Origin of the sequence: Acinetobacter sp. CIP-A165, assembly GCF_000367985.1 — a bacterium.
Taxonomy (GTDB): Bacteria; Pseudomonadota; Gammaproteobacteria; order Pseudomonadales; family Moraxellaceae; genus Acinetobacter.
The window spans coordinates 803,183-918,525 of the sequence record NZ_KB849202.1; the positions used below are offsets into that span (position 1 = coordinate 803,183).

108 protein-coding genes, 2 tRNA genes, 2 pseudogenes, 1 riboswitch and 1 other annotated feature (2 of these 114 running past the window's edge) are annotated in these 115,343 nt (G+C 39.4%); of the genes and pseudogenes, 52 read left to right on the plus strand and 60 right to left on the minus strand.

Translation table 11 applies throughout. The features are described from left to right. Window positions 1-364, minus strand: the 5' portion of a protein-coding gene (locus F991_RS09260) for a 1-acyl-sn-glycerol-3-phosphate acyltransferase (RefSeq protein ID WP_171063434.1). It extends 194 nt beyond the left edge of the window; 364 of the gene's 558 nt are visible here — the first part of the coding sequence; its start codon is at window positions 362-364; its stop codon lies off the left edge, out of view. A gap of 155 nt (window positions 365-519) precedes the next feature. After that, a tRNA-Ile gene (locus F991_RS09265) sits at window positions 520-596 on the minus strand. Window positions 597-919: 323 nt separating this feature from the next. Here F991_RS09265 and F991_RS09270 point away from each other — a divergent pair. After that, window positions 920-1,240 carry a hypothetical protein gene (locus F991_RS09270; RefSeq protein WP_004670753.1) on the plus strand — a complete coding sequence of 107 codons (321 nt, stop codon included), beginning with the start codon at window positions 920-922 and terminating at the stop codon, window positions 1,238-1,240. Window positions 1,241-1,394: 154 nt separating this feature from the next. Here the strand turns inward: F991_RS09270 and F991_RS09275 are convergent, their stop codons facing one another. Both F991_RS09275 and F991_RS17175 read right to left on the minus strand, forming a co-directional pair. Then, on the minus strand, window positions 1,395-1,688 hold the full coding sequence (locus F991_RS09275) for a hypothetical protein (RefSeq protein WP_004670755.1): 294 nt from the start codon (window positions 1,686-1,688) through the stop codon (window positions 1,395-1,397). 301 nt (window positions 1,689-1,989) lie between these two features. Next, window positions 1,990-2,094, minus strand: a pseudogene (locus F991_RS17175) (DUF4882 family protein); the annotation flags it as partial. A gap of 100 nt (window positions 2,095-2,194) precedes the next feature. On the opposite strand from F991_RS17175, the gene F991_RS09280 reads away from it, so the two are divergent. Beyond that, window positions 2,195-3,127, plus strand: coding sequence for an IS5-like element ISAba12 family transposase (locus F991_RS09280; protein ID WP_051064200.1), 933 nt, complete (start codon window positions 2,195-2,197; stop codon window positions 3,125-3,127). A gap of 29 nt (window positions 3,128-3,156) precedes the next feature. Here the strand turns inward: F991_RS09280 and F991_RS09285 are convergent, their stop codons facing one another. The 3 genes from F991_RS09285 to F991_RS09295 all read right to left on the minus strand — a co-directional run bounded on the left by F991_RS09285 (window position 3,157) and on the right by F991_RS09295 (window position 7,105). Next, window positions 3,157-5,688: a fimbria/pilus outer membrane usher protein gene (locus tag F991_RS09285; RefSeq protein ID WP_004670757.1), complete on the minus strand. Its 2,532-nt coding sequence runs from the start codon at window positions 5,686-5,688 to the stop codon at window positions 3,157-3,159. A gap of 62 nt (window positions 5,689-5,750) precedes the next feature. Then, a complete protein-coding gene (locus F991_RS09290) occupies window positions 5,751-6,485 on the minus strand; it encodes a fimbrial biogenesis chaperone (RefSeq protein WP_004670759.1) in 735 nt (244 codons plus the stop codon). An 86-nt stretch (window positions 6,486-6,571) separates the two neighbouring features. Then, window positions 6,572-7,105 (minus strand): fimbrial protein, encoded by a 534-nt coding sequence (locus F991_RS09295; protein ID WP_004670760.1) that lies wholly within the window; start codon window positions 7,103-7,105, stop codon window positions 6,572-6,574. Window positions 7,106-7,578: 473 nt separating this feature from the next. On the opposite strand from F991_RS09295, the gene F991_RS09300 reads away from it, so the two are divergent. Beyond that, window positions 7,579-7,929, plus strand: coding sequence for a hypothetical protein (locus F991_RS09300; RefSeq protein WP_004670762.1), 351 nt, complete (start codon window positions 7,579-7,581; stop codon window positions 7,927-7,929). Window positions 7,930-8,073: 144 nt separating this feature from the next. Further along, complete coding sequence (locus tag F991_RS09305) at window positions 8,074-8,286, plus strand: hypothetical protein (RefSeq protein WP_034595623.1); 213 nt, start codon at window positions 8,074-8,076, stop codon at window positions 8,284-8,286. A gap of 52 nt (window positions 8,287-8,338) precedes the next feature. On the opposite strand, the gene bioB is transcribed toward F991_RS09305, so the two are convergent. Together bioB and queG are read right to left on the minus strand one after the other, a co-directional pair. Next, window positions 8,339-9,328 (minus strand): biotin synthase BioB, encoded by a 990-nt coding sequence (bioB, locus tag F991_RS09310; RefSeq protein WP_004670766.1) that lies wholly within the window; start codon window positions 9,326-9,328, stop codon window positions 8,339-8,341. Window positions 9,329-9,407: 79 nt separating this feature from the next. Then, the gene (gene queG, locus F991_RS09315; protein WP_004670768.1) at window positions 9,408-10,532 is read right to left on the minus strand and encodes a tRNA epoxyqueuosine(34) reductase QueG; all 1,125 of its coding nucleotides are present in this window, start codon (window positions 10,530-10,532) and stop codon (window positions 9,408-9,410) included. Between the two features lie 23 nt (window positions 10,533-10,555). Between queG and F991_RS09320 the strand changes: the two genes are divergently transcribed. Continuing rightward, on the plus strand, window positions 10,556-12,043 hold the full coding sequence (locus F991_RS09320) for a bifunctional ADP-dependent NAD(P)H-hydrate dehydratase/NAD(P)H-hydrate epimerase (RefSeq protein ID WP_004670771.1): 1,488 nt from the start codon (window positions 10,556-10,558) through the stop codon (window positions 12,041-12,043). Here the strand turns inward: F991_RS09320 and ruvC are convergent. Then, window positions 12,040-12,585, minus strand: a complete 546-nt coding sequence (gene ruvC, locus F991_RS09325; protein WP_004670772.1) for a crossover junction endodeoxyribonuclease RuvC — start codon at window positions 12,583-12,585, stop codon at window positions 12,040-12,042. The two genes, F991_RS09320 and ruvC, sit on opposite strands and share 4 nt — an antisense overlap. Window positions 12,586-12,883: 298 nt before the next feature. Here ruvC and F991_RS09330 point away from each other — a divergent pair. The 6 genes from F991_RS09330 to F991_RS09355 all read left to right on the plus strand — a co-directional run bounded on the left by F991_RS09330 (window position 12,884) and on the right by F991_RS09355 (window position 15,632). Beyond that, window positions 12,884-12,960, plus strand: a tRNA-Met gene (locus F991_RS09330). A gap of 185 nt (window positions 12,961-13,145) precedes the next feature. Continuing rightward, complete coding sequence (locus F991_RS09335; RefSeq protein ID WP_004670774.1) at window positions 13,146-13,364, plus strand: hypothetical protein; 219 nt, start codon at window positions 13,146-13,148, stop codon at window positions 13,362-13,364. Window positions 13,365-13,480: 116 nt separating this feature from the next. Continuing rightward, window positions 13,481-13,690, plus strand: a complete 210-nt coding sequence (locus F991_RS09340) for a cold-shock protein (protein WP_004670776.1) — start codon at window positions 13,481-13,483, stop codon at window positions 13,688-13,690. Between the two features lie 278 nt (window positions 13,691-13,968). Beyond that, complete coding sequence (locus F991_RS09345) at window positions 13,969-14,181, plus strand: cold-shock protein (RefSeq protein ID WP_004670777.1); 213 nt, start codon at window positions 13,969-13,971, stop codon at window positions 14,179-14,181. Window positions 14,182-14,425: 244 nt separating this feature from the next. Beyond that, window positions 14,426-14,860, plus strand: coding sequence for an I78 family peptidase inhibitor (locus F991_RS09350; RefSeq protein ID WP_004670779.1), 435 nt, complete (start codon window positions 14,426-14,428; stop codon window positions 14,858-14,860). 205 nt (window positions 14,861-15,065) lie between these two features. Beyond that, complete coding sequence (locus F991_RS09355; RefSeq protein WP_004670781.1) at window positions 15,066-15,632, plus strand: FxsA family protein; 567 nt, start codon at window positions 15,066-15,068, stop codon at window positions 15,630-15,632. A 47-nt stretch (window positions 15,633-15,679) separates the two neighbouring features. On the opposite strand, the gene F991_RS09360 is transcribed toward F991_RS09355, so the two are convergent. After that, on the minus strand, window positions 15,680-15,862 hold the full coding sequence (locus tag F991_RS09360; protein WP_004670783.1) for a hypothetical protein: 183 nt from the start codon (window positions 15,860-15,862) through the stop codon (window positions 15,680-15,682). A gap of 245 nt (window positions 15,863-16,107) precedes the next feature. Here F991_RS09360 and F991_RS09365 point away from each other — a divergent pair, with 245 nt between their 5' ends. Beyond that, entirely contained in the window at window positions 16,108-16,362 is a 255-nt protein-coding gene (locus tag F991_RS09365) for a hypothetical protein (RefSeq protein WP_004670785.1), read from the plus strand. An 83-nt stretch (window positions 16,363-16,445) separates the two neighbouring features. On the opposite strand, the gene metK is transcribed toward F991_RS09365, so the two are convergent. After that, window positions 16,446-17,612, minus strand: a complete 1,167-nt coding sequence (gene metK / locus F991_RS09370) for a methionine adenosyltransferase (RefSeq protein WP_004670787.1) — start codon at window positions 17,610-17,612, stop codon at window positions 16,446-16,448. 383 nt (window positions 17,613-17,995) lie between these two features. Here metK and tkt point away from each other — a divergent pair, with 383 nt between their 5' ends. The 3 genes from tkt (at window position 17,996) to F991_RS09385 (ending at window position 20,921) form a co-directional block, all read left to right on the plus strand. Next, window positions 17,996-19,984, plus strand: coding sequence for a transketolase (tkt, locus tag F991_RS09375; RefSeq protein WP_004670789.1), 1,989 nt, complete (start codon window positions 17,996-17,998; stop codon window positions 19,982-19,984). 75 nt (window positions 19,985-20,059) lie between these two features. Further along, the gene (locus tag F991_RS09380) at window positions 20,060-20,593 is read left to right on the plus strand and encodes a DUF3916 domain-containing protein (RefSeq protein WP_004670791.1); all 534 of its coding nucleotides are present in this window, start codon (window positions 20,060-20,062) and stop codon (window positions 20,591-20,593) included. A 16-nt stretch (window positions 20,594-20,609) separates the two neighbouring features. Then, window positions 20,610-20,921, plus strand: coding sequence for a hypothetical protein (locus F991_RS09385; protein ID WP_004670793.1), 312 nt, complete (start codon window positions 20,610-20,612; stop codon window positions 20,919-20,921). 36 nt (window positions 20,922-20,957) lie between these two features. Here the strand turns inward: F991_RS09385 and F991_RS09390 are convergent. Then, window positions 20,958-22,177 (minus strand): IS3 family transposase gene (locus tag F991_RS09390; protein WP_155757146.1). Its coding sequence is split into 2 segments (ribosomal slippage): window positions 20,958-21,901 and window positions 21,901-22,177, totalling 1,221 coding nucleotides; the frame shifts between segments, so codons are not numbered across the junction. Beyond that, window positions 21,786-21,902 (minus strand) — a sequence feature (AL1L pseudoknot). (Overlaps the previous gene by 117 nt.) Before the next feature lie 53 nt (window positions 22,178-22,230). Between F991_RS09390 and F991_RS17840 the strand changes: the two are divergent. Beyond that, window positions 22,231-22,419 (plus strand): annotated as a pseudogene (locus F991_RS17840) (hypothetical protein); the annotation flags it as partial. Between the two features lie 9 nt (window positions 22,420-22,428). On the opposite strand, the gene F991_RS09400 reads toward F991_RS17840, so the two are convergent. After that, complete coding sequence (locus F991_RS09400) at window positions 22,429-22,839, minus strand: OsmC family protein (RefSeq protein ID WP_004670799.1); 411 nt, start codon at window positions 22,837-22,839, stop codon at window positions 22,429-22,431. Window positions 22,840-22,939: 100 nt separating this feature from the next. Further along, complete coding sequence (locus tag F991_RS09405; protein WP_004670803.1) at window positions 22,940-24,031, minus strand: AOC03_06830 family ribosome hibernation factor; 1,092 nt, start codon at window positions 24,029-24,031, stop codon at window positions 22,940-22,942. Between the two features lie 265 nt (window positions 24,032-24,296). Between F991_RS09405 and F991_RS09410 the strand changes: the two genes are divergently transcribed. Beyond that, window positions 24,297-24,878: a YceI family protein gene (locus F991_RS09410; RefSeq protein WP_004670804.1), complete on the plus strand. Its 582-nt coding sequence runs from the start codon at window positions 24,297-24,299 to the stop codon at window positions 24,876-24,878. An 84-nt stretch (window positions 24,879-24,962) separates the two neighbouring features. On the opposite strand, the gene F991_RS09415 is transcribed toward F991_RS09410, so the two are convergent. Beyond that, a complete protein-coding gene (locus F991_RS09415; RefSeq protein ID WP_034595626.1) occupies window positions 24,963-25,496 on the minus strand; it encodes a lecithin retinol acyltransferase family protein in 534 nt (177 codons plus the stop codon). Window positions 25,497-25,670: 174 nt separating this feature from the next. Between F991_RS09415 and F991_RS09420 the strand changes: the two genes are divergently transcribed. Further along, entirely contained in the window at window positions 25,671-26,405 is a 735-nt protein-coding gene (locus F991_RS09420; protein WP_004670808.1) for a phosphodiester glycosidase family protein, read from the plus strand. A 41-nt stretch (window positions 26,406-26,446) separates the two neighbouring features. On the opposite strand, the gene F991_RS09425 is transcribed toward F991_RS09420, so the two are convergent. The 4 genes from F991_RS09425 to putA form a co-directional block, all read right to left on the minus strand. Then, on the minus strand, window positions 26,447-26,674 hold the full coding sequence (locus F991_RS09425) for a hypothetical protein (protein WP_004670810.1): 228 nt from the start codon (window positions 26,672-26,674) through the stop codon (window positions 26,447-26,449). A 248-nt stretch (window positions 26,675-26,922) separates the two neighbouring features. Then, window positions 26,923-28,008 (minus strand): tRNA (uridine(54)-C5)-methyltransferase TrmA, encoded by a 1,086-nt coding sequence (gene trmA / locus F991_RS09430; RefSeq protein ID WP_004670811.1) that lies wholly within the window; start codon window positions 28,006-28,008, stop codon window positions 26,923-26,925. 92 nt (window positions 28,009-28,100) lie between these two features. Continuing rightward, a complete protein-coding gene (locus tag F991_RS09435; protein ID WP_004670813.1) occupies window positions 28,101-28,574 on the minus strand; it encodes a GrpB family protein in 474 nt (157 codons plus the stop codon). 100 nt (window positions 28,575-28,674) lie between these two features. Continuing rightward, complete coding sequence (gene putA, locus F991_RS09440) at window positions 28,675-32,439, minus strand: trifunctional transcriptional regulator/proline dehydrogenase/L-glutamate gamma-semialdehyde dehydrogenase (protein WP_004670815.1); 3,765 nt, start codon at window positions 32,437-32,439, stop codon at window positions 28,675-28,677. A gap of 115 nt (window positions 32,440-32,554) precedes the next feature. Here putA and F991_RS09445 point away from each other — a divergent pair, with 115 nt between their 5' ends. Continuing rightward, window positions 32,555-33,046 carry an AsnC family transcriptional regulator gene (locus tag F991_RS09445; protein WP_004670817.1) on the plus strand — a complete coding sequence of 164 codons (492 nt, stop codon included), beginning with the start codon at window positions 32,555-32,557 and terminating at the stop codon, window positions 33,044-33,046. Between the two features lie 46 nt (window positions 33,047-33,092). Here the strand turns inward: F991_RS09445 and putP are convergent, their stop codons facing one another. The 5 genes from putP to F991_RS09470 all read right to left on the minus strand — a co-directional run bounded on the left by putP (window position 33,093) and on the right by F991_RS09470 (window position 39,056). Continuing rightward, on the minus strand, window positions 33,093-34,589 hold the full coding sequence (gene putP, locus F991_RS09450; RefSeq protein ID WP_004670819.1) for a sodium/proline symporter PutP: 1,497 nt from the start codon (window positions 34,587-34,589) through the stop codon (window positions 33,093-33,095). A 572-nt stretch (window positions 34,590-35,161) separates the two neighbouring features. Beyond that, window positions 35,162-35,536 carry a glycine cleavage system protein GcvH gene (gene gcvH, locus F991_RS09455; protein WP_004670821.1) on the minus strand — a complete coding sequence of 125 codons (375 nt, stop codon included), beginning with the start codon at window positions 35,534-35,536 and terminating at the stop codon, window positions 35,162-35,164. Between the two features lie 91 nt (window positions 35,537-35,627). After that, a complete protein-coding gene (locus tag F991_RS09460) occupies window positions 35,628-36,653 on the minus strand; it encodes an AraC family transcriptional regulator (protein ID WP_004670823.1) in 1,026 nt (341 codons plus the stop codon). Between the two features lie 115 nt (window positions 36,654-36,768). After that, window positions 36,769-37,209, minus strand: a complete 441-nt coding sequence (locus tag F991_RS09465; RefSeq protein WP_004670825.1) for a MaoC family dehydratase — start codon at window positions 37,207-37,209, stop codon at window positions 36,769-36,771. Further along, window positions 37,209-39,056, minus strand: coding sequence for an ABC transporter ATP-binding protein (locus F991_RS09470; protein ID WP_004670827.1), 1,848 nt, complete (start codon window positions 39,054-39,056; stop codon window positions 37,209-37,211). Before F991_RS09470 ends, F991_RS09465 begins: the two co-directional genes overlap by 1 nt. Window positions 39,057-39,234: 178 nt before the next feature. Between F991_RS09470 and F991_RS09475 the strand changes: the two genes are divergently transcribed. Beyond that, the gene (locus F991_RS09475) at window positions 39,235-41,091 is read left to right on the plus strand and encodes a non-contractile tail sheath protein (protein WP_004670829.1); all 1,857 of its coding nucleotides are present in this window, start codon (window positions 39,235-39,237) and stop codon (window positions 41,089-41,091) included. A 625-nt stretch (window positions 41,092-41,716) separates the two neighbouring features. Here F991_RS09475 and F991_RS09485 read toward each other — a convergent pair. The 10 genes from F991_RS09485 to F991_RS09530 form a co-directional block, all read right to left on the minus strand. After that, a complete protein-coding gene (locus tag F991_RS09485) occupies window positions 41,717-42,973 on the minus strand; it encodes a mechanosensitive ion channel family protein (protein ID WP_004670833.1) in 1,257 nt (418 codons plus the stop codon). Between the two features lie 115 nt (window positions 42,974-43,088). Next, the gene (locus F991_RS09490; RefSeq protein WP_004670835.1) at window positions 43,089-43,631 is read right to left on the minus strand and encodes a DUF2058 domain-containing protein; all 543 of its coding nucleotides are present in this window, start codon (window positions 43,629-43,631) and stop codon (window positions 43,089-43,091) included. A 3-nt stretch (window positions 43,632-43,634) separates the two neighbouring features. After that, window positions 43,635-44,315 (minus strand): YoaK family protein, encoded by a 681-nt coding sequence (locus F991_RS09495; protein ID WP_004670837.1) that lies wholly within the window; start codon window positions 44,313-44,315, stop codon window positions 43,635-43,637. A gap of 6 nt (window positions 44,316-44,321) precedes the next feature. Then, a complete protein-coding gene (gene sstT, locus F991_RS09500; RefSeq protein WP_004670840.1) occupies window positions 44,322-45,524 on the minus strand; it encodes a serine/threonine transporter SstT in 1,203 nt (400 codons plus the stop codon). Between the two features lie 185 nt (window positions 45,525-45,709). Next, the gene (locus F991_RS09505) at window positions 45,710-47,422 is read right to left on the minus strand and encodes a SulP family inorganic anion transporter (RefSeq protein WP_034595627.1); all 1,713 of its coding nucleotides are present in this window, start codon (window positions 47,420-47,422) and stop codon (window positions 45,710-45,712) included. 73 nt (window positions 47,423-47,495) lie between these two features. Continuing rightward, the gene (locus tag F991_RS09510; protein ID WP_004670843.1) at window positions 47,496-47,816 is read right to left on the minus strand and encodes an ArsR/SmtB family transcription factor; all 321 of its coding nucleotides are present in this window, start codon (window positions 47,814-47,816) and stop codon (window positions 47,496-47,498) included. Window positions 47,817-48,352: 536 nt separating this feature from the next. Continuing rightward, window positions 48,353-48,919, minus strand: coding sequence for a TetR/AcrR family transcriptional regulator (locus F991_RS09515; RefSeq protein WP_004670845.1), 567 nt, complete (start codon window positions 48,917-48,919; stop codon window positions 48,353-48,355). A 390-nt stretch (window positions 48,920-49,309) separates the two neighbouring features. Beyond that, the gene (locus tag F991_RS09520) at window positions 49,310-49,825 is read right to left on the minus strand and encodes a hypothetical protein (protein ID WP_004670849.1); all 516 of its coding nucleotides are present in this window, start codon (window positions 49,823-49,825) and stop codon (window positions 49,310-49,312) included. A 38-nt stretch (window positions 49,826-49,863) separates the two neighbouring features. Beyond that, entirely contained in the window at window positions 49,864-50,916 is a 1,053-nt protein-coding gene (locus tag F991_RS09525; protein WP_004670851.1) for a linear amide C-N hydrolase, read from the minus strand. Window positions 50,917-51,145: 229 nt separating this feature from the next. Then, window positions 51,146-52,309 (minus strand): ribosomal protein uL16 3-hydroxylase, encoded by a 1,164-nt coding sequence (locus tag F991_RS09530; RefSeq protein ID WP_004670853.1) that lies wholly within the window; start codon window positions 52,307-52,309, stop codon window positions 51,146-51,148. 193 nt (window positions 52,310-52,502) lie between these two features. Between F991_RS09530 and dnaX the strand changes: the two genes are divergently transcribed. Further along, a complete protein-coding gene (dnaX, locus tag F991_RS09535) occupies window positions 52,503-54,560 on the plus strand; it encodes a DNA polymerase III subunit gamma/tau (protein WP_004670855.1) in 2,058 nt (685 codons plus the stop codon). A 68-nt stretch (window positions 54,561-54,628) separates the two neighbouring features. Here the strand turns inward: dnaX and F991_RS09540 are convergent, their stop codons facing one another. Next, a complete protein-coding gene (locus tag F991_RS09540; protein ID WP_004670857.1) occupies window positions 54,629-55,069 on the minus strand; it encodes an acyl-CoA thioesterase in 441 nt (146 codons plus the stop codon). After that, window positions 55,066-56,226 (minus strand): iron-containing alcohol dehydrogenase, encoded by a 1,161-nt coding sequence (locus tag F991_RS09545; protein WP_004670859.1) that lies wholly within the window; start codon window positions 56,224-56,226, stop codon window positions 55,066-55,068. The genes F991_RS09540 and F991_RS09545 overlap by 4 nt, the downstream gene beginning before the upstream one ends. Window positions 56,227-56,426: 200 nt before the next feature. Between F991_RS09545 and F991_RS09550 the strand changes: the two genes are divergently transcribed. From F991_RS09550 to F991_RS09565, 4 genes are read left to right on the plus strand one after another with little or no spacing between them, the layout of a single operon-like run. After that, on the plus strand, window positions 56,427-56,939 hold the full coding sequence (locus F991_RS09550) for a low molecular weight protein-tyrosine-phosphatase (protein ID WP_004670861.1): 513 nt from the start codon (window positions 56,427-56,429) through the stop codon (window positions 56,937-56,939). Window positions 56,940-56,943: 4 nt separating this feature from the next. Next, entirely contained in the window at window positions 56,944-57,990 is a 1,047-nt protein-coding gene (gene murB, locus F991_RS09555; protein WP_265588199.1) for a UDP-N-acetylmuramate dehydrogenase, read from the plus strand. An 8-nt stretch (window positions 57,991-57,998) separates the two neighbouring features. Further along, entirely contained in the window at window positions 57,999-59,126 is a 1,128-nt protein-coding gene (locus F991_RS09560; RefSeq protein ID WP_004670865.1) for a YdcF family protein, read from the plus strand. Continuing rightward, a complete protein-coding gene (locus F991_RS09565) occupies window positions 59,126-60,154 on the plus strand; it encodes an alpha/beta hydrolase (RefSeq protein ID WP_004670867.1) in 1,029 nt (342 codons plus the stop codon). Before F991_RS09560 ends, F991_RS09565 begins: the two co-directional genes overlap by 1 nt. 28 nt (window positions 60,155-60,182) lie before the next feature. Here F991_RS09565 and F991_RS09570 read toward each other — a convergent pair whose 3' ends face one another. Next, window positions 60,183-61,853, minus strand: coding sequence for an FMN-binding glutamate synthase family protein (locus F991_RS09570; RefSeq protein ID WP_004670869.1), 1,671 nt, complete (start codon window positions 61,851-61,853; stop codon window positions 60,183-60,185). A gap of 702 nt (window positions 61,854-62,555) precedes the next feature. Between F991_RS09570 and hppD the strand changes: the two genes are divergently transcribed. Then, a complete protein-coding gene (gene hppD / locus F991_RS09575; RefSeq protein ID WP_004670871.1) occupies window positions 62,556-63,611 on the plus strand; it encodes a 4-hydroxyphenylpyruvate dioxygenase in 1,056 nt (351 codons plus the stop codon). A gap of 82 nt (window positions 63,612-63,693) precedes the next feature. On the opposite strand, the gene F991_RS09580 is transcribed toward hppD, so the two are convergent. The 4 genes from F991_RS09580 to fahA form a co-directional block, all read right to left on the minus strand. Beyond that, window positions 63,694-64,473, minus strand: a complete 780-nt coding sequence (locus tag F991_RS09580) for an IclR family transcriptional regulator (RefSeq protein WP_004670873.1) — start codon at window positions 64,471-64,473, stop codon at window positions 63,694-63,696. Between the two features lie 360 nt (window positions 64,474-64,833). Beyond that, a complete protein-coding gene (locus F991_RS09585; protein WP_004670876.1) occupies window positions 64,834-65,382 on the minus strand; it encodes a VOC family protein in 549 nt (182 codons plus the stop codon). A gap of 19 nt (window positions 65,383-65,401) precedes the next feature. Beyond that, window positions 65,402-66,034 (minus strand): maleylacetoacetate isomerase, encoded by a 633-nt coding sequence (gene maiA, locus F991_RS09590; RefSeq protein ID WP_004670877.1) that lies wholly within the window; start codon window positions 66,032-66,034, stop codon window positions 65,402-65,404. Beyond that, window positions 66,021-67,328 carry a fumarylacetoacetase gene (gene fahA, locus F991_RS09595; RefSeq protein WP_004670879.1) on the minus strand — a complete coding sequence of 436 codons (1,308 nt, stop codon included), beginning with the start codon at window positions 67,326-67,328 and terminating at the stop codon, window positions 66,021-66,023. The genes maiA and fahA overlap by 14 nt, the downstream gene beginning before the upstream one ends. A gap of 355 nt (window positions 67,329-67,683) precedes the next feature. Here fahA and F991_RS09600 point away from each other — a divergent pair, with 355 nt between their 5' ends. Both F991_RS09600 and F991_RS09605 read left to right on the plus strand, forming a co-directional pair. Beyond that, a complete protein-coding gene (locus F991_RS09600; RefSeq protein WP_004670881.1) occupies window positions 67,684-69,072 on the plus strand; it encodes an amino acid permease in 1,389 nt (462 codons plus the stop codon). A 220-nt stretch (window positions 69,073-69,292) separates the two neighbouring features. Next, the gene (locus F991_RS09605; RefSeq protein ID WP_212749351.1) at window positions 69,293-70,465 is read left to right on the plus strand and encodes an MFS transporter; all 1,173 of its coding nucleotides are present in this window, start codon (window positions 69,293-69,295) and stop codon (window positions 70,463-70,465) included. 1 nt (window position 70,466) lies between these two features. On the opposite strand, the gene F991_RS09610 is transcribed toward F991_RS09605, so the two are convergent. After that, window positions 70,467-71,957 (minus strand): amidase, encoded by a 1,491-nt coding sequence (locus F991_RS09610; protein WP_004670885.1) that lies wholly within the window; start codon window positions 71,955-71,957, stop codon window positions 70,467-70,469. A 197-nt stretch (window positions 71,958-72,154) separates the two neighbouring features. Between F991_RS09610 and F991_RS09615 the strand changes: the two genes are divergently transcribed. Then, window positions 72,155-72,631 carry a hypothetical protein gene (locus F991_RS09615; protein ID WP_034595628.1) on the plus strand — a complete coding sequence of 159 codons (477 nt, stop codon included), beginning with the start codon at window positions 72,155-72,157 and terminating at the stop codon, window positions 72,629-72,631. A gap of 71 nt (window positions 72,632-72,702) precedes the next feature. Here the strand turns inward: F991_RS09615 and accC are convergent, their stop codons facing one another. From accC to F991_RS09640, 5 genes are all read right to left on the minus strand, one after another. Next, the gene (accC, locus tag F991_RS09620; RefSeq protein WP_004670889.1) at window positions 72,703-74,067 is read right to left on the minus strand and encodes an acetyl-CoA carboxylase biotin carboxylase subunit; all 1,365 of its coding nucleotides are present in this window, start codon (window positions 74,065-74,067) and stop codon (window positions 72,703-72,705) included. 17 nt (window positions 74,068-74,084) lie between these two features. Then, complete coding sequence (accB, locus tag F991_RS09625) at window positions 74,085-74,504, minus strand: acetyl-CoA carboxylase biotin carboxyl carrier protein (RefSeq protein ID WP_004670891.1); 420 nt, start codon at window positions 74,502-74,504, stop codon at window positions 74,085-74,087. Between the two features lie 26 nt (window positions 74,505-74,530). Beyond that, window positions 74,531-74,980: a type II 3-dehydroquinate dehydratase gene (gene aroQ / locus F991_RS09630; protein WP_004670893.1), complete on the minus strand. Its 450-nt coding sequence runs from the start codon at window positions 74,978-74,980 to the stop codon at window positions 74,531-74,533. 716 nt (window positions 74,981-75,696) lie between these two features. Further along, a complete protein-coding gene (locus tag F991_RS09635; RefSeq protein ID WP_004670895.1) occupies window positions 75,697-76,731 on the minus strand; it encodes an ABC transporter substrate-binding protein in 1,035 nt (344 codons plus the stop codon). Next, window positions 76,732-77,322, minus strand: a complete 591-nt coding sequence (locus tag F991_RS09640) for an ANTAR domain-containing response regulator (protein WP_004670897.1) — start codon at window positions 77,320-77,322, stop codon at window positions 76,732-76,734. Window positions 77,323-77,896: 574 nt separating this feature from the next. Between F991_RS09640 and F991_RS09645 the strand changes: the two genes are divergently transcribed. The 5 genes from F991_RS09645 to mobA all read left to right on the plus strand — a co-directional run bounded on the left by F991_RS09645 (window position 77,897) and on the right by mobA (window position 86,951). Then, window positions 77,897-79,249, plus strand: coding sequence for an MFS transporter (locus F991_RS09645; RefSeq protein ID WP_004670899.1), 1,353 nt, complete (start codon window positions 77,897-77,899; stop codon window positions 79,247-79,249). Between the two features lie 27 nt (window positions 79,250-79,276). After that, the gene (gene nirB, locus F991_RS09650; RefSeq protein ID WP_004670901.1) at window positions 79,277-81,826 is read left to right on the plus strand and encodes a nitrite reductase large subunit NirB; all 2,550 of its coding nucleotides are present in this window, start codon (window positions 79,277-79,279) and stop codon (window positions 81,824-81,826) included. A gap of 11 nt (window positions 81,827-81,837) precedes the next feature. Beyond that, the gene (gene nirD / locus F991_RS09655; protein ID WP_004670903.1) at window positions 81,838-83,460 is read left to right on the plus strand and encodes a nitrite reductase small subunit NirD; all 1,623 of its coding nucleotides are present in this window, start codon (window positions 81,838-81,840) and stop codon (window positions 83,458-83,460) included. An 84-nt stretch (window positions 83,461-83,544) separates the two neighbouring features. Continuing rightward, window positions 83,545-86,325, plus strand: coding sequence for a nitrate reductase (locus F991_RS09660; protein ID WP_004670905.1), 2,781 nt, complete (start codon window positions 83,545-83,547; stop codon window positions 86,323-86,325). Next, window positions 86,322-86,951, plus strand: coding sequence for a molybdenum cofactor guanylyltransferase (gene mobA / locus F991_RS09665; protein WP_004670907.1), 630 nt, complete (start codon window positions 86,322-86,324; stop codon window positions 86,949-86,951). Before F991_RS09660 ends, mobA begins: the two co-directional genes overlap by 4 nt. A gap of 44 nt (window positions 86,952-86,995) precedes the next feature. On the opposite strand, the gene dsdA is transcribed toward mobA, so the two are convergent. Next, window positions 86,996-88,327, minus strand: coding sequence for a D-serine ammonia-lyase (gene dsdA / locus F991_RS09670; RefSeq protein WP_004670911.1), 1,332 nt, complete (start codon window positions 88,325-88,327; stop codon window positions 86,996-86,998). A gap of 284 nt (window positions 88,328-88,611) precedes the next feature. Between dsdA and F991_RS09675 the strand changes: the two genes are divergently transcribed. The 7 genes from F991_RS09675 (at window position 88,612) to F991_RS09705 (ending at window position 95,821) form a co-directional block, all read left to right on the plus strand. Then, window positions 88,612-90,897 carry a molybdopterin-dependent oxidoreductase gene (locus F991_RS09675; RefSeq protein ID WP_004670913.1) on the plus strand — a complete coding sequence of 762 codons (2,286 nt, stop codon included), beginning with the start codon at window positions 88,612-88,614 and terminating at the stop codon, window positions 90,895-90,897. 279 nt (window positions 90,898-91,176) lie between these two features. Then, a complete protein-coding gene (gene moaA, locus F991_RS09680) occupies window positions 91,177-92,208 on the plus strand; it encodes a GTP 3',8-cyclase MoaA (RefSeq protein ID WP_004670915.1) in 1,032 nt (343 codons plus the stop codon). Between the two features lie 26 nt (window positions 92,209-92,234). Next, window positions 92,235-92,486 (plus strand): MoaD/ThiS family protein, encoded by a 252-nt coding sequence (locus F991_RS09685; RefSeq protein WP_004670917.1) that lies wholly within the window; start codon window positions 92,235-92,237, stop codon window positions 92,484-92,486. Window positions 92,487-92,488: 2 nt separating this feature from the next. Next, window positions 92,489-92,986 (plus strand): molybdenum cofactor biosynthesis protein MoaE, encoded by a 498-nt coding sequence (locus tag F991_RS09690; RefSeq protein WP_004670918.1) that lies wholly within the window; start codon window positions 92,489-92,491, stop codon window positions 92,984-92,986. 17 nt (window positions 92,987-93,003) lie between these two features. After that, on the plus strand, window positions 93,004-93,927 hold the full coding sequence (gene moaCB, locus F991_RS09695) for a bifunctional molybdenum cofactor biosynthesis protein MoaC/MoaB (protein ID WP_004670920.1): 924 nt from the start codon (window positions 93,004-93,006) through the stop codon (window positions 93,925-93,927). Beyond that, window positions 93,927-95,165 carry a molybdopterin molybdotransferase MoeA gene (locus F991_RS09700; protein WP_004670922.1) on the plus strand — a complete coding sequence of 413 codons (1,239 nt, stop codon included), beginning with the start codon at window positions 93,927-93,929 and terminating at the stop codon, window positions 95,163-95,165. The genes moaCB and F991_RS09700 overlap by 1 nt, the downstream gene beginning before the upstream one ends. Window positions 95,166-95,338: 173 nt before the next feature. Continuing rightward, a complete protein-coding gene (locus tag F991_RS09705) occupies window positions 95,339-95,821 on the plus strand; it encodes a winged helix-turn-helix transcriptional regulator (RefSeq protein WP_004670924.1) in 483 nt (160 codons plus the stop codon). A gap of 33 nt (window positions 95,822-95,854) precedes the next feature. On the opposite strand, the gene F991_RS09710 is transcribed toward F991_RS09705, so the two are convergent. Beyond that, window positions 95,855-97,249, minus strand: coding sequence for an aminotransferase-like domain-containing protein (locus F991_RS09710; protein WP_004670926.1), 1,395 nt, complete (start codon window positions 97,247-97,249; stop codon window positions 95,855-95,857). Between the two features lie 123 nt (window positions 97,250-97,372). Between F991_RS09710 and F991_RS09715 the strand changes: the two genes are divergently transcribed. Continuing rightward, window positions 97,373-98,236 (plus strand): DMT family transporter, encoded by an 864-nt coding sequence (locus tag F991_RS09715; RefSeq protein ID WP_004670928.1) that lies wholly within the window; start codon window positions 97,373-97,375, stop codon window positions 98,234-98,236. Window positions 98,237-98,246: 10 nt separating this feature from the next. On the opposite strand, the gene F991_RS09720 is transcribed toward F991_RS09715, so the two are convergent. Genes F991_RS09720 through tusD form a run of 4 tightly spaced genes read right to left on the minus strand, consistent with a single transcriptional unit; the run spans window position 98,247 to window position 99,652 of the window. Next, window positions 98,247-98,558, minus strand: coding sequence for a TusE/DsrC/DsvC family sulfur relay protein (locus F991_RS09720; protein ID WP_004670930.1), 312 nt, complete (start codon window positions 98,556-98,558; stop codon window positions 98,247-98,249). 35 nt (window positions 98,559-98,593) lie between these two features. Next, a complete protein-coding gene (locus F991_RS09725; RefSeq protein WP_004670932.1) occupies window positions 98,594-98,878 on the minus strand; it encodes a hypothetical protein in 285 nt (94 codons plus the stop codon). Window positions 98,879-98,889: 11 nt separating this feature from the next. After that, window positions 98,890-99,240 carry a hypothetical protein gene (locus F991_RS09730; RefSeq protein WP_004670934.1) on the minus strand — a complete coding sequence of 117 codons (351 nt, stop codon included), beginning with the start codon at window positions 99,238-99,240 and terminating at the stop codon, window positions 98,890-98,892. 43 nt (window positions 99,241-99,283) lie between these two features. Continuing rightward, window positions 99,284-99,652 carry a sulfurtransferase complex subunit TusD gene (gene tusD, locus F991_RS09735; RefSeq protein ID WP_004670937.1) on the minus strand — a complete coding sequence of 123 codons (369 nt, stop codon included), beginning with the start codon at window positions 99,650-99,652 and terminating at the stop codon, window positions 99,284-99,286. 67 nt (window positions 99,653-99,719) lie between these two features. Here tusD and F991_RS09740 point away from each other — a divergent pair, with 67 nt between their 5' ends. The 4 genes from F991_RS09740 (at window position 99,720) to F991_RS09755 (ending at window position 104,551) form a co-directional block, all read left to right on the plus strand. Then, window positions 99,720-100,727 carry an NAD-dependent epimerase/dehydratase family protein gene (locus F991_RS09740; RefSeq protein ID WP_004670939.1) on the plus strand — a complete coding sequence of 336 codons (1,008 nt, stop codon included), beginning with the start codon at window positions 99,720-99,722 and terminating at the stop codon, window positions 100,725-100,727. 152 nt (window positions 100,728-100,879) lie between these two features. Then, window positions 100,880-102,274: a class II fumarate hydratase gene (gene fumC, locus F991_RS09745; protein ID WP_004670941.1), complete on the plus strand. Its 1,395-nt coding sequence runs from the start codon at window positions 100,880-100,882 to the stop codon at window positions 102,272-102,274. Window positions 102,275-102,405: 131 nt separating this feature from the next. Beyond that, window positions 102,406-102,897, plus strand: coding sequence for a hypothetical protein (locus tag F991_RS09750; protein ID WP_004670946.1), 492 nt, complete (start codon window positions 102,406-102,408; stop codon window positions 102,895-102,897). 135 nt (window positions 102,898-103,032) lie between these two features. Then, a riboswitch (glycine riboswitch) is annotated at window positions 103,033-103,122 on the plus strand. 184 nt (window positions 103,123-103,306) lie between these two features. Next, window positions 103,307-104,551: a D-amino acid dehydrogenase gene (locus F991_RS09755; RefSeq protein ID WP_004670948.1), complete on the plus strand. Its 1,245-nt coding sequence runs from the start codon at window positions 103,307-103,309 to the stop codon at window positions 104,549-104,551. 50 nt (window positions 104,552-104,601) lie between these two features. Here the strand turns inward: F991_RS09755 and F991_RS09760 are convergent, their stop codons facing one another. After that, window positions 104,602-105,249 (minus strand): A1S_1983 family putative colistin resistance protein, encoded by a 648-nt coding sequence (locus F991_RS09760; protein ID WP_034595532.1) that lies wholly within the window; start codon window positions 105,247-105,249, stop codon window positions 104,602-104,604. A gap of 98 nt (window positions 105,250-105,347) precedes the next feature. Here F991_RS09760 and ispF point away from each other — a divergent pair, with 98 nt between their 5' ends. After that, on the plus strand, window positions 105,348-105,839 hold the full coding sequence (ispF, locus tag F991_RS09765) for a 2-C-methyl-D-erythritol 2,4-cyclodiphosphate synthase (RefSeq protein WP_004670952.1): 492 nt from the start codon (window positions 105,348-105,350) through the stop codon (window positions 105,837-105,839). Here ispF and F991_RS09770 read toward each other — a convergent pair. The 5 genes from F991_RS09770 to glnL form a co-directional block, all read right to left on the minus strand. Beyond that, window positions 105,827-106,351: a protein tyrosine phosphatase family protein gene (locus tag F991_RS09770; protein WP_004670953.1), complete on the minus strand. Its 525-nt coding sequence runs from the start codon at window positions 106,349-106,351 to the stop codon at window positions 105,827-105,829. The two genes, ispF and F991_RS09770, sit on opposite strands and share 13 nt — an antisense overlap. Window positions 106,352-106,519: 168 nt before the next feature. Continuing rightward, on the minus strand, window positions 106,520-107,440 hold the full coding sequence (gene argF, locus F991_RS09775; protein WP_004670955.1) for an ornithine carbamoyltransferase: 921 nt from the start codon (window positions 107,438-107,440) through the stop codon (window positions 106,520-106,522). A gap of 112 nt (window positions 107,441-107,552) precedes the next feature. Further along, entirely contained in the window at window positions 107,553-108,194 is a 642-nt protein-coding gene (locus F991_RS09780) for a TetR/AcrR family transcriptional regulator (protein WP_004670957.1), read from the minus strand. Between the two features lie 152 nt (window positions 108,195-108,346). Continuing rightward, window positions 108,347-109,852, minus strand: a complete 1,506-nt coding sequence (gene glnG / locus F991_RS09785) for a nitrogen regulation protein NR(I) (RefSeq protein WP_004670959.1) — start codon at window positions 109,850-109,852, stop codon at window positions 108,347-108,349. Then, entirely contained in the window at window positions 109,839-110,948 is a 1,110-nt protein-coding gene (gene glnL, locus F991_RS09790; RefSeq protein ID WP_004670962.1) for a nitrogen regulation protein NR(II), read from the minus strand. The genes glnG and glnL overlap by 14 nt, the downstream gene beginning before the upstream one ends. Before the next feature lie 328 nt (window positions 110,949-111,276). Here glnL and rimO point away from each other — a divergent pair, with 328 nt between their 5' ends. The 5 genes from rimO to F991_RS09815 all read left to right on the plus strand — a co-directional run. Further along, the gene (gene rimO / locus F991_RS09795; RefSeq protein ID WP_004670964.1) at window positions 111,277-112,620 is read left to right on the plus strand and encodes a 30S ribosomal protein S12 methylthiotransferase RimO; all 1,344 of its coding nucleotides are present in this window, start codon (window positions 111,277-111,279) and stop codon (window positions 112,618-112,620) included. A gap of 53 nt (window positions 112,621-112,673) precedes the next feature. Next, window positions 112,674-113,402, plus strand: coding sequence for a UMP kinase (gene pyrH, locus F991_RS09800; protein WP_004670966.1), 729 nt, complete (start codon window positions 112,674-112,676; stop codon window positions 113,400-113,402). A gap of 76 nt (window positions 113,403-113,478) precedes the next feature. Beyond that, the gene (gene frr / locus F991_RS09805) at window positions 113,479-114,033 is read left to right on the plus strand and encodes a ribosome recycling factor (protein WP_004670967.1); all 555 of its coding nucleotides are present in this window, start codon (window positions 113,479-113,481) and stop codon (window positions 114,031-114,033) included. Between the two features lie 4 nt (window positions 114,034-114,037). Continuing rightward, complete coding sequence (uppS, locus tag F991_RS09810) at window positions 114,038-114,787, plus strand: polyprenyl diphosphate synthase (protein WP_004670968.1); 750 nt, start codon at window positions 114,038-114,040, stop codon at window positions 114,785-114,787. A gap of 2 nt (window positions 114,788-114,789) precedes the next feature. Continuing rightward, window positions 114,790-115,343, plus strand: the 5' portion of a protein-coding gene (locus F991_RS09815) for a phosphatidate cytidylyltransferase (RefSeq protein WP_004670969.1). It continues 271 nt past the right edge of the window; the window shows 554 of its 825 coding nt (coding positions 1-554); it begins with the start codon at window positions 114,790-114,792; its stop codon lies off the right edge, out of view.

Genomic DNA, 115,343 nt, shown 5'->3' on the forward strand with positions numbered 1-115,343 from the left:
CTTGACTGCTTTTAGCACGTGTGGCTTCAGGTGCGATCACAAGGTTGAAGCTGTCGTTCTGGTTGAAAAGATCAACCATTTGCGTCACGATATCTTTGCTGGCTTTACGATCGACAGCAATTCCACCGAGGCGTTTCAAGACTGGTTTTAAAGGACCTTTGAATAGTTCTTTTTTGATTAAAGTATGAATTTTAAGTTCTAAAATCTCAAACAACGCAAGAGATAGGATGGTATCTAGATTGGAGGAGTGTTCAAATCCAATGATGACCTGCTTCTTTTCTAAAATTGTTGGATCAACATTGTATTGCCAGCCTGTTGCTTTAAAGATGGATTTTCCTAAAATTTTTCTCATGGTTATCATCATTACAATTTCGTGTCAGCAGTGTAATATGAGTTTTGAGGAAAATATATATCCGAATATTTAGGATTTGTTGATGTAATTGGCTAATGAAATCCAATAACAGTATAGAGATAAAGTAGAAAAACCCTCTAGACGTATAGTTTAGAGGATTTAATATTTGGTGGGCCCACCGTGACTCGAACACGGGACCAACGGATTATGAGTCCGCTGCTCTAACCAACTGAGCTATAGGCCCTATAAGATTAAATCATATTTGGTATGATTTATTGCTGCCTGATCTTAGTCAAATTTAACTTAAATTACAAGCAGATGATTTTATCAAATCACTAAAAATAGTATGTAAAATCAAAACTGAGCTGATTCTATCTGATGTTCATGTGTTGAGTAAAGACAATATTGTGCAGTTTTGATCATTTTCAAGCCATCCAAACTTCATTTTATCTTGGGATATGGATACGATCAGGTCAGCATTGGTTCAATGCTTATCCATCTTTGATTTGCGGTTGAATGGTTTTGTGATTTAATAAATATATGAACAACAAATAAAATGAGAAGAATATGAAAATAGCGTATCTAGGTGGATTTAAGGACGGAGAGGTACTAGTAGTTCCAGTAGAGTTGAGTGACCCTGTACAGCTCAATTGGGTAATTCAGCATGATGATGTGAGGAAAGCAGAGCAGGACTTAGTTGATCATTCAAATAGGGATTTCACTTTGACCATGAAGAAGAACCTGATCAATTACCATTTAATGTTGCTAAAGAAAGATAAAGAAACTCGGTTGTTTTATGTGGAAGAGGACTTATCAAAAGTAAAAATTTCAGAACGGATGAATGAACACTGGGAAAAATCTCATTTGGTCGGTTTTGATTTTGATTAGTCAATTTTATTGCTAATAAAATCTTTATTTTGAATAATCAAGATATTATTACAAACTAAAGTATGAGTGATTTGATTGATGTGCTATTAAATTAAGCTAAAATGCTATTTTTAATAGCACATATCAATTTTAAATAATGATTTAAACCTCTGCTTTAATAATAACTTGCGATAATAATGGCACTCCTTTGATCGGGTAGTGGTTCAACTTTTATTTCAGTTATACTATTTTTCTGTGATTGATTATTTAAATCTTCTAAAGATGTTGATTGGTTGCTTATTTTCTTGAATAAATCGTTAATTCGCTCACAATCAGGGTTGTGGTGATGGGTTGTACAAGTATCCTCAACAATATTTCCATTGATTTGAATGGTTCCCGTTGCAAAACTGATCGTTGAAATTGATATTAATGAGAGTGCTAATAATAGTTTATATGATTCTTTATACATAATTATTTCCTTTTATCTATGTATATATTATTAATTAACATGGAAATTATTATGAAGGCAATATCGAAATAAAATATTGACTAAATTAATTTTTTAAATGTGATATGGTTTTGGTTTTATCTTTTTATTGATAGTTTTGTCTACTTTTTGGTTGTGATAACTGCATCACTAATTTTATTTATATTGTGAGTTTTTTTGATTTATAAGGGATTTTAATTGGTAGTTATAAAAATGATGAAATATAACGCTTAATATTAATGTAAAAAACCCAATCTTAAGATTGGGTTTAAATTTTTATAGTCTAAATAGCATTACCGCAGATGTCAGTCGTACCTTGCGGATAATTAAACTGCAAAGCATTGCGGTCAGTGATCAGCTCGGATGAAAACTCTAGCCCAGTGAGTTTGTCTGAAAAAGTGCCTGTTTCATCTGAATTGACAGCATTGAAGATGGGCTTTGTTGCACAAACCTATCTGTAAAGGGTTTTTCAGCGATATAATTTTCAAATGAAGAAGCCTGCACACAAAATCTACCGCACAACCAATTGGCCCGCATATAACCGAGCACTCATGAGTCGCGGAAATATTGCCATTTGGTTTGATCCTGCTACGCAATGGTATGCTCCGTCCATCGGTAAACAAGGGCGAAATCAAACCTACTCCGACGCAGCCATCCAATGCTGCTTAATGATTAAATCCTTATTCCGTCTGTCTTTACGTATGGTCACTGGCTTTGTGCAAAGTCTGATTAAACTTTGCGGATTAAATTGGATAGCTCCAGATTACACCACGCTTTGTAGAAGACAAAAGCATATTGATATTGTAATCAGCTACCAAAAAAGTAGCGATGGGCTGCATCTACTCATGGACTCTACAGGCATGAAGTTTCTAGGTGAGGGCGAATGGAAACGCAAGAAACATGGACCTGAATATCGTCGCCAATGGCGTAAACTTCATATTGGTATAGATGCTAAAACCCTACAAATACGAGCAGTTCAGCTTACAACCAATAATGTCAGTGATTCACAGGTGCTTGGTGATTTACTTAATCAGATTCCACAAGATGAGCAGATTAACTCTGTTTATACCGATGGAGCTTATGACACCAAGCAATGCCGTCAGGTCATTGCAGATCGGCAAGCGCATGCGGTGATTCCACCTAGAAAAAATGCGAAACCATGGAAAGATACAAAGAGTAGCTCGCTAGAGCGAAATGAATTACTTCGAACAATTAAACGTTTAGGCAGGACACTATGGAAAAAATGGTCAGGCTATCATCGGCGAAGTTTGGTTGAAACTAAGATGCATTGCATCAAATTATTAGGAGATAAACTCAGTGCAAGGAGTTTTGATAGCCAAGTCAATGAGATCCATGCACGTGTGGCAGTCCTTAACAGATTTACGGAATTAGGTCGACCACTTACCCAAGTTACGCCTTAAATTTGGCTCAATTAGGGGCGCTTTGCATTTCAAATCTTTGTGCAACAAAGCCCGTCATAACTAAAATTGCACTGTTCATTGGCATCATCGCCCCATTTTACGTACAAATCACCTTTTGGTTCTTGCGTACGTAAATACACCATACTACCTTGAGCAACGATACCAATTGCTTCGTCTTTATCGTTAAAGACTTGAGCAGCAAAAGGTAAGCTTTCACCAGTTGAAGTTTTAGTATTGATGTAAATGGCATAACCTTTCTTGGTTGAGAAATCAACTTTTGCAATTGCACCTGCAAAAGGAGCAATACGTTGGCTCGTTTCTTCCAATTCAACATTGGTTGACATTTCTTGTGGGTCAAGGGTGATGTCATTCAAACGGTACGGTGTTACATAAGGAATAACAGCATAACCTGATTTATTAATACTCAAACCAGTCGTATTATTTACTTTTGCTCCAGCAGCATCAGGTGCATAAACCAGTACCATGGTTTGACCTTGTTCTGGACCAAATAGGATCCCTTCAGAGTGCGCAACAATATTACCGCTAACACTGACCATTGCTTGTTGATATGTATCCGCAATGCTATAAGAACCGCCCACTGTAGCAAAGTTAGTACGATAACGAGCATTGGTGTTAAAGCTTGGGTTCTGTCTATCTTGGTGTGAAACAGATGATCCATAACTGAAACGATCACCAACCATACCACTAAAACCTACGGTACGACTGTCTTCAGAAACGTTGGCATTGACATTGACTGAGTTCTTTCTGAAATTGATTGGGAAAGAAAGTGTCATTAAATATTCTGTATCACGTGTTTGGTTACGCGAAGCATATTCGATTTCACGGTTAGTCGCTGAAAGACCATAGGTTAAGCCGTGATAGTTATTACTATAACCGATCTGATATTGGCGACTCGTTTCATTTCGATTCCAATAGTCATTCCAAGAACCAACCATATAGACGTTACCCCAACCATCAGGTAAACCTTGGTTCAATGTAATTTGGAACTCGCTACGTTGTTTACCAACTGCAAAAGTATTGACACCTTTATTTTCAAGGTCTCTAATTAACAATGCATCGCGTAATTTATAATAGTTTTCAGTAGAATAACGATACGCCGCCAACGTTAAATTGGTGTTGGTCGGAGAAATAAGTTTACTGTAACTTAAACGGAAACTCTGACCAGATTGCGAACCTTGTTTATCAAAATCTGCATTTGAATGTGTTGCATCAAGTGATACTGCACCAATCGGAGTAGCAAAGGCTGCACCCAATAAAATAGCGCTATAGTCTTCAGCCAACTGGAAACCAGTATAACCTGTCAAATAGTTATTAATACCACGTTGGTACTTACCTTGAGTTGTCCAAGGTGTTAAATCAATATCGCGATCACGGAATTCACCGGCTGTTAATGAGTAGCGGCTGAGCCCAGGACGTAGCATTTGTACAACGGAAGCATATGGAACAGCGAACTTTTGGACTTCGCCATTTGACTCAATAATAGAGACCTCAAGTTCACCACCAAAACCAGTAGGGTAGAGATCATTAATTTCAAAGCTACCAGGTGCTACGGTGGTTTGATAGATCAACTGACCTTGTTGGCGCACTTCAATTTTTGCATTAGTTTTTGCATTACCACGAATACGCGGTGCGTAACCAAGCATACTATTTGGAAGCATGCGATCATCGCTTGAAAAATCTACACCACGATAACCAAATGAATCAAATAATTCACCGTTGGTAAAACTATCACCAAGTGTCAATACACCACGATACTGTGGGAAAGCACGCTGTAAATAAGTGCTAGTTGCTTCGTAATTAGATTTTTTCTTAGTTTTTGAATCGAGTTCACTTTGGTTGCCATCTTGCCATTGCCACTGACCGTTGTGGCGAAGTTGCCAACCGGCAATATTCGCACCAGTGGTGATGGCCATAAAGGCATTTGTGGTTTCTTTATTTTCATTTGAACGGTTAAAAGTTTTATATGCACTACCACTATAAGATAAGAACCCAGCATTGATACCACGATCCCAAATACTCGGATCAACATAGCCTTGTGCATTTTTCTGTAACGCAATTTGTGGAATCGATATGTCTACACGTAAGCGGGAAGTATCAAAATCATAATAAGCATTTTCAATCCATTCTTCGATCTTGTAGCAAGCATTTGGAGCAGCAGACTCAGTACGATTAACCAGCACTTCTTGTTTTACACCATATTCAAGTAATGAACTTGAAGTGAAGCAGGTAAATGCATTTTGGTTTTGTTCAGTTGAACGAAAAACCATTCTCTTTTTACCAAACCAATTTCCATTAATATAAACGTCAAGACTATATTCACCTGGTAAAACTGGATTGCCATATTTGAAGCGTGAGACGTCTACTTTTTGTGCATCACCTATAAGGAAAACAGAATCAAACTCTGCTTCCATCGGTGCTGGTTTTGCTGTCTCTTCTACCGCATATACAGCCACAGGCATCGTAATAGTGATTACCCCTGATGCGAGGTAATAACAAACTCGACGCTTTAAAAGTTTAGCTGTTGCATTTTTCTTTGACATAATACGTTCGCCTATTCAACGATAGGTACAAAATCATCTATAGAGTGGGAGTAATTTACTTGTTATTGAAGTTTGATCTGATGTTCAATACGACCACCGTAATCATTGATATTAATAAAACTAAGTTTTTCAACACTTGCTATTTTCAATTGAACTTTGTCTTCAGAAAATGGAGATAGCATTAAACCCTTAGGAAGTAGGTCAACAGTTTTTCCTGCATTTTTCTGATATATCGATGTCATTGTGACATGGAACGGTGTTGGATTTTTAACAATCAAAGTCTGTCCACTTCTAGACCACTGTAGTTTTTCTCCTGCTAGATTTGCATCTTCTTTAATATTTGCAGGACGATAGAAAAACTTAATACGTGAACGAATCGCTAGTTGTAGGAAGTTATCTGGAACCTCTTCTTTAGCACCAGCTTTAGGTCTAGGTGGAATATCAAGCACGTTTAACCAAAAAACGGTTTCTTTTGTCTGATCGATTTGAGCTGCATTTGGCAGAGCTGAAATACGAAGCGATTGACTCTTGGTTGGATCAACACGAGAAATCGGCGGAGTAATCATAAAAGGAACTTTTGATTGGTCTGGTGTGCTTTTAGCATCACCTTCATCAATCCAAGCTTGAACAAGAGATGGTTTAGAACCATTGTTACTTACTTGCAAGGTGACTTCACGAGCATCAGATGGATAGATCACTCGAGTACCGTGTAAGATAATTTCTGCATGTGTGTTATTTGCGACAAGAATAGAAGACATCGCTAAGCCAAGCAAAAAATTGTAACCGTTCAGTGCCATTTATATTTACCTTACTGTTGCATGTTTTTTTATTGAAAACTGCGAGTTTTTAAGTACATAAAAACCCGCAGTGATTTATCAAAAGATTATTGATAAATGATTGTGTACTGAACTGAAGTATTTACTTGACCAGCAGTAGAAGCACCAGTTGCATAGTATTCAGCATAGTAGTTAAGGTCAGCAGTACCACCTTCTACAACGTCAACCCACTGAGAGTTAGATTGAGCACCAGAAGCGCCAGCAGCAAGAACTGGAATTGCTTGGTTGTTGTCGCCCAATAATTGAACATCAACGTTTTTAGCACCAGCAGCGTTTTGGTTAAGTAAACGACCTGTAGTAAAATCAACAGTTGCACCTGGTTCGAAGTAAGTAGCAACTTTACCTTCTGAACAGTTACCTAAGTTGATTTGGAATGGTGTACGACCAGCAACATCACCTGCGTTTGCAAGAGTTTGTTTAGATACAGTTGGAAGAGTTACAGTAAAATCTTTACCTGCTGGAGTCACGATGTCGCAGGTTTTGTCAGTAACTAAACCATTGATTGTAATAGTACCATCAGCAGCTTGTGCATTAGCAATACCTACAACTGAAAGTGTAGCGATCAAAGCAAGTTTTTTCATAATAATATCTCGAATACATCAGCTAAAAAATTGAATTAGATTACTTTTTCAGGTTATTTTTGCGCCGAACAAGTAATGATCGAAATATACCAGTTATTAAAAAAATGCAAACTCTGTCACAAAAATAAATTTATTAATCATATATTATACAATTATTGAGTAAGTCTCTGTTTATTTGAATTTTTTTATTAGAAAAATTAATCTTATTTGTTAGTTTTATGAAAAATCATGAAAAAAATGATGATTTTTTTTAAGTAAAAATTGAGCAAGTGTTTATTTTTTGTTCAAAATTAAGCTTTTTTTATATGAATTTTTTATGACAAACATTATGTGTTAAGACGTTTTTTTTGAATTTTGAGTCAAAAAAGTTCGGCATTAACAAAAATGCTTAATTGGTTTTAAGAATTTCTTAAGATTGAGAGCTTAGTTTTTAAGCATGGTCTGATGGTAAAAACACCAATAAGGAGATTTCGATGAACATGCTTTATACCCATAAACCAAACTACTATTTTTTTGCTCATAAATTTGTCCTGTTTTTAGAGGACTATCTAAAAAGTCACGCTACAGAACAACAGCGCACCAGTTTCAATTTGCAAACGATTTATGATTTGTTTGGTCATGATCGAGCTTCAAGTACAACAAATCTAGAAGGTATTTTAAATATTGCAGATGAATATGTACTGGACACCGATGAAGGGCAGCAAGCATTGATTCGTGCTTACCATGTGCATTTAGATAATCATGTGCTGACTTTGGAGTTTAATCCCAAAGCGGTTGCATGCTTACAAGGCGGGCAAACCATCGTCAGCCCACAAGCGGCTTAAGCTAAGCAAACAAGACAAAAGACTGAATTCCTCGTTGATACACTGAGTTAATGATCTTTTAGCTCAGTGTTTTTTTATCGAGCTGATTTCAAATCATCGATTGGTTATGATATCTATATCAAATCAAGTGATCAGAATATTGTGATGAATAAAGACTTTAACTCAGAAACGTATACCGTAGATGAAAGTATTAGCGATACTATTTTATGGTTGATGCATCATCAAGAGATCTTTGATTCATTTCATTTTGACGTGCATACGCAAGAGTTGTCTGTGACACATGCAGCAGGGGTGGATATCATCCGGATCGGCATGTTTTTGAATGCCAAATACGGCATATTGGTTACATCAATCTAACATGAGTAATTTCTTTAGAAAAAAGCCTTGTCGACTGACAAGGCTTTTGAATTTATGCGCTCATGGCATCGACTGTGAGTTCAGCAATACTTGGTTTCGGTTTTTCAGCAGTGAGACCGAGTTTAGCAAACAAGAGTTGGTCTTTACCTTCACCTGCATTTGGTGTGGTTAAGAGCTTTTCACCAGAAAATAACGAATTAGCCCCAGCCATAAATGCCAGTGCTTGATCAGAATCACTCAAAGACTCACGGCCAGCGGATAAACGAATATAACTATGCGGCATGATGATACGTGCAACAGCGATCGTGCGAATCCATTCGGTTACTTCAAGTTTTTCAACATCAGCAAGTGGTGTACCTTCGATAGGTACTAGCATGTTAATTGGCACAGACTCAGGATGAACAGGCATAGTCGCAAGTTCATGCAATAAACCAATACGATCATTACGGCTTTCGCCTAAGCCAACAATACCACCACTACATACTTTCATACCCGCTTGGCGGACATGATCTAAGGTATCAAGACGATCATCAAAAGTACGGGTACTAATAATATGTGAATAATATTCGCGGGATGTATCAAGGTTATGGTTGTAATAATCCAAACCAGCATCTTTTAGGCGTTCTGCTTGAGATTGATTGAGCATTCCTAAGGTCATACAAGTTTCTAAACCAAGTGCTTTCACTTCACGTACCATTTCCAGTACATACGGCATATCACGTTCATGCGGATTACGCCAAGCTGCACCCATACAGAAGCGAGAAGAACCCGATTCTTTTGCTGATAGTGCTTCACGAATGACTTTATCTACTGCGATACGTTTTTCAGCTTCCAATTTAGAATCGTAGCGAGCAGATTGTGAGCAATACTTACAGTCTTCAGGGCATTTACCTGTTTTAATAGAAAGAAGCGTACTTACCTGAATCGTATTGGCTTGGAAATGTTGACGATGAACACCTTGCGCTTCAAATACTAAGTCTAAAAATGGTTGATCATATAGGGCTTGGATTTCATCACGAGTCCAGTCATTACGTACAGTCATTGTTATATCCATGATGATAGATTACGTTTGTTGAGATTAATCATACAGAAATCATGCCAAAGCCAAAGGGCAAAAAACATCATTTTTCTATTTGACGCACATTTGCTTGGTGCAATTGCTGTTGAATTGCCCAATCAATATGTACATTTACAATCTCATCGTGCCATGTTTTTGCTTCTTGCAATTTGGCTATGATTTCAGCTGAGTATGGCGCATTTCCTAAACCGATTGCAATATTACGCTTAAAGGATTGATAGCCCGTACGACGGATTGGGCTGCCTTCGGTATTGGCTAAAAATGTTGTTTCATCCCATTGCCATATTTCGAGTAGACTAATGTCGTCTAAACTATGTCTTGGATCGAAGTCAGGGATAGATGCTGTTTGAGCAAAACCATTCCATGGGCAAATAAGCTGACAGTCATCACAGCCAAAAATACGGTTGCCAATGCCTTGCCGCAAGTCTTCGGGGATAATACCTTTATATTCAATGGTCAAATACGCAATACATTTTCTAGCATCTAGCATATAAGGCTCAACAATTGCTTGCGTTGGGCAGATGTCAATACAGGCAGTACATGAGCCACAATGTGCTGTTGCAGGTTCATCAAAGGGCAATTCTAAAGATGTAAAGAGTTCACCTAAAACAAAAAAAGAACCTGATTTTTTGTGGATAAGTAAAGTATGTTTTCCTGTCCACCCCATACCTGCACTTTCGGCTAAAGATTTTTCAAAAATTGGGGCTGAGTCTGCAAAAGGACGTGATTCAAAATCTCCCACTTTTTCTTTAATGCGAGTGGCTAAGGTTTTAAGTCGCCCACGCATAACCTTGTGATAGTCACGTCCACGGGCATAGCGTGCAATAATGGCCGAATTTGGTTCAAGTGGTACATAACGAGGCTTAGGCGATGCCACAAGATAGTTCATTCGCACACAAATAATGCTTTTTGTGCCTGGGACGAGTAAGGTTGGGTCTGCACGTTTTTCTAAGTTTTCTTCTAAATAGTGCATGTCAGCATGATAGCCACGCTTTAAATATTCTTCGAAACGCGGCATTTGATCTTGAGCATCAGGTTTGGCAATGACACAATCAGAAAAGCCCAAGTCTAAAGCCTGTGCTTTGATCCATGCTTTAAGCTCTTGAGGATCAAACTGTTGTAGTTCAATCTTTTGAGAAAGTTTTTGAGATGATGCAGTGGAAGCCATAAACCAATAACAGGGGAATAAACATGCGACGTCCAGTTTACCATAGTCAAAGTATTCAAGCATGGGAGCAGCGTTGGTTTGCTCAGCAAAATTCTTCACTGGGACTGATGCAACAAGCCGCTTGGGCAATAACACAGCACTTGCTTCAACAATTTCAAGAACAAGACATTAAAAAAATTGCTGTGTGGTGTGGTCAAGGTAACAACGCGGGTGATGGTTATTATATCGCTGCATTTTTAAAACAAGCGGGTTTTGAGGTAACGGTATTTGCCACTGAGTTAGGTCACTCTGCTGATCTAAAGCAAGCTTATGTATATGCTCAAGAGTATCAAATTGATATTCAATTATTAAATCTCCCTAAATCCCTCTTTGAGAAAGAGGGACTTTTATTTGATTGCCATATTGATGCTTTATTTGGCATTGGCTTAAACCGAGAACTTGATCAAAATTGGCAAAATATTATTCAACTCTTTAATGAGCAAACAGGTTTAAAAATTTCAATTGATATTCCAAGTGGTTTGCATGCCAATACAGGGCAAGTCTTACCTTGCGCGATTCAAGCTGACCAGACTTTTACGATTCTCGGTTATAAAGCTGGATTGTTTACAGGTCAAGGCAAGGAATTTGTAGGGAAGCTTCATTTAGTCAGCCTAATTCCAACTGACGAAGAATTAAAGCCAGTGGCTTATTTATCCCCAGAAAAAATCACTTTACCTAAACGCAAAGCCTTTGGTCATAAAGGCAGTTATGGGCATGTCTTGGTAGTGGGTGGTCATGCGGATATGGGGGGAGCAGTCATCATGTCTGCTGAAGCTGCTTTTTATGCAGGTGCAGGAAAAGTCAGTGTGGTGTGTGATGCTAAACACCATCAAGCAATCTTATCGCGTTCACCGAATATTATGGTTCGAGATATAAATGCCTTAAATCCAGAAACCATTCAACAACTACTAAAGCAAGTTGATGCAGTCTGTTTTGGTATGGGGGTGGGGCGAGATGATTGGGCTGAAAATATTTATAAACAATGGTTGGATTCGCTCAATCAAAATACGCAATTAGAAGTTGTGCTTGACGCTGATGGGCTTTGGTTTCTAGCCAAGCATCCACAACAGTTAAATAAACATATTTATGCAACTCCGCATTCAGGCGAAGCGGCGACATTGTTGGGCTGTACTGCCGCTGAAATTGAACAAGATCGAATCGCAGCGATTCATCAATTACAGCAAAAATATGCAGGGCAATGGGTACTAAAAGGTGCAGGGAGTCTGACCTTGGAGTTAGGTGATGACTTATTTATCTGTACCCAAGGTAATGCAGGCATGGGCACAGGAGGAATGGGTGATGTCTTGGCGGGTATGATCGCCAGTTTAAAAGCGCAGTTTCATGAGCAAATTAAATTGCACGAAATTGTTAGCCTCCACGCCCAAGCAGGTGATCTTTTAGCGAGCAATGGTATGAGAGGGTTACAAGCACATGAAATGGGGAGAATGATTTATAAAGTTGTGAATGATTAACGACGTCTACTACTTGAACGACTTCGTCCACGTGCCATACCACCTAACGCATTCAACACTGCTAGTTTAGTCATACTTCCTGATGCATGTGCATGACAAATCGCAGCGGCAAGCGCATCGGCAGCATCGGCTTGAGGCTGAATGCTTAAATTGAGTAGGCGCATGACCATCATTTGTACTTGCTCTTTTTCCGCAGCACCATAGCCAACAACAGACTGCTTGATTTGACGTGCAGTATATTCGGCGACTTTTAAATCTAAATTGACCAGTGCCGCTATTGCTGCGCCACGTGCTTGACCGAGCTTTAATGCAGAGTCAGGGTTTTGAGCCATAAACACTTGTTCTACGGCTGCTTCTGTTGGCCCATGAAATTTAACAATACGTTCAACACCTGCAAAAATACGTTTTAAACGTTCAGGCATTTCTTGTGTTTCAGTACGAATGGTTCCTGCATCGACAAAACGTAATTTGTTACCATCTTTTTCGATAATTCCATAACCTGTTAAACGTGAACCAGGATCAATACCAATAATGAGTGACATGCAGAACTATAAAAGAATAAAGGATGATTGATATTGTTACATAATGGGCTTTTAGCTGCATGATAATTTTGTAGTATTTTGAATTATAAGGATATAGTTGTTTTATTGAACAAAGCATCTGTTTTTTAAGTAAAGGCACTGAATTTTGTATTTATTGGAAATCTGCTTGCTCAGACGATCAAAATCTAGTTTTAGCTTGTATTTGTATTAAATGTGAGCGTTAATTTAAAAATTAAGTGATTTTTATAAATAAAGTTTGCATTGTCAGGTGTAGGGGCGTATAAAGCTAATTCGCTGATGCGGGGTGGAGCAGTCTGGTAGCTCGTCGGGCTCATAACCCGAAGGTCGTTGGTTCAAATCCGACCCCCGCTTCCAAATTAATATTGCTCTGTGATGTGTAAAAGTTGTTGTTTATTATTGATTAAGCAGTAGCTGAGTTAGCTTAAATAACCTTAAATAAAGCTAAAAATTATTAAATTCTAGTTATGTAGTCTTTTCCCTCATCTAGCATTGTAGTAAATTAGATCGATCACTTGAGCTCAGTAATGAGTATTTAAGTTTTGAATATTATTAGTGAATGGCATGTAGCCACTGCCACGAATGGCAATGAAATTAGTGTGCAAATTATCCCACTTAAACGCCAGCAAAGTACGATGGATGGTTTTAAATGGGTAGAAGTAGGTAAAAAGATACTTTTGCAGTCTGGTCAAGAAATTGAATTCAACCAAGATGGAAAAAGTTTCTATACTTCGGTCAATCAGCTATATCGTTTGACTTAAAATTTGGTATGCTTGTAGTATCTATTTAAGTAAAATAGATAGAGTTAAAATTAGAAGCGGTTTTGTTTCTAATTTGGCTTTTTTTTTAAACAAAAGATTTTAAAGGTTTAGGTTTTATGTCTGAAACTGTTAACGGAACTGTAAAGTGGTTCAACGAAACTAAAGGTTTTGGTTTTATTCAAGCTGACTCTGGGCAAGACGTTTTTGCTCATTTTAGCGAAATCCAAAGCAGCGGTTTTAAAGTTTTACACGAAGGTCAACGCGTTAAGTTTGAGCTTGGTCAAGGTAAAAAAGGACCACAAGCTACAAACATTACCGTTATCTAACAGAAATCATTCGGTAAAAAAGAAGCTCACACAAGTGGGCTTTTTTATTTGTTAAGAATAAATTTGGAATGTTGGGTGTTAGATACGTATTGCATCGAAAAACTAAAGTGGTGTATAGTTAAAAACAACTAGAAGAATAATACTGTTGATTCAGCAAATCTTTTCATTTCGTAGTTTAACCAAACCTTTCGTTTTATCAGATTTAGTTTCATAGTTTATTATTTCAAGTTAATTGCGATTAAGCATCTTAAGTTTTTTTGAAAAAATAGGTTAAATATATGTCTAATACTGTGACTGGTACGGTTAAGTGGTTCAACGAAACTAAAGGTTTCGGATTTATTCATGCTGACTCTGGACAAGATGTTTTTGCTCATTTTAGCGAAATCCAAAGCGACGGTTTTAAAGTTCTACACGAAGGCCAACGCGTGTCATTTACCATTGCTGATGGTAAAAAAGGCCCTCAAGCAACAGGTATTACGGTAGTTTCTTAAAACCAATCGTATGACTTGAAAAAAAAGCTCACTTGGTGAGCTTTTTTGTTTTTTGGCTTTTACTTTTTTAGAAAATAGGGTGCATTGAATGAGAAAATGTTAGTCTCTACAAGTGGTATGGTAAACGCGAACAATGCTTACATTTTCTAATCAGTTGGTATTTATGAAGCACTTTTGTTTCAAATCATAGACATAAAATATAAATTTTTTTGTTATCTTATTTTTTTTGCAAGAAAACAAACATATGAAAAACTTTTTCTTTTTAGGTTTAATCCTGACCTCGCTGGCAGCTTGTTCTTCAACACCAAATCAAGAACTTACGCCACCAAAAATTGGTATGGCAAATCCTGCAAGCAAATTCTGCGTTGATCAGGGCGGTCAGTTAGAAATTCGAAATGAGGCAAATGGTCAGGTTGGTTACTGTAAGTTACCGAATGGTCAAGTCGTTGAGGAATGGGAGTTGTTCCGTTCGAGTCAACCTAAGTGTTTAGCAGATGAAGCACAGAAACTCATTGGTCAATCTGGGTTGAGCGAAGACCAAATCAAACAAAAAACAAAATCTGAAATCGTGCGTAGTATTGGTCCGAATCAGCCTGTAACGATGGATTATCGTGAAAACCGAGTGACGGTCACAGTTGATCCAAAATCTAAAAAGATTACGAATGCTACCTGTGGTTAATTATTAAAAGAAACTGTAGCGCTCAATTAAACTGGCTTTAATTGAGTGCTTTTTTATATAACTTGCTCTCTCAAGCCTTGATAATTCAAAAAACGCACCCATCATTTTATTTAGCATGATTTTTTATTTGCTGTGTAAGCTTTACTTTTATACACTCTGTGCTGCACATTTTTTCAATTTTTTCTGAGATAGACGAAGCTTTGACATGAATCTACTTCTTATCGTGGTATTTGGCACAATTGCTGAAGTTTTAGTATGGATCGGCGTGGGCGACCTTGTAGGGAGTATGTGGTACGTATTCTTTTGGTTCATCTTCGCATTCTTTATTGGTCTAAATCTTGTTCGTTCAAGTACATCAAGTATCATGCCGCAATTGCAGCAGATGCAAATGACGGGGCAGCTTGGTGGTGATCCAGCCGTAACTAAAAAACTGGCACTTGCGATGTCTGGTTTTCTATTGATGATTCCGGGTTTAATCTCAGACGTGCTTGCAATCCTCGTATTGATCCCTGCTGTTCAAACTGCGCTTCGTAATGCCTTGATGAAAACCATGGCAAAACGTCAACAAGCGATGATGGAGCAAATGATGGGTGGTATGGGAGCTGGCGGTGCCGCTGGACAAAATCCTTTCGCTGATATGATGCGTCAAATGCAAGAGATGCAGAACCAGCAACAGGGTGGTGGTCAGTATCGTGATTCTACAATCATTGATGGTGAAGCACGTGAAGTAGAGCCAAATCAGAAGAAAATTGAGTTTAAAGATGTAAATTAATCATGACACAATGAATTAAAAAACACGCTTCTTTAAAGCGTGTTTTTTTATGCATCTTGTTCAGATGTCTGATCAGGTTTTTGGTCAACTTGGGTTTGCTTATCTTTCTCTTTATTTGGTGGTTGATATTCGCTCGGCGGGAGTATCGTTATCTCATTTTCTGAGTTTTTATATTTGCGGCTACGGTTGGCTCGTTCACGAAATCCACCTTTATTAATCAATTGGGTCATGATGATATTTCTGAGATTGTTAAAACACTATTCTAACAAATTATATAAAAAGTTCGTAATTAGCGTGTTATTGACGTGACTGGGGTGTTCTTAGAAATGCATTAAGCTGTCATAAAGTTGTGTTACTTTTAAAGTATTGGTTCGAAAACAAGATTGTATTCTGATTTTTTTTCTCATAGGATAAAAGTATGACGGTTTGATCGTTGTGCTAAGAAAATAAAAAAGAATAAATGGAGGAGTGAATGATGTTATCTCAATATCATTGTGCATGTTGCGACAAGGTTGTTGCATCAACAGATAAATCGTGCCCTTATTGTGGCTCTCAACATATTCGCAGCCCTTATGGTTTATGGATGTTGTGCGTTGCAGCTTGTTTTGTGGTTGTGGTGATCGTCAAAGTTGTACATATTTATTTACAGCAACATCATGAAGATCAAGCAATGCAAAAAAATTCATTGTTTGAAATATTTAAGCACGAGAGTGTAAATCCTAAAAAATAGATAGAAATTTGCTGTGGAATTAAAAAAGCTCACAGTGTTGTCACTGTGAGCTTTGGGTATGAGATCGGATTGTAGCGGAGGGATTATAATCCAGCAGCATCCTTCAAGATCTCAACCTTATCTGTTTTTTCCCAAGTAAATGCAGTATCCGAACCTTCGCGACCAAAGTGTCCGTAAGCTGCAGTCTGCTTGTACATCGGTTGAATCAAATTCAACATACGTGTAATGCCATATGGGCGTAGGTCAAAGTGTTCACGAACAAGTTGAATAATCAACTCTTCGGATACTTTGGCTGTGTTAAATGTATTGATCGAAATTGAAGTTGGCTCAGCAACACCAATTGCGTAGCTGACTTGAATTTCACATTTGTCTGCTAAACCTGCAGCAACAATATTTTTAGCGACATAACGACCTGCATAAGCAGCAGAACGGTCCACTTTAGATGGATCTTTACCCGAGAAAGCACCACCGCCGTGACGAGCCATACCGCCGTATGTATCTACGATAATTTTACGACCTGTCAAACCACAGTCACCGACTGGACCGCCAATCACAAACATACCTGTTGGATTGATGTGGAATTTAGTACCTGCATGGAACATTTCAGCAGGAATGATCGGTTTGACGATTTCTTCAATTACAGCTTCTTTGAGTTGAATTTGAGAAATCTCAGGATCATGTTGGGTCGATAATACAACTGCATCTAAGCGAACTGGCATGCCATTTTCATAGGCAAACGTTACTTGGCTTTTTGCATCTGGACGTAACCAAGGCAAAGCACCTGAGCGACGTAACTCAGCTTGGCGTTCCATTAAGCGGTGCGCATAAGAAATAGGGGCAGGCATAAGCACATCAGTTTCACGGCTGGCGTAACCAAACATTAAACCTTGGTCGCCTGCACCTTGATCTTCTGGTTTTTGGCGGTCAACACCTTGCGCAATTTCAGGTGATTGCTTGCCGATCATATTGATGACCGCACAAGTTGATCCATCAAAACCTAAATCAGAGTGATGATAGCCAATACTATTTACGGTTTGACGTACAATCGCTTCAAAGTCGACATTGGCTGTCGTTGTGATTTCACCAGCAAGAACAACGACACCTGTTTTTACTAATGTTTCACAAGCGACACGCGCATACGGGTCTTCTTTGATGATTGCATCTAAAATCGCATCACTAATTTGGTCAGCCATTTTGTCTGGATGACCTTCGCTTACAGATTCTGAAGTAAAAACAGCATACTCGCGCATGAACGTCCTATCACTGGTATTTTCAAAAAGACAGAGTATGTTACATCGACTTAGCTTATAGGACTAGCACAAGCTGACTAAAAAGCATGAATTTATTTCATTTTCACCGTGTTTTTATTGATATGTGTATCAACAAAACTAATATACGAGCTCCTTCGCTCTAGAATTTCAGTTGGACTATTCTTCCATTTTGAAGATGATGGTTTTATTTTCTGCTTAAGGCATGAACATTTGTACTTATAATGCGAGATGAACGAATGAAAAATAAGAAATATCGTGTATTAGGCTTTACCCCATGTCGTTTTTTTAAGACAATAGTCACATCTTTTGAAAGGTGATTTCTCATCTTCTCTCATCTAATTGATTTAATCGGATTCTGACTTATGACAACCCCTTTAAATGAACGTCGTATTGCAAATGCAATTCGTGTCTTGGCTATGGATGCTGTGCAACAAGCAAACTCAGGGCATCCTGGTGCTCCAATGGGGATGGCAGATATCGCTGATGTAGTTTGGCGTGAATTTTTGAATCATAATCCAACAAACCCACAATGGGCGAACCGCGACCGCTTTGTATTGTCAAATGGCCATGGCTCTATGTTGCAATATGCTTTGTTGCATTTGACTGGTTATGAATTATCGATTGAAGATTTAAAACAATTCCGTCAATTACATTCTAAAACACCAGGCCATCCAGAATTGGGTTATGCACCTGGAATCGAAACAACAACTGGTCCATTAGGTCAGGGTATTGCGAACGCTGTTGGATTTGCCTTAGCGGAAAGAACATTAGCTGCACAGTTCAACAAAGACGATTTAAATGTTGTTGATCACTTCACTTATTGTTTCCTTGGTGATGGTTGCTTGATGGAAGGTATTTCCCATGAAGTATGTTCACTTGCTGGTACTTTAGGTTTAGGCAAACTTGTTGTTTACTATGATGACAACGGTATCTCGATTGATGGTGAAGTTGAAGGTTGGTTCAGTGATGACACAGAACAGCGTTTTAATGCATATGGCTGGCAAGTACTTCGTGTAGACGGTCATGATGCTGCTGCGATTCGTCAAGCGACGATTGACGCAAAAGCTGAAACAAATAAACCAACGATTATTATTTGTAAAACGATTATTGGTCTAGGTTCACCAAATAAACAAGGCAAAGAAGATTGCCACGGTGCGCCACTTGGTAAAGACGAAATCGTTTTAACGCGTGAAGCTTTAGGCTGGAAAGAAGACGCATTTGTAATCCCAGAAGATGTGTATGCAGCTTGGGATGCAAAAGCCAAAGGTCAAAGCTCTGAATCAGCTTGGAACGAATTATTTGCCCAATACCAAGCAAAATATCCGACTGAAGCGGCTGAGTTATTACGTCGTATGAATGGTGATTTACCTGCTGAATTTGCTGCACAAGCAGATGCATTTATTGCTGAAACTAATGCTAAAGCAGAAACCATTGCAACACGTAAAGCAAGCCAAAACACTTTACAAGCATTCGGTCCATTACTTCCTGAATTATTAGGTGGTTCTGCTGACTTAGCTGGTTCAAACTTAACACTTTGGAAAGGTTGCCAAGGCGTACAAGAAAACCCAGCGGGTAACTATGTGTACTATGGTGTACGTGAGTTTGGTATGACTGCCATCGCGAATGGTGTGGCTTTACACGGTGGCTTTGTTCCTTACGTTGCTACATTCTTGATGTTCATGGAATATGCACGTAATGCAGTACGTATGTCTGCATTGATGAAACAACGTGTGATTCATGTATATACGCATGACTCAATTGGTTTAGGTGAAGATGGTCCTACACATCAACCTGTAGAGCAAATTGCATCTTTGCGTGGTACACCAAACTTAAATACTTGGCGTCCATGTGACACCGTTGAAGCAGCGATTTCTTGGAAATCTGCGCTTGAGCGTAAAGATGGTCCGACAGCGTTAATTTTCTCTCGTCAAAACTTACCATTCCAAGCGCGTAATGAAGCTCAAATTCAAAACGCTGCTAAAGGTGGTTATGTGCTTGCTGAAGAAAAAGGTGAGTTAAAGGCAATCATCATCGCAACGGGTTCTGAAGTTTCATTGGCAATGGAAGCTTATGCACAACTTGAAGGTGTACGTGTCGTTTCTATGCCGTGTGCTGAAGAGTTTATGAAGCAAGATGCTGCTTACCGTGAAGCGGTATTACCTGCGCATATCCGCGCTCGTGTTGCTGTTGAAGCGACTCATGTCGACTACTGGTGGAAATTTGTTGGCTTAGACGGCAAAGTGATCGGTATGACCACTTATGGTGAATCTGCTCCAGCAAAAGACTTGTTCCAATTCTTTGGTATTACCACTGAAGCGGTTATTGCTGCGGTTAAAGAACTGACTGCTTAATAATTTAAGTGGTATTAAAAAGCGTTCCATTTGGAACGCTTTTTTTGGTCTTTTTGAACTGGAATCAGAAAAGAAGTGAGAAGATTTACTTTATCGAATAAGAAAGAACGAGGAATTCCAAGAAAATTAAGAAATCTTAGAGATTGGAGTGAAAGTTTTAAAAACTATTTTCCTGATTTAACTGAATATGATGATCGGTATTATAATTGGAAAATACCTGTTCCTTTAAATATGGTTGAGGGTAACCATGTACAACAATCAATCAAGGCAGAATGTGCTCAATATCTTATTAATGCATGTCAATATTTAATTGAAGCAAAACCACATGGGCTGAAATTCTGTAAGGTGGTATGTCGAATTGAACAACCACAAATGTTTTCTAGTGAAATTTGTTTGTATCTAGATGAAGAGTATTTTAATGCTCATACTTTATCCGCGGAGTTTTATGATTTGCGGTATATTCTAGCAGAGGAGCTAAGTTTGGCTACTAGTTGGAATTTGCAAATTCCTAAGAGTATGTGTGAACGAGGAATAAAGGTTCGCTATATCGATCCAGAAGATGAGGTAGATAATTATATTGCTGATCAGTGGTTTTATATTGAGAATTAAAAATGAGAGGGTAAGGATGAGTGAAGATTTTAATATTCGTTATTTTAATAAAATATTAAATAATATCAAGCATGTATATTTTGAAAGCTTGGATAATAAGAAAAGATTTTGGCGATATGCGGAATATGATTTCTTATATCGAGTATTGCGAGAAAGTTCAGAAATTAAAAATGATAATCAAAATATTGATAATTATGACTGTAAAATACAGTCCTATTTTGATGGGGCTATTCAAGCTCGGCTTAAATATGGTCAAGCACAGAATTTGGTAAATTTAAAAGGAAAAATATTGTTATTTGATGTGCACTCGACAATGTTTGACAGGTGAACCGTACCGGGTTTGTCGGAGACTTTTTTATTTAAGTTAAGCCACCTGACCTAACGGGTTAATCTTATCATAGTACATTGCTTCAAACTCAAAAGGCGACACATAACCCAGTGCACTGTGTACACGCTTTTTATTGAACCAATCTACCCAGTTTAGTGTCGCAAGTTGTACATCTGCTAAACCTTGCCAATCTGCTTTTAAATATTCAATCACCTCTGTTTTGTATAAGCCATTCACCGTTTCAGCCAAAGCATTATCGTATGAATCACCAGTCGTACCGACTGATGCTCGTAAATTTGCTGCTTCTAAACGATTGGTATAGCGGATGGAAAGATATTGCACACCTCTATCGGAATGATGGATCACGCTCTTTGGCATGCCTCGATCATGCAATGCTTGCTCCAATGCATCGAGCACCATATCTGTATTCATTCGTGTAGATACTTTCCATCCAACAATGGCTCGTGAGAACACATCAATAATAAAGGCGGTATACACCCAGCCTGAATTGGTTCGAATATACGTGAAGTCAGCGACCCACAGTTGGTCAGGATGATCAGCAGTAAAATTGCGTTTCACCAAGTCAGGTGCACGTTTTTGATCATCTCGGCTACGAGTAGTTTGTTTATTCTTACCACGCCAAACACCTTGTATGCCTAGATTTTGCATCAATCGAGCAACCGTACAGCGTGCAACAATATAGCCTTCACGTTTCAATTGTTGCCAGACTTTACGTACACCATATCGACCCGAACTTTCTTTCCAAATTCGTTTAATTTGTTCAGCATGATGCACGTCATGTAAATCGCGTTTTGAGCGCTTTTCTGGGTTCTCGGTCAGATCCAGCTGTCGGTAATAGGTCGATGGTGCAATCGGTAAAATTTTACAGATTGCCTCAACACCATATAGGTCTTTATTGTTATGGATGAAATCCACCATTATTTGTGTAGGCGGTCGAGCTCCGCCTGGGCGAAAAAAGCGGCTGCTTTACGTAGAATTTCGTTAGCGCGTTGCAGTTCTTTATTTTCACGTTCCAGTTGTTTTATACGTTCTTGATCTGAAAGATGCTGTACTTTAACTGGATTTTGTTGATCCAAATATTTTTGATGCCAAACACGCAGTGTTTCAGGGGTACAACCTATCTTGGGAGCAATAGCAGTGATTGCAGCCCAAGTAGAAGGATAATCTTTTTCAGATTCAATTAGTAATTGAACCGCTCTTTCTCTAATTTCGGGGGTATAGGTTGGTTTTTTCATCGGAATAGTCTCTCAGAATATTGAGTCTCCGACAAACCCGGTACGGTTCAAGCCTTGGTGAGAAAGAAACAAATGGATTTATAGATAGCTGTGATACACCACCACCAGAATTTTGGATTGATTTTGATGGAAAAGTTTTATATTCATTCGTTCCCAACGAGCTCATAGAAATTGTAAATCCAGCAATTGATATTTCTATGAGTGGTTCATTGGAGTGGTATAGGGGATCAATTGAAATTTAGTAAGTGTACTTATTCTATATTTAATTCCGTCTGAATCGCAATATTAGAAGTTAATAGCTTGTGAACAGGGCAGCTTTCTGCAACTTTTAATAAACGTTTATGCTGGTCTTCGGTAAATTCACCTGTTAATACGATTTTTCGTTCAATATTATTTTGACCTGCTTCAGGTTTGCCATTTGGATTTAAAGCCAAGTCGACTTGAACGTGAGTAAGCACAATACTTTTATGTTTTGCATACATCTCTAAGGTAATGGTTGTACAAGCGCCTAAAGCGGAAAGTAAGATTTGAATTGGGTTTGGTGCAGAATCTTGACCACCTTGATCTGCGGGTTCATCTGCATACCAGTGATGACCAGAGGAATCTGTGAGCGTGACACGGTAGGGCGTTGCGGTGCTTTGGGCTTGAACGGAGTGAGTCATACTTTACCTTGTTATCTACTTGATGATTTTTAGCTGCGTTAATAAATTCTAGCTTGAAAAAAAATAAGAGCAACAATGCTCTTATTTTTAGCTCATTAAATCAATAGCGGACTTTGGCTAATAAATTGATATTCTCATCTAAAAATTCGCCACTTAGGAAGTTAGCTTTACCACCATGTTGAATCACAATAGATAAAACATCATCTACAATATCATCAGTATTGGTGGTATCAGAATTAAGTTCAACATTTGAGGTTTCCTCATCAATTGTTGCTGGTTGAATGTAACCCTTACGGATAAAGATCTGATCAACACGACCTTCTTTGGCGGCACGATAAATCGAGGAGAGATCTTCTATTAATAGATTTTGACTTTTCGCCTGACTTATTTCAGCTTGTGATGCTTGTTGAAGCTTTGTTCGATATAAATTAACTTTATCCTGAGCATCATCAATCAATAGGCGAGCTTCGGATTCTAAATTGGTACTATTGGTCACAGTTGCAAAGATGGCACTTGGATTATCACAAACTTGTTGATAGAAAGAGACGATCCGTTCGTCACCGAAGACAAGAATAGGCAAAGGATTTTGCTTATAAACTTCTTGGACACTTTTATCGACACGGTTTAAAAACTCTTTTATATAATTTTCCTCTTTTATCGCATTTGAGCGGTCATCAGAGTTGGTTGTATAAAGATGCGTGTTTTCAATTGGAAAATTTAAACCTTGTAATTCATCTTCTTGATTAAGCTCTCGTACTAATTGGTCGTTGAAGACTTCCAATAAACGTCCTTGGTTTCTTGAAACAACCACTAAATAATAGTGCACAGCATTATTTAGTTCACGAAGAATATCTCGTGTTGAAAAATGCTGATCAATGATAACTCTTGGCTTAACTTTAAAAGGGAAATTTAGAATTTGTGTATCTTCAGCGGTCGCGAAAATAGCCAAAGTATCCAAGTTGTAGTTATGATTGTGATCGGCAAGTTTTTGCTCGATTTGTTGAACCAGTGTTTGCGCTTCACGTTTGTCATGATTTTCAGATAATCGTGTCTCCAACTCTTTCATTGCATTCTTTAAAGCAATCGCGTCTTGTTGATTGTCAGGAAAGGTTCGGTGGGTTGGAACAAAAATGCTGATAGCAGGTTGTGCTTGCGTTATGTTTAATTGATCAAATATTTTTTGTAAATTCATGCCACTTCCTCTAAATGAAAATATAAATTTTTTTAAAGTTGATTAATTTTTATAACATTGTTTTTTAAAAACTAAGGTTAAAAATTGATAAGTTTTGTACAGACTAAATTTAATCTAGTTGTCATTAAGATGCGTTCTAAGTAATCGCGTTATTTTATTAAGGCTCTTCGTTGCAAAAACAAAACACTGTGTCATAAATCCTCACACTCTATTGTTGTCGTTTTCTAATACAATTTACTAAATTTAAAAATGAATTGAGGAATACATGAAAAACTTAAAGGCTTTATCATTCGGTGTATGTTTGGTGCTAGGTTCAACATTGGCTCAAGCAAAAGTTGTTGACTATAAAATTGATCCTACGCATACCGCAACAGTATTTAGTTGGAATCACTTTGGTTTTTCTACACCAAGCGCTAACTTTACTGACATTCAAGGTGTTATTAAAGTAGATGAAGCAAAACCAGCAAATTCATCAGTAAATGTGACCATTCCTGTAAGTAGCGTAAATTCAAATGTTGTTGCGCTTGATAAAGAGTTTCAAGAAGAAGCTTGGTTTAATGCTGCAAAATATCCAAACATTACTTTCAAAAGTACTAAAGTGGAAACAAAAGATAAGAAGCATTTTAAAATCACAGGTGATTTGACCGTGAAAGGTGTAACTAAACCTGTTGTGTTAGATGCAGTGTTGAACAAACAAGGTGAGCATCCAATGGCAAAAGTTCCAGCGATTGGTTTCAATGCAACAACTTCATTTGATCGTTCTGCTTTTGGTATCGGAAGTTATGTACCAAATGTTGGTGATAAGATCACTGTAAATATTACCACTGAAGCGACTGCTGCGAAGTAATATTTTTAATTATTCAAGATGTTAAAAAACTCACGATGCAACCATCGTGAGTTTTTTATGTAGATATGCTGCTTGCACGTCTAATTATTTCTTTGACTGTTTTTCTTTTAACAATAAATAAGCAGGTGTTGATTTTTTTGCTTGTCGACGCAGCATCATTTTGATGTAGAGCACGATTGCAAAACAGGCTGTTGCGACTGTGAGCATCAGGCTATTCATATAGCTCATCATCGAGCTGACATAACCAATAGTCGCAAGACGACGTTGCATTCGTTCAACTTGCGTGCTTGATTCAATGCCTGTGATAGCCCATGTACATAAATGTTCACAGTTGTTAATAATTAAGTGATAGTGATTTTCATGCATGCGTGAGCGCATCCGACGTACCACAGCTTTGGCTTTATAGCGGGGGGCAGGGTAGTTTCGTATATAAATGACTTTATTCCGTGCGAAACGTTGTAATGAGGTCATTTCGATTGGATGCTTTTTAAAAATATGGGCAAAACCTGAATAATGAATGACTCGCCCACGACCTGCATAAATCCCATGATGACTGTACCCAAAGTGTTTAACAATGAGATGCGCACCGAGTGGGTAATGTGGATGTTTTTGCTGCATACTGATACGAGGCTTTTGCATTTACGCAACTATTCTAATCAAAAAAGGTGGAGCAATCGAGTATATTTATGCACAGATGTAGCAGAATATGTGTCGAGGCTGTATTCACTTTTTGAACGCGATAAGCAGTGCTATAAATATAAACTTTGATTGATAATCATACGCGGAATTTAGATGGGAAAAAGACTTTTGATAGGACTGCTCATTTTCGTTGTGCCCATGGCACATGCAATGCAGCATCAAACGATCGATACGGATCATGTGACTTATGATGTAATCAAGGTAAAGGATCTCAGTCAGCTTGAGCTTTATTTAAAAAATCCTCAAACGAATCGTTATTATCAGAAGTTTTCAAATATTCAACATGAGTTGCCCAAATGCGCACAACTTAACTTTGCAATGAATGCAGGGATGTACCACGCTGATTTTCAGCCAGTGGGGCTTTATGTAGAACAAGGGCAACAGCTTTCTAAGCTCAATCAAGCGAATGGGGTTGGTAATTTCTTTATGCAACCGAATGGTGTGTTGGCTTGGAATCATCAGCAAGCCATAATCAAAACCACACAAGACTATAAACAACAACGATTTAAAGCTTTGTATGCAACACAATCAGGGCCAATGTTGATTTATAATGGAGAAATCAATCGCAAATTTTTAGTCGATTCTAATTCTTTAAAGATAAGAAATGGTGTCGGCGTTAAAAATAATCAGTTGTATTTTGTGATTTCTCGGCAGCGAGTTAGTTTTTATCAATTTGCGCAATTTTTTAAACAACAATTAAAAATAGATCATGCTTTGTATTTGGATGGTTCAATTTCCAGTCTATATTTAGTATCAACCAAACAGCATGATAAAGCGTTTAATTTGGGACCGATTGTAGCGGAAATTGATCGTACTGCATGTAAATAAATCCCTAGTCTCTTTTCTGTAAAGAGACTAGGGTGAGACTTTTATTGAATTGGGGGATTGATCATTTCAAGAAGTTCTTTACGCGTATAACCTCGAGAAATGAGCACTTTTTTGATGCCTTTAACAACATCTTCATCAGTGGCTTTTACTAAAGCATTGAGTAGTTGTTCATCCGATTTACGTGAACAATCATTCTCGACGCAAGCGGTTTGATTTTTGTGTTCATTATACTGTTGTTCAGCAGAGAACAGTTTTTCCCAAAAACTCATAGAGCCTTTCTTATCGAAACTAACATAGCTCGAAATATAACCAATCTAAAATAAAATACAAGCCTAAAGCAGTGATAAAAGCAGCAGTTAGACTCAAATTTTTCCGATGGATATGGATGAGATCAACGAAATTATGACAGCTTAATGACTTGATCTTTATAGAAAACCATATTTTGTTTTTAAATTCAATTAAAAAATAAGGAGTTATTAAACTCCTTATTTTGTAGTGTTACATAGACATAATTTGTTTAAATTTTTTCGAGTAAAACACCTGACTCAACATGGTGAGTAAAAGGGAATTGATCGAACATCGCAAACTTGGTTATTTGATGTGTTTGAGCCAAGGTTTTTAAATTGTCATGTAAGGTATCGGGGTTACATGAGATATAAATAATACGTTCAAAACCTTGTAGTAATTTTAGGGTTTCATAATCAATCCCTGCACGTGGTGGGTCAACGAAAACGGTATCAAAATCATAGCTTTGAATATCAATATTCGCTTCTTGTAAACGTCTAAATTCACGTTCGCCGTGATAGGCTTGGGTGAATTCTTCAGCAGATAAACGTGCGACTTGAATATTTTTAATATGGTTTTGTTCGATATTCCATTGCGCTGCATAAACAGAAGACTTGGCAAGCTCTGTTGCGAGGACACGATTAAACTTCAAAGAAAGTGGTAGGGTGAAGTTGCCGTTGCCACAGTACAGTTCTAAAAGGTCTTTTTGAGCGCCTTCCGCAGCGTTACATGCCCACTCAAGCATACGCTGGCAAACTTGAGCATTTGGTTGAGTAAAGCTACTTTCAATTTGTTTGTATTTAAACGTTCGTCCATGTACCTTGAGTTGCTCAACGACATAGTCATCACCAATAATGACTTTTTGACCGCGACTACGACCCATAATTTTAATATTGAGCTTTTCAGCTAAAACTTTCGCAGCAACTTCCCAATCCGCATCTAATTTACGATGATAAATCAGTGTAACCAACATTTCTCCACTCAATGTTGAGAGAAAGTCAGCTTCAAAAATACGTTGAGATAAAATTGGGGTTGCTTTTAATTCTTGTAGTAATTGTGGCATTAATTCATTAATACTACGATCCGCAATCGGAAAATCATCGACACGAATCACGTCTTTTTGTTTACCGTCTTCAGCACGTTCAAACATGGCATAGAACAAATCGTCTTCTGTATGCCAAAGGCGAAACTCGGCGCGCATACGAAAATGTTGTTCAGGTGATTGAAACACTTCTAAAGCAGGTGGATTGAACGAAGCAAATTGTGTGGTGATTCGTTCAACTTTCTCTTGAAGTTGCTGTTGATAAGATACGGTCATAACAAGCAAAAATACAAAACAAATTTAACTGTGAATGGTATCAAAAAAGCTGTGCGAGGTGCAGGGGAATTCTAACAATCAGTGGTTTACTTTTAATTATTTTGATTAAGTACTTGTTGGATGAAGTTGGCTTTTATCTCGCGGTATTGGTCTTGTGATAAACCGATACATTGCTGCTTTAGTTGATTATATTCCTGAACCAGATGAGATGATTCTCTTAATCTATCTCTGAAAACTAGAAAATTTTGGAATTCCGATCCATTCGTTACAATCTGAAGCGCGACATCATCGTCTAATGACTCCAACATACAAAGATCATGGGTGCGTAACGTATCAAGCTTTTCTCTAAAGTTGAGTCTCTGAAGCTGGTTAATTGTATCTAAGAAATATTTTGCTGGAACTTCAACATAAATGTCTAAATCACCTTTAGAAATTGTATGAGGGATTGCAGATGAACCAATATGCTCGACGATTGCGTAAGGTGTAAGTTGCAATATTTGGACTTTATATTTTTCAAAAAGTTGTTGGCAGCGTTGTTGATATTGATCTGCTGGAAAGAATTGCATCTAAAATTTCTCATTTTTATGAATGGATTTAAGTCTAGCAAAATAATAAAAAACCCGAACCATGTAAACATGATTCGGGCTAGGAGATTGAGGACTAAAACTAGTCTTCAGATAAAGTCATCAAACTTGCATTACCGCCTGCTGCCGCAGTATTTACGCTAATGGCACGTTCGATGACGAGGCGTTCTAGAGGAATCTGTTCATCTACTTGAAGATGAGTGATACCTACGATTGCTCCAGAACGGTTCGCAATTTTATGTTGTAAGGTTTGTAGTTGATCAACTGAACCTTGATGCAATACGGCATCAAAGTGATCTGTTTCAACACGTGCAATGACTTTAATTGCGGCTAACACTTCTTTTGGTAGAGAAGCTTGGTGCTTAGCCCAGAATACGTTGTCTTTCAACACTGCTGCTGAACTACCTACCGCAAAAATTGCGAGAAGCTGTTGTAACTGAGCACGTTCATCATCTGCGATTGAAAGAACACGATGACGAGGTAAGATAATGTATTGATTGCTCTCACCTGTAGGGCCTTGCAATTCGTAGAACTTACCCACACCAAATGCAGGAATTGTTGTAATGGCTTGAGGCATATTTTGATTCGCCCAAGACAACAAGTTTTGGTAAGCAACATTTGATACTGCATCAAAATTTGAGATTTCAGCTTTCATTGCAAATGGCGTTGCCAAAACTTTCTCAGAACAATGCTCCATCAGGCGGTACATATAAAGAGGACCACCAGCTTTTGGACCTGTACCTGATAGACCTTCACCACCAAATGGTTGCACGCCTACGACAGCACCAACGATGTTACGGTTGATGTATAAGTTACCCACTTCAGCACGTTGGATCACGGTATTAATTGTTTCATCAATACGTGTGTGCAGACCCATGGTTAAGCCGTAGCCTTTTGCATTGATACGATCAATTAATTGCTCAAGTTCACCATATTTATAAGTGATGATATGCAATACAGGACCAAAGACTTCACGCTCTAAATCATCGAGGTTCGGTAATTCAATCGCTGTAGGCGGAACAAACGTACCTTGAGCAAGTGCTTGTTGACTAGCAGCATCATTAAACATCAATTGATGAACAGGGTAGCCCTTAGATTTCATCTTTTGGATATGAGTATCAATTGTTTGCTTTGCTTCTTGATCAATCACAGGACCAATGTCAGTTTTCAAGATAGCAGGATGACCGACGATCAACTGTTTCATTGCACCTTTCAGCATTTGGATGACGGTTGCAGCACTATCTTCTTGTACACATAAGATACGAAGTGCAGAACAGCGTTGACCCGCACTGTCAAATGCAGAGCTTACAACATCTAAAACAACTTGCTCAGTAAGTGCAGAAGAATCTACGATCATCGCATTTTGACCACCCGTTTCCGCGATTAACGGAATTGGTTGCCCATTTGCTGATAAACGTTTAGCGACAGTCTTTTGCAAGATTTTTGCAACTTCAGTCGAGCCAGTGAACATGATGCCTTGAATGCGATCATCTTGGCTGAGTTGTGCACCAACTGTTTCACCACGGCCTGGAAGAAGTTGAACGACACCGTGTGGTACGCCAGCTTCCCATAAAATTTGTACGGCTTGAGCTGCGATGAGAGGGGTTTGTTCCGCAGGTTTTGCAATCACACAGTTACCGCTGACCAATGCTGCCGCAATTTGACCAGAGAAAATCGCAAGCGGGAAGTTCCAAGGGCTGATACACAGTACCGTACCCAATGGTTTTACTTGCGCATTTACAGGTAAGTTTTCAATTTGAGTAGCATAGTAACGCAAGAAATCTACAGCTTCACGAACTTCGGCAATCGCATTGGCATAGGTCTTGCCACTTTCACGGCAAAGCAGAACCATAAGCTCTTGGATACGTGCTTCCATCAAATCAGCAGCACGTTTTAAGCATGCAGCACGTTCTACTTTATCTGTTACAGACCAACTTTTTTGTGCTTGTATGGCAGCTTCTAAAGCAAGCTGTACGTCAGCACTCGTCGCTTCATTGACATGACCCACAACTTCACTGTTTTGTGCAGGGTTTGTAATTGCAATCGAATTACCAATGTCGTGAACAGTCGATTCAAACCCAAGTAGTGGTGCACTTTTCCAAACGTGATGACGTAGTTTTTGTGCCGTTGCATCTAAATCTACTAATGGTTGATCGTTGTTTAAATCAAAACCATTCGAGTTTGGACGTAATGGATATAAATCGTGTGGAAGTGGGATCGCAGGGTGTTTTAAACCTAACTGACCTTCTTCTTTTGCCGCAGTTTGGATATCTTTGATTGGAGACTGAATGAGGTCTTCAACTTTTAAAGTTTTGTCTGCAATACGGTTTACGAATGATGTGTTTGCACCATTTTCCAATAAACGACGTACTAGATAAGCCAATAATGTTTCATGGTTACCTACTGGTGCGTAAACACGACATGGGATACCCAGTTTATTGTCTGCTTTTGAACCAACCACTTGCTCATACAATGGCTCACCCATACCGTGTAAGCATTGGAACTCATACTGACCCGGATAATATTTGCTTGGGTCTGCAAGCGTGTAGATCGTTGCAAGTGACTGTGCATTGTGTGTTGCAAACTGAGGATACACTTGCTCAGGTGCAGCCAGTAATTTTTTCGCACAAGCGATGTATGACAAATCCGTGTGAACTTTACGGGTAAACACTGGATAATCAGTCATCCCATCAATTTGCGCTTTCTTGATTTCGCTATCCCAATATGCACCTTTCACCAAACGAATCATTAAACGTTTGTTACTGCGTTTTGCAAGATCAACAATATAATCAACCACGTAGAAACAACGTTTTTGATAAGCCTGAATCACGAAACCAATACCTTTCCAGTCGGCAAGTTTTGGTTCAAAACATAAACGCTCAAGCAATTCGAGTGAGATTTCCAAGCGTTCAGATTCTTCGGCATCGATGTTTAAACCGATGTCGTAGTGTTTTGCTAGACAAGCAAGTTCAAATACTTTGTTGTAAAGTTCATGGTGAACACGGTCGATTTGCGCACGTTGGTAACGAGGGTGTAGTGCAGAAAGCTTGATCGAGATACCCGGACCTTCATAAACACCACGACCATTGGATGCTTTACCAATCGCATGAATTGCTTGAGTGTAATCATCATAATAGCGTTCAGCATCATGATCAGTCAGTGCTGCTTCACCAAGCATATCGTACGAGTAGCGGAAACCTTTGTGTTCTAGTGGCTTAGCATGTTCAAGCGCTTCTTCAATAGTTTCACCAGTGACAAACTGTTCGCCCATCATACGCATGGCAACGTCAACCGCTTTACGGATGATGCCACGTCCACTACGGGCTAGAAGTCCTGTTAACACGCTAGATAAACTGGTTTGTTTCGGCGTTTCCATTAACTTACCCGTTAACATCAAACCCCAAGCAGCAGCATTTACAAACATCAGGTTACTTTGACCGAGATGCTCTTTCCAGTTGCCTTGGTTGATTTTGTCACGGATCAACAAATCACGGGTTGCTGTATCTGGAATACGAAGCAATGCTTCTGCCAAACACATGAGCGCAACACCTTCTTGAGAAGAAAGTGAAAATTCTTGTAGTAAACCTTGAACAATACCTGCTTTACCAGCCGAGCTTTTACGTTCACGTAAATTATGCGCAAGGTTGAAAGCCAGTTCATAAATTTTTTGATCGAGATCAGGAGAGATATTTGCCGCTTCAGCAAGTTCTGCTACTGATTCAGGTTCTGCACGTCGCCAAGCAGTATTAATACTTTGCTCAAACTCACTTTTTTCTTTAAATTCGGTGATATAACCACCTTTGTCGTGAGCCGTGTCCATTTGTGCGTGGGTATCCAATTTATTCATTGCTAAATTCCGATAACAATACTCTATTGAGTACAGAGGTTTAGATAATTTATAATTACAGAATAAAACCCGAATAACTCACTATAATTGACCCATTTTTTAGAGGAAAACTCAGTTGGATAGCCCTATTTATACATTGGATCGTACTGATTTGAAAATTCTGGATATTCTTCAAACAGATGGGAGGATTTCGAATAGTAAATTAGCTGAGTTAGTGAATCTGTCACCAACGGCCGTGATGGCGCGTGTGCAGAAATTGACGAAAGATGAATTTATCTTGGGTTATGAGGCAAAGCTTAATCCCAATAAGCTCAATGCAAGTTTTTTGGTTTTTGTTGAAGTGCTGCTAGATAAAACTACGCCAAATGTATTGGAGGATTTTATTGACGCAGTCACGCAATATCAAGAAATCGTCGAATGTCACATGGTCAGTGGCGGCTTTGATTTTTTAATCAAGTTGCGTAGTGCTGGAATGGAAGAGTTTAGACGTATCGCGGGTCAGATTCTATGGCAATTACCCGGTGTAAAAGAAACGCGAAGTTATCCTGTGATGCAGGTCATTAAGGACAGTTCTAAAATAAAAATCAAATCCAGAAGTAAATTTTAAATCAAAAAAAGGGGCTCTTAAGCCCCTTAAATTTTATCTAAAATGATTATTTCATTTCTCTTGCGTAAATCTCATCAGCTTGTTCAAAGCGACTTGTTACATTTGAGTTTGGTGCCTTACCAAGTAAGCTCACCACAACGATACTGATCAATGCGAAAAGGAAGCCAGGGATAATTTCATAGATGCCTGTATCGCCAAAGAAGTTTTTCCAAACGATAACCGTCACAGCGCCGACGATCATACCTGTCAACGCACCGTTCAAGGTCATACGTTTCCAGAACAATGAAAGAATAATCAGTGGACCAAATGCAGCACCAAAGCCCGCCCAAGCATAAGCAACTAAGCCGAGGACTTTACTTTCTGGGTTTTGTGCCAAAAGCAGTGCAAGCATAGCGACAGCAAATACCATTGCACGACCAATCCAAATCAATTCTTTTTGCGAAGCATTTTTACGGATCAAGCCTTTGTACAAATCCTCTGTCAATGCACTTGAGCAGACCAATAATTGGCAACTCAATGTACTCATTACCGCAGATAAAATTGCGGCAAGGACGATACCAACCACCCAAGGATTGAATAAGATCTTGGTCAGTTCCATGAACACAGTTTCAGGGTTTGCAGTTACTGCTGCTGCAAGTTCTGGATGTTGTTGAAAATATGCGATACCAACAAAACCTGAACCAACTGCACCCGCTAAACATAAAATCATCCATGTCATACCGATACGACGAGCAGCAGGGATTGATTTAACTGAGTCGACCGCCATAAAGCGAACGAGGATATGTGGTTGCCCGAAATAGCCCAAGCCCCAAGCAGCTGCTGAAAGTATCGCGACTAAGCTTAAATTCGAAGCAAAATCATAAGCATGAGGACGTGCAGTTTCAACTAAAGCAGTAAATTGAGCAGCGCCTGCATCCAACGAGAGATAGGTGATGATCGGGAGTAGTAGCAATGCAAAAATCATCAAGCCTGCTTGGAAGGTGTCGGTCCAACTAATTGCCAAAAACCCACCAATACAAACATAACCAATTGTTGCAAACGCGCCTAACATCAAGGCTGTGCCATACGGTAATTCGAATAATGTTTCAAACAAACGTGCACCAGCGACCATGCCAGAAGCACAATAAATCGCGAAGAAGACCAAAATAATCAATGCGGATGTTACGCGTAAGATTTTTTTCTGATCATCAAAACGACCTGTAAAATAATCAGGTAGGGTGAGGGCATTATTCTGCACTTCGGTATGTACACGTAACCGTCCTGCAACGAGGTACCAGTTGAGCCACGCACCAATAATCAAACCGATCGCGATCCATGATTCAGATAGTCCAGCCAGATAAATTGCGCCGGGTAAACCCATGAGTAGCCAGCCACTCATGTCCGATGCACCCGCCGATAAAGCGGTGACAAAACTACCTAAACTTCGTCCTCCAAGAATATAATCATCAAGACTTTTGGTAGAAAAATAGGCGTATAAACCTATACCCAACATGGCAATAATATATACCACGAACACAACAACAGTGGGATTAGAGAAATTCATAATGGATGCTCATCCTTATATATCCATAACGGTACAATCCCATCTGAATAGCCCAAAAATGATTTACTATTCTAATAAGATTGATAAGGTGACAGATTCAAGCACGATTGTTTTTTGAAACACTGTAATATACGTGTATGTTATTTGTATTCTTTGTGTAAATCAATATAGGTGGTTGAATATTAGGCTTTTAATTTAAAATAACGAGTGATTTTGGATAAAAATTTAGCTTTATCTATAAATAAATAAGTAAATAATTTTGGAAATTTACAAAAAAGACGCTTAGATGATCAAAATATGGTATTCAAGGAGTGATATATAGCTGGAATATATGAAATATAAAGTTACAAAGGTGGGGATTCAGAGAAATTCCCTTATAAAAAGCAGCGAATATTAAGCAGTTTTGCCAATGAAACGGTATTTTCTACCCATTTACAGTCGCAAAGTGAAGAAATCTTGCCTTAAAAAATTGTGCTTAGAAGTAGGCGCAATTTCAATTGATTTTGAATTCTAATGAAAAAGCCTAGTTTAATTTAAACTAGGCTTTTTGATAGATCAGTCTATATAAAGGCTTATAGACCTGATTCGTATTCTTCATTTGATAGAAGTTTTTCAACATCAGCCATATTGTCTGGTTTGATCTTATAGATCCAACCTTTGCCGTATGGATCTTCATTGACAAAATCAGGATCATCTTCAAGATCAGTATTTACTTCAACAACTGTGCCTGAAACAGGTGCATGAATATCTGAAGCTGTTTTTACAGACTCAACAATACCCGCTTGTTCTGTTGCAGTGACTTGGCTATCAAGTTCAGGTGTTTCCACATAGACTAAATCACCTAACTCATCTTGTGCATGGTCAGTAATCCCTGTCACAACTAAGTCGCCTTCAATTCTTACCCACTCATGTGTACGCGCATACTTCAAATCTACTGGATGATTCATGACAACTCCTTAATAATCCATCGCATCATTTTTATTTCGTTTTATACAGGTTTTTGATTAAAAACAAAAGTTTTATCAATCAACCCCGATATTACAAATATGGATCTTTACGCCAGTTACTTGGACTACGACCACTCCAGCGTTTAAAAGCACGGCTAAAATTTGCAACATCAGAATAACCCAATTCATCAGCAATTTGTTCTAGACTATAGTCTGTTCGTGAAAGTAGGGAGGTTGCATGACGATAGCGTACTTCATCCACCAAGGTTGAAAATGATGTTCCTTCCGCTGCAAGCTGACGTTTCAATGTGCGATCTGACATATGTAAACGATCAGCCACGTTTTCAATACTCAGATAATGTTGTTCAGAGTTAGTGAGAATATCACGGACACGCATCGCTAAACGGCGACGTTCACCCAAAGCAGATAACTCAGTTTCACACTGGTTAATCGCAATTTGGCTGGCGATAGGATCTGCATTGACCATTTTCAAGCCTAGATATTTTTTATCAAAACTTGATATCAAATGTGGCTGATTAAAGCGAACCGTACTGGTCAATTTGTCACGATACTTATCAAACCCATCTGGTTCGGGGAAATCTAAATCAACTTCACCACTTAAGTCCTCGATTCCAGTCAAAGCTTTAGCCATGGTCATAATACCAATGGTTAGCCCTAGAATAATCTCAGTTCGCAAAGGCTCAACTTGAATGTCACATTGTAGTTGTAACGTTGCTTTAGGGCCAAAAGTAGAAAAATAAAGTTGGAGAAAAGGCAAACGTAATTGAATAAAACGGCTCGCAAGTGCAATCGCATCAGTGATGTCATGGGCGGTCATAATTGCATAACCAATAAAGCCATGAATCGAGATACGCATTTGCGTACCTAAATGAAAGCCAAGTGTACTTTCACCTGTGAGGCGTAAAGCATGCTTTACCAATTCATTGGCAATCGGCGTTGGAATTCGATAGTTTGGATCAGCCAGTTGTTCGCTCGTTAAGTGAAACGGAGCAAATAAAGTTTCATCGCTGTATCCCCAGCGTGAAACAACATCTAATAACAATAAGCCATAGACGCCTGGTATTCCTTGATCTTGTCGAGTTGAGGTCGTTTTCATGTGCTATCCGTGGCGGCTCATCGATCTTTACAAGTACTTTTCAAACATCTTTGCATGAAATAAAAGAATGAATCATAAAAATTGTTGGACAAGAGAGTCACCTAATCCTCAAAAATCAAGTTGGTTTTCTAAAGACCATAATTTTGGTTGTAGATATTAATAGCACATCGCCGTGTTGGTTCAAAGCTTGTGTGACATAGCTAACGATACCACGATCAAGTTTAGTTTTAGAGGGCACAATGGCGGTAATTTCAACATCGACATGGATTTTGTCACCAACACGGGTGGGACGGGGCCAGCGTAGACTAGATTCAGTACCCAATAACCCGCCTGCGATTGGGAAACACTCAGTCCATAAGCGCATCACCACAGCAGAAGTATGCCATCCACTAGCAGCTAAACCTTGAAAGATAGGGTGCTGTGCTGCCGCCTCTGCATCTAAATGGAAAGGCTGAGGGTCAAATTGACCTGCAAATTGTTTAACTTCCTCAAGGGTTATTTCATATTCACGACTGATGAAACGATCACCAATATTTAAATCTTCTAAATACAACATTATTCGGTGTCCTGAGTCACTCTTTGTTCAACTAAAAAGCCGCCTGTTTGGCGTTTCCAAAGTTGAGCATACAAACCATCATTCGCTATCAGTTCTTCATGTGTGCCTTGCTCAGCAATTCTGCCTTGATCAAGCACAATGAGGCGGTCCATTTGTGCAATAGTAGATAAACGGTGCGCAATTGCAATGACCGTTTTGCCAACCATCAAGTCATTTAAACTAGATTGGATCGCGGCTTCTACTTCAGAATCAAGCGCGCTGGTGGCTTCATCAAGGATGAGAATAGGGGCATCTTTAAGAAAAACACGTGAAATAGCGATACGCTGACGTTGACCACCTGAAAGTTTTACACCACGTTCGCCGACATAGGCATCAAATCCGACACGACCTTTTTGGTCACTCAGTTGAGGGATGAACTCTTCAGCACGAGCTTTGCTCACAGCTTGTTGAATTTCAGCTTCACTCGCATTTGGACGACCGTATTTAATATTCTCTGCCACAGTACGATGCAAAAGTGAGGTATCTTGAGTCACTAATGCGATATTGGCACGTAAACTATCTTGAGTAACGTTTTGAATATCTTGCCCATCAATCAAAATACGACCTTGATTAATTTGGTAAAAATGCAGTAGTAGTTGAATTAACGTTGACTTACCAGCGCCAGAACGCCCCACAATACCGATTTTCTCGCCAGGTTTAATAGTCAAATTAAATTGATCAATCACATTTTTCTGATTATAAGCAAAACTCACATTTTCAAAACGAATCTCACCTTGTTGAACTTTTAATTCAGTCGCATCTTGTTTGTCTTGGATTTGAATCGGTTTACCTAAAGTCTTCATACCATCTTGAATGGTACCGACATTTTCAAAGAGCATGGTGATATGCCACATGATAAATTCAGCTAGGCTATCAAGCTTCAATACCATGGCAGTTGTTGCGGCTATTACACCGATCGCAGCTTGACCTTGAGTCCATAACCAAACAGAAGTTCCAATAACACCAATAAAAAGAAAAGCACTCAGCAGGCGAATACTAATTTGGTATTTCACACCTAAACGCATTTGCTTATAAACAGTCTCCATGAATTCTTTCATGGATTCTTTGGCATACTGGCTTTCACGACCTGCATGTGCAAATAGTTTTACGGTTTGAATATTGGTGTACGCATCTGTGATACGCCCTGTCATGATAGATCGTGCATCTGCTTGCGCTTGAGATACTTTGCCTAAACGTGGAATAAAATAACTGGCAATCGCAATAAACAACACTAACCATATAATTAAGGGAACGATTAGGATCGGAGAGATCGAACCAAGTACAATACTGATGGTAATAAAATAAATAACCACATAAACCAGCATATCGCCAAGAATCATCCAAAACTCGCGTACAGCTAACGCTGTTTGCATTACTTTGGCTGAAAGACGTCCTGCAAAGTCAGTGTGGAAAAAATCCAAGCTTTGTTGCAACAATAAATTATGAAAGCGCCAACGCATACGCATTGGAAAATTACTAAATAAAACTTGATGCTTAATAATAGCTTGAATGCTGACAAAGAAAATATTGGCAAATAATATACTGATTAGAATGGTCAGGTTTTGCTGATTGGTCGCAAAAAATGTATTGGGTTGACTGTTGCTCAGCCAATCGACCAATTTACCGATATAAGAAAAGAACAATGCTTCAAAACAGGCTGCTGCGGCTGTACAAGCGACCAGTAAGAATAAATAAGGACGAATGCCTTGCGTCGCTTTCCAGACAAATGCAAAGAAAGTGGTGGGTAATGGTTTGTTTAAGTCTTTGCTTGGATATGGGTCGACTAATTTCTCAAACCATCGCAGCATTGTTTCTTCCTCTAAGTTTAAAAAAGTATAAACATATCGTTATTATAGGATAGCAGAAAATTAATGTAATAAATGTGAAAAGTGAAATTGTACGCATTCTAACGAGCTTGAAGTTGATTGAAATTTATTATTGTCTAATATGAAAAACTAATGAAATATAACACTTGAGAAATATGACATGAAAAAACAATTTGAACACCAACAAGATTCTAATCTCATTATTGAAACTTCATTGATTGATCGTTTTCACCCTAAATACTGGCGGATTGATGGCCCACAAACCATGTCTTTTGCGATCACCAATTATCAGAATGGCTTTGAAGCACTATTTCGATCTCGCACCACGACTGATCTAGCAGGTATTGTCTGGGATTCTCATGATGCTAAAGACCATACATTTCTCGCATACGAGACTAAGTACGATTACTCAGGGGTGATTTGGGGTTTTGATATTGAATTATCTGCTTCAATGCCAACTCTTAATCATGAAACACTTACACCTACTTTGACGGTCCATTACCATGATCATGGTGAAGATAAGGTGGCTTATATTGTTTTGTTTAATTATGCCAACCAACCCACGGCTCGATCAGCACATATTCAGATCAATTGGGACACAGTAAGAGCAGGTTTCTCAGCCACAGACCATTTCCCGGTCACCAATATTCAGCGGATTTCCTTTTCTGCTTATACAACCACATATAATGGACATTCAACACTTCCACTGGCTCAAGCTGAAGATGGTTATATCCGCATATTCAACTCTATCACCACAGGGCCAAATGCAAAGCTGACTTTAAATCGAGTATCTGTACCACCGCATCATTATGGTATCTGTACCAGTTATGATGACCACTACGATCTAAACCCTCAGCGGCTTGTTGATAATATGAAAGCTTTGGGCTATCACGGCTTTATGAATCATTATTGTGGTATGTCTAAATATCCAGAGTTAATTTGGAGAAGTGATCTGAATAAGTGGCAAATTCCAGATACGCTTATGACATTTGAAGATGTGGTGAATCCATGTACGCGGATATGGCATGAGCATTTTGCACAAGCACTACATGATGCAGATATGCAGCCAGTATTTGGTGTGAGTTTTGAAATGTACTCATTAGGTGCAAATGAGTTTTGGGCGCAGCGAGATTGGAATAGCAATCTAGGTCGTACGGGTTATGAACCCCCGAGTTATTTTTTTAGTCCATGTGATCAAAATGCACTAGCCTATCTACATAAAGCATTTATCGAGTTTGCAGATATGATGGCAATAGGTGGGTGTGAGGTAAATATGCAAATTGGTGAGCCGTGGTGGTGGTATAACCAAGGCACAGATCTACCTTGTATTTATGATTTCCCCACCAAACTCGCTTTTAATGCTGATACTGGATTATACGCACCAGACTTAGGAACAATTTATGATGCTGTGCATAAAACAGGTACGCCGTATCATGAGTTTAAAACGTGGTTAAGAAATAAGTTGGGTCAGACATGTAAGGACATCCGTGCTGTGATAAAAGCAAAGTATCCAAGTGCTCTAGTCTGTCCATTAATTTTCTTTCCCACGATTCGAACACCAATAGAGACTCTTGCGACGGACATTAACTATCCACGCGAACATTATGCTTATCCTCATTTTGATTACATGATGACTGAAGCCTATGATTGGCTTTTAGAGGCAAAATTAGAGTTGGCACATCAGGCTGTGGCAGAGATACCGACTCAAGATCTTCATTATCCAATTGATAAAGTTGCTTATTTATCGGGATTTGTTCCTGATCCATCTATTGCACATCTCTATGGATTTGACGCTAGCAAAGCGTATCAAGTACACATCTGGCAGCGAATTTTTGGCGATATGCAGAACAATGATCCACTAGGACTGATGAAGCAGTTTATTTGGGCATATCCGCAAGTGATGTTGGATTCAATTACCATTGATATCGGGCAAGCGCCAAACGGTTTCTTTGTTGGAGAAGTGTTTTATTCCCCAATTGCTGATGATACTCCGTATCCTCCGGAAATTTATTTATAAGAGAGTCAATTAAAAAGCCTTTATATAAAGGCTTTTTAATTATCACTTACCGATCGCATAGTAAAAAATAATAGTGTGCACTTTGCTACTTGTTTTAAGTTTGAACAGGGCTATCTATTTGAAAAACCAGATGATGGGAGGGGGTGATGCAAAGTTTTAGTACAGCGATATGATGAGCGGTCACAATAAAGCGATAATAATACTAGAACTATGCTTACAAAACAGCAATAATTGTGATGTGCTTCACGATTATATGGATGTTAAATGTTAAAAAAAGTCGGCAATTTAAGTGTTTGTTTGTTGTTCATCGCAAGTATATTTTTTCTTATTCGTGGTGCTCCATCTATTGATATCGTTTTAATTACTATTTCACTAGCCTTGATGATGGCAGCATATTTGTTGGCGTCGGAATTTAATTTGAATCTACTTAAGTGGACCAAATGATTTTATAAAATTTGAACATTTTTAAAATAGATAACTAGAGAAAATAGGCTTAAGTATAGCTATACCTAGTTGTCGTTATAAAATTTTTATCTATACCTCGATGGCTTGAGAGTTCTGTGTCTGTCCATTTATTTGGGTCGGGTGAGAACTTCAAGCCATTGCAGTTTTTATGCGTATTGATTTAAGTGAGCTTTTCAGTGCTTGCTTGTTGTCTAAATGCTTGTAAATCATGTCCTGATGGTGCTTGATAAATTCTTAAACCAAACTCAGGAATAATAGCAATTAGATGATCGAAAATATCAGATTGAATTGCCTCATAAGATGCCCATGCAATCGTGTTGGTAAATGCATAAATCTCTAAAGGTAGGCCCTCACTTGTTGGTTGTAGCTGGCGAACCAAAATTGTTTGATTTTGGGCAATCCCATGATGTTGACGTAAGTAAAACTCAACATAAGCCCGAAACGTTCCCAAGTTGGTTAAACGTCTCTGGTTATATCGAGAATGATTGGTTAAATGATTATTGAACTCCTCAATTTCAGATTTCTTTGCATCAAGATATTGATCTAAAAGCAAAAAATCTTTGAGTTTTTGCTGTTCTTCATCACTCATAAAATGAACACTACTTTGATCAAGAAAAAGCGAGCGCTTCATACGACGGCAACCTGAGTTGCTCATTCCGCGCCAATTCCGAAAGGTATCCGTTACTAGCTTATTGGTTGGAATGGTGGTGAAGGTTTTATCAAAGTTCTGAACAGTCACGGTATGTAATGACATATCAATGACGTCACCATCGGCATTTAAAGACGGCATTTCAATCCAGTCGCCGATACGAACCATATCGTAAGATGTAATTTGCACACTGGCGACCAAAGAAAGAATTGTGTTTTGGAACACCAGCATTAACACTGCTGCCATTGCCCCGAAGCCAGCAAGTAAAGTGAAGACATCTCTTTTAAGGAAAGTACCTAAAATTAATAGCCCACAAACCACAAACAAGACCAACTTAACCAGTTGCAAATAACCTTTGATAGGTTTATTTCTTGATTTAGGGTTACGCTGATAGACGAGGTTGAAGATGTTGAGCGCTTCACTGATCGAGAGTGCGATAGTGAGGAAAATAAAGGCCTGAGCACCCATTTGCACAAGGCTGATTACTTTCTCTGGGAGATGTGGGACTGAGGAGATCCCATTCATAATCACAATTGCAGGCACGATATTGGCAAAACGACGAGTCACACTATGTTGTGAAAATATTGTTTGATTTGGAGATTTAAACTTGGTGATTAAATGGCGTATACCACGAACAATAATTCTTTTCGCAATGAAATTTGCCAGTGCTGCGAATAAAATTAGAACGATCAGGGCAAGTAGCATTTCAAGCCAAGGAAAATGGCTTAATTCAGCTTTAATATCGCGTATAAAATTTAAATAATCCAAAACCCAAACACCTTAAAATTCTTTAATAGCGAATTGTAAGCTGTAATAGGGCTTTAGTTATTTTTAATCACAGTTTATATACGATCTGTAAGGCGTTTTTACAGAGTCAAATGATTTACCACATCAAATCATCAGGAATGACATAGGCTGCGTATGGATCTTCTTCATCTGTAGTCTGACTATTGTTATTTTCAGTATTGTTGTTGACTAAGATGAATCCTTGCATTTTCTGGTCAATCTTCTCGGCTAATTCTTTAGGAAGACAAGCATAACTGTCTTGATCTTTTGCAATGACTAGTGAGCCAGAAACCAGTGCGTTATAGACCTGTTGAGCAAGGTAGATTTTCTTAATTTTATTATCATCAATAAATTGATAAGCAATATCGCCATCAGTTTGCTGTACTTTGTGTTGTTTGATCATTTGGATAATTGAAGCTTTAAGGGCTTTTTCTTCCAAGATACGTTGTTTCTCTGAATTGAGTGCTTGGTCTTTGGCTAATTTTTCTTGCTTTGCGCGATCTATATCCGCTTTGAATGTTGCATCATCATTCTGCCCAGTACGTTGTTCATGTTGCACTTGTTTGGTTAATTTTTTCGCTTTTTTATTGTCGACCAAACCCGCTTTTAATAACTGAGCCTGCAATGCATTTTTAACCATGATTCAATCCAAATTTAAGTTTGATGAAGAACGAAAATAATAAATCCAATATGCCATACTCATCGCTAAGCTTAAAGCCGTCGGGATAAGAAAGGTTTGTAAGTTTAAATATGGATACAGCACACTCGCAATGAGTCCGCCTGCTAAAAATCCAGTAAAGATGAGTAAATGTAGCAAAATACGCCGTCTTTCGACTGTTAGCCCACGTGCTTTGTAGCCGAGTGCTAGGCCAATATCGGTTAATACACCAGATAAATGCGTGGTACGAATAATCGCGCCTTTATAGTGGCTGACCATTGCATTTTGTACGCCCATCGCTACGCAGGCCCAGAGTAAGCCATAGCGAGGAAAATAGGGGATGAGCAACCACGTTAAAAACAGAAAAATGGCGACTAAGCTCAGTGGAAATCCATAATGTCGCCCTAGCGCAAGATTGCCATTTCCAAGAATTAGGCCACTATAAAATGAGCCAACTACAAAGCATATTACCACTAAGCCAAGGTAAATCAGATGATCTGGTTGCCAATCGAGTACATTCATCGCCAGTAAGCTGACATTACCGGTCATATGAGAAACGGATTGGTGCAGGAGAGTGAATAAACCCAAAACGTTCACCATCCCTGCATTCAATGCCAATAAAAAAGCACCCAGTTGAATCCAATTTGGTAAACGTTGAAGTGGCATATAAACCTATGAGTCTAGACGGTCTCTGAAATCTACAGCAGCAGTGAATAAAACATCTGTTGATGAGTTGAGTGCTGTCTCGGTTGAATCTTGCAATACACTAATGATCATACCAATTGCGACAACCTGCATAGCAACTTCTGTTGATATACCAAACAAGCTACAAGCAACGGGGATAAGCAATAATGAACCACCTGCTACGCCAGATGCACCACAAGCAGATATTGCTGCAACAACAGACAAAATAATCATTGTGCTGAGATCGACTTGAATACCGAGCGTATTTACAGCAGCGAGTGTTAATACCGTCACGGTAACGGCAGCACCCGCCATGTTTATTGTAGCACCAAGTGGAATCGAAACACCTGCAGTTGCTTCATTGACACCTAAACGTCGTGCAAGGTCTAAGTTCACAGGAATATTTGCAGCTGAACTACGAGTAAAGAAGGCAGTAATCCCACTTTCTTTCAAACATATAAACACGAGCGGATAGGGATTGGCGCGCATTGTAATCGCAACAAGAATTGGATTGATCACCAGCGCAACAAAAATCATTGTGCCGATCAATACCATCAATAAATGTGCATAGCTTGTCAACGTTGCAAAACCAGCTTCAGCAAAGGTCACTGCAACTAAGCCAAAAATACCGACTGGCGCAAAACTAATCACGATATGAATGATTTTATTCACAGCATTGGAAACATCGGTTAATACTTGTTTTGTTGATTCAGAACTGTGGCGCAGTGCTAAACCTAAACCAATTGCCCAAGCCAAGATACCAATAAAATTAGCATCACTGATTGCTTGTACAGGGTTGGCAATAAAGCTAAGCAGTAAGTTCTTTAAGATCTCAGCAAGATTACCAGGTGCTTGTAATTCAGACTGGGCTGCGATGTTCAAAAAAAGCTGACTAGGGAACATGATGCTTGCAATGACAGCACTAAATGCAGCGAACAGCATGCCGAGTACATACAAGGTCATGACAGGTCTTAAATTAGAATTCTGACCTACTTGAAAGTTTGCAATTGAAGAAAGTACGAGTACAAAAACTAAAATTGGTGCAACAGATTTCAAGGCCTTAATAAATAACTCACCTAATAAACTTAGATAAGGTGTGAAAGTAGGGAATAGCAATGCCACGCCAATCCCTAAAAAAATAGCGATAATAATTTTGCTAACTAAACTTAAGCGAGACAATACATTAAACATATGAAGGCCTTATAAACCTATGCACGATTTAAGGTTAAACAAGCGCCGTATTCTATACCTAAGCGCTGTGAATATTAAAATTTTTTTTACTACCGCATTACTTTAAAAATACTGTAAAAAATAACGTAATGTTTTTTAAAAGTATTTTATAGAAATATACGATATCCTTTTGAGCGAAAAAACAGCTATAAAATTTTTGTTTCGGCTTGTGGTTGAGTGGAAAGCGCTTGTATTGCTTGGTAGTGTGATAGAAATATTCGACCACTCAACTCCTTTACCAGCTCGGATTTAGACAGCTTATCGATTACTGGTCCTTTTACTTCTGAGAGGTGAAGCTGGATCTGTAATTGTGATAATTCTTGATTTAGATCTTTCAACATTTCTAGCGCACTGAGGTCAATATTACTAATACTTGAGCAATTGATCACGACATGTTGTATCTGTGGATTTTGGCTAAGCTCAGTAATCACATGACCTTTTAAAATATGTGCATTTAAAAAACTAAGATTCTCATCAACACGAAATGCCACAACGTTTGGTGTCGTAATGACATCATATCGTGACACATTTCTAAAGTGCTGAGTGCCTTCGATTAAACCAATCACTGCAATATGTGGACGGCTAATTCGCCAGAGTAATAAGATAAAAGTTAAAACAATACCAATAATAAGCCCAGTCGAAATATCAATGCAGGTCACACCCAAGAACGTTGCCCACATCGCAAGACCATCCGCTTTTGAATATCGCCATGTATCAATAAAAGGAGTCAGTGTGACAAGTTTCCATATTGAAACAAAAATGGTCGCAGCTAGAACGGCTAAAGGTAGATTTTCAAATAGACCTGTAAAATATAAGCTTACGAGGATCATTAATAATGAAGAAAGCACACCAGAGATCGGCGTTTTTGCACCTGCATCCGCATTTACAACTGTTCGAGATAAACTGCCTGAAACAGCAAACCCTGAATTTATACCTGCTGCAATATTTGCCAAACCTAATGCGATCAACTCTTGATTGCTGTTTAAATCATCACGCTTTTGCAAAGCAGTTGCTTGGGCTATTGCCAAGGACTCAATAAAACTAATCATTGCAATCATAAAAGCACTAGGGAGTAGCTGTTGAACCAAAGTTAAGTTCCATGTTGGAAAATGAAAACTAGGTAAAGCAGTAGGAATCGCACCGACAGTTTGAATACCATAATGATCTCCTCCTAAGGCAGAAATAAACACGATTGATAAGAGTAGAAGCAGTAGGGGAATAATTTTATTTATAAAATGGGATTGAATAAACTTGGGCAATAAAATAAGTATGCCAATCGCTGTAATTCCAAAACCGAGATTTGTAAGACTTATCTTATCGAAGTGTTGAGATAGACTGACAAAGAACTCAGGGATATTATTTGCTTGCAGGGGGATATCGAGTAAAAACTTGAATTGCCCCAGTGCGATCAATAATGCAGATGCAATGATGAAGCTTTGAATAACGGGATGGCTAATCAGTTGAATCAAAAAACCAAAACGAAATAGACCTAAAATGAGTGATATCACACCCACTAAGACCGCCAAAAGACATGCAGCTTCTATATAGGCTGCTGAACCAACTGCAAAGAGTGGGTTTAACGCTGCGAAAACCATCATGGAAATAATGGCAACAGGACCAATCGACAGTGTGGAGCTACTGCCAGTAAATGCATAAATGATCATCGGCAATATACTGGCGTATATTCCCATGACTGGTGGTAATCCCGCCAACATGGCATAGGCCATGCCTTGGGGAACAAGCATCGCCAAAACAATTAAAGCGGCAGTTAAATCAGACCTGAAACTGGGAAGCTGATAGTTGCGTAACCATTTCCGCGCAGGGAATAGTATAGAGAGGCCTTGATTTAACTTTTTCATGTCTAACATTTTAAAGCATAAATTCGTATATATTATGCAGAAAAAATGCTAAAGAAACGAGTGCTTGTTCTTCCTATGATTGTTCTGGTTTAGGGCAATAATGCTCATACAAGGTATTCAAGATAATATTTAGCTTTGGATCAAGAATTGAATAAAAAATTTGTTTGCCATCACGGCGTGTAGAAACAACATTGCTTTTGCGTAGCATCATCAATTGTTGTGAAAGGGTGGGTTGAACAATGTTTGTGAGTTCAGCAATTTGTGTGACGTTAAGTTCTTTTTGAGTTAAATGACACAAAATAATCAACCGATCAGTATTTGCTAGAGATTTGAGTACATTAACAACATTACCCGCAGATGCTCTCATCGCTTCAATTTCAAGATTTTTTTGCATACTTCACTCGTCACCAGAAAACCGACCTAAGTATAAGATGGGTAATAGAAATAATTGTTGTAAAACTGAATAATCACAATGGTTTTTAATGACAAGATATATAAGTAAAAATTATAAGCATAAGCAATTATGTTAATGATTTAGCTTTTTTTTAAATAAATGTCGACTAATTAACATTTGGTGGGTTTGAGCTAAAATAGAACCAAAAAATCATGTCTATGGAGTAAGATTTTTTAAATTTACTACACAATAAAATTAAGTGATTAATATAACTAATGAATATTAAAAAAAGTTAAAAATTGATTGTACTTCAGGTAAAAGTGTATACAATTGGAATTAGGACAGAAGAATCTGTCTGCATAAAAAGGATCGGAACTGTGAAAACATGACCGCCAGAGGGTAATAATAGTTATTATTAACTAAATTTAGACGCAAGCGTGAGCCAGAAAAAAAATTATAAATCACGCTTTATTTTTTATTCAATTATTTCATTGCTTTATATAGTTATCCCTTTACTAGTAAAGGGATAAGATTATTTATGCAAGTGTTTGTTCAAAGTTAATCAAGTGTTCAACACGCTTCCAATACTCGTTCATTTCAACAGAGTTTTTATTCACATGCGCTTGAATCGTCATACCGTCTAAAATACTGACAATGAGCGTTGCGAGGTGGATTGGTGTTTGAATTCCTATATTTTCAAGTAAACCTTGAATTAAGGCAGTTAACCAAATTTTATATTGAGTTGCAGGTTCTAAGGTTGAAGGGTAGATCTTGATCACTTCTTCAAGCGCTTTTTGAAACATGCATCCGTTAAAATCTTCGGTATTGAACCATGCAGCATACCATTCAAAAATCGTTTTGAGCTGCCCCATATGGTCGGCTGGATCGCCTTTACTTAAAGCGATGTTTAGCGAAGCTTGGAGATTTTGGTTGCGCTGGATGAGACATTCTTGAATCAGCTTTTCCTTAGATGGAAAATATTTATAGAAAGTCATTTTTGCAACGTTTGACTCGCTGATAATTCGATCGACCCCAACCGAGTTGTAGCTATGCGAGTTAAATAGTCTTAATGCTGTGCTAATAATATCTTCTTTTTTTGACATATAACGCCTCGGGTTCGCTCCCCATCAAGAGCATTTTTTTGCATTTCATTATGCAATTTTGGCGGATATTTTACATGCTATTCAAAAATTATCATAGGGGTAAATAACACTATTTATTTAATTGATTTTTAAATGAGTCACTCATGTGATCAGTTAAAACGAGCAGTACGAATTTAATAATGTGAATAAAACTTGGTTATAAAAAGTGTGGTTATTAATAGCTAGAAAATTGCGCTGAAATGAGTACGCTTCGAATGATTCTATTGTTTGGTATTATAGCGAAGAAACAATATTTAATTAAAAATGATAATCATTTTCATAACCAGAGGTTGATTGATGAAATGGTCAGTTATCAATAGATAATAACTGATCCATCATCTTTATCTGAGCTTATTGGGGTTGCTGTTTCGGCAGACTTGCAATGAGTCGAGCGAAATTTTTGGAAAGTGTGGATGATTGCGTTGGGGTATATACTGAGCGTTGAATTATTCCTTTATCGGTTTCAATGGATAGCTCAACGTTTTTCGCGCCTCTCAATTCATAAAGAAACGAGCTTGGGAGAACAAAGGTATTGGCTGAGTGCTTAGGAATAAGCTTACTTATATATTTCTGTTGAGTTTTCTCAGTAGGACGGTAGTTAAATGACTTCCCATCCACCAAGAAAGTCATAGCTGTTATATCGTAATATTGATAAGTACTTGTCAACGCAACATCAACTTTTAGTTGATCTTTTTGTTGTTTATCCCATTCAACGACCACATTCGGGCAAATTTCATTGCTCTTACAATTTAATGAGCCTGCAGTAGCAAGATGATCAATAGCCGTAGTGGTTGTTTGCGAATTTTGCAAACTTGTACAACCACTTGTCATTACAGCAATACTAAGTAAGCACAGTACTTTTTTCATATTTAAGGTCTCTTGTTTATTCCACGTCTAGGCGGTTATTAATGTGATGCTGAACCAAGAAATTCAAATGGTTTTGCGATTTTGAACTGACTGGTTGCGTCACCAGCAAAGGTATTTTGTTGATCACTTCCAAGATCAAGTTTACGTGTAACACCATCTTTAAAATTGATTTTCTTTAAATCAATCCAAAAAACATTCGGGGAAACAGCTGATTCAAAGAAATAAAGTTGTTGCTTGTGATCTGCAACTGTTCTCCAGCGGGTTGAGGAGATATTCGGTTCTTCGGCTGTATTTAAACCAAATGGTACGGATGCATTGCGAATAACACTAAATACTGAAGCGATCGCTTCTTTCGGGTTATTGTTTTTAGGAATGGCATTGATGTAAAAAGAGGCGCGCGCAAAGCGATCTGCGGCTCTATTGGTGCCGGGTAGCATCACTGTTCCACCAATTTGTTGCCAATAAGTATTGAGAGCAAGTTGCTGATCAAAGGTTGGAGAATTCGTCATCACTTGATATTTTTTATTGTGGTGAATGACCTGTTTTCCATTGATGTATTCAATGATTGCACTATCACCAGTTTTATCAGAAAGTGATAAGTGGAGCGTTGTTAGGCGTTGTTCACCGGGTACATTATCGGTAATGATGATAAAAGGTTCTTTTTCCAATGCTGTAACGGCTTCAGCAACAGTCGCATAATTATCGAGTACGTACTGTGCCCATGCTGAAATACTCAAGTGCGGTTTATTTGATTTTTTTGAGTCTGGATATTGAGACTCGACTAACCAGAGCACATTCGCGACAAGACCAACTTCGTTCATTCCATCTGTGGTGGAAACATCATAACCAGAGGCGATTACGCTGCCATATTTTGATTTCCATTTTAGTGATTTTGGACCTGCATTACTATCTCGATTTACACCACTGGGCATGATCCATAGATTGCTACCGACATCGACTTTCCAGTCCATAGAGCGAGCAGTGATGACATGATTGTCATTGCCCAGATACACAGCTCTGGTACAGGCCTGAACAGTTTGTAAAAATAATGAAGAAGCGATAAATGAACAAAATAATGTTTTTTTTAACATGTTTTGGCTCCGTTTTTTGTCAAAAATTTATTTAAAAGAAAGATATATTTTTAAATTATTAATAAGTAGTTTATAAATTTTTTATTGGTATTCAATCATTAAAATGTAATTGTTATAAAAATAATCACTTTGATATTTCCAAGTATAATTAACCGACTGTAGTGAAAAGGTTAATTTAATATATTTTCACATATTGAAGTTAATTATCTTGGAAGTATCAATAAAAGGATTAGTTTGGCGGTAATAACATCACAATCGCATTATTTAGCAGTTGAGCTACATCTTCGAGTATTTCAGTTTGATTGAACTGTTCATCAAATATTAAGCTTTCACCATCTGCGACTTGCTTTAAGTAATTTTCAAAGGTCTTGGAAACACAGATGTTTTCGCCATTTGCCCAAAAGTCTAGAGAGTCACCTTGTTGTCTATAAAGTAGTCTCGATGCGGGTTCAAGGATCAACTGGAATCCTGTACCAATGATTTCTGTCAAATCATTGGCTTCAATTTCCTCTGGTTCTGGAATATTGTTTGGATAGTTTGATTCACTCATATAAGACATGATCGCAGCGTCGAACTCTGGTGCTTGAGTGAGATAGTCAAGTAGTTGAGTTTTTAAGTATGAAAATTCAGTATCGTTAATTTCACCCACTTGAGCAGCCTGTTGGCGTTTAATATCAAGCAATGGTTTTTTGAGTATCTCGTTTTCTGCAAATTTATCGCTGACTTGATCAATCATCTCTGAGAGGTTTGGCATACGGAAACCGAAAGAGAAGGTTAAACAATCATCTTCTGCGACACCGTAATGTGAAAGACCTGGCGGTACATAAAGTAAATCACCTGGAGCAAGCACTTCATCAAAATGAATATCCATTTCAGCTAATAGTTTTAAAGGCTGATCTGGAACAAATGCTGTAGATTCATCACACATTTGACCGAGTTGCCAGCGGCGATGGCCATGTCCTTGCACCAAGAAAACATCATAAAAATCAAAATGCTTGCCGACTGAACCACCTTGTGGTGCATAAGACACCATGATGTCATCACGGCGCCATTGGGGAATAAAAGGAAATTTTTTCCAGAGTTCAGCGATATCAAATGAATAATGATCAACCGCTTGAACTAATAATGTCCATAGATTCGGTAATTTTTGAAAATCACCTTTGGTGAGCGGAGAAGACTTTACATGCCATTCATTTGGATTTTTATTCTTTTGACGAATCAGGCGAGCAGTGACATCTTCTTCTAAAGCAAGTTCTTTCACATCGTCTGGTTCTAATAGACCGACAATTTCAGGCATTGCGTTTCGTACCAGCAAAGGTTTTTTTTGCCAATATTCAGTTAAAAACTGTTCTGCGGTGATACCGCCTAAAACCGTTAAAGATTGTTGAGACATAGGGAGGAAGCCAAAATATATAAATTTGTTGCGTATTGTCTATGGAGTTGAATATTGGCGCAAGTGTTGCGCGATGTAATCGGTATGGAAATAAATAATACGGGAATGTATTTAATCTTGATCAATTAGAAGCAGATTCGTTTACAGTCCTTTCAAAAAAACAGTATGCTTAAGATGCAAAAAGGGAGCATACATGTATCAAGTACTGGCAAGAAAATACCGTCCACGTAATTTCAATGAGTTAGTGGGGCAAAACCATGTTTCTCGTGCTTTAACGAGCGCATTAGAACGTGGACGTTTGCACCATGCTTACTTGTTTACAGGGACGCGTGGGGTCGGGAAGACGACGATTGCCCGTATTTTAGCCAAGTGTTTAAATTGTGAGACTGGGGTAACCTCTACGCCATGCGAAGTTTGTGCAACGTGTAAAGCTGTCAATGAAGGTCGTTTTATTGATTTAATCGAAATCGATGCTGCATCACGCACCAAGGTTGAGGACACACGTGAACTTCTTGATAATGTTCCTTATGCTCCCACTCAAGGACGGTTTAAGGTTTATCTGATCGATGAGGTTCATATGCTTTCAACGCATTCATTTAATGCGTTGTTAAAGACATTGGAAGAACCACCTGAACATGTAAAGTTTTTATTTGCGACAACTGATCCTCAGAAATTACCGATTACCGTAATTTCTCGTTGTTTGCAGTTCACCTTGCGCCCATTGGCTGTCGATGAAATTACCACGCATCTCACTGAGATTTTGAATAAAGAACATATCGATGCTGATCAAGATGCTATTTGGCAAATTGCTGAATCGGCACAAGGTTCTGTGCGTGATGCGCTTTCCTTAACGGATCAAGCGATTGCCTATGGTCAAGGTGCTGTTCACCACCAAGATGTTAAAGACATGCTTGGATTGATTGACCGTACGATTATTTATGATTTGATTTTGGCGATTCATCAAAACCAACAAGCCCGTGTCAGTCAGTTACTTTTGCAATTTAGACAGCAAGCATTAGATGTGTCTTTGGTCCTAGATCAGTTGGTTTCAACATTGCATGAATTGGCTTTGTTACAGTATTTGCCAGATCTTGCATTGAAATACAGCGAAGAAATCAATCAAAAAATTCTGCAACTCTCAAAATTGGTTTCAGCTCAAGATTTGCAACTTTATTATCAAATCGCATGTAAAGGGCGTGCTGAGCTGCAACTGGCGGTAACGCAAGAGCAAGGCTTTGAAATGTGCGTATTACGCTTGCTCGCATTTAGACCTTTATCTGTGGGTGAGATCACTGTTGTTGAGACAAACCCACATCATGTTGAGACATCCCCAAAAACTGTGGCTTCGGCTGAAAAAATCCCATTAGATACTCAGCAGTTACAACAAGGAACTGTAGTCGAAGAGCAACTTGTCGTTCAGCAAGAAGTCGTTAGCGTTGAACCTGAACCTGAACCTGAACCTGAACCTGAACCTGAACCTGAATCTGAACCTGAACCTGAACCTGAATCTGAACCTGAACCTGAACCAATCGTGCAGGAAGATCCTGAGGTCATGGTTTTCGATGCAGCGGATGGGCAGCTTATCGGAATAGACAGTGTCTCCGATCAACAAAATCACCAGTCTGATATTGCAGCATTTGATGATGTGCTTATTTTTCCTGTAGAGCCAAAAGCGCAGACAGATCAAATTGTACATCAAGAGATTGAACAGAATCGTTTACAGGTCGAGCCTGAGTTATTTGAAGACGTTGTTGCGGTCGAGCAAATGACGGCACAGCCTGTCGAGATTTCGACTGATATTCAACAAACTGCTGTTGAAGCAATGGATTTGATGCCACAAGACATTCTAAAACTTCATGAACAGGTGTTAGAAGGTGAGTGGAATTTGGAGAAGTGGGAGTATTGGTTTAGAACCAGTCAACTTTCTCCAGCCGTTCAGGAGTTAGCCCAGCATGGAGTCATGCAAGGGCAAATTAATGGTGTGTCAACTTTTCATATCCCTCAAGAATACGAGGGAATGCTATCGCAGTTACAACATGGTTTAGAGGATGCACTCAACTCGCAATGGCCAAATACCCAGTTCGATGTGCAGTATGGTGAAGTGCATTCTAATACGCCATTGGCGATACAAAACCAGCGTAAAGAAAAAGCTTTCAACCGAGCTGTGGAATTATTGCAACAAGAACCAACCATCAAAAGCTTGATTGAGACTTTTGATGCAGAACTACACAATATTCAATTGAAGTCCTGAGCGAGGACAAAGCAACGCTTTGTCCGAGAGCAAGACTCGAGTGGCGGAACTAAACTTAAAGCAACGCTTTAGTCTGTTAGTAAATATTCAGTAAGCACATCGCGCATATTTTCAGGAATTGCCGTACTCTTTCGATTCATACGATCTACAAAGACATGAACAAAATGCCCCTGTGCGGCGGCTTGTGGTTGACCTTGCTTAAAAATCGCCAGTTCATAACGTAACGATGAGTTGCCAATTTTTCCAATTGCTACACCCACTTCAATGATTTCTGGAAATGACAGTTCCTGTAAAAAACTACAGGCTGAATCAACCACCAATCCAATAATTTCACTGTTGTGAATATCGAAGCCTGTTTTTTGAATCAACAATGAATTGGCTGCGGTATCAAAGTAGCTGTAGTAGGTCACGTTATTCACATGACCATAAATATCGTTGTCTGCCCAGCGGGTTTGTATATCCAAAAAGAATTTGAATTGGTCACGGTTTTTTAAAATCGGTTTACTCATGCATAAATCGCCTGATAAATCTGTAAAGCATCTTGTTCGGTCATTGCTCGTGGATTATTTTGCAATAATCGCGTTTGAAGCATGGCATCCTTCGCCAGTTGTGGCAATTTTGCTTCTGCAATATCCAAGTCTTTTAATTTAAGCGTTAGACCACTTTGATCTAAATGATTTTGCATGTGATCAATGAAAAGATCACATAATCCATCCGTACAGCCTGTACTTCGTGGGTCGAGCAGCTGCATGAGCTCGGCGTAATAATGTTTGGCTTTTGGCACATTGAACTTCAATACTTCAACAAGCACCAAAGCATTGGTATGTCCATGTGAAAGATGGAAATGTCCACCCAGAGGATAAGCAAGAGCATGCACAGCGCCGACAGGTGCATTCGCAAAAGCTTGACCTGCCAACATTGAGCCGATCAGCATATTTTGACGAGCATCTAAATCAGCGCCATTTTTGAGCACTTTGGCTAAATTTTGATTGAGTAATTGAAGTGCATTCTTCGCCAATATATCGGCATAAAAGTTTTTTTTGATATTTGAGGTATAGGCTTCAATGGCATGTACCATCGCATCGATACCCGTTGCTGCTGTGATGTGCGCAGGCAGTCCTTCTGTAAATGTGGCATCTAAAATGGCAACATCAGCATATAAAATAGGAGATACAACACCCATTTTGGTTGTCGCACCTGTTGTGACGATTGAAATCGGTGTCACTTCCGAGCCTGTTCCAGCAGTCGTTGGAACTAAAATAAGCGGCAAACGAGGGGCTTTGGCTTGATTTACACCATAGATTTCACTGAGGTGCTGCTGTTGCTCTGGATGTGCGAGTAAAGCAATGATTTTAGCGACATCCATTGAACTGCCGCCACCAAAACCGATAATCACATCAATTTTTTCTTTTTTCGCAAAATCAACTGCTTCTAATACGATATGTTCTGGTGGATCAGCTTGAATATCGGAGTAAATAATATGGTCGAGGGAGATTTGATTGAATATTTGTATAATCGGCTGATGCAGCTGATGTTGGATCATGCCCGCATCTGTCACTAAAAGCGCTTTGTGATAATGGTGTTGTGCTAAAACCTGTTTAAGTTCTTGTATCGAACCTAGTCCCGCAATAATGTTCGGAACGGTTTGAAATTGAAATGGATTCATAGATACATCCTTATACTTGAACTTTATTTGCATTTTATAAATCAATTACGCGCTAAGCTAAAATATTCTCTCTCATAATCATAGATGAAATGTTAATAAACCCTAATAAATACAACATTTTTATATCAAGTGACTATAGGTTTCATTGCTCAAATAAATTAACATAAGACGCTGTCAAAAAGTGTAGCGTTGAGGTGATTATGCCATCCAAAATGCCCTATAAGGTGTTATGTGTCTGTTTGGGAAATATTTGTCGCTCACCCACAGCAGAAGCGATTCTCAGACATTATTGTGATGTGCATGCTTTAGACGTATTGGTCGATTCAGCTGGAACAAGTAACTACCATCCGAACAAAGCACCAGATACACGGAGTCAGCATCACGCCAAGCTGCGCGGCTATGATCTCTCTACGCAAAGAGCAAGACAATTGCGATTAGAAGATTTCATTGAGTTTGATCTTATTTTAGCAATGGATCATGAAAACTTTGGAGATATTCAATCACTCTTGGCTAAAGCCGTTCGCCAATTTGGGGCTGATCAAACCCGTGCAAAAATAGCATTGATGAGTGAACACGATCCGTTATTTACTCAACAAGCCGTTCCTGACCCGTATTATGGTGGGGCGGATGGCTTTGATCGAGTGCTTGATCAATGTGAGTCGAGTAGTCAAGCATGGGTGAATATTTTTAAACAGCAAATCAAAGCAGGGTAATAGGATCTCATTCGACATGAATGTACAACAGCAAGTTCAGCTTAAACATTTAAATACCTTAAACCTGAATGCGATCGCTTCACACTATGTTCAAATTCATCAGCCGCATGATGTTATAGAGGCGTTAGCGTTCTCTGAACAACAAGGTTTAAATGTTTTGGTTTTATCGGGTGGCAGTAATTTATTGTTGCCGCAGCAACTTCAAGCGTTGGTAGTGCACCTCAATATTCAAGGCATTGATCTGCTTGCTGAAGATGAAAATACAGTGACTGTGAAGGTTGGCGCAGGTCAGGTGTGGCATGATTTTGTTTTATATAGTACACAGCAAAACTGGTTTGGTTTACAAAATTTAGCTTTGATTCCGGGTTTAGTGGGCGCTTCACCTGTACAAAATATTGGTGCTTATGGTGTTGAGGTCGGTGAATTTATTGAATCTGTACAAGTCTATGATCGTAAATTAAAGCAGTTCGATTCAATTTTAGCCCAAGATTGTCATTTTGCTTATCGGCATAGTATTTTCAAAGATCAACCGAATCGCTACATTATTGTCAGTGTTACTTTTAAATTATTGAAGCATGCTGATTTAAAGCTAAATTATGGTGATCTCAAACAAGCGGTAGCAGATCAGTTGACGGCGGAAAATCTGCAAAATCAGGTGATTCATATTCGTCAAAGTAAATTGCCCGATCCGAAAGCATTTCCAAACGTGGGAAGTTTTTTTAAAAATCCCATTCTTTCACAAACTGAATTTGACAAAATTGCTCAACAATTTCCAAACATTCCTCATTATCCACAAGCAAATAGCAATGTTAAAGTGGCAGCAGGTTGGTTGATTGATCAAAGTGGTTGGAAAGGCAAGCAATTGGGTTCAGTTGGTATGTTCCATAAGCAGGCATTGGTACTGGTGAATTATGCTGAGGCGACTTTAGCCGATGTTAAAAATACCTACCATGCTGTACAAAGTGATGTAAAACAAAAGTTTAGTATTCAATTGGAACCTGAGCCTGTGTTATATAGTGAACAAGGTTTAATCCAAGCCCATAATGCATGAGGAGATCTATGGCTAAAGTACATTGGATGGTCAGTTTAGTACGCGTAATAACAATACTATTCGTGCTATTGGGCTGTTTTGTACTTTTTTTATATTCGCCATTTTACTCTCAACTGATGGTGAAGGGGTTAAATCACTTTGTTTCAGTGGATGTCAATGAAGTTGCGGCTCAAAGCCAAAAATCCGCTGCTTTGAGTGAACATGAAAACTTGGAACCGGGTTCCAACTTGTGGATCGCTCGACAAGCATATCTCAAATTAATCGAAAAGCGTTTTCAACCAGAAAGTTCTGAAGACTTAAAGCTCATTCAGGCGCGGTATAAATTGCTACAACAACTTATTGTTGATGAACAAGAAAAAGAAAGCGAACAGGAAAAAAAGCCAATTATTCCGTTAAGCAATGAGCAAATAGAACAAGCGCAAGAGCGTGTCGCTGCTGCGAGTACACCTATTGATTTTTTACAATTCAATACACCTGATAATTTGGTGTTAATGGAAAAGTATGTCGTTTTTTTAGAAACATATCCGATTGAGTTGCCGATCGTTGAGGAGCAAGAAGGGCCGAGTAAAGAAGATTTACTTGAACTTGAAAAGAATAAAGACGGCATTGTTGAAGCTAAAAACAGCACTGAACCTTATGCGATTGTGGTATTGGGTGGTGGGTTGACGCTTGGTGCAAATGGCAAAGACATTGTGGTAAATAATTACACACGCTTGCGCTTAGAGCGAACATTGCAAGTTGAGAAGCAGTACGATTTGCCTATTGTGCTCAGTGGTGTAGAAGCGCCATATATGCAAGCTTGGCTAGAAGAGCGAGGTCTTGAAGCGAAACTACTTGAAAATAGAAGTATGAATACCTGTGAAAACTCTCGCTTCAGTTCGCTTTTATTGCAAAAGAAAGGTGGCGCACCCAAAGTCATCTTGATTACTGATGAGTATCATATGCCTCGTACACGACGTTTATTCGCTTTGAATGGTATAGAGACTGTTCCTGTCGTTGCACCGATGCCAACAACTTTAACGCGCTGGCGCCCAAGTGAAAAAAACTATGATCATAGTCGCCGTGCAAATTATGAAATGCTTGCCACGATTCGTGATGTGCTATTTGGTTCAAGTGATTGTCGGGAGATACCATAATGTCCAATATTCCATTTTTAAATCCGACAATTTTAAAACAACTTGATTTACCTATTCCCAATCGTGAAACCACGCCTCAAATCCTTGAAGCTTTAGATCTGAATCAACCTTTTGAAGCACCTAAAGCATTACTTGCCTACCAGAAGTTGTATGGATTGGACTCGCTGGAGTGTGATCAGTGGCAAGGTTATGTCGAAATGCCATTGTTCCGTGTTCATGTACAAGTCTTTCAACCGAAACAATCCAAGATACAAGGTACTGTTTGCTTGTTGCATGGGTACTTAGAGCACAGTGGGATTTATCAGCCGATCATTAAAGAGATATTGGATCAAGGCTTTAGTGTTGTTACTTACGATTTACCGGGACATGGTTTAAGTGATGGTTCAGCGGCAAGTATTCAAAACTTTGACCATTACCAACAGGTATTACATGCTGTTTATGATGCGGTTCGTGACGCGAAACAATTACCAAAACCATGGTTGGGAATAGGGCAAAGTACCGGTGGTGCGATTTGGATGCATCATTTGCTGGCGTACGCTGAGCGTCGGGAAGATCCGATTGTTGATCGAGTGTTGTTGTTATCACCATTGATTCGACCTGCGAAAACAGCGTGGTGGCATAATTCTGTCGGCCTAGGCATTATTCGCAGGATCAAAAGCCAAGTGCCACGACATTTCCGACGTAATAATCATAACCCTGAATTCCTTCGTTTTATTCGACTTAAAGATCCTTTACAGCCTCGTATGATGGGGATGGATTGGATACTCGCAATGTCGAAATGGATGTTGGAAATGGAACAGCGACCCGCTTGTCGTATCCCTGTTTGGTTAGCACAAGGAGCGCTCGATCAAACTGTGGATTGGCGTTATAACATTGAATACATTCGGCGTAAATTTAGATTGCAGACTTTATTGATGTTAGAAGAAGGTTCACATCAATTGATTAATGAGCGTGCCGATATTCGTGCGGCGTTGACAGGACTCATTCCAGCATTCTTACATGCCAAACCAAATCACCACTATTATTAGTGGTGATTGCTATTTAGCTTAGTTTTTATTAAAACTTAGTGGCATCTGCCATTTTCCACATTCGATAGTAGAAATTCTCGTCATCATCTAAATCGCTCTGTAGCAATTCCTTTTCTTTGAGAAAGAAATGAATTTGCGCATAGTTTTTGATTTCTCGATCATTCATACGCTGTGCTAAATGATGGGCTTTGATCTCGGATGGATGACTTAAACCTGCGGCGGCTATCATTTCAGATAATGCATGTAAGGTGTTTTTGTGAAAACTAAACACGCGTTCGGACTTACTTGGCACATCAATCGCTTTTTGGCGATCTGGGTCTTGTGTAGCGACACCAACAGGGCATTGGTTGGTATGACAGCTTTGCGCTTGAATACAGCCAACAGCAAACATAAATCCACGTGCGGAGTTGACCCAATCAGCACCTAAAGCAAAAGTGCTGGCGATATCAAATGCACTGATGATCTTTCCACTTGCGCCAATTTTCACTTGGCTACGTAAACCAGCACCAGTCAAGGTGTTGTGTACGAAGCGCAAACCTTCTCTTAATGGCGTGCCGATGTAATCACTAAATTCAATCGGCGCAGCACCTGTACCACCTTCAGAACCATCTACCACTACAAAGTCAGGCACAATCTTTGTTTCGAGCATAGCCTTCACGATACTCATAAACTGCCAAGGCTGCCCAATACATAGCTTGAAACCAACAGGTTTTCCACCAGACAGCTCTCTTAATTGCTGAATGAAATGCATCATTTCAATTGGCGTGCTAAAGCTCGGATGTTTAGAGGGAGAAACGCAGTCATAATCTCTGGAGATACCACGAATACTTGCGATTTCTTCAGTGATTTTATGTTTCGGCAAAATTCCACCATGACCCGGTTTAGCACCTTGTGAAAGCTTGACTTCAATCATTTTAATTTGTGGATTTTTAGCTTGTAAAGCAAACTTCTCAGGATCAAAAAGTCCATCAGGCGTGCGACAGCCAAAATAGCCACTGGCAATTTGCCAAACAATATCTCCGCCATTTTCTAAATGGTAAGGGCTCAAGCTACCTTCACCAGTATCATGATAAAAATGCCCCATTTTTGCGCCCTGATTCAATGCTCGAATGGCATTGGCACTTAGACTCCCAAAGCTCATTGCTGAGATATTCATAATCGAGGCACTATAGGGTTGCAGACATTGGGCATTACCGATCTGAACACGAAAAGAGGCAGGATCAGCAGGCGGGCATGGCGCGATAGAGTGGACGATGAAGCGATAGTTCGGTTCATACACATCGATGATTGAACCAAATGGTTTATCTGCATTTTCATTTTTGGCGCGTTGATAGACTAGGCTACGTTGCATCCGCGAAAAAGGTAACGCATCTTGATCTGACTCAATAAAATATTGGCGGATTTCAGGACGTACATCTTCAAAAATAAAACGGAAATGACCTAAAATTGGATAGTTTCTTAATATGGCATGTTTCTTTTGCAGTAAATCGTATAAACCAACCAGACTGAGTATCGTTGTTACTAGCCAAAGCCCATTTAGCAGCGTGTCAGAAATAAAATAGTAAATGGTATGTGGAGTGTACGTTGCTTTGAACCAAGTAATACTTAAAGCGATAAAAATACAAAGAAACCAAACAGAATGTCTTGAAAAGAAAGTGTTGAGTAGTTTATGTCTTATCGCTTGTGCTGGACTAGCCATAGTCAAGAGATTCCTATCATTAAACAATGAAGCAACCATGCCAAGAACCAGATATAACTACAAGTAATGAATTGTTAGGTCTGAGAATGATTCTCTTAAAGCGGCTAAAATCAATTCCAATGTACATACATCAAATTTTGTATTCTTCTCAGATGGTTATTACTACACATCTTTTTATTGCTTAGTGAACTTTTAACGTGCTGACGCGCTTCGAGGTTATTTATACATTTTGCTATTCATTTAGTGGAATATTCATTTTTTATTGTATTGAGACCAAGGTCGGATTTAGATATAAATCTATCTATCGTTAAATCACGCTGATCCCGCAATATAGGGTGTTTGATTAAGCAGAATTGAGTCCGTGTAAATCGAAATAATTACACATAACATAATTAAATTATGTATTGCATAAATTTAATCTTTCTTGTAGCATTAATTTTAAGTTGGTAGCCAATGCTTAGACATGCTTTTTTAGCGTTGTATTTGGCTTACTCAAGGAAAAGAAAAGGCTTTAACACGGATGCTTTTGACCAATATATAAAAACACCGTATGCCTTTTCTGTTAACGCTTACACATGTTGTGATCTTTTGGATGATGTTAACGATGAGAGCCATTGTTTAAATCATCATTTAGAAATCGATATCATGCTGTTTAGTATTAAAAACGGATGAATTTATCTCAAAAAGGATAAGGGAAACTAGATGGACATTTTAGATAACCCATTAGAACTATGTGGATTTGCTTTTATTGAGTTTGTTTCGACGGAAAATGGATTAGATCAAATCTTTGAAACAATTGGTTTTTCAAAAGTCGCAAAACACAAGTCTAAAAAAGTTTATTTATGGCGCCAAGGTAATATCAATATCATCTTGAATTACCAACCTGAATCTTATGCTTCATTTTTCTTTAAAGAGCATGGTCCATCAGCATGTGCAATGGGCTTTAGAACCCGTGATGCTGCAAAAGCCTTTAAGAATGCTGTCGAGCTAGGTGCAGAACCGATGCATTCTCAATCAGGGCCAATGGAACTGAATATCCCAGCGATTAAAGGTATCGGTGGTATGCCGATTTTCCTCGTAGATCGTGATATTTATGAAAATGATTTCGTTTTCTTTGATGATGTTGAGCGTAATCCACGCGGTGCTGGTTTAAATGAAATTGATCATTTAACCCATAATGTCTATAAAGGACGCATGGATTACTGGGCTAATTTCTACGAAAAAATCTTTAATTTCCAAGAAATTCGCTATTTTGATATCAAAGGTGAATATACAGGTTTAACCTCTAAAGCCTTAACTGCACCTGATGGTTTGATTCGTATTCCATTAAATGAAGATTCTGACAAGGGTAATGGTCAAATTGCTGAGTTCTTAGCAGATTTCAATGGTGAAGGCATTCAACATATTGCATTCATTACCGATGATCTTATTTCGACATGGGATAAGTTGAAAGGCTTAGGGCTTAAGTTCATGACGCCACCGCCAGAAACTTATTATGAAATGTTGAAAGAGCGTTTGCCTGAACATGGTGAACCGACGGATGAATTACAAAAGCGCGGTATTTTATTAGACGGCAATACTAAGGATGGTCAGAAGAAGCTGTTATTGCAGATTTTCTCTGAAAATATGCTTGGGCCAGTTTTCTTTGAGTTCATTCAACGTAAAGATGATGATGGCTTTGGTGAAGGTAACTTCAAAGCATTATTTGAATCGATTGAACGTGATCAGATTCGTCGTGGTGTATTAGAAGCCAAATAAATATCTCGAAAAATCCATACTAAAAAGCCAAGAATCGATTCTTGGCTTTTTTGATTTTTAGGATGAAAAGATGATTTAAAAATTAACGCGTTTTAATGTACTGATTGATTGCTGCAACTTCACGTTTGAATAATTCGAGTTTTTCACTGCCTGCATGTACAGGTAGGAACATCTCACTGTCCAAAGCAACTATACAAAACTCCATGGCATGTTGCGCATTAAATATTGGTAAACCAACCGCATTAATGCCCACCAGCAGATCACCTTGTGCGATCGCCATGCCATGCTGTAGCGTAGTTTCTTTGAGTGCTAAGAATTCATCCCAGTTTGATGGTTTAATTGGATAGTGGTTTTGTGCCGCTTTTTCCCATTCGGTATACATCAACGGCTGAATCACAGCTTCAGGCAAATAAGATGCAAAAATACGACCTGCCGCAGAGTTGACCAAAGGCATGGTTGAGCCGACTTTGGTCACAATTGAAATCGGGTGGTTTGATTCAATCGATTGTACGACTAACGGACCTTTAGGTGACCATTTACTGATCTGAATACCGCAGCCAATTTTACTTTGTAGATCGTAGATTAGATGCTGAACCAGTTGTAAGACATCAGTATGTTGAATACAGTTAAGCCCCAAACGCCAAGCTTGATCGCCCAAGGCATATTGACCACCTTCCAGTTGTTTCGCGTAATTCATACGAATCAGGCTGACCAAATAGCGATGTACTTTGGCTGGATGCATATCAAGTTGGCTGGACAGCTCTTTTAAAATAATCGGCTTATTGTGTTCCAAAAGGGCATTGAGAACGGATAATCCCACCTCAAGTGATTGAACCCCACCAGATAACTTTTCTTCAATCATTCAATAACCCTTCATCTACATTTCATCTAGCAGTATTGGTTTGATCTTGGTATTCGATTTTACGAGTTCTGCACATAATGCCTGAGCATCCCGCAAAATAGAAATCATCTTTTTAAATGACTTAAATAGGTGAATCGTATAAGCATACATTTGTTTTCGCATGGAATTGCATTTCGTTTGTATCACAGCAAAATATGCCTCTCATTTAGCAATTTACCTATGTTCAGGCAATAAAAAATCGGCATTGAAGTCAATATATCTTCAATGCCGATCCCCACATTGTTTATGCTATGCGTCTATGCTGAAAACGTGCCTTTTTACTGGCATTATCTTTCTGCATCACATTTGCATAGCGCATATCTAAGCACCTAACTCATCTTCATGTAAGAAATGGGTATGGTGCGGGGCGCGTTTAGTACGGCTCCACTCGTCGAGCATTTCTGACTTCATTTCTTCGGTAATACGCGCAATTTTGGCATCGGCATGTATATCGTTATAAGTGAGTTCTAGCCGATGACCATTTGGATCAAAGAAATAAATTGAATGGAAAATACCGTGATTGGTAACACCTAGTACTTTCACATCATGGGCTTCAAGATGTGCTTTTGCATCTAATAGGGTGGCGTGATCTTCAACCTCAAAAGCGATATGTTGCACCCACTGTGGTGTATTCTCATCGCGGCCCATTTCAGGCTGCGTTGGCAGTTCAAAAAATGCCAAGACATTGCCTTGACCTGCATCGAGGAATAAATGCATATAAGGATCAAAGGCTTTAGTCGAAGGGACGTGATCTTCTGCAAAAGCTAAAATGAAGTCCATATTCAGCATGGTTTTATACCATTCCACGGTTTCTTTCGCATCTCGACAACGGTAGGCGACGTGGTGAATTTTTTTAATTGCAAAGCTCATCATAAAACTCCTTTTATCTTTATTCCCAATCTGGTTGTTGTTCTGGGGCTGCGTGCAAGAATGCAGGAAGCGTTAAACAGTGTTGATAAATGGATTCAATCTTTGGAAACGCAGTTAAATCAATTTTGAATCGTTTTGCGTTATAGACTTGAGGAATCAAACAACAGTCAGCAAATGTGGCTTGTGTACCAAAGCAAACCTGCCCATTTGAATCCTGAAGCTGTGCTTCTAAACTCTGAAAGCCGAGCAACATCCAATGCTGATACCAGTTACTTTTTTGCTGATCGCTTAGCGAAAGATCCTGTTGTAGATACTTCAACACTCTTAAATTATTGAGCGGATGAATATCACAGGCGATAGCTTGGGAAAAGGCTCGAACTTTAGCTCGTTCAGCAATATTCTTTGGTAATAAAGCGACCTCAGGATAAGCTTCTTCCAAATATTCCAAAATGCTGATGGATTGCAACAAGGTCTGATCCGCATCAACTAGCGTCGGTACCAATTGGCTTGGATTCAGTGCTTGATAATCTGCCTGCTGCTGTTCATTTTTTACTAAATGAATCGGCTGAGTTTCATAGGCAAGCTGTTTTATATTCAACGCAATCCGTACGCGATATGCAGCGGAACTACGGAAATAGCTATACAGTTTCATAGCTCTCTTCCTCAGTTCGATTAAATTCAAACTTATGTGCTGCAAGGATGGTATTTTCGACTTGACCAAAACCGACCCGAATCCCATCTTTCTCACAATAACCTTTCATCACAACACGGTCGCCGTCTTCTAAGAAACCACGTGTTTCACCATTTGAAAGGGTTAATGGTTTGGTAGTATTCCACGTTAATTCAAGTAAGCTACCGTACGAGTCTTCGGTTGGTCCTGAAATGGTACCTGAGCCCATCAGATCACCAACTTGCACATTACAACCTGCGATGGTGTGATGTGTCAGTTGTTGTGCCATCGACCAATACATATATTTAAAATTGGTTTGGCAGATCACTTCTGATTTTTGCGATTGTGGCGTTTGTACTTCGACACTGAGATGAATGTCGTAGCTATTGGCGATATTTTCTTGTAAATAACGGAGTGGTTGTGGTTGCTGCGTCGGACCTTTGACTTTGAATAGTTCCAGTGCTTCCATCGTTACCACCCATGGAGAAATAGCACTAGCAAAAGTTTTGGCATTGAATGGTCCTAACGGTACGTATTCCCACTGTTGGATATCACGTGCTGACCAGTCATTGAGTAAAACCATACCAAAAATATGATCTGATGCATCTTCTATCGAGATAGGCTGACCAAGCTTAGTCGCTTTGCCCACGATAAATGCAGTTTCCAATTCAAAATCGAGTTTGCGTGTTGCTGAGAAAATTGGACGTTCGCTATTTGGTAGTTTGATTTGTCCTGATGGACGAACAATATCTGTACCACTAACGATGACTGAGCTCGCTCGTCCATTGTATCCAACTGGAAGTTCGCTCCAGTTAGGCAGAAGGGCATTTTTAGGATCTCTAAACATGGTACCGACATTGGTGGCATGTTCTTTAGATGAATAGAAATCGGTATAGCCAGGTACATGAATGGGTAAGTGTAAAGTTACCGTATTTTGTTGCAATAATACCAGTTTACGTAGTTCGGCATTATCACGTAGTGTTGGGTTGTCTATAGACAATAAGTTCTGCAGGGTTTGACGCACTTTTTGCCAGTTTTGTTTCCCAGACTCAATAAATGTATTCAATGTCGGCTGATTGAAATAGTTTTGATTTCCATCCAGTTGCAACAAGCCGTGTGTTTCTAATACCGCAAGATCAATCACCCAGTCTCCAATGGCAACACCGACGCGTTTATTAGCTTGAGCTATTTCACTAAAAATGCCATACGGCAAATTATGCATTGTGAAATCTGATTGAGGGTCAATCTCAAGAAAAGAAGTTAAATGCTGTGTCATGATTTTGCTTTCCTTGTCTTAATTTTTTCAGGGTTTACCTTTAAGCTTCTCACTTTATTGATCAATTGTTTGAAATATATAGATATATTGAAAATATTATAAGTTTCTTTCAGCTTGATCTCGCAAGAGGAGTGAACGTTATGATTTCTATCATACTGAAAATAATTAATTACGCAATACATAATTTAATTACATATAACATAATTATTGTTATTTGTTGAATTTTCTGCTTATATGCGCGGTTACGAGAAAAGTAAATTAATTATTTTTCGATCAACTATAGGCATTTTGGATTAATTTATGATATACGTAATTTAATACAAGAAAATTACGTGACAAGGATGAGAATAATCATATGTCAAAACAATCGCAAGGAAACCTGAAACATGGTTTGAGCAATCGGCACATCCAGCTTATCGCGCTAGGTGGTGCGATTGGTACAGGACTGTTTCTTGGTATTTCACAATCTATTAAGCTGGCAGGTCCGTCAGTGATTTTAGGTTATGCAATCGCAGGCTTAATTGCATTTCTAATGATGCGACAGTTAGGTGAAATGGTGGTTCAAGAGCCAGTTAGTGGCTCATTTAGTCATTTTGCGAATAAATACTGGGGTTCGTTTGCAGGTTTCATGTCTGGCTGGAATTATTGGGTACTCAATATTCTCGTCTGTATGGCTGAGCTGACGGCAATTGGACTCTATATTCAATATTGGTGGCCTGAAATCCCAACTTGGGCATCGGCATTGGCCTTTTTCCTCTTAATCAACGGCATTAACTTATTGCATGTGAAGCTGTTTGGAGAGATGGAATTCTGGTTCTCTATCGTCAAAATTTTAGCCATCTTAGCCATGATTGGCTTTGGTTCTTATTTGCTTGCAACTGGTACGGCAGGTCCACAGGCTGGTATTAGCAACCTTTGGGCGTTGGGTGGTTTCTTTCCATTTGGTATTGAAGGCTTAGTCATGGCAATGGCTGTGATTATCTTTGCATTTGGTGGGATCGAATTGTTTGGTATCACGGCAGCTGAAGCACGTGATCCTGATAAAACCTTACCTAAGGCTGTAAATCAAATTATTTACCGTATTTTGATTTTCTATATCGCAACGCTGTTCATCTTGTTTGCATTATTCCCTTGGAATCAAATGATCGAGGGTGGCAGTCCATTTGTGATGGTATTTGCGTCTTTAGATAGTCACGGTGTGGCAACCATGTTGAACTTTGTCATTTTGACAGCCGCAGTTTCTGTTTATAACGGCACAAGCTATTGCAGCAGTCGTATGTTGCTCGGTTTGGCAGAGCAGGGCAATGCACCAAAATTTTTAAAGCATATCAATAAACGTGGTATCCCAACCAATGCGGTTCTGGTATCTGCTTTCGTGACGGTATTGTGTGTATTGATCAACTATCTATTTCCAGAAAAAGCCTTTGCTTTGTTGATGATGTTGGTGGTTGCAGCGATTGTGATTAACTGGATCGTGATCTCATGGACACATCTTAAGTTCCGCAAAGCGATGCAAATACAAGGGCAGAGCACCAAGTTTCCAAGTATTGCTTATCCATTTAGTAATTATCTTTGTATCGTATTTATGCTGGGTATTCTTGTGGTGATGTCACTTTCACCCGATATGCGTATTGCGGTGATGATGATTCCTGCGTGGATCCTCTGCTTAATGTTGACCTATGTCTTTAAGCTGAGAAAATTGAAAAACGCACAATCGAGTATGGCTTTAGGAACTGATGTCTAAAGACTATTTCTGAGTTTTTATATCAATAGGGTTGAATTCGTTTTCAGCCCTATTTTTTTGTAATGTCTAAAATGTGGCTACCAATGTTCATAACAACAAATCGTCCATGCTTTGGTTGAAGTATTATTGTTTTATCTAAGCTAGAATTGTTGGTTCATCAATCTAAAATAAGTTTGCATTTTTGGCTTGATATCACGTTGTTCATTAAAAGGCTTTTGAATTGTTTCAATCTTTAAGTATTCAAACTCGATTGGGTGGTTTCTACCTATTTTATTATGCAATCGTTGGAACATTCATGCCTTATTGGAACCTGTATCTGCAAGATCAGGGCTTCAATTATCAAGAAATCGGTATTCTATCTTCAATCGCAATCATTACTCGTTTTTTTGCGCCGCTGATTTGGGGTTGGATTGCGGATAAATCAGGTAAACGAATGCTGCTGGTGCGCATTGCCACATGGATGGAAGCCTGTATTTGGTTTGCTATTTTTGTGATTCCAAATAGTTTTCAATCTGTGGCATTGCTGATGTTGATCTTCAGTTTTTTTCAAAATGCGATCTTGGCGCAGTTTGAAGGTGTGACACTTTTTTGGTTAGGTGAAAAACGCGCTGAACTATATGGAAAAGTGCGAAAGTGGGGTTCGGTCGGTTTTATTGTTGGGGTGTTCGCTATTGGAGCATTATTAGAAATCATCCCCATCTCAATGCTACCTATCTTACTTTTAGCGATTTCATTTTTAGCTTTTTTATGGTCATTCAGCATTAAAGAACCTGAGCACGCACCAAGTTCTCAGAAAAAATTAGAACCTTTATGGCCAGTTTTAAAAAAACCACTGGTTGCAGCATTCTTTACGATCGAGTTTATTCTATTATTTTCACTTGCACCATTTTATAGTTTCTATAGCAACTTTCTCAAAGAAATCGGGTTTAGCACAACACAGATAGGCAGCCTTTGGGCAATGGGTGTTATCGCTGAAATTGTGATGTTTGCGGTGGCACAAAGACTGTTTTTCACCCGTTTTTCATGGAGGAACTTGGTGGTTATTTGTCTTTTATTTACCAGTCTTCGCTGGTTTCTCGTGGGAATATTAGATACTAATTTCATCGGGCAACTTTTAGCACAATGTTTGCATGCCTTTAGTTTTGGACTATTTCATTTGATTGCGATGAAAGTGATTTTCCAAAACTTTTCAGCAGAGCAACAGGGTCGAGGTCAAGCGTTGTACAGCACCATGTGGGGGCTGGGCGTTGCTTCAGGAAGTTTGTTGGCAGGGTACTATTGGCAGATTCTTTCGGGTCCGACCATTTTCTTCTGTGCAAGTGCAGTTGTATTAGTTGGTTTAGGTCTGGTGATGTGGCTGCCGAATCAGGTAGAAACGGCAGCGAAAAGTTAGATTAGAGTTGAATTTTTTTATACTGCGGCATCCACGGTTGTGCTTGCTCAAGTTGTGCGGCGAGTTGTAGCAAATGGTCTTCACGTCCAAAGGGTGCAATAAACTGGCTACCCAAAGGCATACCATTTTTATTCCAGTACAGCGGTACAGACATAGCAGGTAAACCAGTGACATTGGCTAATTGAGTGAAGGGAACCCAACTTAAATTATCTTGCACCATTTTCTCGACCAGTTTGCCTTGCGCGAGATAATGCGCTTTTCCAACTTTTAATAAAGCTTTCAAAATGGGCTTTTGCCAAGCAGGTGTGGCAACTTCACCATTTTTAGGCGCGACCGATGCTGTTGTTGGGGTTAGGTATAGGTCATATTTCTCAAAGAAAATATTCATTTGGGTGCTATACAGTCCCCAATTGTTGAGTGTGTGAATATATTCGGTTGCAGTTGTTTTTGCACCAAAGGCAGCTAAGGCTAATGAATCAAGCTCGAAATCAGCATCTGTTGAGCCAGACATGTGTTTGATTTGTGCTTGCATATAAGTGAACTGACTAAACCACGTTGTGATGAAGTCTTTCGCCAGCGCTAAGCCATCTATGTTTGGACGATCTTCGACCACGATATGACCTAAAGACTCTAAAAGCTTGGCAGTTTGTTGAACGGCCTGAATCGCGTCTTTAGAAACTTTTGTTCCAATGGGTGAATGCGTGCTAAAAGCGATTCTCAGTTTTTTCGGTGCTTGTTGGATAATATCTAAATATTTTTGATCAGGTGCTTGAATCGTAAAAAGTGAGCTTTGTTCAGGACCTTGCACCGCATCTAACATAGCCGCACTATCGCGCACGGTTTTACATAACACATGCTGCATCGCTGCACCATGCATGGCTTCACCTGATTGAGGTCCCCATGGCGTGCGTCCGCGACTTGGTTTTAGTCCAAACAAACCGCAATACGATGCAGGAATACGAATTGATCCGCCGCCATCACCAGCGCCTGCAATCGGGACTAAACCCGCAGCGACAGCCGAGGCAGAACCGCCTGACGAGCCACCGCTATTGTGTTTTAAATTCCAAGGATTGCGACAAGCGCCCCAAGCATCAGGTTCAGTAATACCTTTGATTCCAAATTCAGGGGTATTGGTTCGCCCAAATGTGACAATTCCAGTTTGTTCCCAACGATTGACGATTTCTGCATTAAAGTCTGGTGTGTAATTGATTTTTTTAAGTGCATGGCTACCAAAAGAGGTTGGTATGCCTTGATATTCTTGAAATAAATCTTTTACTAAAAATGGAACACCAGCGAATTGACCTGTACGTTGTTGTTGGGCGCGTTGTTTGGCTTGCTCGTACATTGGGATAATGATTGCATTTAGTTTAGGGTTGATTTGTTCTGTGCGTTGCAATGCAATTTCAAGTAACTCTGATGGATGAACTTGCTTATTTTTGACCAACTCAGCTAAACCTAAACCATCATATTGGATGTATTCAGAAAATTTCATGGCTTTATATCCCTAAAGCTAAACTTTTATAAATTAAATATTTGTATTCAATAAGAATACCTTAAAAAACCGATTGAACAATCAAATAAATATCAGCACAAAAATATTGTGTTGATATGGTTATGTTTCAGTGTTTTTACTCAAAAATATGCTAAGTTAAAGCCATGGAAAGTTTAGATGATAACTTAATTAAATCTATGAAAAATATTTATATTATTGGATTATTGTGGGCTTGCTCAACAGGGGCAATCGCTGAAACAGCAGTAAACGCGAAGGCAGTAAAAGCTCAAGCTATGACTTCGGTGAATAATATACGTGTCACCAATCGCCCTGAAATTATGGGGTTGTGGGGAATGGAAATACCCAATAATAAAAAATGTGTTGAATACTATAACTTTCGTGGAATGAATGAAGTTGTGGTAAAAAGTGGCAAAGAATGGTCGTATGGCATGTATGACTATCAGCCGTCAGAGGATCATAATGAGCGTTTGCCAGCACTGATCCTACAAATCAAATATGATAATAATGAAATTGACTGTTCAGGTCAGCAAGTCGATCAAACTGGGGAAGTTTCTCAATACTTTGTAAAATGGTCGAACCCACATACCATTGACTTCTGTGCGAACGAGAAAGGCGAAAAATGCTTTGCAACTTTACGCCGTGTTTTACCTTAGACCATTTAATTCAATAAATAAAAAAACACCGCCTATGATTCATAAGCGGTGTTTTTTATTGCAGCTTTTATTTAAACATTTTCAGCTTTTGGTTCAAGCTGTTTTAGTAAATGTTTTTCGAGATAATGAATATCCATCGCTTGTTCGCAGAAATTCTTATCTTTCAAAATCAGATCTTTATGCAAAGGGATATTGGTTTTAATCCCTGTCAAAATCATTTCGTCTAATGCCTGACGCATACGCGCTAAAGATGTTTCACGATCTTTACCATGCGCAATGAGTTTTGCAATCATTGAGTCATAGTAGGGTGGAATGCTATAACCTTGATAGATATGAGAATCTAAACGAATACCCGCGCCACCCGGTGCGTAGAAGTTGTCAATTCTGCCAGGAGAAGGCATAAAGTTGGTTGGGTCTTCGGCATTGATACGACACTCGATCGCATGGCCTTTGACTTCGATTTCGTCTTGTTGAAGGTCTAAGCCTAAACCACCAGCAATACGAAGTTGTTGTTCAATAATATCAATACCCGTCACCATTTCTGTGACTGGATGTTCAACTTGAACACGTGTATTCATTTCGATAAAGAAGAATTCACCATCTTCAAATAAAAATTCGAACGTACCAGCACCACGATACTGCATAAGCTTACAGGCATTTACACAAGCCTCTAAAATATCAGCACGAGCTTGTTCAGGAAGATTCGGCGCAGGTGCTTCTTCTAGCACCTTTTGATGGCGACGCTGTAATGAACAATCACGATCATATAAATGAATCGCATGACCATTACCATCCCCGAGGATTTGTACTTCGACGTGACGAGGTTTCTGTAAGAAACGTTCCATATAAACCGTATCGTCACCGAACCACATTTCCGCATCACGTTGTGCAGCTTGAACAGACTCAAGCAGTGTATCCACACGTTCAACAATACGCATACCACGACCACCACCACCAGATGCGGCCTTTACGATCAGTGGGAAGCCGATTTCTTTGGCTTCAGCAAGTGCATTATGAATCGTAACAGCGTGGTCACAGCCCGGTACGGTTGGTACACCTGCTTTTTTCATTGCAATAATTGCAGAAACTTTGTTCCCCATGAGACGAATATGCTCAGGACGAGGACCAATAAAAGTAAAACCTGAACTTTCTATAATCTCAGCGAACTCGGCATTTTCAGATAAAAAGCCATAACCCGGATGGATTGCATCAGCACCAGTGATTTCTGCGGCAGTAATAATTGCAGGAATATTTAAATAACTTTCACTTGTGGTACCCGGTCCGATACATACTGCTTCATCTACAAAGCGTAAATGCATCAAATCTTTGTCAGCATCAGAATAAATACCAACGGTTTTAATACCAAGTGTTTTGCAAGCCCGAGTAATTCGTAAAGCGATTTCACCACGGTTTGCAATTAATACTTTTTGCAACATAGAAATCCCCAGATGTATTAGGCGCGGTAGCGGAAAAGTGGTTGACCAAACTGAATGACGTCACCGTTTTTCACTAAGATTTCTTCGATTACACCGCTTTGAGTTGCTTCAATTGGGTTCATGATCTTCATTGCTTCGATGATCCCTAGGGTTTCACCTGCAGATACCGTTTGACCAATTTTGACAAAAGGTGCTTCACCAGGACTTGGTGCTGCATAGAACACACCGACCATTGGCGAGGTTTCAACCGCACCGCGTGGCGTTTTTACAACGGGTGCTGCTGCTGGAGTTGAAGCCGCTGGTGCAGCCGCGACAGATGCATAAACAGGTGTTGGACGAGTCAACGAGATGGATTGATCACCTTCCTTAACTTCAATCGCTTGTAAGTCAGATTCAATCATCAGGTCGATGAGTTTCTTGATTTTACGGATATCCATGAGTGAGCATTCCTGAAATGTTTAAATTAATTAGTAGATTGAATTTTTTCGATAGCGTAATCGAGTGCAAGGGAATAACCCTTAGCACCTAAGCCACAAATCACGCCAATGGCTTTATCTGATAGATATGAGTGATGACGGAATGTTTCACGTGCATGAACATTCGACAAATGAACTTCAATAAATGGGATCGCAACACCAAGCAGTGCATCGCGTAATGCAACCGAAGTATGGGTGAGGGCAGCGGGGTTGATAATGATCAATTTCACCCCTTCATTTTGTGCCTGATGGATACGATCAACAATCGCACCTTCCCAGTTACTTTGGAATGTATCTAGTATAAGTGACGCATTTTTAGCTTGAGCGGTGAGTTGTTGGTCAATATCACTTAAAGTGAGATGGCCATAAACTTCTGGTTCACGCTTTCCTAGCAAGTTTAAATTCGGTCCGTGAATCACCAAAATGGTTGAGCTCATTCAGCCTGCTCCAATTCTAAAACTGCAAATGTGTTTTGCAAGATGTCTGCAAAGTTTGCTTATTATGGCACAAAATTCTACAATTTTTTTATAATTTCTTTTCGTCAATTAAGAAATTCGCATACCAAGCATGGTGCATATAATGAAAACTTTGCAAGGAATTGGCAATGTTAAAAAATGACAAAATTCACCTTATTTTATTTTTTAATATTCTAAACTGAATTACACCAATTGGTTCAGAGGATTTGTGTAACTTGACAGTCAATATGCATCAAATATTATGATATTTAACCCATTTATGATCCATAGATCTATAAAGCCTAAGCATATTCAAATTAAAAAATAAGCCTGAGTATAATAATTTAATATATTGTTTTTATTTGATTTTATTGTTTTTTCTACATATGGGTTAACCCTAATTATTTAGATGTTTATGCATATCAGCGCTTGGCCTGTTGCATGTTACCGCTGAATCAGCGGCTAGATTTAGCTAAATCTGCCAAGCTGATTGTTTGTTAGGCATCACTTTGCGTTTATGAATTGGCAAAAGTGATGCATTTCTATATTTTGGATGGCAGTTAATGACATGAAAATGTCCGAAAAAGATAAGCTTTATTTGAGTAATATCACTATTACTTAAGAGACTGCTTTGATTGGCGTGGTCTCTTTTGGGTCTTTCAGCGCTGTCTTTATATTTAAAGGCAGCTTTTTTTACGCTAAGATTTTATCGCTTCACTTTCTGCGGCAGAGTAAGTGTCTAATAACAAGCAGTTTTGTGCTGGATCAGTACACGAAGATGCCTTGATATTAGGACTGTGCCATTTTTGCATTTGTTCAAATAACCATGCAAAGTCTTTTTGCTTGGGTTCAGCATCATCGTGAATGAAGTTTCGTATGATATTTTGAATATTAAAATACTTTTCAACATGAACCTCTGGTGAGCAGTTGAATTGAATAATCTCAAATTCAATCAGAAGCTGCCAGACGGGTGCAAAATCTTCGAGCTCTCTAAGTTCACGTTGTGCTCTAATAATGGCAGTGGTTAACGCGATCAAAGTATTGGGGTGTTGTTGTGCCCATTCTTGGGTAACCGCTAATACTTTATCTGCAACGTTGGGAATAATATCTTGGCTTGAACAAATGATATGGCTTAATCCAAGCAGTTCGGGTTGAGTATTCCATGGCTCCCCGACACAAAAACCATCAATTAGATGATTGCTGAGCGCTTCAGCCATATAAGGAGGTGGAAGCGTTTTTACCTGAATGGAGTGTGCTAAATCCGCATCGGCCAACGCTAACCATTCTCTTAAACAATAGTGATGAATAGAGTGCTGAAATACATGGGCTAAGGAAATAGGATGATTTGTCTTTATTTTTTGCACCAATTTCTGTGCAGAAATTTCAGCCGAGTCTTGTTTTTGAATGTTTAATTCATAACAGAGCTTTTGACTTAGACTGATAAATGCACGGTTTTCGCTCAAAACTAAAGGGGTTTGTAATGGGATGCCAATTTGATCGGCTGCCACTGCTGCTGCAGGTAACATTGCTGATAAGCAATGAGCAGCGTCCAGCAAACCAAAGGCAAGTCGATCACGTAGGCTTGCCCAAGATGCTTCCTGTACTAAGCTAATATCTAAGCCCACATCTTCAAAGAAGCCACGTTGTTTAGCCCAAAGCAATGCAACACAGTCAAGTAAAGGGATATAGCCGAGCTGTAATTGGGTTTTTTCTAATTTTGCTAAATGGCTCATCTATTCATCCTTCAATTGGTTGTTTAATAGTTGTTGCGCATCGAGCAAGCGACGAGCCATCTCACCAATCGTCATACGATGACTCATGGCATTTTTTCTAAGTAATTGAAAGGCAGTGTCTTCACTCAAACCGTGCAGTTTCATCAATAATACTTTGGCTTTATCTATATCTTTACGGTCTGCAAGTTTGGTTTTTGCATCTTTAAGATCACCTTCTAGCTTTTTATGCTTCTTATATTGCTCAATGGATATCTCTAAAATGGTATGTAAGCGAGAAGGGTCAATGCCATCGACGATATAGGCTGTAATCCCCGCATCAATCGCTTGTTTAATGGTGTCTTTATCCGTGTTTTTGGTAAAAAGTACCGTAGGTAAGTCAAAACTGCTGACACAGTTCTCAATCACATCGCGATGCGGGTGATCCATATCAAGCAAAATGACATCTGCTTGAAGGTGTTCTAGATTAAAAATATTAAGGTGATCTAAGGTAAAACAAGCGACTACATCAAAGTCATGTTCTGTTAAACAGGTTTTAATGTATTCCGCCCGAGCCTGATCATCGTCTATGAGAACAATTTTGAGTTTCGGCATAAGTATAAGAGTCAAACTGTCGGTATATGCACATTCTGAATAAAGTGCTGTGAGTAGGGGCTGTGCAATGCATGGTTGAAATGTCGACAGACCCTATTATTTTTTTAAGCAATATTAATGCCATCAGAAAACTTCCGATTCGGTGCAAACGCCCCAGAAGTAGATAGTTTATGCGCTTTATTGTATCGCTGCTCGTTTATTTGAAAAAATGAAATCTGGGCTGCAAGTGTTAAAAAACTGAATATGAGCCTTTTTGGTGCGTAAAAAGTGTTGTTATGAAGCAAGGTGAATTGTGCTTTAAAACAGGTCATCACAATTTTTAGGGGTAAAAGATGTGTTTCACTTATATCTATGATGTCTGAAATTTACTAACAAATACATATAAAACAATGGTTAACCTTGTTTTTAATTTTATATTGGTTTATTTGGCACAACATTTGCTAGTTAAATACTGAGTCAAAGACGACTTTTCAAAAAAAATTGTAAGACGGCCAACGATGTCCGATCTGATCGGTTTGTTTACACAATGTTTGTGTCAACAACACAGTACACGTTCAGTAAAGGAGAGATGGCAATGTCTTTAGATTTATCGGCCAAAAAAGCCACATCAATTAAGTTATTCAACTTTTCCGCACCAGCGATGCGTGCATTCCACATGAGCTGGCTTGCATTCTTCGTCTGTTTCTTTGCTTGGTTTGCTTGTGCTCCTCTTATGCCTGTGATTGCAGGTGAGTTCAATTTAACCATAGATCAAATTGCCAATATCAATATTGCAGCTGTCGCGATCACGATTGTCGTTCGTCTTATCGTTGGACCACTGTGTGACAAATACGGTCCACGCAAAACCTATACCGCATTATTGCTGATCGGGAGTATTCCTGTATTCGGTGTTGCTTCAGCAAATAGCTATGAATCTTTCTTATTTTTCCGTTTATTGATTGGTGCGATCGGTGCCAGTTTTGTGATTACGCAATATCACACCAGTATTATGTTTGCGCCAAATGTGGTGGGGACTGCAAATGCTGCTTCTGCTGGTTGGGGTAATGCGGGTGGTGGTGCGACTCAAGTCTTGATGCCATTGATGCTTGCGGCGTTGGTGATGTTTGGTGTCGAGCAGGCAATGGGTTGGAGAATCGCACTGCTTGTTCCTGGTCTGTTGATGGTCATTGTCGGGGGACTTTACTGGAAATACACGCAAGATTGCCCACAAGGAAACTTTAAAGAGCTTCGTGCACAGGGTATCTCGGTTGGCAGCGATAAAAAAGGCGGGATGGCGATTCTGATGCACGCGGCGCGTAACTATCGTGTGTGGATCTTATTTGTTTCTTATGCAGCGTGTTTTGGTATTGAGATCTTCATCCATAACATCATCGCCATGTATTACGTCACACATTTTGATTTTGGTTTAAAAGAAGCGGGTTTAGCGGCAGGTATCTTTGGTTTGTTGGCACTATTTGCCCGTGCATTAGGTGGCATGGTTTCAGACAAAGTCGCATTGAAGCGAGGTTTGGACGGACGTACTAAGATTCTATTTTTACTGATTTTGGGTGAGGGTTTGTTCTTGATCCTTTTCTCTCAAATGAACAGCGTTACGTTAGCTATTCTTAGCATGACCATCTTCGCATTGTTCACTCACATGGCATGTGGAGCGACCTACGCACTGGTTCCATTTATTGATCGTGAAGCTCTAGGTGGTGTGGCAGGCATTATTGGTGCAGGTGGTAACGTCGGTGCTGTTGCAGCAGGATTTTTATTGAAAGGCATGTTGGATATCCAAACATGTTTAATGGTTTTAGGTGGCTTAGTTGTGATCACTGCGGGTTCTGTGATGTTCATTCGATTCTCGGTAGAGCATAAAGAAAAAGAACAACGCTTATTTGAACAAGCTCTTGTAGAACGCCACGCAGAACAAAACAGCGCAGCTTAATCGAAATCAGATTTTAGGAGAAACACAATGAAATTAGTGATGATTGGTCACGGCATGGTAGGTCATAAATTCATCGAAGCCATTTTAGAGAAAGCTGATGATGAGTTAGAAATCACCATTCTTGCAGAAGAACCACGTATTGCTTATGACCGTGTACATTTGACTGAGTACTTCTCTGGTAAATCGGCAAAAGACTTGTCACTTGCACGTTTTGATTTTGCCGATGCACACGGGATCGATTTACGCTTAAATACCAAAGCAACTGCGATTGATACAATTGAACAGACTGTTACCACGAATCATGGGGATGTGATTCACTATGACAAATTAGTTTTGGCAACAGGTTCTTATGCTTTTGTTCCGCCAATATCAGGTAATGATCGTGAGAATTGCTTTGTCTACCGTACGCTTGAAGATTTGGATGCGATTCGCGCAGCAAGTTTAAATGCCAAAACAGGTGTGGTGATCGGTGGTGGCTTACTTGGCTTGGAAGCAGCGAAAGCATTACGAGATCTAAACTTAGAAACACATGTTGTTGAATTTGCACCACGCTTGATGGCAGTGCAAATTGATGATTTGGGTGGGAAAGTATTACGTCGTAAAATTGAAAATCTTGGGGTGAAAGTTCACACCCAAAAAGCAACATCTTCTATTGAAGCAGGTGCAGAAGCAACGCATGTGATGAAGTTTGCTGATGGCAGCGAGCTTGAAACCGATATTATTTTATTCTCAGCAGGTATTCGTCCGCGTGATGAATTGGCTCGTTCGAGTGGTTTAGTCCTCGGTGAGCGTGGCGGTATTAAAATCAACGATTACTGCCAAACCTCAAATGAAAACATTTATGCGATTGGTGAATGTGCGCTGTGGGATAACAAAATTTATGGTTTAGTTGCACCGGGCTATGACATGGCACGTATTGCAGCAAAACATATTTTGGTTGAGGAAACGCACAGTTTCGCAGGTGCCGACATGAGCACCAAGCTGAAATTGATGGGTGTCGATGTTGCATCAGTGGGTGATGCACATGGTATGACTCCAAACTCTCTCAGCTATTTCTATGCTGACGAAGACGCCTTGGTTTATAAAAAGATCGTGGTCGATGCTGATAAAACCAAATTGCTTGGCGCGGTTTTGGTGGGTGATGCAGCCGAATATAACGATCTATTGCAAATGATGCTGAATGGCTTGGCATTACCTGAAACGCCTGAAAGTTTAATTATGCCGGGCTTTGCTGATTCAGGTGCAAAAGCAGGAGGCGGTAGTGGCGTTGACTTACTACCTGATAGTGCCACCATTTGTTCGTGTAATAACGTATCTAAAGCTGATATTTGTCAAGCAATCTGTGATGGTTCAACCTCACTCGGTGCTTTGAAAAAATGCACTAAAGCTGCAACCGCTTGTGGTGGTTGTGCGCCACTCGTAACTCAAGTATTAAAGTCTGAGTTACAACGCCAAGGTGTTACAGTCAATAACCATATTTGCGAACACTTCCCGTACTCACGCCAAGAGTTGTATCACTTGGTCCGTGTCAATGAAATCAAAACTTTTGATGATTTGATTCATCAACATGGTCATGGTTTAGGTTGTGATATTTGTAAGCCAACGGCTGCCAATATTTTGGCATCGTGCTGGAATGATTTTGTGCTTGAACCAAGTCATGCAGGCTTACAAGACAGTAATGATTACTACTTGGGTAATATCCAAAAAGATGGTTCTTATTCAGTTGTGCCACGTATGGCAGGCGGTGAAGTTACACCAGATGGTTTGATTGCGGTCGGTCAAATCGCTAAGAAATATAATTTGTATACCAAAATTACTGGCGGTCAACGTGTCGACTTATTCGGCGCGCAAATCCATGAGCTTCCATTCATTTGGGAAGAACTCAACGCGGCTGGCTTTGAATCTGGTCACGCTTACGGTAAATCATTGCGTACTGTGAAGTCTTGTGTGGGTAGCACATGGTGTCGTTATGGCGTTGATGACTCTGTAGGCTTAGCGATTGAACTTGAGAATCGTTACAAAGGTTTACGTTCACCACATAAATTGAAAATGGCGGTTTCGGGTTGTACGCGTGAGTGTGCCGAAGCGCAAGGCAAAGATGTGGGCGTGATTGCAACTGAGAAAGGCTGGAACTTATACGTCTGTGGTAACGGCGGTATGAAACCTCGCCATGCTGAGTTACTGGCATCAGATTTAGATACTCAAACCTTGATTCGCTATATTGACCGCTTCTTTATGTTCTATATCCAAACCGCAGATCGTTTACAACGTACTAGCGTATGGCGTGACAATATGGAAGGTGGTTTAGATTACTTGAAAGCCGTAATTGTCGATGATTCATTGGGTCTAGCAGAAGAGCTTGAAAATCGTATGAGTCATGTGATTGGTACGTATCAAGATGAATGGCGTACTGCGGTGGAAAATCCTGAAATCCGCAAACGCTTCCAAACTTATATTAATGCAAGTGCAGATGAACAAGCTGATCCACACATTCAGTTTACCCAAGTACGTGATCAAATCCGTCCTTTAAATGACGCAGAGCGTTCAGTTGATCGTATTCCAATGGTTGAAGCATAAGGAGAATTAAAATGACGAACTTAAAAGATTTAAATATGCTTCCTGAAGATCAATGGATTGATGTCTGTGCTTTGAATGACATTACACCGAATACAGGTGTTGGGGCATTGGTGGGTGAGCAAACAGTGGCCTTGTTCCGTGTGGGTCATGAAAAACGTATTTATGCATTGAGCAATAAAGATCCGTTTAGTCAAGCGAATGTGATGTGTCGTGGCATTATTGGTGATTTGCAAGGCGAGCGTGTGATTGCATCGCCGATCTATAAGCAGCATTTCAGTTTAGCGACGGGACGTTGTTTGGAAGATAAAGATCAAAAGCTTTTGGTCTTTCCAACTAAAATTGAAGAAGGTCGGGTATGGGTGAGTCCAGTCCCACAAAAGACTTACATCACCAATAACGGTGCTTCTCAAGAAAAATTAAAACTGGTGCTTATCGGTAATGGCTTAGCGGGCATGCGCTGTCTGGAAGACTTACTTGATATGGCGCCAGATCGTTATGAAGTGACCGTAATTGGTGAAGAGCCTTGGGGCAACTACAACCGCATTATGTTGTCGCATGTACTTTCAGGTGAGAAAACCATCGATGATATTATGCTGCATCCACATGCATGGTATAGCGATAAAGGCATCAAGTTCATCGCTGATGATCCTGCGGTAAAGATCGATCGTACACGCAAAACCGTACATACCCAAAAAGGTGAAAGTGTTGATTATGATCGTCTGATTATTGCGACAGGATCGTCGCCATTCATTCCGCCAGTTCAAGGTGTCGATCTAAAAGGTGTGATCAGCTTCCGTGATATTTACGATGTAAATACCATGATCAACTATGCTGAAAGCAAGAAGAATGCAGTGGTGATTGGTGGAGGCTTACTTGGTTTAGAAGCTGCTTATGGTCTGGTACAGCGTGGTATGAATGTCACTGTATTGCATTTGATGGATCGTATCATGGAGCGTCAGCTTGATAGTCGAGCAAGTGCGATGTTACGCCATAGTATCGAACAGAAAGGCATCAATATTATTACTGAGGCAAATACAGAAGCCTTGATTGCGGATGAACATGATCATGTTAAACAAGTTCGTTTAAAAGATGGGACTGTTTTAGACGCTGATCTTGTGATTTTTGCAGTGGGCATCCGTCCAAATATCGCATTGGCACAAAGCGCAGGCTTACGTTGTAATCGTGGTATCTTGGTCAATGACACCATGCAAACCTTCGACCCAAGTATCTATGCGGTAGGTGAGTGTATCGAACACCGTAATCAAACCTTTGGTCTGGTTGAGCCGCTATGGGGACAAGCATTTATCTGTGCAACTCATTTGGCAGAGCATGGTAGTTTGACTTTCAAATCACCAACGGTTCCAACGCAGCTTAAAGTCAGTGGTGTAGATGTCTTCTCGGCGGGTAACTTTGAACTGAAAGATGACTATGAAGACATCATTCTCAACGACGAGAAACGCCAAATTTACAAGCGCATTATTATCCAAAAGGATCGAGTGATTGGTGCCGTTCTATTTGGTGATACCGAAGATGGCATGTGGTATGCCGAACTGATTGCAGATCAAACGCCAGTGTCGACATTTAGAAATAAATTGTTATTTGGTAAAGATTTTGCAATGAAAAAAGCTGGGTAATCCTCTTTGGCTTAGGGGGGGATCCTCCTAAGCCAAAAATAGAATGTGAAATGTAGGCAGAAATGAATTAGGTAAGGGGCAGTCATGAACAGTATTCAAAATTTAGAACACATTCGCTCCGATCATGTAGAAAAAATCATTACAAAAACAACTTGTCCCTATTGTGGTGTTGGTTGTGGTGTGGATGTTACCGTCCAGCATAAAGCACAATCCACAACTGTACAGGTAGCTGGAGATACAGCACACCCAGCAAACTTTGGTCGACTGTGTATCAAAGGCAGTAATTTAGCAGATACTTTAGGTTTAGAAACACGTGTCTTGAACCCAATGTTCGGGCGTAAAAATCATCGGACCGCCACCACTTGGGATGCTGCCATTGAGAAAATTGCAGACCAATTCCAAGCCTGTATCGATCAATATGGTCGTGACAGCGTTGCATTTTACGTGTCGGGTCAGCTACTGACTGAAGACTACTATGTGGTCAATAAATTCGTGAAAGGTTATCTTGGCACGGCGAATATCGATACCAACTCACGTCTATGTATGTCATCTGCCGTAGCTGCACATAAACGTGCCTTTGGCGAGGATATCGTCCCTGCAAGTTATGAAGACTTTGAACATGCTGATATGGTGGTATTGGTCGGTTCAAATACGGCTTGGTGTCATCCTGTTTTATATCAACGCATCATGCAGGCAAAAACTAAAAATCCAGATTTATTTGTAGTGGTGGTTGACCCAAGATTCACCAGTACCTGTGAACAAGCTGATTTACATTTGCCAATTTTACCGGGGCAGGATGTCGCTTTATTTAATGGTTTATTGCAGCATTTATATCACAATGATTTTGTAGATCATCATTTTGTTGAATCTTATACAGAAGGTTTATCAGCACTTTTAGAGGCGAGTCACAGCGAACAAGATTTTAATGCCTTGGTGAAACGTACGGGTATTTCTGCGGAAAAATTACAACTGTTTTTTGATAAGTTTGCCAATACTGAAAAAGTCGTCACCTTATTTTCTATGGGGGTCAATCAATCCTCTCAAGGGGTAAATAAAGCCAATAGCATTATCAATTGCCATTTATTGACTGGAAAAATTGGTAAGTTGGGGGCAGCGCCGTTCTCAATGACAGGGCAACCCAATGCAATGGGTGGGCGTGAGGTTGGCGGTTTGGCGAATATGCTGGCAGCGCATATGGATATTGATAATCCATCGCATCAAACACTTGTACAAAACTTTTGGAACAGCCCAGTGATAGCCAATCAAGCAGGCTTGAAAGCGGTTGATTTGTTCCAAGCGGTAGAAAGTGGAAAGATCAAAGCCATTTGGATTATGGCGACCAATCCAGTGGTGAGCTTACCTGATGCTGATCAAGTCAAACGTGCTTTGGAAAAATGTGAGTTTGTGGTTGTTTCTGATATATGTGCAGATACAGATACCACTGCTTATGCCGATGTGCTGTTACCGGCTTTAGGTTGGGGTGAGAAAGATGGCACAGTGACCAACTCGGAACGCCGTATTTCTCGTCAACGTGCTTTCCTACCCGCACCAAAACAAACCAAAGCAGATTGGTGGGCCGTGTGTGAGGTGGCGAAGAAGCTTGGTTTTAGTGGCTTTGATTTTAATAATGCCTGCGATATTTTTAATGAACATGCAGCGCTGTCCGCCTATGAAAATGCTAGCTTAGATCAGCGTGATCAGGTCGAAAATTTTCGTTATTTCAACTTGAAAGGCTTAATGAATTTAAGCGTAGATGAATATAATCACTTACAACCTATTCAATGGCCCGTTTGGGAAAAAGGCCAGAGTATTATGGTTGAGCAACTTTTTGATCAAGGGCGCTTTAGCCATAAAAATAGCAAGGCCAAATTGATTCCAACGGTTGCGATTGATCCTGTCAATGCGACTTCTGAAGATTATCCATTGATATTGAATACAGGTCGTATCCGTGACCAATGGCATACCATGACACGGACAGGTTTATCAGAGAATTTGACGACACACCGAGCTGAACCTTTTTGTGAGATTCATCCCAATGATGCCTTAAAGTTTGGTATTCGTGATAAAGGTTTAGTCGAAGTGCGTTCAGCATGGGGCAGTTGTGTATTACGTGTGACGCTGGCGCATGGTGTACGCCGTGGACAAATCTTTGCACCGATTCATTGGACTGAACAAGTGGCCTCCGATGCTCGAATTGGTACGGTGGTCAACCCAGTGGTAGATGCCATTTCAGGTGAACCTGAATTTAAACATACACCTGTGGCGATTCAGCCTTTCCATACCACTTGGCAAGGGGTATTGTATGTTCGAGAGGGGTTTGAACATCACATCAAAAACTCACTACAAACCTGTGCTTGGTGGACCAAGATTAAGACGGCTAAAGCAATGCGTTATGAAATTGCAGACCGCCATAATTTTGATCAAACGCAACGAAATCTTAAAAACTTCTTACCTTTTGTCGATGAAACCTATGAGTGGTTAAGTCTGGATGATGTTTCAGCACAATTGAGTCATAGTGTGATTTTGAAGGATGGCATTCTTATTGCTAGTTTATATATCGCACCAGCAGAGTTGTTGCCTGATCGAGATTGGGTTGCTACGCTATTTAAACGTGAGCGATTGAGTGCGTTACATCGTAAAGCTTTGTTGGCTGGTATGCCGATGTCGGCGGCGAACAATGATGGACCATTGGTGTGTAGTTGCTTTAAAGTAGGTAAAAATAAAATCATCGAAGCCATTAAAACCCAAAATATCACGCATGAAAAACAAGTGACTGCATGTTTAAAAGCAGGCGGAAATTGCGGTTCATGTTTACCCGAGATTCGTGGCTTGATCAAAACCTGTCAATTGGAGGCAGAAGTATGAATACAGAGTTTCCCGCTACAGATCTGGTGATCTTGGCGGGAGGGCAAGCACGCCGTATGAACGGTATGAACAAACTTTTACAACAATTTGATGACCAAGTTCAACTCTCAAAAATCTGTCAAAATTTTAAAGCTGAAGTGCAAAATATCTGGGTCAATAGTCACCGTGATAGTTCGATTTATAAACATATTGAACCTGATATTCAGTGCTATGCAGATGATCAAAGTGGTTTCCTTGGACCTTTGATGGGAATGAAAAGCGCTTGGTCACAGGTGCAATCAGACTATGTTCTATTCATTCCTTGTGATGTGACTTATATCCCAAATCAGGTTTTGGCAAAACTTCATCGTGCTTTGCAGAAAAGTACGCTCGCTCAAGTGGCATATGTCATGATTAATGGCGATGCTTTATATCCATTTTGCTTATTAAAAAGACAAAGTTTGCAGATTTTAGAAAAACAAATAACAGCAAATAAATTAAGTTTACGTGCATGTTTTAAACTTTTACATGCACAAAATGTCTCATTTCAGAAGCAAAGTTTATTTTGTCATAGCATAAATTCTCTAGATGAATTACAGCAATATCAGCAGATCAAAGATTTTAAGCGGATGCTTATTTCGAATTAATGGTTGTATGTCTTTTCTGTTAAATCACTTTAAAAGAAAACGACTTACTTTTCGGATTTTTTGAGGTAATTCTCCATTTCTTCAGCAGGTACCATGCCACCGCCAGTTCCCCAAACGATATGATTGGCATTTTCAAGCTGATCATCTGTTAGTTGGTGTAAAATGGCATACTCTTGATGCTGGCTGATCAATATTGGGCCTAACATGCCAGCTAAAGCTGAGGGTTCTAGCTTGAGGTTTTCAGATTGGTTAAGCATGCCAAGTAATAGATACATCGTTTGGTCTTCAATTGTATAAAAGCCATCCAATAATCTTTCCATTGCGCGACCAACAAATCCTGATGCACGACCCACAGCGAGACCGTCAGCAGCGGTAATATTATCAATCCCAATGTCTTGAACAGAAATTCCATCATGTAGACCGCTAGCAACACCTAGTAGCATACATGGTGAGTGCGTGGGTTCAGCGAAAATACAATGCACATGATCACCAAAAGCCATTTTTAACCCAAAGGCGACGCCACCAGGGCCACCACCAACACCACAAGGCAAATAAACGAACAAAGGGTGATCTTGATCCACAACGATATCTTTCTGTGCTAGCTGTTTCTTTAAACGTTCGCCTGCAACTGCATAACCTAAAAATAAAGTTTGCGAATTTTCATCATCAATGAAAAAACAATTCGGATTTGCTAAGGCTACTTTTCGACCTTCTTCTACAGCAACACCGTAATCTTGCTCATATTCAATCACAGTGACACCGTGTGATCGTAACTTATCTTTTTTCCATTGGCGTGCATCTGCTGACATATGCACAGTGACATCAAAGCCAAGTTTCGCACTCATTATTCCGATGGAAAGCCCTAGGTTTCCTGTTGAGCCGACGGCAATACTGTATTGGCTAAAAAACTGTTTAAACTCAGGTTGGCTTAATTTTGAATAATCATCTTTAATTGTTAATAAACCTGCTTGAAGTGCAAGCTTTTCAGCATGGTAGAGCACTTCGTAAATACCGCCGCGTGCTTTAATTGAACCTGAGATTGGTAGATGGCTATCTTTTTTAAGCCAGAGTTTACCGGAAACTTTTTCCCCGAAGTGGGCTTCAACTGCGTGTTGCATATTAGGAATGTTTATAAGCTCAGATTCGATGATACCTTTTGTGATTATTGTTTCAGGAAATACAGCCATCAAATAAGGAGCAAAACGTTTTAAACGGTCGCGAGCATCATCAATATCTGTTTGATCGAGTCCAACGTAGGGCAAGCCTTCGCTAAGTGATGTGAATTGGGAATTAAACCAAATTGTCTCTTTGAGTTCGATCAGATCTTTAATGATCGGATGTTGTGTAATCAGGAGCTTAATCTGATCTGAATCCATAAGTGTGCTCATCAGGTTTAAATAAAATAACAATGCAGCCTAGCGTAAAGTTTTTTTAAATTTAAGACCAGTGTTCTTGACCTTTTTTTAAATAAGTTCTATTTTGGAACTCGATTAATTTTAATTCAGATGAACATGTGCAAATAAGCTTTAAATTAACCATCCCAACACAATCATGTCGAAACCAGTGTTGAATATGATCAAAATTTTTTAGATGTTATGAGATCAGCAAGGAAAATTTGTTTAATGGGCCAATTTTCATAACAAGGATAAGGTGAAAACACATGACAATAACAACGCCAGCATCGAGACAGGATGTAACCGCATGCATTCTATGTTCACGAAATTGTGGACTGAGTGTAGAAATCGAAAATAACCAATTTAAGAAAATCAAAGGTGATCCTCAGCATCATTTTTCACAAGGTTATATCTGTCAAAAGGCAGCACGATTACAGCATTACCAACAACATGCTGATCGGTTAGCTAAGCCGCTTAAACGCCAAGCTGATGGTTCGTTTATAGAAATTGATTGGGGGCAAGCGATTCAGGAGATTGCTGATCAACTGGTACAGATCCGTAACACCTATGGTGGAACTGCTTTCGCTTCAGTTGGTGGTGGTGGACAGGGCAATCACTTAGGCGCAGCCTATGGTCGTCAGTTGTTATATGCCATGAAAAGTTTTTATGCATATAACTCTTTGGCACAGGAAAAAACAGGTGATTTTTGGGTAAATGGTCGTTTGTTTGGAAGCCAAGCTTGTCATACCACAGAAGATGTTGAACATGCTGATTATGTCTTGTTTATTGGAACCAACCCATTTCAGGCGCATGGTATTCCAAATGCACGGGATACTTTAAAACATATCAAAAAAGATCCCGATCGAACCATGGTGGTGTTTGATCCGCGGCGGACAGAAACTGCCAAACAAGCTGATATTCATGTTCAATTAAAACCAGGAACAGATTCGTATCTAATGTCAGCCATGATCGCGATCATGTTACGTGAAAACTTATACGACCAATCGTTTATTCAACAACATACCCATGGATTTGAACAAGTTAAGCAGGCTTTCTTTAACATTCCTGTGGAAGAATACATTCAAAAAGCAGATGTTCCAATTGAGCTGATTTATCAAATTGTTCGCGATTTCGCCAAAGCAAAAAGTGCTTGTGTACGAATTGATTTAGGTATTCAACATACTTTGAATACGACCTTGAATGGCTATTTAGAGAAGCTTTTATATTTATTAGCAGGGCATTTTGGTAAACAAGGGACCAATAACTTACATACGATGTTCATTCCGATTTTGACTGATACCGATGAGCGAAACCCTAAATATCGTCGTACAGTTCATCATAAAATGTTTCCGATTTCTGGATTTTTCCCGCCAAATATTTTACCTGATGAAATTCTAAAAGCAGGTGAAAAACGGGTTCGTGCGGTATTTGTCGATAGTTGTAATCCGTTACTTACATATCCCGATACTTCAGCCTATGAACAGGCTTTTCAATCGCTTGATCTCTTAGTCGTGGTAGATGTGGCGATGACAGAAACTGCACGTTTGGCGCATTATATCCTGCCTGCACATACTCAGTTCGAGAAATGGGAGTTTACGGGGTTTAATTTGGAATTTCCTAAAAATGGCTTCCATTTACGCCATCCACTTTTTCAAGCACAGGGCGATACCCTGACTGAAGCAGAAATTTACACGCGTTTGCTCGAAGCGATGCAGGTGATGCCGAAACAGTTTCCTATTTTGAGTAAGATTGCAGCAAAAGATTCGGCGAATCGGATTTATCTAGCGTATTTTGCAGCACTTGGAGTGAGTTTCGCTCGAAATAAGAAATTAATTCCTTTTGCAGCATCTATTGTGTATCGCACTTTAGGCAAGACTTTACCAAATGACGCTGCGTCTACCGCATTGTTACTTCCATTATGTATGCAGTATGCGGCTCAGCATTATAAAGCTGTGAAGCGAGCAGGATATGTGGGTAATCGTCTCAATTTAGGTGTTAAATTGTTCCAAACCATCTTAGAACAACGTTCAGGTGTGGTGTTGTCACAACATGAATATGCAGATGTATGGCGTTTGATTGCTTATAAAGATCAGAAAATTCGCCTAGCGATTCCTGAAATGTTTGTCGAGTTGGCACAATTGGCTCAACAATCACCACATTTATCGAATGATTATCCATTCATTCTATTGGCAGGTGAACGTCGTAGCTATAACGCCAATCAAATCTATCGTGATCCAGCATGGCGTAAAGTTGATGCAGAAGGACGCTTAAGAATGAACCCTGAAGATGCATTGAAACTTGGGGTGGAAACAGGTCATTCTTTGCAATGTCTTTCTGAGCATGGGCAGATTCAAGTTACTGTTGAGCTTGATGAGGGGATGCGTAAGGGTGTAGTGTCATTACCACATGGTTATGGTTTGCGTTATCGTGGCGGTGAGCCAATAGGACCGCAGCTAAATCGACTAACGTCTACTCAGCATTGTGATCCCTTGTCCAAGACGCCATATCATAAGTATGTACCTGTGCGTTTAGAGCTTGTACAAGCGTCGTGAGACAAGAATGATGCCGCACTCATTTGTTTCGTTTTTACGGAATAGTGGTAAAAGATGGTGCGCTATGGTTGGGGACGATATGATGCATAACTACATTAATCGTTGTTTTATGATTGAAGAAGTTGCTTAATTGAACGAATAAACGACACAACACGCATCAATTATTATAGATTGGAATAATTATTGCTATAAAAAAGCAACCCACAGCGATTAGTCAAACGATGATGCACAGCATTTGTGCTAACCACAGTGGGAAGATTCACAATATGAGTGCATATAATGACGCATGAGATAGCCAACACGCCATTACCGATTTTAAAGGATCAGTATGGTCGTATTAAACGGAAGTTACGGATTTCTGTGACTGATCGTTGCAATTTCAAATGCATTTATTGTATGCCTGAACATCCAGAATGGATGAAAAAACAAGATTTACTGAGTTTTGAGGCTTTGTTGGTATTTTGCCAGTATATGGTTCAACAAGGCATTGAAAACATCCGTATTACGGGTGGTGAGCCATTAATGCGTCAGGGCGTCGTTCACTTTATTCGTGATTTGCAAGCTTTGAGAGCTTTAGGCTTGAAGCGTATTTCGATCACGACTAACGCACATTATCTCGCAAAATATGCACAACAGCTTAAAGATGCGGGTTTAGATGATTTAAACATTAGCCTTGATAGCTTAGATGCTGCTCAATTTAAAATATTAACAAAAAAAGATTTAGCGCCTGTTTTAGCGGGGATCGAATCAGCTCAGCAAGCCCAACTGCCATTTAAAATCAATTGTGTATTGATGAAAGGTCAGAATGATGACCAAATTTTGCCGATGGTGAAATGGGCAAAACATCACAATATTCCATTACGGTTTATCGAGTTTATGCCTTTGGATGGTGATCAGCATTGGACAGATCAAGCTGTGGTCAGTGAGGCGGAAATTTTAGAACAACTCAAACCGCACTATGATATTCAGCAGCTCATCCAACAACAACATGAACCTGCACGTCAATATCAACTCGATGGAACATATCGTATCGGCATTATTTCGACCATTACCCATTCATTTTGTGGTGAATGTGATCGGATTCGATTGACTGCACTGGGTGAGTTATATAATTGTCTTTTTGCGCAACAAGGCTTAAATATTAAGCCCTATTTGCTAGATGCAATTCGGCAACAAGGTTTAGATAAAGCGATTGATTTCCATCAACTCGATTTACAAATAAAGCCTTATATATGGCAAAAAGCGAAAGGTTATCACGCGATACAACATCAGCAGTTACGTAAGATTAGTATGCATATGTTGGGTGGTTAGTTTGGAAAATGTGGTCTGGAGAAGAAATGCAAACTGTTGAAATTAAAATTGAAGCCTTTGGTGCTATAGAGCGATTATTACCAAAGGCATTGGCATTTGAGTTTGCTGCTGGTCAATTGGTTCAAGATGTGCTCACACATGTAGTATCACTTTATCCTGAGTCTGCAACCGCGATGGAAAAATGCGCTTGTGCTATTGGGGAGGACATCGTAGCTCGACAAACAGCATTGGCTTCTTCATGTACATTAGTGCTGTTATCACCAGTCGCAGGAGGATAAAAATGCGTGAATTTGCTAGAGTTCAAGATCAAGCTTTACGTTTAGATTGTTTTGATCCAATTCAAAGCTTTCCTGAATGTGGTGGTATTGATATTTTTGTTGGTACGGTGCGTAATCATCATGAAGGAAAAGCGGTTAAAGCCTTAAAATATACGGCTTATACACCCGTCGCTGAAAAAATGATTCGTGAGATCGAGCAGCAAATAAAAGATAAATATCAGGTTTCATATGTGCGAGTTATGCATCGTATCGGCTTTTTGGATGTCAGCGAAACCGCGATTATTGCGATTGCTTATGCTGCTCATCGCCGTGAAGCATTTCAGGCTTGCGAAGAAGCAGTGGAACGGGTCAAGCATGAAGTGCCGATTTGGAAAGAGGAATTCTTTATGGATGGCACCAGCCAATATGTTGAGGGTTGTTGTATCCGCAAAGATACGACTGAAGTCGAGACTCAACCTCATGTTCATAGCCATTGCACACATGAGCATACACACGAATAAGGTTTTAGGAAGTTAAAATGAAAAATGTTGGGATGAAACCTGAAAGTTATCGTGTCGCAGAAGCACAAGCAATTTTATATGCACCACCACATTGTATTCAGTTGCTGCGTGATGGAAATACCGAAAAAGGCGATGCCTTGAAAACAGCCCGTATCGCAGGTATTTTGGCGGCGAAACGCACAGATGAACTTATTCCACTGTGTCATCCTTTACCGATCTATCGTGCTGATGTGGAATATGACCTACAAGATGATCATGTCGTGATTTTGACTACGGTAGAAACCATTGGGCCAACTGGGGTTGAGATGGAAGCGTTAACCGCTGCGAGTTTAGCTGGGTTGACCATTTACGATATGTTAAAACCACATTGTGAGCCTGACGAACTTTGTTTAGATCAGTGTAAGTTGCTGAAGAAAAAAGGTGGTAAGTCTCACTTTAAACGCACCTTGCGTCAGCCAGTTTCGGCGGCTGTGATTGTTCTTTCTGACACGGTTGCAGCAGGGCGTAAACCTGATACTGCGGGTAAATCCGTGGTTGATACTTTGACTGAGGCTGGATTTGATCCGATTCATTATCAAATCTTAGCCGATGAACCAGATCAGTTGAAAGATTTGGTTTTAGAGCTGACCAAGTCCTATGCATGTATTATGACGGTAGGCGGTACTGGGATTAGTAAGCGTGATATTACCGTCGATACACTTGAACCTCTCATGGAACGTAAATTAGATGGTTTGATGGAAGCTTCTCGTGCATTTGGTCAAAGACGTACCCCTTATGCTGCGATGTCTCGTGGTGTTGCTGGTTTTATTGATCGTTCATTGGTGGTGACTTTACCGGGTAGTCGCGGTGGCGCAAGTGAATCAATGGCCGCAATTTTACCAGCGTTAGTCCATATTTTTGATGTGTGCCGTGACTTACCTCATCCTGGAGGTTATGAATAATGTCTGGATGTGGTGCTGAAAAAGGTTTAATCAGTATTGATGAAGCATTACAACTGATTCAAACACGACCTCAAGTACTTGCGACAGAGACATTGCCTTTAGGGCAATGTCTTAATCGTTATTTAGCCAAAGCTGTGTATTCAGAAGTGAATCTCCCTAATTTTTCGCAAAGCGCAGTCGATGGCTATGCGTTGAATACTTCGCTTGAGTATCTCCAAGACGCTTATTTTGAGCTGAAGGGCGAAATCAAAGCAGGAAGTGTATCTGATCGTCCGTTGCAGCAGGGGCAAGCGATTCGGATATTTACAGGCGGAAAAATTCCTGAAGGTACAACACATGTTGCACGACAGGAAATCGTCGTTGTTGAGTCTGATGCTAAAATTCGGTTAGCTGAACATATCAAACCAGAAGCAGATATTCGATTTACTAGTGAAGAAATCCAAGTTGGCCAACAATTGGCTGATGTTGGCCAGAAAATTAATATTGGTGCACTTGCTGCACTGAGTATGGCTGGCGTACAAACCATCGATGTGTTTAGTGTGCCCAAAGTTGCCGTTGTGGTTACAGGTGATGAAGTTGCGGAAACGACAGCGGATTTACAAGCAGGTAAAGTTTTCGATGCTAATGGCCCATTGTTGAAAGCATGGTTCAATGATTATGGGCTAGATGTGGAGATTTTGCATATTGCTGATGAAGCAGAACAAGTCAGACACTGCTTTGAACAGTTGAAACAACAGTATGATGTGATTATTACCACTGGCGGTGTTTCAGTTGGAGATTATGACTTTGTACGTCCTTGTGCATTTGAAACGGGTTTTGAGCAAGTTTTTTGGAAAGTAAAACAAAAACCGGGTAAACCGCTGTTTTTTGCAGAATATAAGCCACTAAATGGTGAGGGCCAACCTTGTTATTTACTTGGATTACCGGGAAATCCAGCCGCCGTATATGTAGCAATGCAGATTTATGGCAAAACTTTATTAGATGCTCTACAAAATCAAGATCAGCCACTAGAGTGGTTTAGCGCTGTCCTGACGCATGAACTCAAATCAGATGCGCGTGAACGTTTTTTGAGAATGCATGCCTACTTTGAATACGGGCAACTTAAACTACAAAGCTTGGCTAAACAGCAATCTCATATGCTGAGTAATCTCATGCATGCAAATTGTTTGGTTCGTATTCCTGCCAATATTAAAATAGAAGCAGGACAACTGGTCTCTGGGCTATTTATTCACGATTAGGATTTGATTGTATTCTGTAAACTAATTGTTTTTTTCACTTTTAGCTCAGTACCAATATTGCATCTGATCGCTGAGGTCGTTACTGTATTTTATATTGCTTAGTTTCTAAGCTTACGGTTCAAGACAAGGTTCAATGTCTTTTAAAACTTTAAAATAATGATTTGGTGATAATAATGAAATGGGAAGAAATCGGTGATCAACCTTGTTCAGTTGCGCGAGCGCTTTCTGTGCTGGGTGATCGATGGACGATGTTGATCTTGCGTAATGCGTTTATGGGTATCCATCGTTTTGATGATTTCCAACGTAGCTTGGGTTTAACACGACATGTTCTTTCTGAACGATTAAAGCGTTTAGTTGAACATGGTATTCTGGTTAAAGTTCCCTATGTGGAGCGACAGGAGCGTTTTGAATACCGATTGACAGACAAAGGTTTAGACTTATATCCGATTATGTTGTCGATGGTACAATGGGCGGATAAATGGATGGATATGGGGCTTGGAAAGCCGATTGAGTTTACTCACAAGCACTGTGGAAAGAAAATGATACCTAGAATGGTCTGCTCAGAATGTGACGAGCCTATTCAAGTTAAAGATGTACGGGCGACAGCTGGGCCAGGTTATTTTGCATTTATGGATCAAAGGCAAAAAAGTGCATGATTTTTAGGGTCTTTTGGCATTTCAGCCATCACCCTATTTTTGTCGTTTTATTTCATCTTGAATTGCATGGGATAGAACATCGAAAATCTTTGGATCTAAAGATTGTGCGACATTAAAACGAATGAAATTTTGATAATTTTGGCTTTGGCTGAATGCATTTCCCGGCGCCAAAATTACACCATGTTCAAGGCAGGTTTTGGCAATACGAGTACTGTCCAAATGATCTGCTAATTTGCACCATAGAAATATTCCTGCCTGTGGTTTAACCCAAGGTTTTATGCCGAGTGTTTCTAATTGCTTGATGGTTGAATCCATTGCTCTGGACAAGCGTATTTTTAATTCCTCTAAATACTTTCGATAATTCCCATCCGTTAATGCTGTATATAAGATTTCAGCTGATAACTGATTGCCACCGAAGCAAGTTGCGATCTTTATATCGGTTAAATCTTCAATCCATTCAGATTTAGTGGCGAGATATCCAGTTCGAACCGAACCAGACAAGGTTTTAGAAAAACTCCCAATATGTATGACGCGTGATAATCCATCCAGTGCAGCAAGTCGTGGCGCTGTATGTAATTCTAAATCAGCAAAAATATCATCCTCGACTACAATCAAATTGGATTGTTCAACCAGCTTTAAAATTTGATACGCCGTTGAAGCAGTTAATATTGCGCCAGTTGGGTTGTGAATTGCTGAATTGGTTATGTATAAACGAGGATTATAGGTTTTAATTGCTTGGGAGAATGCTGCTATATCAGGACCCGTTTGCGTATAAGGTACACCAACGATTTGTATTTGATGAACTTTAAGTAACGCATGAAAATTAAAATAACAAGGATCGTCGACGAGAACGACATCATTCGGTTTTAAAAAATAGCGACAAATTAAATCAATCGCTTGCGTGCCAGAGTCAGTGAGTAAAATTTGATTTGGACTGGCTTCGATTCCTTTATTTAAAATTTTACGTGAAAGTAGCTCACGTAATGCAGGTAGACCAAGCGGGGTTGAATAATCGGTCAGGATTTTTGCATTGGCTTTTGAAATTTTTCGAACCGCTTTACGAATATTTTCATGAGGCATCCAATCATCGGGTAACCAGCCGCATCCAGGTTTCAGAACATCTTGTGTTGCTTCTAATGCTTGTCTTGAAATCCATAATGGGTCAATGTTTCGATCTATCTTAGGGTGAATTTCCGAAATAGATAATGGCGCGAGAGGACCTGCAACAAAATACCCTGAACCTGTTTTAGCTTCGATTAGGCCTTGAGCGGCAAGGCGTTCATATGCTTCAACAATTGTTGAGATCGATAAATTAAGTCGACTAGCCAAAGCACGTACAGACATTAATCTCGAACCAGGCATCAATGAACGATTTTTAATCTGCTCATGGACATGTTGTATAACGAAATCAATTTTTGTTGTTTTCATCCATTCGCTCTTGAACTGTATTGGTGATTTATACAGTACGGTTATTTAAAATTGTACTGTACTGTGTGTGGTATATAAACCTTAACACAGTTTAAATTCTCCATATAGATGTGGAGTGATGAAATGAAGTTTTTAAGCAATGGTTGGGTGAATGGACTCATAGGTGTCGTGATATTTGCGGGCTCTTTACCTGCAACACGTGTTGCAGTCATGGATTTTAGTCCGACATTTTTAACTGCCGCAAGGGCTGCGATTGCAGGGGTGCTAGGGCTAATTTTAATCCTCTTATCACGTCAAAAATTACCTGAGAAAAAAGACTGGATGCCGCTATTGTATGTTGCAATTGGTGTTGTTATCGGCTTTCCACTGTTTACTGCTTTAGCGCTGCAATATGTTAGTGCTGCCCATAGCATCGTTTTTGTAGGATTATTGCCTTTGGCCACCGCCATTTTTGGTGTGTTACGAGGCGGTGAGCGGCCTAATTTTGCATTTTGGTTATTTGCAATCTTAGGGGCAGCACTTGTGTTTGCTTTTATGTTGATTCAAACCCAAAGTTGGCTATTTAACTATGGTGACATTTTTATGCTGCTAGCCATCATACTCTGCGGATTTGGGTATGCTGAGGGTGGAAAGCTGTCAAAACATTTAGGTGGTTGGCAAGTGATCTGTTGGGCACTTATTTTGATGTTACCCATCATGCTTGTTATTTCTTATTTGTATATCCCTACCAGTTTTGAACAAATTTCATGGTCTGCAACATTGGGCTTAGCTTATGTATCCATTTTCAGTATGCTCATCGGTTTTTTCTTTTGGTATAAGGGGTTGGCACTTGGTGGTATTGCGGCAGTCGGGCAGTTGCAACTATTACAACCGATATTTGGGTTGGCGATTGCTGCAGTCATCTTACATGAGCAGGTAAGTATGACCATGTTTGTGGTGACCGTAGCAGTCATTGCTTGTGTGACTTGTGCCAAAAAATTTGCTTGATTCAAAAGGATTACAAACAATTTGCAGGTTTAGGAACGCCAGCCAAACGACTCAAATGACGAGCAACTAAACCTGTATTAAATCGCTGCTGTAGTTCCGCATTATTAATTTCAGGACTGACCGTTTTCATTAGAAATTTAATCAATGGACGAGTTGCTGGTGAGTGCCCGAATTGCTGGTAAAATTGACGTACCGCATGAAGCACTTCAAAATGCCATGCTGTTAGCTCTAAATCCAAAGATTTAGCCAATTCATGAGCGACTTCTTGATTCCAAATCGTATAATCAAGCAAATGACCATCTTGATCTAACTCTAATTGCATAAAATAGCCTAAGTAAATTTAAAACTGGAAATGGATTATTTCAACGTCACACAGCGATCAAAATGTAAAACTAAATCAGCGAATTGAGTATATTCTATGATTTTCACATACTCTTTAATTTCAACATTTAATAAGCTTTGCTCGCTGCTTAAACAATAAAGATGAGAAAAGCGATCTAAAATAGTTTGGGGGATATGCAACACCGCATCACCCATAATCACAATCGAGTCATCAGCTTGAGCCATTTGACATAAATCAGCCCACATTTTATCAAGTTGTGAATAGGGTGACTGGATCAAAAATAAAGTTGTATTTTGCATCGAATGATTCCTTACCAATACAATACATGGTCAAATGATTGAATGAACTGTGGATTGAGTTCAATAAATTCGATGTCTTGTTCAGTATTTTGAATCACACTGAGTTGTTGATTTTTTGTTTCGATCAAAATAGGCGTTAAATCATAAAACTCAAAACTTTCGACCATATTTGATGCGACTTTAAACGCATGCTTGAGTTGATCGAATGTTAACTGATTGTTCAATAAACTTAGTGCCGCGTCCTTTAATAAAACTTTGACAGAAATACCAAAGGTTGCTAAAACCATAGTTGCAGACAAACTTTCGTTGACCTGCAAACTGGTTAAATTGGGCTGCGTTAGGATGACGAGTACAGATTTCACACAATATACCTTTTAAAAGCAACACTCTATTAAAGAACTTAAATTAAAATTGAATTAGACGAGAACAATCTTGCACTGCATCAGCAAGCTCACCTAGTCCAACTAGCTCAAAACCCTGCGCTAGATTGTGATGTTGAAGTGAATGGCGTTGTGCATTACTCGCATCAGTAATTCCCCGAGCAAGGGCAGCACTGACACAGACAGGGAGTCGAATGCCGAGCTTTTGCCATTCTTGTTTCAGATTGCGTTGATCATCAGGAAACCACTGTAAATCGTTCGCAACCTGAACACCGTCTTGGTAAAAGAAGACACGAATTTCTTCATGCTTATCTCGTAATGCTTGCGCTAAACCGAATGCGTGCCAAGCCATTACTGAAGTAGGCGCAGAAGTAATTAGCAGTAGTGTACTCATTGAATATTCACTATGGTCATATAGGCGAAATGAAGGTGGGCATAATTAAAAAGAAGGTAATTATACAATGATTTTGCTGACAGGTGGTTTAGGCTTTATCGGTTCACATATTGCTTTGAGTTTATTGGCTCAAGGGAAAGAAATAGTTATTGTTGATAATTTAGCTAATTCTACCTTACAGACCTTAGAGCGATTGGAATATATCTCAGGTATGTATATTCCATTTGTAAAGTTAGATGTTCGTAATACACCAGCGCTAAATAAAGTATTTGAACAATATTCAATCGATACTGTTATTCATACTGCAAGTTTTAAATCTCTCGAAGAATCTGCTTTGAAACCGCTTGAGTATTATAACGACAATGTCAGTTGTATCATGAGTTTATTGCGTGCCATGCAACGAATGGGTGTAAGGCAGTTGTTGAATTTATCTAGTTTGGCTGTTTACGGGAAGTCTGATTCTCAGCTATCAGAGGATACAGAATTTAATTATCGTTCTGCCAATCCTTATATTCGAACCCAACAAATCGTTGAAGATATTATAGCCGATACCTATAAAGTTGATCACGAATGGAAAATCGTGAATTTTCGTTTATCCAATATTGTTGGTGCATTTGAGCATGGCGTATTGGGTGAGTATGTTACTCAACTCCCTAAAAATATTGTGCCTCTTGCTTTACAAGTTGCAGCGATGCAAAGAGATTGTATCGAGTTGCAAAACCAAGCAGAAACAACGGATCACACGGTAGAACGTAGTTTCTTACATGTATTAGATGCTTGTGATGCGGTATTGATGACGATGAATTGGTTAGAAACACAAAGCAATTGTTTAGAGTCTTTCAACATTGCACATTCGCAGTTGACTTCTATTCAAAGCTTATTAGATGAAATCGCAAAAGTGACGCAGGCTGAGATTCGTGTTCAGCCAGCAGTTTATCAAAATCAAGAGTTGGCTCAATTAGGTGCAAATATTGATAAGGTAAAAAAAGTACTGAATTGGGAGCCGAAACGTTCCTTAACCAAAATGATTGAAGATGAATGGAGATTTTATCTCAATACTTTAAAAGGTAATTAGGTGAATGATTCTTATTTACATTAATGACCTGTTTGACGATAATGATGCCTGTTGTCGGACATTTATAGAGATATTCTACGACTGAGCTAGCCAAAGCATCTATTTGCTTCAGCCCGTGAAAATTTTAACCAAATAGAGCAGAGGTTGATGATATGCAAATGCGAATTGAACACGACACCATGGGGGAGATTGAAGTTCCCAATGAAGCCTTGTGGGGTGCGCAAACGCAAAGAAGTTTACAGAACTTTAAGATCGGTCAAGAGCGTTTACCACGCGCAATGATACGTGCAATGGGCTTGGTCAAAAAGGCAGCCGCAATCACCAATGCTGAGCTGAAACAACTTCCTCAAGATCTGAGCGAATATATTGTCGGTGCTACTGAAGAAGTCATTGCTGGACAATGGGATGCACAGTTTCCTTTGGTGGTTTGGCAAACAGGCTCAGGCACGCAAAGCAATATGAATTGTAATGAAGTCATTGCCAATATAGCCAATCAAAAATTAGGGCAAGCACTCGGTGCGCAAAAACCGGTACATCCCAATGACCATGTCAATCGTGCTCAATCCACCAATGACTCTTTCCCCACTGCGATTCATGTTGCGGCAAGTCTTCAAATCAATGAGCTGCTCATTCCAGCGGTTGAAAAACTCAAAGTTACTTTACAGCGTAAATCAGATGAGTTTAATGATATCGTCAAAATAGGTCGTACACATTTACAAGATGCGACCCCCCTGACTTTAGGACAAGAGTTTAGTGGTTATGTATCACAATTAGAGCATGGCGTGAAACGTCTACATCAAGCACTTGCAGGTTTATATGAATTACCTTTGGGTGGTACGGCTGTCGGTACAGGTTTAAATGCCCATCCTGATTATGCAGTCAAAGCGGCAGAGCAGTTGTCTGCGCTTACTGGACTTCCGTTTATCACTGCGCCGAATAAATTTGAAGCTTTAGCTGGACGCGATGCAGCCGTATTTGCATCAGGTGCATTAAAAACCTTGGCTGCGAGTTTAAATAAAATCGCCAATGATATTCGATGGTTGGCAAGTGGTCCTCGTTGTGGCTTTGGTGAGATACGTATTCCAGAAAATGAACCTGGTTCTAGTATTATGCCGGGTAAAGTCAATCCGACTCAAAGCGAAGCCATGACCATGGTGGTTGCTCAAGTATTAGGGAACGATACGACTATCAATGTGGCAGGTGCATCGGGTAATTTTGAATTAAATGTATTTATGCCCGTGATTGCCTATAACTTATTACAGTCGATTCAATTGCTTGGCGATGCATGTAATAGTTTTAACGATCATTGTGCGGTGGGCATCGAGCCAAATCGTGAGAAAATTGACCATTTCTTGCATAATTCTTTAATGCTAGTCACTGCATTGAATCCTGTGATTGGTTATGAAAACTCAGCCAAAGTTGCCAAAACTGCCTATAAAGAAGATAAAACTTTAAAACAAGTTGCAGTTGAATTGGGTCTGGTCACGGCTGAACAATTTGATGAAGTGGTCCGTCCTGAACAGATGATTGCACCCCACAGTAAATAATTATGAGTAGGGGCGTATATGTATACGCCCTTATTGTTTTATAGAGCGTGGGATGGCTGCCATCGTGAAGTGTACTTCTTACTTACAACTGCGTACAATATTGGTTTGATTGACTAGACCATTGTTTTACTATGCTTAATATTTATTTAACAGATACTCAAACTCATATTCAATATTCTGGTCTGTCTCATGAAAACCCTGTTAAGTTTCTGTTGAATTTAAAGAAAATATTTCCAAGTACCGTTGATTTATTATTGCCAGTATTGCCTGATGATAACGACTTAGAAAATTTAACATGGGAAGCCAATTCAAAAGATTTTGAAATTTTTAAAAAGTTACTGGAAGGTTGGGGTGTCATTGAATTGCGTTTAAGCGCAATTACCACATATAAAGATAAAGATTTTGCAAATGAGCTGGTAAAAAAAGCTCAAACTCAACGTAAACGGATTGCACAAAAACAAACTCAACTGTCATTACTCGCACTGGACTATGTGTTGATGCATGAAATTCATGCGTTGATTGATGCGGAATTGGTGACGATTGGGGAAAAGTTCTATTTACCTACATTGCGCGAGCAATGGAAAGGGCAGTTTTCTGAGCAAATTTTGCAATGTAAATTTTAATGACGGAAAGCAGACTTAGGGTCTGCTTTTTTTTGATTGATCATGTTGACCTAGAAAAAACTTCCATCTACAAACAGTTACAAGATTTTAGTGTCTGAATTTTCAAGCGGCATATATATTGCTTGTAGGGATATAAATATTATTGCGGGAGAGAAGTTCTTCAATGAACTCGCCGAAGGAGCAACGACCCCGGAAACTCTCAGGCAGAAGGACTGTAATAATAGACATACAATCTGGAGAGCAGTGCTCAATTTGTAGAAACATATATTTTAATTTATTTCTTCTATGAAAAACACTCACCGAAGGGGAAGGCTCAATGATTAATTGGTAATCATCTGCCAAAACTCTCAGGTACCATGACAGATGGGGCTACGCATTAAGGAATGTTATGCATTTCTAGGAGTTTGCTATGCCACATGTTGTTGTAATTGGTGCGGGGATTACGGGTGTAACGTCTGCTTATGAATTGATTAAACTCGGTTATGAGGTGACGGTAATAGATCGACACTTATTTCCAGCAATGGAAACATCCTTTGCCAATGGCGGGCAGTTATCTGCCTGTAACGCCGAAGTTTGGAATCAAAAAGCAACTGTGCTGAAAGGTATGAAATGGATGGGCAAAAAAGATGCACCATTATTGCTCAATCCATCTTTTAGTGTGCACAAATATCGCTGGCTCGTTGAGTTTTTGACTCACATTAAAAATTATAAAGCCAACACCATTGAAACTGTACGTTTAGCGTTATTGGCGAGACAACGTTTATTTGAAATTGCAGAGAAAGAGAACATTTCTTTTGATTTGGAAAAACGTGGTATTTTGCACATGTACCATACCAAAGAAGACTTTGAAATCGCAAAAAAAGTGAATGATGTGTTAGTCGAAGGGAAACTGGAACGTAATGCGATTACGCCCGAAGAAATGAAGACAATTGAACCCAATTTAACAGGTACATATTTTGGTGGATATTACACTTCTGGAGATGCAACAGGAGATATTCATAAATACTCTGTGGGCTTAGCTGAAAAAACTCAAGAGTATGGTGCGAAATATCGCTTTGGTTTGGATGTGGTCGATGTCCAATGTTTACAAGATAAAGTGATCGTCCGATGTAAAAACAGTTCGGAAAATACTCATCCTGACTCAGAGCAGATCACTGAAATCGAAGCAGATTTGATTGTGGTTTGTGGTGGTGTCGGTAGCTATCAATTGGCCGATATGCTTGGAGATACGATTAATGTTTATCCTGTAAAAGGTTATTCAATTACAGTCCAGCTTAACGACGAGCGTAGTGTAAACAATGCACCTTGGGTCAGCTTATTGGATGAAAGCGCAAAAATTGTGACTTCGCGATTGGGTGCTGATCGTTTTCGTGTTGCTGGAACAGCGGAGTTCAATGGTTATAACCGTGATATCCGTGCTGATCGCATCCAGCCTTTGGTTAATTGGGTCAATCAAAATTTTGATATTTCAACAGAGCATGTTGTGCCTTGGGCGGGTTTGCGTCCGATGATGCCAAATATGTTGCCAGTGGTGCGACAAGGTAAGCAATCGCGCGTGTTTTACAATACAGGACATGGTCATCTAGGCTGGACATTATCTGCCGCTACAGCAGTCTTGATAAGCCAAGAAATTGCGCAGAAGTTTCCAAGTTAAGTTTTTATGAAGCCGATGGATACATCGGCTTCATATTCGTCATTTTGAGATCAATCATATAAGCGATAAATACCTGCAAAGCGTTCGCAACCTTTTTGTTCGGTTTTTATCACCAATAAAGCTTTCTGAAAATCAAATTGATATTGGCACATCTTCTCGTTATCAGTAATCTGATTTTTCTCATTCGGGGTGCTATAAGCAAGCAACGATACTGTTTGTGTTTCCAAACGATTGTTAGGATTTCGATAGGCGATCCCTTCAATTTTAAGTTTGTCTTTGTCGAGCTGATGAATCTGTAAATGAACAGGTTGCACTGCAAGTTTGCCATGTTCGTATTTTAAATAGTGCTGCGTGAGCGTTTGATTCATTGAAGTATAAAAATTCAAATCATCAAAACGCGCATCGAACTGCTGTTGAAAACATGCTTTCGATTTACATTTTCGTATTTGGCTTAACCATAACTTTTGAGTATCGTGTAAAAGTTGCAAAGGCGCGTCAGTGACTAGATAAGCCGTTAAAAATTTATCGTTGAGTTTTAGTCGGTGTTCATCGTATTGCTTTGAACATATGATTTTGAGATCAGAATTGCGACTAGAGCAATCGATCGATTGGGCAAATGTATATGTTGAGCAGAAACAACCCAATGCGATGATATAACCTGCTTTCTTTAATTGATTTCTTACCATGTTCAACAGCATAATCACTTATACTTTCAGTCTAATTTGCTCAACGTACTATAGCGAAATAGAAAGCCTGAATACAAGATTTGTTCGGTATATTGTAAAAGGAAAATGTTATGGTTGCTCAGATTCGTATTGGACAAGGGATGGATGTACATGCTTTTGAGGAAGGTGATTTTGTAACCTTGGCAGGTGTTCAAATCCCTCATACACACGGTTTAAAAGCGCATTCAGATGGTGATGTCGTCTTGCATGCACTAAGCGACGCTTTATTGGGGGCTTTGGCTTTAGGTGATATTGGACAGCATTTCCCTGATACTGATCCAGAATATAAAGGTGCTGATAGTCGTGTGCTGCTAAAACATGTTTATCAGTTGATTTTGGATCGTGGTTATCATTTAAATAACGCTGATATCACAGTTGCCTGTGAACGTCCGAAACTGGCTAAACATAATCTAGAAATGCGTCAAAGTATTGCAGATGTGCTAGATGTCGAGGTGACGCAAATTAGTATTAAAGCCACAACCACTGAAAAACTTGGTTTTACTGGTCGCCAAGAAGGCATCCTAGCAACAGCGACAGTATTGATTTCACATCAAGCAAAATGATCTGTATTTATCAATGCTTGTTGCAATTCTTGGGTTGCTTTACGGCCTTGGAGTTGTAAAGCAATGCTATGGATTAGACCAGTCCAAGTCTCGTTTGGTTCCCAGATCTGGTGTAACAGTTCTTGGGCTTCTGGTAGGTCAATATTCATATAGAATTGGCGATACAAATACATGAGGCTACTCACACGCATATTTTTAGCACAGTGTAACCAAACGACTTCGTTTTGTACTAAGTGATCAATGAGATCCAATACAAAAAGGCATTGTTCTGAACAAGGCATGTCCCAGTCGATTGGGATATGCATATAATTTAATCCAAGCGCTAAGCAAATTTGATCTTGTTTGAGTAAATGGTTCTCGGATTTGCTGGTTGCGAGATTAATGACTGTACTGCAACCATACTCTTTGATCTGCTGTAATTGTTCTGCAGTTGGTTGAGCTGAGCTAAATAAATGCTCATGCACCACGGAGAAACTTGGTATTTCAGATAAAGCTTGCTCAAGTGTCGTCATAAGATCCGCTGTGTCGTCATTGAAGTTTTCTTATAAAGAGAAACTTAATCTAAAGGGCATGGATTACTATAAGTGTTTTTATTTAAGTGTTCAATTTATAAGGCTCAAATAAAAAATATAAGATGCAAAAAAACAGCATCAAATGATGCTGTTTTTTGATACTGGCAATTAACCTTTTTTTAGATTCTCGTTCAGTAAGAACTCCATCAATGCTTTTTGTGCATGTAAGCGATTCTCTGCTTCATCCCAAACAACGGCATTTTTATGATCAAGCATATTTTCAGAGATTTCTTCACCACGATGTGCTGGCAAACAATGCATAAATAGGCAATCAGGATGAGCCAAGTCCATGAGTTTTTCATTGACTTGAAAATCAGCAAACGCTTTCTCACGAAGTTTTTGCTCTTCTTCTTGGCCCATGCTTGCCCAAACATCGGTCACGATCAAGTCAGCATTAACGGCTGCATCTTCGGCTTTGTTGAAAACTTCAACACAATCGGCAAATTCGGCTAAAAATTTCGCTTGTGGTTCATAACCTTCAGGCGCAGCAATTTTTAGTTTAAAGCCCATCATATGTGCTGCTTCAATATATGAGTTACACATATTGTTGCCATCACCGATCCACGCAACTGTTTTACCTTCGATGCTGCCACGATGTTCTTGGAAGGTTTGTAAGTCAGCGAGTAATTGGCAAGGGTGATGGTCATCAGTGAGACCATTGATGACAGGAACTTTTGAGTAAGAAGCAAAACGTTCGACAATGTCATGACCAAAAGTACGGATCATGACGATATCAAGCATGCTTGAAATAACACGTGCAGAATCTTCAATTGGTTCACCACGGCCCAATTGGGTATCGCGTGGAGATAAAAAGATAGCACTACCACCAAACTGGTCGATACCAGCTTCAAAAGAAATACGTGTACGCGTACTCGATTTCTCAAAAATCATTCCCAAAACTTTACCAACAAAAGGTTGATATACCGTATTGCTATGTTGCATACGCTTAAGTTCATGCGCGCGATCTAAAATGCGTTGCAGTTCCAAAGAAGATAGGTCACGTAAAGTTAGAAAATGCCGAAGCGCCATAGTTACTCCCACAATAATTATTGAATAAAAACAATAACTAATTGCTCTTTATTGGGTGGTGAATAAAAAAGAATTGACTACTATACTATAGGTCTAAAAAAATGCAAAAGAATTAGACCTTTTGATGAGCTTTTAAGAATAGTTCTACAGAATAATTAATATAATCAAATATTTCAGCATCATTATCTGACACGTCTAGACCCATCAAAATACGCCACTCTACATCACGTAGAATCCCAAAATACATCGTGGCTGAAAAATGGGGTTGTGAACAAAAAATCTCATTGTCTGAATGTGCTTGTTCAAGCGCAAAAGCGATCGTGTTTTGAATGTTGGAGGCACATTTGTTATAAAAATAATTTGCTAATTGTGCATCTTTTTGTGATTGCTCGGTAAACATACGCATAAATGCGATATTTTCAGGTTGAATAATATGTTGGTAAAAGCGCTGGAGCGTCTTAGATAAGTAATTTTTTAAGCTGATCTTTTCTGTGGCATAAGGTAAGCAGACCCCGTTAAAGAAAACCTCTCTTCGGTAATCACAAATTGCGCTAAAAAGCCCTTCTTTGTTTCCAAAATATTTATAGATGGATGTCTTGGATCCACCAGCATGATTGACAATATCATCCAAAGAGACAGCATCATAACCTTTCTCAAGAAACATGTCGGTTGCACAAAGAAGTAAGGCAAGGCGACGTTCTTGACCTCGACGGGTTTGAGGTCGTTCACAATTTGGGTAACAAATATCAGTCATCGTATTCGATACTCATATGTTGGGTAATCCTCATTATAGCAAAAACCATATGCATTGTATGGTGATCTTATTGAGGTATATGTCACTCCCATTACAAAACAAAAAAGCGAGCACCTAAATGACTCGCTTTTTTTGTTAAAGATGTTGAAGCGCTAGACTATGCGGGTTTCCTCTTCTTCATCTTCCTCGGTTGAATCCATCCCTAGCTCTTTAAGTTTACGGGTGAGTGTGTTGCGACCCCAACCTAATAGCTCAGCGGCGTGGCGTTTACGACCACGGGTTTGTTGTAATGCGGCCGTGATCAATGTGCGTTCAAACATCGGGGTGGCGATATCGAGAATCTTCATTTCACCATTTTTGAGTTTTTGAATTGCCCATTGAGACAATAACTCATCCCAGTGATGAACTGCCATTCGGTCAACTAAGGCTGGACTGGTAGTAGAAGTTGTTGACGTCGCGTCACTTGAGATTTTCTGCACAGAAACTTGTTTAAGTTCTGCAGGGAGATCTTCTGGATAGACTTCACGACCTGTAATCATGACAGTGAGCCAGCGGCAGGTATTTTCTAACTGACGGACATTTCCCGGCCAAGGTAGTTGTTGCATATAGTCAGTTGTCTCAGTACGTAAGATTTTTGGGCTTACGCCTAACTCTTTACCTGCACGAGCTAAGAAGTGTTGCGCCAGCATAGGAATATCTTCGCTACGATGTGCAAGTTTTGGAATATGAATACGAATGACATTTAGGCGATGATATAAGTCTTCGCGGAAACGTCCATCATTCACCAACTTTTCCAGATCTTGATGGGTTGCAGCAACAATACGGACATCAACTTTCACAGGCACATGTCCGCCAACGCGATAAAATTCGCCATCTGCTAAGACGCGAAGTAAACGAGTTTGCGTTTCAAAAGGCATATCACCAATTTCATCTAGGAATAATGTACCGCCATTGGCTTGTTCAAAACGTCCTTGGTGTTGGGTGTTCGCACCCGTAAATGCCCCTTTTTCATGTCCAAACAACTCAGTTTCAATTAAGTCTTTTGGAATTGCAGCCATGTTGAGTGCAATAAAAGGCTTAGCGCGACGTGGTGAGTGTTTGTGTAAGGCATGCGCAACCAGTTCCTTACCAGTCCCAGATTCACCATTAATCAACACTGTAATATGTGATTGTGATAAACGTCCAATCGCACGGAAGACTTCCTGCATGGCAGGTGATTCACCAATGATTTCAGTGGATTGAATAGGCGCTGCTGCTGCGGTTTTGGTCGCTTCTTGCTGTTGTAATTTATTGATATGCAAAATAGCACGATTGACCAGTGCTAATGCTTCATCAATATCAAAAGGTTTTGGTAAGTATTCGAAAGCACCTGTTTGATAGCTAGATACTGCTGACTCCAGATCAGAGTGAGCAGTCATAATGATCACAGGTAGGTCAGGATGGGTGTTTTTAACTTTAGATAAAAAAGTTAAACCATCAATACCGGGCATGCGAATATCCGTCAGAATGACATCTGGTGCATCTTCATGTAAGCGATCTAGTGCGGTTTGTGCCTCTTCAAAATTGGTAACGTCAAAACCTTCTTCTTTGAAAGTTTTTTCGAGTACCCAGCGCATGGCACGATCGTCATCTATTACCCAAATTTTATTTCGTGACACGGTCCGACTCCCAAGGTAAATATAAGCTAAAAACGGTTTTTCCAGAAACGGATTGACACTCGATCATTCCGTTATGTTGATGCATGATGTTTTGTGCAATGCTGAGGCCTAGACCTGTACCTTTCGCTCGTCCAGTGACCAGCGGATAAAATACAGACTCTAAAATACTTTCAGGTACACCGGGTCCATTGTCTTCAATATCAACACGAACGGTTGAGCGATGAAGAGAACCATTAATGGTCACTAGGCGTTGTATACGGGTTCGTAAAATAAGTTCAGGTTCAGAATCTACAAAAAAAACTTTATTTTCTGTCATGGCTTGAACGGCATTTACGCTAATGTTGAGCATGACTTGAATGAGTTGATCGCGGTCTGCCATAACATCGGGCAATGAAAGATCGTAGTCGCGTGTAATTTTAATCTTCTTCTTGGTTTGATTCGTAATCAATGATCTAACGCGCTCTAAAGGCTCATGCACATTCACAAGTTCATAACTTGGCAATTGGCGTGAACCGAGCATGGTGTCTGCTAAATTGGTCAGTCGATCCACTTCGCTAATAATAATGTCGGTAAACTCGCCATAACGGTCATCATTTAAGCTACGTGCGAGAAGTTGAGTTGCACCACGAATGCCTGCTAAAGGATTTTTGATTTCATGAGCGACACCACGAACCAATTGACGAGCGACTTGATGTTGTTGAACTAAGTTTTCTTCTTTGGAAATCTTTAGCATGCGATCAATAGGGTTGAGTTCGATGAGTAATAATGGAGTATGGTTTTTCCCAGTACTGAGTTGTGAAACCGTATAATCAACGTGAATTGATTTAAAACTCACATTGATCACTGCTTCACGACGTGTGTAATGTTGTCCGCTTTTTAATGTTTTTAATAAAGCTTCATGTGTATTGAATGAATCATCATGAGCGTGCAATAAATTCAAGACGGGTTGTCTTGAGGCGCGGAGTAGACTGATATCAAACAATGCTTCACAAGCAGAATTCAAATAAAAAATATTAAGGTTACTATCGACCAATAAAATGGCAGTTGTCAGATTATCTACTAAGAGTCGATAGTCGATAGTGTTGTGTTGATCCATTTGTGAATCGTCCTGTTTTAAAATGGCGCAATAAATATCAATTTGAATGAATAGCCATTAACTTCTAAAGTGTAGTTTATGCAAAATGCACGCCAACTTTGTATTGGCTAAATTTCAATAGCTTATTTATGAAGTGATCTATTTATACGGTATTTTTCACATACATCGCTTTAATTTAATATATTAGCATGTTCCAAAATAGTGCATTAATGGATTTTATTTAAAAGATTGGTTGTATTTTGGTGCATTACACAAAGAGATGTTTTTGCAGCTATGCGTAAGCCAAGAAAAGTCATACAATACGCCGATTCAAGTGGAGCGCAGATTCATGAAGACCCCCAAAGTCGGTTTTGTATCTTTAGGTTGTCCTAAGGCATTGGTAGATTCTGAACGAATTTTAACTCAGTTAAAGACTGAAGGTTATCAAGTTGCATCAGATTATGACGGTGCAGATTTGGTTGTTGTTAATACCTGTGGTTTTATTGAATCTGCAGTACAAGAGTCTTTAGACGCGATTGGCGAAGCCATGAGCGAAAACGGTCGAGTTATCGTAACAGGTTGTTTAGGCAAAGACGAAGATAAAATACGCCAAATGCACCCAAATGTTCTTAAAGTAACAGGTGCGGCAGCATATCAAGATGTGATGGAAGCAGTACATGAATATGTACCTGCACCACCAAAGCACAATCCATTTGTCGATTTAGTTCCAGAGCAAGGTGTTCGATTAACACCAAAACACTATGCTTATCTAAAAATATCAGAAGGTTGCAACCATCGTTGTACGTTCTGCATTATTCCAAGTATGCGTGGTGATCTCGTTTCTCGTCCTGTAGGTTCGGTGTTGGAAGAAGCAGCTGCGCTGAAGCGTGCAGGTGTAAAAGAAGTCCTGGTGATTTCTCAAGATACGTCTGCTTATGGATTAGATACTAAATATAAGCTGGACTTTTGGAATGGTCAGCCAGTAAAAACCAAATTCTATGATATGTGTGAAGCACTCGGTCAACTTGGAATTTGGGTGCGTTTACATTATGTGTATCCATATCCACATGTTGATGCAGTGATTGACCTGATGGGTCAAGGGAAGATTTTGCCATATTTAGACATCCCTTTTCAGCATGCCAGTCCACGTATCTTAAAATTGATGAAGCGACCAGCACATAGTGAAAACACGTTAGAGCGCCTTAAATTGTGGCGAGAAAAATGCCCTGATTTGGTGATTCGTTCAACATTCGTGGTTGGCTTTCCAGGCGAAACAGAAGAAGATTTCCAAATTTTATTGAATTGGTTGAAAGAAGCTCAACTTGATCGTGTTGGTTGTTTTACTTATTCGCCTGTAGAAGGTGCAACAGCCAACGATCTGCCTGATCATGTTCCTGAAGAAATTAAACAACAACGTTATGAACGTTTTATGGAAGTCCAACAGCAAATTTCAGCGGAAAAGTTGCAAAAACGAATTGGTCAAACCATGACTGTACTTGTTGATAACTTAGAAGACGAATTTCCAGTTGCTGTTGCACGTTCATACGCAGATGCACCAGAAATCGATGGTAATGTTTTTGTTGAAGATATTGATAAAAGCCTGATTAAAGCAGGGGATTTGCTTGAAGTCGAAATTACCGATGCAGATGAATATGATTTATTTGCAAAGTTGATTCAGATTAAATCTGCTTGATTTTGGATTAAATTTAAGAATTTTTGAGATTGTTCGGTTTGGAGTATAAAAGTATGTCAACTTCTAAGAATCCACGTTATGCACGTATCTTGCTCAAGCTTTCTGGTGAAGCGCTAGCAGGAAATAAAGATATGGGTATTGATGCCCAAGTACTCGATCAAATGTCATTGTCGATTGCGCACTTAGTTGGTTTAGGTGTGCAGGTGGGTATTGTGGTTGGTGGTGGTAACTTATATCGCGGTAGCCAATTGCAAAAAGATGGTTTGGTCGGTCGCGTAACGGGTGACCAAATGGGAATGTTGGCAACAGTAATGAACGGTTTGGCAATGCGTGATGCATTGGTACGCCGTAATATTAAAACTCGCTTAATGTCTGCGTTACAGATCGGTACAGTGGTTGAGTCATATTCTAGTCGTGATGCAATTCGTTATCTAAGCCAAGGCGAAGTATGTGTATTTGTTGCAGGCACAGGTAATCCGTTTTTTACGACGGATACAGCAGCGTGTTTGCGTGGTATTGAGATCGAATCGAACTTGATCCTTAAAGCAACCAAGGTTGATGGTGTCTATAATAAAGACCCAAGTAAATATGATGATGCGGTTAAATATGATCACTTAACTTTCGATCAAGTGCTTGATGAGAAATTGGGTGTTATGGATTTGACTGCGATTTGCTTGTGTCGTGACCACAATGTTCCACTCCAAGTATTCGATATGAATAAATCTGGTGCATTACTTTCTGTCGTAATGGGCGAAAAAGAAGGTACTCACGTCACCAACTAATATACGTGCAGCATAAAGCTCTTTATACTACGCATAATTTTCTTGTAATACCTATTGAATAAGTAAGGAAGATCATATGATTAACGATCTCAAAAAAGACAGCGAACAGCGTATGCAGAAAACCCTTGAATCTTTAGAGCAGGGGTTTGCAAAGGTTCGTACTGGACGTGCTCATCCATCTATTTTAAATGGTGTAATGGTTTCTTACTATGGTTCTGACGTGCCGCTTAACCAAGTTGCTAACGTAGGTGTAGAAGATTCGCGTACGCTAGTCGTTCAGCCATTTGAACGTACAATGGTTTCTGCAATTGATAAAGCGATTCGTGAAAGTGACTTGGGATTGAATCCAATCACTGCTGATTCTATTCGTGTTCCGTTACCAGCTTTGACTGAGGAAACACGCCGTGACATGCAAAAAGTAGCACGTACAGAAGCTGAGAATGCAAAAATCGCGATTCGTAACATTCGTCGTGATGTTTTGGGTGACATCAAATCATTATTGAAAGAAAAAGAAATTTCTGAAGATGATGATCGTCGTGCAGGTGATGATATCCAAAAAATTACAGATAAATATGTTGCAGAGGTTGATAAACGTCTTGCGGCAAAAGAAGCAGAATTGATGAAGGTCTAATTCTATGACCTTGCAAGAAGAACCGCTTCTTCCTCAACATGTTGCCATCATTATGGATGGCAACAATCGTTTTGCCAAAAAAAAGCAAATGCAAAAAGGTGATGGGCATCGCGAAGGCAAAAATGTCTTAGATCCTATCGTCGAACATTGTAAAAAAATGGGTGTTCGAGCGTTAACCGTTTTTGCATTTTCCAGTGAGAATTGGAATCGTCCCCAATACGAAGTTGATTTGCTCATGCAATTGCTTGAAGAAACCATTCATGAGCAGCTTCCGCGGATGGAAAAGTTCAACATTGCACTGCGTTTCATTGGGGATCGTTCTCGTTTGTCAAATGAGTTGCGTGATTTAATGCAAGTGGCAGAGCAGAAAACCGCAGCTTTTGATTCCATGACACTTTCTATCGCCGTAAGTTATGGTGGTATGTGGGATATGGCTCATGCTGCAAAATGTATTGCTGAGGATGCACTGGCTGGAAAACTTCAAACAGATCAGATAAATGTTGATTTATTTGATAAATATGTCAGTCTAAATGATCTACCTGCTGTCGATTTGTTGGTCCGTACTGGTGGTGACTATCGGTTGTCTAATTTCTTACTTTGGCAAGCAGCATACGCAGAATTGTATTTTACTGAGACTTTATGGCCAGAATTTACAATTAAAGAATTAGATCATGCGTTTCGCGTTTTTTCGGGACGTGAAAGACGTTTTGGTAAGACATCTGAACAGATTCAACAAGCGAAAATAGAGAATTAATAATGTTAGAGCGGATTATTACCGCATTGGTGTTAGTTGCTGTTGTTTTAAGTTGCATGTTTGCAACGCAATCACATTATCCAATGTTTATGCTTATGATTTTAGCTGCGGGGGTGGCAGGTTATGAGTGGTTTAAGCTTATGCCACGTACTGCGACCGCTGTGCCAAAACCTAAGGCTTGGTTGTATGGTGGTTGTGTAGCACTGGTATCGGCACTGGCATTGTTCTACGATGATGTGGCATTACTGCTTTGGGCTGCTTCTATTCTCACTTGGTTGGGAAGTATTTATTGGGTTAAAAACTTTCCTGAATCAGATGGTTGGTACAATCCATCATTATATATCATTGGCTTTATCTTAATTTCTGCTGCAGTCACTGCATTGTATGCCCTATGGTTTAGCTCGCCGTGGTGGCTGATGTATTTGTTCTTGCTGGTTTGGGGCGCGGACAGTGGTGCTTATTTTGTTGGACGTAAATTTGGTCAAAAGAAACTTGCACCTTTTGTAAGTCCAAACAAATCCCTAGAGGGATTGTATGGAGGTATTGCAACGACTGT

What these genes read in the sequence shown, in the direction of transcription:
- F991_RS09275 (WP_004670755.1), bottom strand. Translation starts at nt 1,688, where the DNA reads ATGTATAAAGAATCATATAAACTATTATTAGCACTCTCATTAATATCA.
- F991_RS09770 (WP_004670953.1), bottom strand. Translation starts at nt 106,351, where the DNA reads ATGACGACACTTGAGCAAGCTTTATCTGAAATACCAAGTTTCTCCGTG.
- metK (WP_004670787.1), bottom strand. Translation starts at nt 17,612, where the DNA reads ATGCGCGAGTATGCTGTTTTTACTTCAGAATCTGTAAGCGAAGGTCAT.
- maiA (WP_004670877.1), bottom strand. Translation starts at nt 66,034, where the DNA reads ATGAAACTGTATAGCTATTTCCGTAGTTCCGCTGCATATCGCGTACGG.
- F991_RS09410 (WP_004670804.1), top strand. Translation starts at nt 24,297, where the DNA reads ATGAAAAACTTAAAGGCTTTATCATTCGGTGTATGTTTGGTGCTAGGT.
- F991_RS09385 (WP_004670793.1), top strand. Translation starts at nt 20,610, where the DNA reads ATGAGTGAAGATTTTAATATTCGTTATTTTAATAAAATATTAAATAAT.
- F991_RS09490 (WP_004670835.1), bottom strand. Translation starts at nt 43,631, where the DNA reads ATGGTTAAAAATGCATTGCAGGCTCAGTTATTAAAAGCGGGTTTGGTC.
- moaA (WP_004670915.1), top strand. Translation starts at nt 91,177, where the DNA reads ATGACGCATGAGATAGCCAACACGCCATTACCGATTTTAAAGGATCAG.
- rimO (WP_004670964.1), top strand. Translation starts at nt 111,277, where the DNA reads ATGAAGACCCCCAAAGTCGGTTTTGTATCTTTAGGTTGTCCTAAGGCA.
- F991_RS09320 (WP_004670771.1), top strand. Translation starts at nt 10,556, where the DNA reads ATGCGACGTCCAGTTTACCATAGTCAAAGTATTCAAGCATGGGAGCAG.
- F991_RS09295 (WP_004670760.1), bottom strand. Translation starts at nt 7,105, where the DNA reads ATGAAAAAACTTGCTTTGATCGCTACACTTTCAGTTGTAGGTATTGCT.
- F991_RS09750 (WP_004670946.1), top strand. Translation starts at nt 102,406, where the DNA reads ATGCTTAATATTTATTTAACAGATACTCAAACTCATATTCAATATTCT.
- hppD (WP_004670871.1), top strand. Translation starts at nt 62,556, where the DNA reads ATGGACATTTTAGATAACCCATTAGAACTATGTGGATTTGCTTTTATT.
- F991_RS09755 (WP_004670948.1), top strand. Translation starts at nt 103,307, where the DNA reads ATGCCACATGTTGTTGTAATTGGTGCGGGGATTACGGGTGTAACGTCT.
- nirB (WP_004670901.1), top strand. Translation starts at nt 79,277, where the DNA reads ATGAAATTAGTGATGATTGGTCACGGCATGGTAGGTCATAAATTCATC.
- F991_RS09365 (WP_004670785.1), top strand. Translation starts at nt 16,108, where the DNA reads ATGTTATCTCAATATCATTGTGCATGTTGCGACAAGGTTGTTGCATCA.
- glnL (WP_004670962.1), bottom strand. Translation starts at nt 110,948, where the DNA reads ATGGATCAACACAACACTATCGACTATCGACTCTTAGTAGATAATCTG.
- F991_RS09685 (WP_004670917.1), top strand. Translation starts at nt 92,235, where the DNA reads ATGCAAACTGTTGAAATTAAAATTGAAGCCTTTGGTGCTATAGAGCGA.
- F991_RS09610 (WP_004670885.1), bottom strand. Translation starts at nt 71,957, where the DNA reads ATGAAATTTTCTGAATACATCCAATATGATGGTTTAGGTTTAGCTGAG.
- F991_RS09530 (WP_004670853.1), bottom strand. Translation starts at nt 52,309, where the DNA reads ATGTCTCAACAATCTTTAACGGTTTTAGGCGGTATCACCGCAGAACAG.
- fahA (WP_004670879.1), bottom strand. Translation starts at nt 67,328, where the DNA reads ATGACACAGCATTTAACTTCTTTTCTTGAGATTGACCCTCAATCAGAT.
- F991_RS09715 (WP_004670928.1), top strand. Translation starts at nt 97,373, where the DNA reads ATGAAGTTTTTAAGCAATGGTTGGGTGAATGGACTCATAGGTGTCGTG.
- uppS (WP_004670968.1), top strand. Translation starts at nt 114,038, where the DNA reads ATGACCTTGCAAGAAGAACCGCTTCTTCCTCAACATGTTGCCATCATT.
- fumC (WP_004670941.1), top strand. Translation starts at nt 100,880, where the DNA reads ATGCAAATGCGAATTGAACACGACACCATGGGGGAGATTGAAGTTCCC.
- accC (WP_004670889.1), bottom strand. Translation starts at nt 74,067, where the DNA reads ATGTTGCAAAAAGTATTAATTGCAAACCGTGGTGAAATCGCTTTACGA.
- F991_RS09660 (WP_004670905.1), top strand. Translation starts at nt 83,545, where the DNA reads ATGAACAGTATTCAAAATTTAGAACACATTCGCTCCGATCATGTAGAA.
- F991_RS09615 (WP_034595628.1), top strand. Translation starts at nt 72,155, where the DNA reads ATGAAAAATATTTATATTATTGGATTATTGTGGGCTTGCTCAACAGGG.
- putA (WP_004670815.1), bottom strand. Translation starts at nt 32,439, where the DNA reads ATGAATAAATTGGATACCCACGCACAAATGGACACGGCTCACGACAAA.
- F991_RS09585 (WP_004670876.1), bottom strand. Translation starts at nt 65,382, where the DNA reads ATGAGCTTTGCAATTAAAAAAATTCACCACGTCGCCTACCGTTGTCGA.
- F991_RS09460 (WP_004670823.1), bottom strand. Translation starts at nt 36,653, where the DNA reads ATGAAAACGACCTCAACTCGACAAGATCAAGGAATACCAGGCGTCTAT.
- gcvH (WP_004670821.1), bottom strand. Translation starts at nt 35,536, where the DNA reads ATGAATCATCCAGTAGATTTGAAGTATGCGCGTACACATGAGTGGGTA.
- F991_RS09305 (WP_034595623.1), top strand. Translation starts at nt 8,074, where the DNA reads ATGAATAAAGACTTTAACTCAGAAACGTATACCGTAGATGAAAGTATT.
- nirD (WP_004670903.1), top strand. Translation starts at nt 81,838, where the DNA reads ATGACGAACTTAAAAGATTTAAATATGCTTCCTGAAGATCAATGGATT.
- F991_RS09495 (WP_004670837.1), bottom strand. Translation starts at nt 44,315, where the DNA reads ATGCCACTTCAACGTTTACCAAATTGGATTCAACTGGGTGCTTTTTTA.
- F991_RS09570 (WP_004670869.1), bottom strand. Translation starts at nt 61,853, where the DNA reads ATGGCTAGTCCAGCACAAGCGATAAGACATAAACTACTCAACACTTTC.
- F991_RS09400 (WP_004670799.1), bottom strand. Translation starts at nt 22,839, where the DNA reads ATGACTCACTCCGTTCAAGCCCAAAGCACCGCAACGCCCTACCGTGTC.
- mobA (WP_004670907.1), top strand. Translation starts at nt 86,322, where the DNA reads ATGAATACAGAGTTTCCCGCTACAGATCTGGTGATCTTGGCGGGAGGG.
- F991_RS09270 (WP_004670753.1), top strand. Translation starts at nt 920, where the DNA reads ATGAAAATAGCGTATCTAGGTGGATTTAAGGACGGAGAGGTACTAGTA.
- putP (WP_004670819.1), bottom strand. Translation starts at nt 34,589, where the DNA reads ATGAATTTCTCTAATCCCACTGTTGTTGTGTTCGTGGTATATATTATT.
- bioB (WP_004670766.1), bottom strand. Translation starts at nt 9,328, where the DNA reads ATGACTGTACGTAATGACTGGACTCGTGATGAAATCCAAGCCCTATAT.
- F991_RS09720 (WP_004670930.1), bottom strand. Translation starts at nt 98,558, where the DNA reads ATGCAATTAGAGTTAGATCAAGATGGTCATTTGCTTGATTATACGATT.
- F991_RS09280 (WP_051064200.1), top strand. Translation starts at nt 2,195, where the DNA reads ATGAAGAAGCCTGCACACAAAATCTACCGCACAACCAATTGGCCCGCA.
- F991_RS09350 (WP_004670779.1), top strand. Translation starts at nt 14,426, where the DNA reads ATGAAAAACTTTTTCTTTTTAGGTTTAATCCTGACCTCGCTGGCAGCT.
- tusD (WP_004670937.1), bottom strand. Translation starts at nt 99,652, where the DNA reads ATGAGTACACTACTGCTAATTACTTCTGCGCCTACTTCAGTAATGGCT.
- aroQ (WP_004670893.1), bottom strand. Translation starts at nt 74,980, where the DNA reads ATGAGCTCAACCATTTTGGTGATTCACGGACCGAATTTAAACTTGCTA.
- ruvC (WP_004670772.1), bottom strand. Translation starts at nt 12,585, where the DNA reads ATGTCACTCATTATTGGTATTGATCCTGGTTCACGTTTAACAGGTTAT.
- dsdA (WP_004670911.1), bottom strand. Translation starts at nt 88,327, where the DNA reads ATGGATTCAGATCAGATTAAGCTCCTGATTACACAACATCCGATCATT.
- F991_RS09700 (WP_004670922.1), top strand. Translation starts at nt 93,927, where the DNA reads ATGTCTGGATGTGGTGCTGAAAAAGGTTTAATCAGTATTGATGAAGCA.
- F991_RS09645 (WP_004670899.1), top strand. Translation starts at nt 77,897, where the DNA reads ATGTCTTTAGATTTATCGGCCAAAAAAGCCACATCAATTAAGTTATTC.
- F991_RS09740 (WP_004670939.1), top strand. Translation starts at nt 99,720, where the DNA reads ATGATTTTGCTGACAGGTGGTTTAGGCTTTATCGGTTCACATATTGCT.
- F991_RS09675 (WP_004670913.1), top strand. Translation starts at nt 88,612, where the DNA reads ATGACAATAACAACGCCAGCATCGAGACAGGATGTAACCGCATGCATT.
- ispF (WP_004670952.1), top strand. Translation starts at nt 105,348, where the DNA reads ATGGTTGCTCAGATTCGTATTGGACAAGGGATGGATGTACATGCTTTT.
- F991_RS09710 (WP_004670926.1), bottom strand. Translation starts at nt 97,249, where the DNA reads ATGAAAACAACAAAAATTGATTTCGTTATACAACATGTCCATGAGCAG.
- F991_RS09505 (WP_034595627.1), bottom strand. Translation starts at nt 47,422, where the DNA reads ATGAAAAAGTTAAATCAAGGCCTCTCTATACTATTCCCTGCGCGGAAA.
- moaCB (WP_004670920.1), top strand. Translation starts at nt 93,004, where the DNA reads ATGAAAAATGTTGGGATGAAACCTGAAAGTTATCGTGTCGCAGAAGCA.
- F991_RS09580 (WP_004670873.1), bottom strand. Translation starts at nt 64,473, where the DNA reads ATGATTGAAGAAAAGTTATCTGGTGGGGTTCAATCACTTGAGGTGGGA.
- F991_RS09300 (WP_004670762.1), top strand. Translation starts at nt 7,579, where the DNA reads ATGAACATGCTTTATACCCATAAACCAAACTACTATTTTTTTGCTCAT.
- sstT (WP_004670840.1), bottom strand. Translation starts at nt 45,524, where the DNA reads ATGTTTAATGTATTGTCTCGCTTAAGTTTAGTTAGCAAAATTATTATC.
- F991_RS09690 (WP_004670918.1), top strand. Translation starts at nt 92,489, where the DNA reads ATGCGTGAATTTGCTAGAGTTCAAGATCAAGCTTTACGTTTAGATTGT.
- F991_RS09290 (WP_004670759.1), bottom strand. Translation starts at nt 6,485, where the DNA reads ATGGCACTGAACGGTTACAATTTTTTGCTTGGCTTAGCGATGTCTTCT.
- F991_RS09465 (WP_004670825.1), bottom strand. Translation starts at nt 37,209, where the DNA reads ATGTTGTATTTAGAAGATTTAAATATTGGTGATCGTTTCATCAGTCGT.
- argF (WP_004670955.1), bottom strand. Translation starts at nt 107,440, where the DNA reads ATGGCGCTTCGGCATTTTCTAACTTTACGTGACCTATCTTCTTTGGAA.
- accB (WP_004670891.1), bottom strand. Translation starts at nt 74,504, where the DNA reads ATGGATATCCGTAAAATCAAGAAACTCATCGACCTGATGATTGAATCT.
- F991_RS09540 (WP_004670857.1), bottom strand. Translation starts at nt 55,069, where the DNA reads ATGAGTAAACCGATTTTAAAAAACCGTGACCAATTCAAATTCTTTTTG.
- F991_RS09510 (WP_004670843.1), bottom strand. Translation starts at nt 47,816, where the DNA reads ATGCAAAAAAATCTTGAAATTGAAGCGATGAGAGCATCTGCGGGTAAT.
- F991_RS09355 (WP_004670781.1), top strand. Translation starts at nt 15,066, where the DNA reads ATGAATCTACTTCTTATCGTGGTATTTGGCACAATTGCTGAAGTTTTA.
- tkt (WP_004670789.1), top strand. Translation starts at nt 17,996, where the DNA reads ATGACAACCCCTTTAAATGAACGTCGTATTGCAAATGCAATTCGTGTC.
- F991_RS09525 (WP_004670851.1), bottom strand. Translation starts at nt 50,916, where the DNA reads ATGTTAAAAAAAACATTATTTTGTTCATTTATCGCTTCTTCATTATTT.
- F991_RS09425 (WP_004670810.1), bottom strand. Translation starts at nt 26,674, where the DNA reads ATGAGTTTTTGGGAAAAACTGTTCTCTGCTGAACAACAGTATAATGAA.
- F991_RS09405 (WP_004670803.1), bottom strand. Translation starts at nt 24,031, where the DNA reads ATGAATTTACAAAAAATATTTGATCAATTAAACATAACGCAAGCACAA.
- F991_RS09420 (WP_004670808.1), top strand. Translation starts at nt 25,671, where the DNA reads ATGGGAAAAAGACTTTTGATAGGACTGCTCATTTTCGTTGTGCCCATG.
- F991_RS09520 (WP_004670849.1), bottom strand. Translation starts at nt 49,825, where the DNA reads ATGAAAAAAGTACTGTGCTTACTTAGTATTGCTGTAATGACAAGTGGT.
- F991_RS09340 (WP_004670776.1), top strand. Translation starts at nt 13,481, where the DNA reads ATGTCTGAAACTGTTAACGGAACTGTAAAGTGGTTCAACGAAACTAAA.
- F991_RS09545 (WP_004670859.1), bottom strand. Translation starts at nt 56,226, where the DNA reads ATGAATCCATTTCAATTTCAAACCGTTCCGAACATTATTGCGGGACTA.
- F991_RS09475 (WP_004670829.1), top strand. Translation starts at nt 39,235, where the DNA reads ATGAAAAAACAATTTGAACACCAACAAGATTCTAATCTCATTATTGAA.
- F991_RS09285 (WP_004670757.1), bottom strand. Translation starts at nt 5,688, where the DNA reads ATGTCAAAGAAAAATGCAACAGCTAAACTTTTAAAGCGTCGAGTTTGT.
- F991_RS09415 (WP_034595626.1), bottom strand. Translation starts at nt 25,496, where the DNA reads ATGCAGCAAAAACATCCACATTACCCACTCGGTGCGCATCTCATTGTT.
- F991_RS09565 (WP_004670867.1), top strand. Translation starts at nt 59,126, where the DNA reads ATGTCCAATATTCCATTTTTAAATCCGACAATTTTAAAACAACTTGAT.
- F991_RS09345 (WP_004670777.1), top strand. Translation starts at nt 13,969, where the DNA reads ATGTCTAATACTGTGACTGGTACGGTTAAGTGGTTCAACGAAACTAAA.
- frr (WP_004670967.1), top strand. Translation starts at nt 113,479, where the DNA reads ATGATTAACGATCTCAAAAAAGACAGCGAACAGCGTATGCAGAAAACC.
- F991_RS09760 (WP_034595532.1), bottom strand. Translation starts at nt 105,249, where the DNA reads ATGCTGTTGAACATGGTAAGAAATCAATTAAAGAAAGCAGGTTATATC.
- F991_RS09550 (WP_004670861.1), top strand. Translation starts at nt 56,427, where the DNA reads ATGCCATCCAAAATGCCCTATAAGGTGTTATGTGTCTGTTTGGGAAAT.
- F991_RS09600 (WP_004670881.1), top strand. Translation starts at nt 67,684, where the DNA reads ATGTCAAAACAATCGCAAGGAAACCTGAAACATGGTTTGAGCAATCGG.
- F991_RS09640 (WP_004670897.1), bottom strand. Translation starts at nt 77,322, where the DNA reads ATGCCGAAACTCAAAATTGTTCTCATAGACGATGATCAGGCTCGGGCG.
- dnaX (WP_004670855.1), top strand. Translation starts at nt 52,503, where the DNA reads ATGTATCAAGTACTGGCAAGAAAATACCGTCCACGTAATTTCAATGAG.
- F991_RS09635 (WP_004670895.1), bottom strand. Translation starts at nt 76,731, where the DNA reads ATGAGCCATTTAGCAAAATTAGAAAAAACCCAATTACAGCTCGGCTAT.
- pyrH (WP_004670966.1), top strand. Translation starts at nt 112,674, where the DNA reads ATGTCAACTTCTAAGAATCCACGTTATGCACGTATCTTGCTCAAGCTT.
- F991_RS09435 (WP_004670813.1), bottom strand. Translation starts at nt 28,574, where the DNA reads ATGCAATTCTTTCCAGCAGATCAATATCAACAACGCTGCCAACAACTT.
- F991_RS09725 (WP_004670932.1), bottom strand. Translation starts at nt 98,878, where the DNA reads ATGCAAAATACAACTTTATTTTTGATCCAGTCACCCTATTCACAACTT.
- F991_RS09360 (WP_004670783.1), bottom strand. Translation starts at nt 15,862, where the DNA reads ATGACCCAATTGATTAATAAAGGTGGATTTCGTGAACGAGCCAACCGT.
- F991_RS09470 (WP_004670827.1), bottom strand. Translation starts at nt 39,056, where the DNA reads ATGCTGCGATGGTTTGAGAAATTAGTCGACCCATATCCAAGCAAAGAC.
- trmA (WP_004670811.1), bottom strand. Translation starts at nt 28,008, where the DNA reads ATGACCGTATCTTATCAACAGCAACTTCAAGAGAAAGTTGAACGAATC.
- F991_RS09705 (WP_004670924.1), top strand. Translation starts at nt 95,339, where the DNA reads ATGAAATGGGAAGAAATCGGTGATCAACCTTGTTCAGTTGCGCGAGCG.
- F991_RS09515 (WP_004670845.1), bottom strand. Translation starts at nt 48,919, where the DNA reads ATGTCAAAAAAAGAAGATATTATTAGCACAGCATTAAGACTATTTAAC.
- F991_RS09780 (WP_004670957.1), bottom strand. Translation starts at nt 108,194, where the DNA reads ATGACTGATATTTGTTACCCAAATTGTGAACGACCTCAAACCCGTCGA.
- F991_RS09560 (WP_004670865.1), top strand. Translation starts at nt 57,999, where the DNA reads ATGGCTAAAGTACATTGGATGGTCAGTTTAGTACGCGTAATAACAATA.
- queG (WP_004670768.1), bottom strand. Translation starts at nt 10,532, where the DNA reads ATGGCTTCCACTGCATCATCTCAAAAACTTTCTCAAAAGATTGAACTA.